Origin of the sequence: Pseudoalteromonas piratica (assembly GCF_000788395.1) — a bacterium.
Classification (GTDB): Bacteria; Pseudomonadota; Gammaproteobacteria; order Enterobacterales; family Alteromonadaceae; genus Pseudoalteromonas; species Pseudoalteromonas piratica.
On the sequence record NZ_CP009889.1, the window covers coordinates 1,153,432 to 1,268,774 of the forward strand.

A 115,343-nucleotide genomic window follows, 5' to 3' on the forward strand; every position below is an offset into this window, starting at 1 on the left:
TGGGTATTTCTGCTGTGAGCAAGTCCAATGCACTTGAAAATTTAAACAGTGAAATTCCACACTGGAATTTCGATAAAGTGGTAAAACAAGCAGACGATGTGTGGCATAAATCCCTCGATAAGTTTGAAATCGAAGGCTCGCTTTCACAAAAACGCCAGTTTTACACCTCGGTTTATCATGCGCTGCAAGCGCCAAGTGTATATCAAGACGTCAACGGCCAGTACCGAGGTGTTGATGGTGAAATCCACCAAGCAAAAGATCACACCCATTACACTTTGTTTTCACTTTGGGATACCTACCGTGCGCTTCATCCGCTATTAACGTATGTCGAGCCAGACAAAGTGTCTGACATGATTGCCTCAATGCTTGATCATTACCAGCAAAGCTATGACAAAATGCTGCCTATTTGGTCATTCCATGGCCACGAAACTTGGACCATGATCGGCTATCATGCGGTGTCGGTTATTGCCGACGCCTACCTAAAAGGTATTCGAGATTTTGATGTTGCCCTTGCTAAAGAAGCCATTTTAGCAACCGCAAACCACCCGCATTACGATGCCATTCCTGAATATAAACACTATGGCTATGTACCACTAGATGTACTGCCAGAATCAACCTCGATCACCCTTGAATACGCTTACGACGATTATGCCATTGGCCAGTTTTTAACAGCTCTTGGCGAAAATGAACTTGCTGCTGAGTACTATGAACGTGCCACCTATTATCAAAATGTCTTCGACCCAAGCGTTAAATTTATGCGCGGGCGCATGAAAGATGGTTCTTGGAACCCAGATTTTGACCCGCAAGAAGCGAAATACATGGGCGCATTTACCGAAGGTAACAGCTATCAATACAGCTTTTATGTGCCACAAGATGTGCACGGTTTAATTAACTTAAAAGGTGGCGACAAAGCTTTTATTGCACGCCTTGATGAGCTTTTTGAAACTGAGCTTGCCTATGAAAAAATTAAAGAGCATGAAGACATTGCGGGATTAATTGGCCAATACGCTCACGGTAACGAGCCAAGCCATCATATTGCTTATTTATACAATTACGCGGGTGAGCCATGGCGCACACAAGCGCGCATTCGCCAAATTATGGATACCCTATCATCAGACAAACCTGACGGCCTTGCAGGGAATGACGACGTAGGGCAAATGTCGGCATGGTATATCTTTTCGGCGATGGGTTTTTACCCTGTTGCTCCGGGTGATTTAAATTATGCACTCGGTGCACCACAACTGCCAAAAATTACTTTAAAACTTGCCAATAAAAAGCAATTTACTGTGCTTGCAAAGCACCTATCAGCAGATAACAAATTTGTAAGCCAAGTATCACTTAATGGCAAACCATTAAATCGCAGTTACATTACGCACGACGATATTATCTCAGGTGGCACCCTTGAATTCACCATGTCTGCAAAACCAAACAAAACCTTTGGTAATGCGCTATCGTCGCGTCCACCGTCACTGAGTAATCCGAAAAATCCAAATACATTGCATTAAAATTTTAATAAGAAACAACTATGAAACAGATTCTCTCTCGTTCATTGATGCTATTAACCCCGCTGCTGGCGCTAAGCGCCTGTGGTACGCATCACGCTGATACCAGCAAAAGTGAAAACAGCGCCACAACACAAACTGATTATGTGCAAAACCCAGCGCAATTTGTGAACCCGTTTATTGGCACCAAAGGCCCATTTAACCATCGCCAAGCCGCAAATGTGGTACCGGGTGCTGTAAAACCGTTTGGTATGTTTAACTTTGGCCCTGAGCACGCGTATACCAAAGAGCTGATGGCTGAAAGTGAAGGCATTAGTAAACGCATCAACGAAGACAATGTGCGCATTCCCGTTTCGCCCGGCGGCTATAACTGGCAAGCAACGCGCTTAAAAGGCTTTTCATTTACTCGTTTATCGGGCACGGGATGTTTAGGTGCATCAGGTGATGTGCCAGTGCTGCCTTTTAATCAAGCGATTAAACACTCCCCTGCCAGCGATAAAATTAATGCCTACTATGGCGCTAATTTTAGCCACGACGATGAAACGGCTATTCCAGGTTATTACCAAGTAGGACTCGATTCAGGAATAGATGTGCGTTTAGCGGCCACCGACCGCTCTGGTATTGCCGAATTTACGTTTGCGTCAAAAGAGCAGGCAAAACTGATATTTAGAACGGCTTACTCGCAACTGGGCAGTGGCGATGCATTCACCAAAGTAGATGCCGCCAAAGGCGAAGTCACAGGTTATGTCACAAGTGGTAACTTCTGTGGCTACCTTGGCGAATACAACCGTCGCGATTACTACACACTGCATTTTGTTGCCAAAATTGATGCACCCATTACCGGCAGTGGCGCGTATGTCGATGACACAGTTTCGCCAAATGCAACCTCAAGTAAAGGTGGTATGGGCTATGGCGATAAGGGCGTGCCAGAATGGGGCAAAGGCTCTGGCCTTTGGGTTGATTTAGACGTAAACGCTAACCAGCCTGTTACCATGCGTGTAGGCATTTCTTACGTGAGTCTTGAAAATGCCCGTGAAAACCTTGAAAAAGAGCAGGCAAGCCAAAGCTTTGCTCAAGTAAAAGACAGCGCCTATGCCGCATGGAATGATGCCCTTGGTCGCGTAAAAGTAAAATCAAACGACAGTGATTTATTAACCACCTTTTATACGGCGCTCTTTCACAGCCAATTCCACCCTAATATCTTTAGTGATGTAAACGGTGAGTACCGCGGTTTTGACCAACAAGTTCATACTGTTAGCGCAAACCAAACAGTGCAATATGCCAATTTTTCTGGCTGGGATGTCTATCGCTCACAGTTGCAGTTAATTAGCTTAACCCACCCAAATGTAGCAAGTGATATTGCCCAATCGCTGTTTAATCAAGCCAATCAGTTTAACGGCATTTGGGATAGATGGACGCACAACAATGGCCCAACAGGGGTAATGAGCGGTGACCCATCAACCATTGCGATTGCCAACTTTAAAGCCTTTGGCGCCGATAAATTTGATGTAGCTGGTGCTTATCAATCGCTTTACAAAGCAGCCACAGAGCCAACCGAATATGATTTATCAAATGTCGGCTGCCCAGTATTTTGTCGCGGTCAAAAACCATCACTCGATGAATGGCTAAGCCTAAATTACTTATCAGATCAATCTAATTCGTGGGAAGGTGCCAGCGAAACACTCGAGCAAGTATCCGCTGATTTTGCACTTTCGCAGCTGGCAGCACGCCTTGGCAAAACTAAACACAGCCAAACGCTACTTGAACGTTCAAGCTACTGGAAAAACCTTTATAACCCAAAAGCCACTGAGCAGTTAGGTTATATTCAAGGGCGCAATCAAGACGGCAGCTGGAAAGAAAAATTCGACCCATTTAGCGGCCACCTGTTTGTTGAAGGCAGCCCAGCGCAATATTTATGGATGCTGCCTTTTGACGGTCAAGGCCTAAACGAATTACTGGGTGGCGATAAGGTAATGGCATCACGCTTAGATAACCACTTCCGTAAGCCTGATGGTAGCTGGGTGCTGTATCGCGATTCAGCCGAATATGCTGATGTTTCAAACCAGCCATCAATTGCTACTCCGTGGATGTATTTGTATACCGGTAAAGCCTATAAAACACAGCAAACTGTGCGCGAAACCATGAAACAACTTTGGCATAACACGGTATCTGGTATTCCAGGGCAAGATGATTTAGGGCAAATGTCGTCATGGTATGTGTTCTCAGCACTTGGCATGTATCCGTTTTATCCAGGTCGCGCCGATATGGTGCTTTCAAGTCCTGCATTTGAAAAAGCAAAAATTGGCAATATTAGCATCAGTGCACCAAACGCAAGCGCTGATCACATTTACATTGATACGCTAAAAGTAAACGGCCAACCATCTATGCAAAGCTGGATTAACGAAAACCATGTAAACGCGCCACAGCACCTTGAATTTAACTTGAGTACTACGCCAAATAAAGTGTTTGGCCAAGCTGAAGAGCATCGTCCGCCGTCGTTTTCAACATCATCAACAGTTGCAACTAAGCTTGTTGGAGATAAACCCTAATGGCCAAGCAAATTAATCAAACCATGGCGTTTTACGCCATGACCAGTTTGTTTTTTATCTGGGGTTTTATTACCGCACTGAATGATATTTTAATCCCATTTTTAAAAGCCGAGTTTTCGCTTAGTTATACTCAAGCCATGCTAGTGCAGTTTTGCTTTTTTGGCGCTTACTTTTTAGTGTCACCGCTGGCAGGACGCGTGGTTGCAAAGTTTGGCTATCGCAATGGTGTGTTTATTGGGTTATCAACCCTTGCCCTTGGCTGTCTGCTGTTTATTCCGGCAGCCAGCATTAAAGAATATGCGCTATTTTTAGCAGCACTCTTTGTACTTGCAGGCGGTATTACCGTGCTGCAAGTATCAGCAAACCCTTATGTAAACTGTTTGGGTGAGCAAAAACATGCTGCAAGTCGCTTAAATCTAGCACAAGCAATTAACTCCCTTGGTCATACCGCAGGGCCATTGTTTGGTACTTACTTTATTTTGTCAGCGACTTCGCAAACTGCCGGCGCCGAACAAGTACAACTGCCGTATTTTTTAATCGCCCTTGCTGCGATAACCATAGCCTGCTCCTTTAAGTTTATTGAATTACCAAAACTTGATTTTGAAGAGCAAACTTCTGCGCAATCTAAAGAGTCAATTTGGCAACATAAGCACCTTGTTTTAGGCGCACTTGGCATCTTTTTGTATGTAGGTGCTGAAGTGTCAATTGGCGGCTTTTTAGTAAACTATTTTGAATCACCTGAAATCGGTGGCTTAACCACCGGACAGGCTGGTCATATGGTCGCCTACTATTGGGGTGGTGCGATGATTGGTCGCTTTATTGGCTCTGCGTTAATGCGTCAATTCTCGCCAAGTTATGTACTCGCCTTCAATGCCATTATGGCGGTTGTGCTGTTAATTGTTACGGTATTTAGCAGCGGCAAAATCGCGATGTGGAGCGTACTGGCTGTTGGCTTTTTTAACTCAATTATGTTCCCAACCATCTTTAGTTTAGCTATTCGCGGTTTAGGGCAACTTACTGCAAAAGGTTCGGGGCTACTGTGCCAAGCTATTGTGGGTGGTGCAGTATTCCCATTAATCCAAGCGGTTGTTGCCGATGCATTTTCAGTGCAGCTTAGCTTTTTAGTGCCCGTATTGGCGTATCTGTATATTGTGTTTTTTGCCATTAGCCAGCACCGCGTTAGCGCTCAAAAGGAGTTACCAGCATGAGCAAGGTGATCTGTTACGGTGAAGCCTTGATTGATTTTCTACAAATTAATCAACAATCAGAAGATGGCATTCGTTTATCGGATTACCGCCAGTACCCAGGCGGTGCACCGGCAAACGCAGCGGTTGCCCTTGCCAAACTCGGTGGCAAATCGCATTTTGTTGGGCAAGTAGGTGATGATCAATTTGGCCATTTTTTAATAAACAGCCTTCGTCATTATGGTGTAAATACCGACTGTACGCTTATTCATAAACTTGCCCCAACACCACTTGCATTTGTGCATTTAGATGAGCACGGTGATCGCAGCTTTACCTTTATGCGAAAAGACAGTGCTGATTTAAAACTGCGCCCAGATGAAATCAAATCGCAGTGGTTTAAAGACGCTTCGCTAGTTCATTTTTGCAGTAATACACTCACTGAAACAAACGCTGTAAACACCACAAAAACAGTACTGGAACACGCAAGCCACAACAATTTAACCATCTGTTTTGATGTTAATTTACGCGCTAATTTATGGCCAAATTCAGCACTTAAGATCCCGCTTATAAATGAATTTGTTGAAAAAGCAGATGTCGTTAAATTTGCCCGCGAAGAGTTCGAACTGCTTTGTCAAAATAAGCCAGAAGATTATATAAATCGATGCTTTAACAGCAATTGTGAGTTGCTACTTATCACAAATGGTGGTGACAACATTGAATATATAACCAAACATTGCCGAGGCAGCATTAGCCCAGCCAAAGCAGAAGTAATCGATACCACCGCCGGTGGTGATGGTTTTATCGGTGCTATTTTGTATTTATTAAGTGAACGCATCACCCTAGACGCACTTTTAAACAATGAAAACGCGCTTAAAAGCGCCATCGCATTTGCCAGTTGTGCCGGTGCGCTTGCCGTAAGTCGTCAAGGCGCATTCCCTGCACTGCCCTCATTAAACGAGATAGACACCCTTTTTAACCAGCAATTTAGCGCCCTCACGGGCGCATTTTTTTAGAGAACGCACGTGAACTTTTATAACGCTGATTTTTTAATACATCACAGCCAGTCGATTGTTAACTTTTATACCGAGCGCGCTGTCGATAGCAACCTTGGTGGCTATTACCAAAACTATTTAGACGATGGCACCTTGTTTAATACAGGGTTTCGTCAACTAGTGAGCAGTACACGCATGGTAATCAACTTTTGCCGCGCGGCTAAGCATTTTAAAAACAATGAATACTTAGCCCTTGCAAAACATGGTCTTGATTACATTGAAGCCCATCATTGGATTGCAAATAGCAAACAATACGCGTGGACACTTGACGATAACCAACCTAAGGATATGACCCAGCAAGCTTATGGTTATGCTTTTGTGTTACTTTGCTACGCCCATTGTTACAAAGCAGGCGTGATTTCATCTGATAGAAAGATTAATGAAACCTTTGAACTGCTCGAATCACGTTTTTGGCAAGCCAATGAAGGCATTTACGCCGATACCATTTACGCAAATGGTGAACTATGTGAATACCGCGGCCAAAATGCCAATATGCATATTTGCGAAGCGCTTATTAGTGCCTATAGTGCAACCAATGAGCGCCATTATTTAAAACGAGCAGAGCACCTTGCTGAGCGTTTTTGTTTTGAATTATCAGCGCATAGTAATGGCTTAGTGTACGAGCACTTTACGCCTGAGTTATTGCCTGATTTTGATTACAACAAAGACGATGCTAAAAACCTCTATCGCCCGTGGGGGTTTCAACCAGGTCATCAAACTGAATGGGCCAAATTATTACTACAGATTAACTATTTTGATGAGAAACCAAAATTTGTTGCAAAGGCGCAGCACTTGTTTGATGTTGCCTTTGCTAACGCATGGGATAACGCCCATGGCGGTTTAGTGTATGGCTTTGATACGCATTACGCCACCTGCGACAGCGACAAATACTTTTGGGTACAAGCTGAAAGCTTTGCAGCCGCTGCATTACTTTTTGATGCAACACAAAACAATACTTACTTAACCCATTACAACGCGCTTTGGCAGTATTGCTGGCAGTACTTTGTCGATCATGACCATGGCGCGTGGTATCGGGTATTAAAAGATAATAATCAAAAGTACAGTGATAAAAAAAGCGAAGCAGGCGCTAAGTGCGACTATCACACGATCGGCGCGTGTTTCGATGTATTAGAATTTACTAAACACCCACTTTCAACCAATTAACACATTTCCCATTTGCCTATGCTAAGCCACGAAGAGCTCGTGGCTTATTTGCTACAAAAGTAAACTTCATACTTTAATCTTAGTGTAATAAGGCGTGATACCCGCCTGAAAGTTGCTGCCCTACTATTAACATCAAAGTTACGGTTTATCGGGTCATTCACATTGCAATACGCTATGCATTTAAAGTCATTAGTTAAACAAAATATTTCAGGGCAGTGGCAATTTTTTGTCAGTTCGTTATTCGATACCTTGGAATCATCATATCCTGCAGATGAACGAATGACGTTTTTAACTAAAATGGGCAAGCATGCAAGCCGTTCTCTGGAGATTAATCCCGAGATGACGTTGGTACAACTAAACGAGCGTATAAACCAGTTTTGGTTTGAGCGCCGTTGGGGTCACTGCAATATATTTGAAAAAGACAATGGCTTAGTCATTGAACATTATATTTCACCACTTTGCGCCATTTTAAAAGATGAACACCAAGCGTATGGTGATGCGTTTTTAACAGGGCTTTATTCTGAGTGGCTTAAAAACGCCAGTGCCCCCTATCAAGGCATTATTAAGAAGGTAAGTGCTGACAACATTGACGATATTGCCGTACGCTTAAGTTATCACGTACTCTAGGAGAGGCTATGACAACTCAATATACCCGTTGTAACAATGTGGTCCACGTGACATTTGCTTCCAAGCAAGTTCAAACAACCCCTGAGGCTAAAAATAACGAAACTCTGGCTGAGATGTTTAAACGTCATAAAGTTGTGGTACCCTCTGAGCTGATTTTTAAATACAAATAAAGTAAATAAAATCATATAGCTGCCGATAATAATAAACGTTTTAAAAACGTAACTAATACTCTCCTCAAAAATAAAATAGGAATTCATAAAATGGATAATAATCCTACGGTTAAAATCATCGTTGACTTCGCCGGTATTTTTCAAAACATCGACCAGAAAGTAGTATATTGTAAAAATTACTTTGCATTAGTCGGTGATAAGTTTATTTCTTACGGTACTGAGAATGATCCTAAGGAAATGATTACGATTACAGAGCCAGCGGAACCATCTTTACCACCTACTATTACGCTAAAAGGTGACAGTAGCATTTTCGATTTCAAAGTTTTTGATTTAGCGACAGGAAATGAAGCAAAAAACACATTTTTAGATTGGTTTCATGACAGTGCATTGAAACCTGTAAAGTTAGGCGTAAACAGTAATGTTACTAGCTATCAACAATTAAGTTCAGGTACGCTTGATGTAACTATGATGTTGGTTGCACAAAACCCGACTGATAAACAAGAATATACGATTGGGTGGGATCCGATTATTGATGTGGATGATGTTAATCCACAATAATTGACCTGAGCTCACGCTCATTCCAATTTTTCCAAAGAGGAGATGTTATCGCTTCCTCTTTGGGGTACCCTTTTTTGATGGCCAGTTTTAGCTTTTTCACTGCACGCTCCGATTCATCTAATGCGTCATACGCTTGGGCTGCGAGATAAAATTCCGTTGCATTTTCTTTGTGCGATATTGAGTCCAGTATTTTCATCGCAGCTGCTTTTTCCCCGATGCGTGCTTTATAATAAGCCCAAGCAAGTTTAGCTCGGCTGTTTTGTTTATTAATTGAAAATACTTTTTCCGTTAAATCAGCCGCTTGTTTATACGTAGCATTTGTCTCAGGATGCTTAATTAACCAATACGAATCTGCCAAATTGCCCCAACTCATATAATCGTTTTTATCCAATTTGATGGCTTGTTTATACGCCGAAATGGCATCTTGATATTGCCCTAAAATAAAATGAAAGCCACCAATATTTGAAAAGCCTCTAGCAGTTGGATTCAATCTATTACCTTCTTTCGCATACGCTAATGCTGATTTTAATTCTCCTTTACCATAGTAACTTGCAGAAAGACCTATAAAAGCACTTTTGTTTTTTGGTGTTAAATCAATAAGTTGCTGGTAGACTAGTATTGCTTTATTGTATTGTGCAGTTCGATAGTATAAACGCCCTAACTGATTAAGCCCTTTCCAATGATTAGGAACAATCTTAAGTGCTGCCTTATAACTTTGCTCAGCTAACGTATTTTCTTTTAGCTGCTGGTAGGCACGCGCCAATTCAAAATGCAGGTATTCATTTTCGGGATTTTCATTCACTAGAGCTTTTAACAATTTACTCGCTTTTTCAGCCTCGCCACGTCTAAGCGCAAGCGTATGTGACAAATAACGGACTTGTGTGTGTGTTGGTTCGATTTTGGCAAGCTGGTTTATGGTTTGTTCATACTGGTTCAACCATTGCTCGTCTTTAGTATTGTGAAATTTATTTAAGTATGTGGCTGCTAGATTCACATAGGCATCAACATAAAGTTCGTCTAAGTCAATGGCTTGGTTAAACTGTTCGATGGCATTTTCTATGTAGTTTGCTTGATCAGAGCGAAACGTATAACCAATTGCCGCAATATAGTGTTTATAAGCACCATCAAACTCGGTGCCTTTACTTGCCATATTACTTTTTGGCCAATTCAGCATGGTAATGGCTTTTTCAAATACCGCTTGGTTTGAGGCAAATAAGTCTTTTACATTCACCTTAAATTGCTGCTGCTTTAGTGCAACACCTGAGGCACCGTCTATCAATTCTAAATTAATCAAACGCTGAGAGCCTAAATGCTGAATACTGCCCGTTAATACTAAATCGGCACCATAACGAGAATAAACATCGCTAACGGTTAAATTGTTCAGTTTGGCTACTTCGGCGCTTGGAATAACCCAGCTATTGGTTTTTTCTCGACCCACTTTACCGAGTTCAGTACTCAACGTTACCGCTAAGCCTTGGCTAAACAGCTGTACTTGCGGGTCGTCATTGATGTTTTGTAATGGCAATACTGCAATACGTTTATTCTCACTGATGCGCTTTTCGAGTATTTGCTGATTGCTAGGCGGGAATAAAATAGGCTGTAAAAGCACTGCCATTACACCTAATAACATCGCCGATATAGTCACTTTTTGCCACGGTGCGCGTCGCTGCCACCAGTTTGGCTTTTGCACTAAGGCTTGGTTTAAATCGGTAAATGCATCGATTAGATCTGAAAGGAGTGGTCTTTTTGAAGGCTCAACCAGCAGCAAGTTTTGAATAAGGGTGACTAACGCTTCAGGTAATTGGGTGTCTTTATCAGCTAAATTTTTGGCTTCACCTGTTGTGATTTGTGCTTTTATAACGTCAAGTGATTTACCATCAAAGGCTTTATCATCCGAAAACAATTCAAACAGCACGGCGCCAAGGGCAAACAAATCGCTTTCTTTACTAGCGTTTTGCCCTAAATACAGTTCAGGGGCTAAATAAGCAGGCGAACCTATTGTGGCTGCCTGTGATTCACCACCTAGTACATGAGATAAACCAAAATCGAGTACTTTTAGCTGGTTATGTATATCAAACATAATGTTATCGGGCTTGATATCACAGTGTAAAATGGCGTTTTGATGCGCATATTCAATGGCATTACACAGCTGCAGTGCAATACTGGCTTTTTCTTTTAATGGTATCTCTGTGGCGAGTTTTGCTTTTAGGCTGTCGCCGTCAACCCATTCCATAACGATGGCAAGTTGCTCATCGTTTTGAATAACTTCATGGATGGTAACAATATTTGGGTGGCTTAATTTACTGGCAAGTTTGGCTTCTTGCACTAAATCACTTTGGTTATCCGTGTTCGGAACAAGTTTAAGCGCAACAATGCGATCTAACAGGGGATCTTTAGCTTTTAAAATGGTGGCAAAGCCACCTGAAACCGTGCTTAAAACCTCAAAGTCACTGAGATTACGCTGAGTAACATGCGCTGCTTCTTTTACTTCATCACAGCCTGGTGTAATAACTTGTGTTATTTCTAAATCGGCGTCAATGCTAGAGTCGTTACAGTGGGTACATTTAGCGCTCATAGCATCTAATAAACTGCCGCAGTGATGGCATAATTTACTCATAGTGAGAAGCTTTTGTTATTCTTGATTGTAATTAAGCAATGTTACATCACATAATAACGGCAAAAGATTTCAATACAAGCGTTGATATGAGGCAATCATGGGTACATTTACGAATTCGGTTACAGAGCAAACAATTCAGCTTCGCGACCATCATATTGTGGGCCGTCACCCTGAAACTGCACATACTTTAATTAAAGAAAGTGCGGTCTCGCGTAGCCATTGTTTAATTGAGTGGCAACAAGGCAATTGGTACTTACAAGATATCAGTGCAAACGGTACTTTTGTTAATGGCAAACGCGTTGCAAAAAACATCAAACACGAATTAAAACTAAATGATGTTGTACAGTTTGGTGATAGTGAAAGCGTGAAGTGGCAGGTTTCCAATTTAGCGCAGCCATGCCCATTTTTAAAAAGCACCAACGAGAGTAAGAATGACCTTGCCCTTAACCACCACGTGAACATGCTTAATTGCGAAAACCAAGAACAAATGATCAGCCAAACGCTCTCTGGCCAATGGTTACTTGAGCAAGAAGGTAACATCAAAGCGCTTCAAAATGGCGACTTAGTGCGTTATCAGGGTAATCAGTACATTTTAATTGCGCCAAGCGATATTGATGCCACGCAAGAATGTGAGCAAACAGCAGAACATGCCATTGATGTTAAATTTACAGTAAGCCAAAACGAAGAACATGTTGGTGTTTTACTCAATGTAGATGGCCAAGCCATTGACCTTGAAGACCGAACCCATCATTACCTAGTACTATTGCTCGCACGTAAATACCTTGAAGATAAACAAAATAACGTGCCTGAAACAGAAGCGGGTTGGCTTGATAAAAGCCTATTAATGCGCCAAACGCGCATGGAAGAAACCCACATCAATACACAGTTTTACCGTTTTAGAAAACAACTGCATACGGCTGCAAAAAAGTTCAATTTAGATGTAGATATTATTGCCAGACGCCGCGGTGAAATCCGTTTGCAATGTTCAACAATTAATATTTTACAAAGCCAAGCAGCATAAACGCGCCACTACTGATTAAAATAAATAACAAGAACGAGTCCCCACCCTTCGCATTTGCATACGCAACCTAGCATTGCCTCTAGGTTGCGTTTTTTATTGTAAACCCCAGGTGTTCTAAAAAAGTGCAGAAAATACTTTTTGTATTCGTGGCAGCCACATCATCATAGTTGCTGCGCCCACGCCAATAAGTGTGATGGTTGCGCCAAATATAGTCATTATTACAACGCCCCATTTCACCGACAGGTTATGTGTGCGTTTTGCCCAAAATACCAGCTCTGCAATTAACATGGGCAATAAGTAACAAGCGAAAGACATCGCAATATCAGCCGGACCATCAATATTACGTGAATTACCCAATGGCCCTTGATTTACGACAAACCATCCCATTAAGTACAAACGAAATGTCCAAACACCGTTAACTAATAAGAAACTGTGCACAGCAAAACGCTGGTGTAAGTTAAATTGTTTTTTACACGCGGTACGCCACGCAAAATAGATAAAAATAGGAATTAAAATACCATTTAGCGTAATGCCCATTGAACCTATGTCGCTAAAGCGCATACCTGTTACCCAAGTAAGGTATAATCCGGTGACAGCGCCGCTAATACCCAAGATAAAAAAGATGCGACCATTAATCCGGTGCAATCGCGGGTATTTATTTCTAATAGATGGCACCAATTGCGACATACCGCAAAATGCTAGAATTATCGCAGGTACCACATGAGAGAAAAACACGATGCCATCAAACACGCGTTTGTCTTGAACGCCTTGCCCAGGTAACAAGTTATGAGTTACTTCAGTATTACCCATTAAGGTTGGCAATACATATAAAATTAGGATGTAACTGGCAAATAACCATTGGCCAACAAGTGCAGCCCAAAACCAGGTTTTAACACTCTTATCTAAAATTGTGTGTGGTGATAAACCATTTTTAACACCATCCGCTAATAAACTTTGCATTTCTGCCCCTTTCTATTAAATGACTGATTCACATAGAAAATTGGCATATCGAATTTTAAATTTCGCGCCGAATTTGAAATTCGGCACACAAAAAATGACAAAGTTACTTACAAAAGCAGATTTGATCAGCCCATCAGCTCCCGTTACACTAAACGCTAATATTAAACTGTCTGCTTGCTCAATTATGACCCTATCCAATTTTTACATTTTAACCCTGTGTGTATGCCTAGGTTGTTTGATTGCGCAGCTATTTGTTAAGCAGAAAAAGTTACCACATATCCTGTTTGCTATTTTCTGTGGTTCTGTCGCTATGTCACTTACGCAAAAAGTAACAGGCGATGCCATTGGTGCTTATAAGTATTTAATTGGATTAGGCACAGTCGCCACCTGTAACTGTTATTGGCTGCTGTCTCGCAGTTTTTTTCGTCAAGAAAAAGTCATTGAACATCATCATTTAGCACTCGCATTTGCTATTTCTTTGCTTATTTTTATTAATCAGGGTTATTTGTTCGCAAGTTCTAGCCAGATTATTGCAAACAGTGGTGATTCTGTTTTTCGCCATGTATTGTCGGAAATCACGGTTTTATTATCGTCTTGTGTATTGGTGTTATCGTTTTGGGAAGGCTGTAGAGGCTTTAAAGCCGCCACTAAACAAGACAAAGCACAGCGAATTGTGTTTTTATCAACCTTCGGCCTTGCTGTTGGCATTAGTAAGCTTACTAGTTTTACCCTAGCAGATAACGCAGATGCAAAAGAATGGGTTATTACTGCCATTATTTTGATGGTGGTTGTAAATACGCAATTGTTGCTCGCATGGCGAGTACAATACAAAAGATCGGATAGTCAATCAAAGCCTCAAGCATCAACATTTGAAGAGATACGCACTAAACCAGAACCTGTGTGTGACATCGACACTACCCTTGCACGTGAAATTACCTCGCTTATTAACGAAGGTTCGCTTTACTTACAAGCTAATCTAAAAGTGGCAGATATTGCACGCAGCCTTGATGTGCCAGAATATAGAGTAAGCCGTGCATTAAAATCGCAGATTACCGATAAAAACTTTAATCAGTACATCAATAGCTTGCGCATCGAGCATGCGAAATCCCTTTTGGCTAACCCTGAAAACCAAGGGTGGTCAGTACTGGTGATTAGTTTAGAAAGTGGCTTTGCTTCAATTGGCCCTTTTACACGTGCATTCAAGGCTGAAACGGGGCAAACACCTAATCAATTTCGCCAAATGCAATTATCCAACGATTTAGTCAAAGCCAGTTAACTTTGGGCAAAAAAAGGGCTTAGCCCTTTTTTATTTGCTTACACTGACAGAAAACAAAGGCCGTTGCTTCACTAACAACCCTCGCACAATCAGTACACTGAGTAAGAATATTTGCCAATCGGGTGTATCAAGCGCAAAGGTATAACGTACAAGCGCTAACAAACCAAAATAACCAATCGCCGAGTACTGAAGCCAAAGCCAAACAAACGGCGTGTGCTGCTCATTTGATGCTAAGCGATTACCCACCTTAAGCCCTGCTAAGGTAAATAAATACACTACAGCACCGACAACAATAAAAGATGTCCAGACAAAAATACTTTGCCACTCTACTACTTGTGCCGACTTTGCAGGTCCCGACCAAAGCGCATCCCAACTTACAGCAATAATCAGCGACCATGAAATGGTGGCTATAAGCGGGTTGGCTTCATCATCAGAAAACAGCTCGTCATACAGATATACCGCGATAAAACCAAGTGCCACAATACCCAATAATGGCGTAAGCCAGGGCAGCCATTTAATGCCATAAAAGCTTAATAGGTAGCCACACATTGGTAATAAAGTATGCGAACCGACGACACCTGAAATCCATTTAACACGGGTTTTCGCACAGGTTAGCTTATTACTGTAAAGCGCGGTTACAAGGGCAACATCCATACCAATCGCCGCCCCCATCATCACACATGCAAGCAGATATTCAGCGGCGAACTGCATTTTCTTCACCTGTTAGCCACGAAAGACGGATATCCCACTTATGGTGATGCTCTGGTGGTAATGGGGTTTGTTCATCATCCACTTGCTCAAGCACATTGGTCGCTTTGCTGATATTGGCATCTCGGCCAAATAAAAAGCTCTGTTCTTGTACAATGGTTTTGTAGGCTTTATTGAGTTTTAACGCACGCTCTTTTGATGGCATGATAAGTTCATAAATGCTATCGAGCTTACTGACTTTATCACGCTTTACATTGCCGTCATTGTCAAACCAGCGCAGTAACATCTCTTGGTTTTGTCTAAATTCATCGCCACCACCAACACGTTGTAAGTAGGTTAAAAACTCCCCGTCAGATTCGCCTAAAGTAGGTACATCCTTTTGTGATTTTAAATCGATATAGCGCCAACCAAGTTTGCCCTCAACTTTGCGCGGAAATGAAAAGGTTTGATCAATGGTGGTGCCGACTGTTTTGTGACAGCCATTGCAAAACATCAGCTCTTGGTAATGTTGCGGACGAAGCTCGCCTTGTTGGTCTTCGATGTAACCATTAATAGTCCAACTAAAGCCATTATCAATACCACGCTCCCCAATTGAAATGGTTTTAGGTAACTGCTCAAACTCTTTCTCTTTTGCTTCAAGCGTATAAGCGCCGCGCAATTTATTGGCTGTTTTGAAACCGTGTTTTTTCATATAGCGCACTTCTTTCATGCGCGGAGCATTGTAAATCTCACCCTTTTCATCAACCCCTAAATAACGCACCGTGTGTAAAAATTCAGTGCCTTTTGGGTAAAGCATGGCATGTAGTGGCGTTTGCTTTGCATCCCCAACATAAAAAGCTTGTTTTACGATTTCAGTCACCGTTGACAAGATACCGTCATTATTAAGATCGTGCTTAATAATTCGCTCATCAATTGCTGGTGTTGAAATCATCGCCAAATCTTTAATCGTAATTTCCACCAAACTTAAATTGGCAAAATACACGTCTAGATTAAACGTACCGTTTATTTCTCGAAAAGCCTGAGGTAAGCGGATCATGGCATCTCCTGTAGACCCATTGGTTGGCCAAAAGGTACTTGGAAATGGCTTGTAGTTAAATGCAACCCAATGGCTGTTATCTTTTGCCACACCTAATGCATTAAATGCATTTTCAGGATAGGCTAAGTTCTCGATAAACATCACCTTTGCTTGCGGCGCATTTTGGTGCGTTTTAGCAAACTTGCCATAGTTATCTTCATTTACGTAGGACAAAATCGTATCATCACTTATGCCTTTAATCAGCGCTGTGCGATCAATAAATAAGTTCTTCCAGCTATTGCGCATGCCTTCATCAGAAAACTGATAATCGCCCTGCAAATCGCCATCATTCATTATGTTTGGGCGCTTTTCACTGTAGTTATAGGTTTGGTGACAGGCATAGCACGGGTTGTTTGTGCCTTCGGTTTTGGTGTAACACTGCGGCGGGATCACGGCTTCAGGGTTATACACTTCATTATGTTTAATATAATCAAGCGCGCTTGGCTGCTTTGCAAAAACAGAAAAACTCGCAAACGTTATAAACGCAGCAAGTACAAGGCTTAGGTATTTCATACTCATTCTTCCAACTAAATGAGAAGTGCTTATACCAATGCTGTTAAGTATGTGATCAGGGGTAGCGCTCGATAAATGAAATGCTAACAAGGCGGAATTTCTCTTATGCAGTTGTTCTACATTGATAAATTCAAACACCGTTAGCATGCTATTTAGTCCGCTAGGATGATCAGCTACTTAAGTGAATTGGTAGTTCACACTTCTCGTAAAACAATTGCTTATTTTTTCACTGGCTCATATAGCCAAAGCGTATTGTTTTCTTGGAAACCGTCTTCACCAATGATGATACGGCCGTCGTCCATAACGATTACGTTATCTGGCTGTGAAAGTTGGTCAACATCACAACGTGCGGCACCAGATAGGCTGCTACGGTAAGTTGAGCCCATAACAAGTGGTTCAATGCGGCTAATGTTATAACCCGCTTCAAGTTTTGCGCGGTACACACCACCACAATCTTTAACACGGCTCGAAAGCTGAATATCGCCTTCATTATCAATTAACGTATTGTCTAAATCTGCAATCGCAAGATAAACATACGCTTCAGTAATGTCTTCGCCGTCAATGGTATTCACACCCTCAACAGCTTCTTGTGCACGTTTAGTATTAATCGAAATACCTTCAAGCTTTCGCCATTCAGCTGTAGCACCTTTTAAGCGTGCAGCCTGACGAGACTCAAGGAATACAACACGGTCATCCATTGGCTCACCTGCTGTTACCTTGCCGCCGCCATTAGCTACCGTTGGGTAAGTTGCATCGCCATTTGCCCATGCTTCAACGTCTGCCATTGTCATATAACTTGTTTCACCTTCAACAAATTGGTCTGTACCAATGCCGTCAAAGTCTGCAATCCAAGCTTCAATCATTGCATTGTCACCGTGGCCTAACTCAACCCACGACACATCAAAGCCTGTTGTTGCAGGGTCGTTTTGACCTACATCTTGAGTAAGTTTTGCACCATACAGGGTACCTGAGCTTAGATCTTCTGGTGTATCGGCAACGAACTTAAACAGCACACCACCAGTGTCATCTTGTGATAGGTAAACTGTTTTACCATCTGGCATTACCGTTGCATTTTCATGCTCATAACGGCCAAGCGCATAATGCTTAACCACTGTTGGCTCATTTGAAGTTGGGTTTTGCACTTCAGCAATATAACCGTAGCGGTACGGGTTTGGTGCATCTGGCGCAGTTAGTTGCCACATGTACCCAATGATATCGGTGTTCATCACTGCAGGGTTATTCCAATCTGGGTGCGTTGTCGTATCGACTTTAGAATTTACAATCCACTCTTCAGATGTCAGTGGCGTATTCCAAGGCGTTACTGAGCCAAAACAGTTTGCTGCTGTGCCATGCACACCATCGAAATCAAGCATCATGGCGTCAGTCACTTTCCAGCTGCCAAAATTATCTTTTTCGATAGCCATACGGCTCATACCACCTGGGTACATTTCCCAGTTAGTGAATAGGTAGCCTTTACCTGCACCCGTTTGAATAAAGCCGTTAAAGTCTGGCATATCGTTTTCAAGAATAAGCTCATCACCCACCATTGAATAAATATGACCCAGTCCTTTTGGTAATTTACCTTCGTAAGTATCACCAGTTTGACCTAGCACTTGATACTGACCATACGCACTCATAACTGTTTGACGCTCAGCATCGCTCACCGGTACTGGTGAATCAATTAGTGTTTCAGGTAAATTATTAAAGTTAACGCCTGCAAGCACACCCACGGTACCTGTGTGGAATGTTTTGCCAGCTGCATTAGCAATGTTATTGCTGTCAGATGGGTGCTGCGCATTAAAGAATAAATCACCCTCTTCTGATAAAAAGATACCTGTCACTTCAGCGCCCGTTGGCACAGTTGCTAGGCGTGTAAGCTTACCTGCTGTTCCATCAATGCCATCGCTACCATTTACACCATCTTGGCCATCTGTACCCGCTTGACCTGTTGCACCTGCTGGGCCTTGCGCACCATCATCGCCATCCGAACAGGCGGTCAGTGCAAGTAAAACTGATAGCGCAAGCGCGCTCATTTTTATTTTTTTATGTTCCATGTTGTTTTCCATAAGTGACGGTAAATTAAAATCGCAACTATGGTGTCGTTTAATTATGAAAAACACGTTACTGATTAATTAACAAAAAAAGGCGTTTTGATTACTGTAAGAATTACTTCATTTGCATGTGACCAATACAGGAACAATCAGGGATATTAAAAACGTGACGTTTAGATAACGCTTGTTTGAAGTAAGTTTGAAGTTGAAATAACAAAAGCGCCAAACTGAGTTGGCGCTTTTTAAAATTAATTAAATGTAATTGACCACTTATTCAATGTGCCAGTGTCTCTGCGATAGTTATCCGCTACGCGCAGTTGCCACTGTCCTTTAGCAAGCGATGATACGTTAACATTGTATTGTGCTTTCACATCATTCGCTGAGTCAGAACCATTTTTACTCTTAAGCGCATGTTGGCTGCCATCAGGTGCAACTAGCACTAAGCTAATATCACCGCGATAGGTATGTGTAATATCAACATCAATTGTAATTGAATTGGCAGTACCTGAGCGGTTTACATCAATTAATGACGTTACCGATGAATTATCAGGAATTGCCGTTGATGTAGTATTGCTAAATACACTTTGCTCTGGTTCGGTTGGTGTTGTGCTACCACCTTCGAATGTTTGGCCTGCATTTACTTGGTTTGAAGTCGCAGAGGCTGACGCCCAGCTAAAGTCGCTATAAGCTTTACCTGTGCCTTTAAGTTGTAATGATGTTCCAACAGCAGTACTTGTGCTTTGTGCAATGCCAATGTCGGTTGATGTTAATCCTTTTGCAGGGCCATCAGTTGCAGTTAGCTTGCCTTCATAACTTAAAAATTGCACCACTTCACTTTTAGCATTAACCAGCGCAATACCATCTGCTGCACCATTTTGTAATCCTGCAAAGGCAAAGAACTTAGTGCCAAAGCCTGCTTGTTGGTTAGCAAGCACACCTGAAAGGCTTACCGTTTTGTAAGCTGCGCCACCATTACCATTGTATGCAACCAGTGACCAGCCACTTAGGTCAATGCCTTGTGCACCGGCAATTTCAACACCTTCGTTTACGTCTGTGCCGTCATTGTCATAGTGCAGCTCATTGATCCAAGGCGTGCTATTAGTTGGTGTAGTCGGCGTACCAGTATCTGGGCCGGTACCTGAACACACGCTTTCGAAAACACACGCCACAAATTCTGGGTGATCGATAAACGGGTTACGGTTACCTTGATATTGGAAGATTGCATCATTACGGCGCATTTCAAAGCTATCAACTGGGTCGGCTTTGTGCCATGCCAACAAGGTTGATTTAAGTCCCATGTAAGCAATCGCTTCATTGCCACCCGTTTTAGACCCTTCGATCAAGTTGCGGTCATCGGTCAAAATTAGGTCTGGTTCTAAAACACCAGTTACAGAATGGCTACCACCTTCATAACGCACAGCTAGGTACATGAGTGCACGAGCAACATCACCACGACGTGCTGGCCATGTTTGCCATGCACCTGTCGCGCCAGAACCTAAGGTTAAATTGATGTCTTCAGAACCACCACCGCGGTTATTGTTTAATTCGGTTGCTTTTACAATACATGCCGAATCAGTACACGCTGCATAAGGTTTATTACTGCGGCTTGAGTTATAGCTGCTATCGGCAATAAATAAGTGGTGTAAATCGGTGTAAGGGTAGTTGTTACTACCATCACTTGGAAAGCCATATGATTTTGGCCAGCTGTGCTCGCGGTTGTAAAAACTATTACCACCACCTGCTTTTGTGTAACTGGCATTTTTGTAAACATCAATCACATTGCCGCTGTTATTTGGATCTTGATCGGCAATTTCTAATACATCCCAAGTATCTGTCGCTGAGGACGTATAAGGGATTTTCGTATGCCCTTTAATAATGTGATGCAAGCTTTGTTTTAATTTATCAGCTGTTGTCTGATCAGCGGATGAATAATAGTTTTCAGGTGCTGCTGCGAGCGATTGCGTTGCGTAACACGCAACAAAAATTGATGTTACTAGTTTTAAGCGTGAGAGATTCATGGCTATCCATTTGTTTTTTATTAAAAATTCAAATCAATACCATCCTTTGTAAACTACTTCCTGTGCAATATTTGAAATTATTGCCGCGCTACTCTAATGTAATTTCTTTACATTTTCCTTACATTTAGATTATTAACTCTAAAATTATCACGCAGCATTGCGCTTCAAGCCATGATTTGTAAGGGTTTGATTAGTTTGATAACAAATGTAAACGAAAGGTAAATTTAGTTGTTTATTATTTCTTCAATTTGTGTCATTAATTTGTCATGGAAAAGCAGTAAACCTGACATTAGAAATTAAACATAACGATGTGAGTTTATTTATGACTGAAAACAAACGTTACTTAATTGAGTTTGCTGTAAATGAAAGCGACAGTATTTCTCGCTATGTAGAAGGTGATAATTTATCACTGGAAAGCGTGACAAATTGGGCCAAAAAATTAGAGCAAGATGAAGGCTGCTTCTTATCTTTTACCATCAAAGAAGAAAGTTCAGCGCCTTAACTATAACTGCGTCCTGATTGAAAGCGTAATGATGTGGACTAAACTTAAACTATGCCAGTATCTCGACGCACATTTATTCATTCTACCTCCGCACTTTTTGCAAGTACGTTAGTCAGCTCTTCGTGTTTATCCTATGCCCTAAGCCAAGAAGAGCAAAGCGCTCACGATGAAGTCACCAAACTGAGCGCAGATTTCACCCTTACCTTTGCATCGCCTTACAACACCCATGAAGCAAACTACATTCCTCACATGCATCAGGTGTTCAAGCACCATGTAGAAACCATGTCTCAGGGCAAAATCTATGTTGATATTCAAGATGGTGGGCGCGTTGGCAGCGGCACAGATTTAATGGCTGCGGTTACCCGTGGCCGTGTCGATGCAGCGCTAATTTCGGTATCTAACTTATCGCGCGCACTGCCGGTATTAGATGTACTAAACATACCGTTTTGGGCAAGTAGCAACCAGGCATTTTTGAATTTAATAAGTTCAAACTATTGGCAGCAGCAAGTCGTTAATCAAATTAAAACACAGGGTGTGGTTGAAATACTCTTTCACTACATTACAGGCGGCCGTACCTTAAGCACAACCAAGCATACAAATAAGGTCATTAAAACGCCAAATGATTTAAGAGGGTTAGTGCTACGTGTACCCGCAAGCAAGGTGCTTAAGCAATTTTACAGCATGACCGATGCGCACGTTATCGAACTTAAATGGGATAAGGTTGCAAGTATGGCGCGTAGTGGCCACATAAATGTATTAGATCCCGGTGTGATTGGTCTTTACGCAGGGCCAGACCAATTACGTGAGTCAATTTCAACCATTAGCCATTTTAACAGTGTGCCTGATGCCTGGGTTAATGTGGTAAATCAACAATGGCTCTCACAATTACCCTTGCCATTAAAATTAATTGTACGTGAAGCTGCACACCATACTTTTCTCAATCAAATCAGCCGACTCTCTGAAATAGAAAATAATTGTAATCTAGCTTTCCAACAAGCTGGCTGTACTTTGTTTACTCCCGACAACGAATTAATGGCGCAATGGCAAGACCAATTCGGCCAACATCGCCATGAATGGCGCGATGTTAAAAAACAACTTGTTGGCTCTGTTAAGGCGTTTAATATCTTACTTGAAGCAACCAATACGCCAAGCAAATACCAGCTTGGTTAGTAAACGCCACCCCTGCATCACCTACTTTGAAGTAACTGCTTTTAATGCCACAACGTTTAAACAATTAAGATCCCTGTCACACTAACAATTAACTAAGACGAAAAAATATAATTAAATCATAACTCAACCGCACAAATATATTTGCAATTGATAATTAATATCATTACGATCCGCATCAAATTATTCAGACATGGAAAGGTAATGATTAAAACGTCCCTCACTTTAACCGCTCTTTTTGTTTCAACCGCAGTGTTAGCCGATAGCCCCGCCCCCGCACAACAAGCCAAAGATATGGAGCGCATTATTGTTACTGGTAGTCGTGTTGAAGAGCGTATTGATGAAGTGACCGCATCGGTTGTGATTGTTGACCAACAAGCACTACTCCGTAATATGGAAGTCACTAATGAACTGCAAAGTATTTTAGCTATTCAAGTGCCGGGCATGGGTCCAAACACGGGCACAAACAGTAGTTCTGGTCAAAACTTGCGTGGCCGTAGTGCCTTGGTGTTGATTGATGGTTTGCCTCAATCAACGCCACTTAGAAACGGACGTTTAGCGATTCGTTCATTAGATCCAAGTGTGATTGAACGGGTAGAAGTGATAAAAGGTGCCACCTCAATTTATGGTAATGGTGCTGCGGGTGGTATTATCAACTACATCACCAAAAGTGCCGACAGCAAAGACGGTTTTAACGGTAAACTCAATCTTGCTACTAATTTTTCAGCCACTGATTTTGAGGACAGCCTTGGCAAGCGTGCAGATGTTACTATTGATGGACGCAGTAACAAACTCAGCTTTGTTGCCAACGTGGCGTTTGAAGATAACGGAATAATTAAAGATGCTGACGGTGATGCACTTGGACTTCTCTATGGCATGTCTGGCTTTGAATCTAAGAATGCATTTACCAAACTAGCCTATGATTTAACCGACCAAAGTGCCCTATCACTGACATACAACTATTTTGAAGGCCAACAAGAAGCCGATTACATCAGTACTAATAAAAACGTTAATTTGGGTGAAAAAAGTTACGCCACTAAGAACACCACAGGTGAGAAAGCACCGGGCGATCCGCAAGGCCCCCGTGGCAACCATAATTTAAAACTACAATACGAACATGCCGATATCTTTACCGATACGCTATTCACTGGTGACGTGTATTGGCAAAAACTTGAAAACGTATTTTTCTACAGCACCAAATTCCGTGATCCTGCCCTTGGCCTTGCCGGCGGACAATCGATGATCGAGTCAGAGAAAACCGGTGTTCGTGCCAACTTTAACACCACCTTTGATTTTGATAATACTGCCGCAAGCTTTACCTATGGCGTTGATTTACTGAATGATACTACGGCCCAATCACTCGTGGATGGCCGCGCTTGGACACCCAAAATGGACATGGACAACGCCGCGCTCTATCTACAGTCTAAGTTTGTGATTAATGACGATTGGGTAGTTAAAGCAGGCCTTCGCCATGAAGAAATAGATGTTGCCGTTGAAGATTTTAAAACCTTAATGGTATGCCGTAAAACCTGTAGTGATGTGATTGATGTGGAAGGTGGCAATATTGAATACAGTGCGACAACCTACAATATTGGCCTGCGTTTCAACGCCATTGACGCATTTATGCCATTTATTAGTTACTCAGAGGGCTTTGATGTCACCGATTTAGGCCGCACATTGCGTACTGCTGATACGCCAAGCGTTAAAAAAATTGATACGGACGCGTCAATTATTAAAAACTATGAAATTGGTTTTGATGGCAACTCAGGTATTTTCAACTACCAATTTGCAACCTTTATTAGCCAATCTGATATCGGCACCAGCCTAGTTGAAGACCCAGCAACAGGTAAATACGAAAGCGTACGATCTCCTCAAGAAATTTATGGCTTTGAAGCAGCATTAGAAGCACAAGCAACAGACAACATTAAACTGGGTGTTAACTACAGTTGGTTAGAAGGTAAAAACACCGATACCGACGAGTACCTAAACGGCAGTACCATTAACCCACCCAAACTAGCAGGTTATGCCGATATTTCGTTAAGTGACGATTGGCAAATGTCAGTTACCCTAATGCATGTTGGCAGTCGTGACCGCTTTGAGAAAGTAGGTGATGTTTACACCGGTACAAATGGCCCTGTCAGTAGCTATCAAGTTGTTAACTTGAGTACTTCTTATCAAATTAACCAAGCCTTTAAAGTGTATGGCGGTGTTGAAAACTTGCTTAACCAAGATTACTACCCAGCTCGCTCACAAAGCTATACTGGCAACGGTTACAATGTAAAAGGCAAAGGCGCAACCGTTAATATTGGTATGAATTACTTCTTCTAAAATGCTAAAAAGGTGCTGTTACAGCACCTTTTTTCTTTTCGCTAAGAACTGATTTAACCAAAGAGCAAACACAATAATCGCACCACCTAAACCTAACCGAACCAGGTCTGCATCTCGATTCCAAATCACGACATTCACAATAATACCTGCGGGAATTAGGAGGTTATTCATTACCGCAAGCGCGCCAACATTTACCTCTACCGCGCCTTTATTCCACGCAAAATAACCAAGACCAGATGCAATTAAGCCTAAATACGTCAGTACACCCCATTGCGTTGCTGTGGTTGGTAATTTATCCACATTACCAAACAGTGCAAAGCAACTTACAGCAACCACTAACGCGCCAATAAAAAACCAGCCAAACACGGTTTTATGTTCAAGTGTCTGCTCGCTCATTAAGCGCTTATAAAACACTTGGCCACTTGCAAAACACAGGTTTGCCCCTTGTACTAAACATAACCCCAGTAAAAAGTCGCCATCAATGCCTTCGTAGCGAATCGCAATGGCACCAAAAATCGCTATCACCGCCACCAGCAAAAACTGGGCATTAAAGCGTTTTTCCAGTAAGTCATTTAGTAAGGTGATGTAAAGTGGGGTCATCACGGTAAACAGCAATACCTCAGGCACACTTAAATACAAAAAACTGTGATAGTAAAAGCTGTACATTACGCCTAATTGAATAGCGCCTATGGCCATCAACTTTAAGGCAATGCCTTTTGGTGTACTAAGTAGCTTTAAAAAGGGTAAAAACACACACGTTGCAAGTGCTACGCGCATTAGCACACTAAACCAAGCATCCACTTGGCCTGCTAAATACACACCAATTAAGCTAAACGAAAAAGCCCATAATAATGTGACCGAGATAAGGTAGTTCATGAATATTAAAGGTGATTTAAAAAAGGCAGTTTAGCGAATTTTGTAAAGGAATGGTATGCAGAGACATTGCCCTTCTGCATACCAATCTTAAAGTGCCTTAGTCTTTTTCAAGCACTATGCGATAACGCGCCTTGCCCGATTTTAAATGATCAAGCGCGGCGTTTATGTCACTCATTTTAAAGGTTTCTATTTGCGGTTTTATGTTGTGTTGCACCGCAAATTCAAGCATTTGTGCAATGGTTGCAGGGCTACCCACCGGTGAGCCCGATACTTGTTTTTGCCCACCAATTAAACCAAAAGCGCCCAAATCAAGCGGCTCTAAAGTGGCACCCACAAAGTGCAAACGCCCTTTGGGTTTGAGGGTTGATAAATACAAATTCCAATCAAGTTTTACGTTAACCGTTGAAATAATAAAGTCAAAGCGATTAGCGGCCGCTTCAATTTCGCGATTATCACGCGAGTTAAGCGTGTGGTGCGCGCCAAGTTGTTTGGCTTCTGCCGATTTAGATTCAGACGATGTAAATGCCGTGACCTCGCAGCCCCACGCATTTAAAAATTGCAATGCTAAGTGGCCTAAACCGCCAATACCTATCACCGCCACTTTATCGGTTGGTTTAACATCAAACTGCACAAGCGGGTTAAATACCGTAATACCACCACAAAATAACGGCCCGGCAGATTGTGCGTCCATGCCATTTGGTAAAGCCACCACCGCTTTTTCATTAGCACGCACTTTATCGGCAAAGCCACCATGGCTCATAATGGTAGGGATTGCTTGCTGACATAAATTTTCATCACCGGTATTACACGAAAAACAGCTTTGGCAATAGCCCGAATGCCAACCAAGACCAACCAGTTGCCCTTCGCTGAGATTGCTTACATGACTACCCACTTTGCTCACACGTCCCACCACCTCGTGGCCGGCCACCAGTGGGTATTGTGAAAAGCCCCATTCGTTATCAATCATTGAAATATCGGAGTGGCAAATACCACAGTATTCCACGTCAATTTCAACATCATGAGCACCAAGTTCACCCACTTCGATGTGATGCTGTTCAAGCGCGCCACCGGCTTCTTTTGCAGCGTATGCTGTTATCATATTGGTTTCCCTTTTTTTATCATGTGTTATTCGTGTACTGCTTGGGTAATCAGAAAGATCACCCTAAAATGAAGCGAACGTTAAAAATCACAATCAAGTAATTTCATTGGTTTGTCGGCAGCAAGCACGCAGCCCCTTGCTTCGTCGGTTGCTGCTTTGCATTGTTTTAGCATTTCTGAGCTACTTGGCGCTTTGTCGCCTAAAATACGTTTTGCATGGGCTACAACAGATTTGCATTCACTTACAGGTACAGGTTCTGCCTTTGAACAGCCCGCTAATACAACTAGCAATAGTGAGGAGAATAAAACGGATGTTACTGTGGATAGAGGTAATTTAGTCATAACAATTCCAACTGAATAAGTGTTCACTCAGTATAGTCATGATTTAAAAAGCAGTGCTGAAATCTTTAAAGTAAGGCTCCGACTAATCGATTTTGCAGAGCACACGGTTATCTTGTGTAATCTCAATTCTAAACCGTTTATTTAGCTCGCTGTTTGTGACATAGCCGCAGCTGCCCTGATAGGTCATTGCATGAGCGGTGATTATTTTATAGTGATAGGTGCCATCGCGAGGTTGCGATAAAGCATAATAAAGCGTATTGCTCGAGCCGGTTTTAATATCACCAAAATCTAACCGGCTTGATGGTAGCTCAATAGTCGCATGGGTTATGTTGCTGCCCGAATTGTTCTCTATGGTGAGCGCCGGCGATACATAAAACCACAGCCAATAAAGCCCACACAAAAACGTAACTATCATCAACACAATTTTAAACAGGCGATTCATTTGGTTCCTTGCGGGTGACACCCAGCATAAATTTAAATGTTATACCTTAATTCCACAAACGTTTTAAATTGGCGCTCGCAAGGGTTTCAATGATTATCAATCATTTTCATATTAGGAAAATGCAATCAAGTTAAAATCAACGTCTCTGACCCCATTGATTTATTATCTGTTTGCTATGATTGAAAATCCAAAGGAATTTCTTTTTTAAAAAGCTCAATGGTAGCTTCTACAACCTCAAGAGAGACACTTTTTTCGTAAACCGTGACTTCACACGAATTTTTAGTGTCATCTCGAAATATCTCAAGCAATAATTTACCTTCGTGGTAAACCTCAACTCCAATTCCATCTCGACCACCACTGATGTCACTTGCGATTGTAACCTCATAGTCGTTGCTAAGAATAACGTTATTCCCCATAAAAATTTTAAAGACAGACTTTATTAGCTTGCTAAACGTGTGTAGAACTAACCTTTTTTAAATTGACGCTCACAAGGTATTCCATCATTATCGCCGTCCATTTTCACATTTGGACAATGTTTAATGAAAAAGAGTGCTTCTTCATAAGATGTCATCTGCGAGCAATACTGCCTTTTATCACACTTAAACTTTGCTTTTTGCTTTACACTACGTTTGTTTTGGCTCTTATTTTGTTTAGAGCCATTAAAGTCGTACGTTTTTTTAGCGTTTACAGCCTCACCTGACACTGCAACAAACGTGAAAGCCATAAACACGGCAAGTAAACAATTTAATTTCATCTTTTCACATCCCTTATGAAAGGTGTATTACCAAGTTCAACTGAAGCCAAAATCATTGGATAAAATCAGTTACTCATTACTTATATTGAAATCAACGACTCTGACCCCATTGATTCTCAACCATTGATTAAACGACGTTTTTCTCGATGGCTTTCGCTTTAAACATTAATTCATTATTCCAGGTTTCGCGATCAACAGCATAATGCGCTCTGCGATGACAAGTTGGACATAAAGTAATTACGTTTTCTGGGCTATCAGCTCCACCGTCCGATAAACGAGTGAGGTGATGAACTTCTAGGTAAGGTCCTGACTTTGTATCAAAAGGAGCTTTATCTCCGCAACCCTCGCAAAAGCCACCTGCGCGTTTTTTAGCGTAAAGTTTGATTGCATCACTACGATGCTTAACATAAATAAGTTTTTCTTTTTGGTTTGCTTGGGTTGGTGTACTACTTAGCGCAATTTCACGTAATTCTTTTAATGATTTACTCCTCGTTGGCTTTTTAAGGTATGACGCTTTCGGCGATTCAACCCCATCACTTTTCATTTTTGTAATGAAATCCAAATGAAATATATAAGCCGCTCTTTGTTTTCCATTTTTGTCAGGCCTTTCTTCGATGTGGTGAGTTATATAATTGCACTTACCAACAAATCTAACCATGCCTTTAGATACTGACTCAAAAAGAAGAATTTCTTTATTATTTTTTTGATGGTCGCGAATGGCTAAATTTCCTTTAGCCATTATCATATCGCCTTCTTGTCCTTCACCTGTATATCTGAATGTTCCATCAGGACTGACCCCATCAGAATAACCAAATTCCTCACCTGTTTCACTGGTGAAAATAAAGACATAAGGGTATTGTGATGGAGTTGCAATACCACCGTATTGTTGACCTTTGTAAACTCCATGTATATCAATTCTACGGTTATATATTTTTCCAACTTCGAACACGAATCCCTCCTCTTCGCCTAAGGTCGCTGAATCAACGACCACGCTCCCGTTGATTCACCGCAAGACCTTTATTAGTGAGCATTACCATTTGATGTAGTTACATACAACTTCAAACTCATCTTCTATTAGTTTTTTATCTAATACTTTCAGTACATTAACAACGATTAATTTTGTTAACAATAAGAATTTAAGCATATAAAACGTGTCATTTGTGAATTGCACCCATAATGACATTACATGTAATGGTAGAGAATTAAACTTATTTAACTATAACAAGGCATTACATGTTTAATAGACACAGCTCAAGACGTAAAAAAATAATAAACACCACTATTAATCATTCACTTAAGTAAAGCCCTATAAACAGTAAAAACTACTTTTATAAAACCAAACATTTATAACAATAACGATAACTGTTATCATTCGTGATTATTTAATTTTCGCAATCATTTATGGATCACGCATTGACTTTAATTCGTGCTAACAAAGACGTTATTTCCCGTATTTTCGTCGCTGTAATAATGGGTTACGGCATCACCATGTCACTTAGCATTTTACTATCTGTGTTATTACCGCTTAACCAAACCGATGCCATTGCGGCCAGCTCTATGCTCAGCTTCGCTGTTTTTACCGGTTTTGTAATGTTTGTGTTTTCAGCTAAATCAATTAAGCAGGTGTTTTTTCAAAGCTTAGGGGTACTTGTTGTAAGTGCCGCTTTAAACGTTTTATTTATGGCAGTGTGAGGCACCTTTATGAAAAGTGGTTTTAGACAATCCATGGCGTGGCTGCATACCTGGACAGGCATCTTAGTAAGTTGGCTGCTCTACTTTATTTTTGTGACAGGTACCTTAGGCTATTTTGATAGTGAAATTGATGCCTGGATGGCGCCAGAATTACCCCCCAATACTGCATCGGTAAGTGCATCGTTAAATACTGCTGATACCCACTTAAATGCTTATGGGCTTGATGCAAAAGAGTGGCGAATTTACTTACCAATTGTCAGGTCCGAGCCTCATTTGTGGCTAAGGTATCAACAGAAAAATGCCGACGGAAAACTCAAAAACGTCAGTAAAACCCTTAATGGCGAAAACGGCGAAGAGCTTATCCATCGTAAAACAGGCGGCGGCCAAGCACTTTATCGCATGCATTACCGCTTGCACTATTTACCTAGGCAGTTTGCCTATTACCTAGTTGGCATCTTTACCGCTTTTATGTTGCTTGGTTTAGTCACCGGTATTGTGGTGCATAAAAAAATATTTAAAGAGTTTTTCACCTTTCGCCGTAACAAAGGCGCGAGTTCGTGGCTTGATGGCCATAACTTAATGAGTGTAGTGAGCTTGCCATTTCATTTGATGATCACTTACTCAGGGCTGATTATGTTTATGTTTACCTACGTCCCCTTCGTATTGAATGCGAGTTACGGCTTTGGGGCTGAAAATAAACAACGCTTTTTTGATGATTATTACCAGCGCGGTGCGCCCAATAGTCCATCTGGTATAGCGGCAACTCCGCTAGGGCTAAATACCTTGTACCAAAGGGCTGAAGAAGTCTTAGCAAACAACAAAGATACTCGTCGCGCCATCGCCATTCGTGTTTATCATCCACACGACAGCAACAGTTTGGCGGTATTTTCCCTTGAGCAAAAGTCGCCAAGCGATGATGGTGGAAAGCTAATTTTGCATGCCACTACGGGTGCACTTTACCAATATACACCGCAGTATCAGGGAACACGTCATGTGCAGTCTGTATTTTTGGAGCTCCACGAAGGTATATTTGCTACCTTACCGGTGCGCTGGCTTTATTTTTTTGCAGGTCTTACAGGTTCAATCATGATTGCATCAGGCATGGTATTGTGGACCACCAAGCGCCGTAAAAAAGCGCTCACTAACCCACAGGGATTACCTTTTAGCTTTAAACTGACCGAAGGTTTAAATATTGGTACTGTTGTTGGTTTGCCTGCTGCCATTGCGGTGTACTTTTTAGCAAACCGTCTTATTCCTGTCGATTTTGCGCACCGTGCTGATTGGGAAATGCACTGCTTTTTTATCACCTGGTTCTGTTTTATTGCCTATGGCTGTTGGTTTAGCTGGCGTAAATTAGCGGCCGTTGCGTGGTATCGGCTATGGCTAAGTGCTGGCTTTTTATTTGTCCTAGTGCCTATGGTAAATGCCCTCACCACACACCGTGGTTTGATTGCCAGTTTACAAAATAAGGATACGCTGTTTGTTGCCTTTGATTTAGTCACTATGTTGGCTGCGCTTTGCTGCTTTACCATCGCAGCAAAGGTGAAAAAGCATCGCTTAACACCACTTCCAACATGCACCAATAACACACAACCCAAAGAGGCGACTGTATGAGTTTCGTTATTTCGCTTTTATTAATTTATCAGGCGCTGTGTTTGTTTTTACTCGCCATGCCTAAGTACACAAAAACCCTAGGTCGCGAGTTTAAACCGCTTGATAAACAAATTCGCTGTTATCGAGGTGGCGCATGGTTACTGATGGCTACTGCATTGCTTATTTTGAGTTTACAAATGGGAGTGGCAAATGGGCTTGTGGTTATCTTCGGCGCCACGGCATTGCTTGCTACTGTGCTTTCAGTAGCGTTTAAAAAAGCACCGTTTTTGTCGCTTTTTCCGGTTATTCCCAACAAAAAGCCAATTAATTTAATGATAACCAGTGTGTTATTACTGGAATTAACGCTCTGGTACTTTGTTTAGAGATAGCGATACGTGTTGCTTACACGTATCGCCCTTTTATTTTCGCTATTTTTTTGTACCAAAAATTTTATCACCGGCATCGCCAAGCCCCGGTAATATGTAGCCTTGCTCATTCAGTTTGTCATCGACACTGGCAGTATAAAGAGTAATATCTGGGTGAGCCTCTGCCAGCGCTTGAATGCCTTCAGGTGCGGCAACAAGTACCATGGCTTTTATCTCTTTTACACCGTGTTTTTTCAGTAAATCAATGGTCGCAATCATTGAGCCACCGGTTGCCAGCATTGGGTCAACCACAAGCGCTACACGCTTATCTAAATCGGATGTGAGCTTTTCAAAATACGGTACAGGCTCTAACGTTTCTTCATCACGATATAGCCCTACCACCGAAATTCGGGCACAAGGAATAACGGTTAATACACCTTCGTTTAAGCCAAGTCCTGCTCTTAAAATTGGCACTAAGGTTAATTTTTTCCCTGCCAATTGCTCGGTGGTCACATCGCCCTGCCATGTGGTTGTGGTGGTATCTTCAAGTGGTAAATCACGTGTTGCTTCAAAGGTTAAAAGGCTGCCAATTTCAGATACCAATTCACGAAACGCTTTAACGCTAATATCGTGCTGGCGCAAAAGCCCCATTTTATGACTGATAAGAGGGTGCTTTACCTCAACTACATTCATACTGTGCTCCAAACTTAATTATTGTTTTTTATAGTTTATCAAGCAGCTGTGGATCGATGAACTTTTTTTGCTTAGTCGAGTAAAACCGATTGGCTATTACGCGCGGTTAGCTTGTTAGTTCGGTTTTCGTTAATGTAGCTGAGCAAACGCTGTTGGTTGTCGGGAAATTCATTGGTGAAGGTACGTGCATGTCGGCACCCTTCAAATTGCCAAAACTGGCTATTTTCCCCTGCAAACGAATACAGCGCTTGGCCGCGAGAGATTGGGATTAGATTATCATCTTGGCAATGAGCAATCACCATATCAACGTCTGTAAGTGCTGTGATATTTTCTTTGGGCGCACGTTCATCACTTACCAGACTTGGAATTTTGTTACTAAACCATTTAGCAACTGGAATATTAGCCACTACATCATGGGCTAGATTTTGATAACTTTCGAAACTCGAATCAATCACTAAGAGATCAAACTGAGATTCAAGCTGGCTTTTTTCAAGCCCATCGAGTGCAATCGCACCGCCCATTGAGGTGGCAATAATCACTTTATGTGAATAATTTAAGTCAGCAGTTATCTCGAAAATAGTTTGCGCATCAAGGGCAAGATGCTGGCGTGTGGGAATACCCGTTGAAAGACCATAACCTGAATAATCAACCAGCAACACATCGTAGCCTTCATCAACCAACCACACTACCTTTTCAACGGTTTGTGTTAAATTGCCGCGGTTACCATGAAAGTGAATTACTAGACCAATCGGGTCATCAGTTAAATGGTGCTGTAAATGCAGGGTGTTTCCCGAGCGAGAACGGATAAAACTGTCTTTTACCGGATGGTGAAAGTCACTTTTATTAAAGCCAATGTCATCATTGGGGCTGTAAAGAAAATAATTAGTACTGCATCCTTGCAAGCATACGCATATTACCAGTATTAACCACTTCATACACACCTCAAGGTTGTGCTTTTATTAGTAGTTAATACGTGGTTATTTGAGGTTCAGTTCACTGCAATCAGTTAAAAGGCGTTTTTATTACTGCGTGGCGCGCCCATTAAAATGCCTAAATGGCAAACACATACCGATAAAAATGCGCTTAATCCCAATGCCCCACCATAGCCATTAATTAATGGCACTAAGTATTCAAACAGCAGTGAAAATATCAAAGCGGCAATAAATTGGGTATATAAGCCAAATCGTTTTGGCGCGCTCATACCAACAAAGGTGCTGCCAAAAAACACTAAGCTATAAAGCTCAACATTTAAATTTGCAGCGTAAAACACCAAATAAGCAATAATCGAAAGCGACGTTGACGCACGTATACCATCAAAGCGATTTCGCTTTGCCAGTAAAAATGTGGCCATCGCACCTATTAGGGAAATAATGATTAAATCTAAACTCATAACAGCCCTTTTAGTAATACAAATAGCGCACTGCACGTAAACGCGATGCCACCTAAACGCCCACCAAAACCTTCAAATAAATTAATACTTTTCACGTATAACACAGTGCCAATGGCACCGATAAATATAAACTCCCACGCACTACTGACGGTTGATACTGAGCACATTCCTGCAAAACAGCCAGTATATATCGCAGCGATTGGGTGGTGTTTGTAATCGTTTTTGAAAGGGATAAAACTGCTAATTAATGCCGGAATAGTTGCAGCAAGCACAATGGGTATATCAAAAATAGCATGCAGTAAATAACAGCTTACGCTGCCCAACAAAAATAGGCTGTAGATTAAAGGGATAAAGGCATTCATAAGTGAGTAGTGTAATTAAACTGTGCCTAGTTGAATAGTGTTTCTTAGTCGCTTCTCTTTGTAATTGTAAGCAAATTTGTTTTTCGCTAGAAAAACACAGGCAAGCTGTTTAAGCTGACATTGGGGCTATATTTTAAGGAAAGAATACAGATGCGCACGCATGCCATAGCAATGATCTGCATTGCATTTTCATCATTTTTATCACACACCGCATTTGCCTTTGATCGCGAATTACGTTCACCTCCGCGTAAACTCACAACTGAACAAGCAAGGGTTGCGGCCAATAATTATCAAAAATACTGTGCTCTTTGCCATGGTGAAAATCGCGAGGGACACAAAAACGATCACGCGCCTTCACTTCGCAGTAAAAGCTTAATGGAGTCTGGCATTGCCCATCAAATTTTAAGGCCTATGCAATATGGTCGTGTAGGTACGGCAATGGGTGGCTACCTTGATGAGGTTGGCGGCCCCATGACCTTAGCGGAAACCTGGGATTTAACCTATTGGTTATTTGAGCAAGCCGGATATGATAGATTAAAATTTTCCACCAATCCTGTTCTCGGCGATATAAAACGTGGTGAAGTTGTTTACCAAAAAGAATGTGCCAGTTGCCATGGCAGCAAAGGCGAAGGTGTGACTGGGCCTGCCATTATGAATCCTTCGGCGCTTGCGCATAATACCGATGAATTTATTCGCCACGCCATTGAAAATGGTAGGCAAAACACGCCTATGGTGGCGTTTAAAGACAAGCTTTCAAGTGCTGACATTGATAATATTACGGCGTTTCTTCGCAGTAAATCTCTTGGCTGGAGCGATGAAACACCGGTTTTAAAGGCGCTGCCTTCTCCTGAAGATTACATTATTAACAAACAAGGCGATGACCCTAACTTTGATTTAAAGAATGGCATGTATGTGCTTTCTAAAGACTTAAATGCTGCGCTTAATGCGAATAAGCGTATGGTATTGCTGGATACGCGTGTGACATCGGTGTGGCAAACTGCGCACATTGAAGGGGCGATTCCATTTCCTTACTATGCAGATTTGGATGAGACCGTTGCCGGTATTCCAAAAGATGTGCAAATTGTCGCTTATTGCTCCTGCCCTCGTGCTGCCGCAGATCACACCATAAATCGATTACGTCAACGCGGTTACACGCGTACCGCTGTTTTATGGGAAGGTATTTTTGGTTGGATGAATCAAGGGTTTCCAGTGAGGCGAGGTGATATTGAAGGGGTGAATGATTAACTTTTTACCCTACAGATAAAGCTTGAGTAACACGTCGGCATACTCTGTTGCCGACGTATTATTATAAAAAGACTAAAGGTGAATTAAGCCTTAACTGGTACAATACTCGCTAATGCTTGACTAAAATCCGTTACTTCAAGCTCAACAATATCGCCTTCTTCAGCCCAGTTCACACCGATTACAATATCATCTTCTTTGAGGTCTTCTAGCCAATAATCAAGCCAATCTGTAATTGAAATTTCGCTCGGTTCAAACTCTTGCCACTCTTGCACACAATGCACTTGAGCCAATTCTTTGGTTGACCAAACAGGCATTACTTCAGCATTTTCAAAGTTTGGAGAATCTAATACGACCCAATCTTCACTGGCTTTGTCTTGCAATGCCCAAACTGACTGAGCTGTTGTACTTTGAGTTAAAAATTCTGCAAGAATTTCACGTTGATTCGTTTCACTCATAATTTTCTCCACTATCTAACATGACTTTAGCGAGATTATACCCTTTATATGACAAAATTATCGCACTGTTATGGAGTTAAACTGTTTTCAATGAAAAAAGTGGTTTTGAATTACTTTGTAACAGATTTTCTATTTCATTTAGCCATCGTATTTTTTACGCTACATGTAATATCAATTTAGGGAAGAGCTATGAAAGATCTACAAAAATTAGTTGGCAGCCTAAATAAATCAGGTGCATTAAGCGGTTTTTTAGGGGGAGTAGCAGGCGGAGGATTAACCAGCCTGTTAGGCGGTAAAAAGTCAAAAAAGATGGGAACAAAAGCGGTTAAGTACGGTGCCCTTGCCGCCGTAGGAGGACTCGCTTGGAAAGCCTATCAACAATACAGCGAAAAAAGCAGTAGCGCGCAACAAACGGCTGATAAGCAAGCCTTTGATCAGGCTATGCAACAACGCCAAGGCGCAAACCGCTATCAATTTGAGCCTGCAGATATTCAGCAACAAACGTTTGAGCAAGTCGTTGAAGATGAAACGGGTTGTGGTCAGCTGCTACTTATGCGTGCAATGATTGCTGCAGCCTATGCTGATGGCCATATCGATGAAAACGAAAGACAAAAAATCTTTGCTCAAGTAGAACAAATGACATTATCAATGAACGAAAAGGCTATGTTATTTGATGAACTTAGAAAGCCCATGAGTTTGTCTGAACTTGTGGCATCAGTCCCCAATGCACAAACAGGTATCGAAGTGTATGCCGCAAGTGCCAGTGCCATTGATTTAAGCCAACAAGTATCGCAGCAATACTTACAAACTCTGGCAAATCAATTGTGTTTGCCACGGGAGTTGGTAAACAACATTCACCATCAAATTACACATGGCAATTAATCAATAAAAAACCAGAGTATTACTCTGGTTTTTTATTATTAAAACTGAGCTTAATTATTTTTTCAGCGGTTTATAATCATATTTTTGCCCAGCTATGGCTGCTTCGTACATCAAGCCACCTTTAGCGAGCGTCATCACTGCCATGCCTTTACGATAAACCGCTTTATTTTGCTTGGTTGAATCAGCGTCTGTGCCTTGGCTAGAGCTCAGCCCAGTAGAGCCAGCCTGCGCTTGTGCTGCTGCAGTAATGGCAACGGCCGATGCACCGGCGCCAAACTCAAAGTTGCCTGAGGTAAATTCATCAAACGCACGTTTGTCTTTAAAAAAGATGATTTGGCTATATGCTTGGCCACCTGCTTGAAAACCCAGTGATAATTGGCTCATGCTTGTTTTGCCGACAATCTTGCCTTGTTTGTAAACTTGCCCTTTACCATAGGCTGCGCCTAAGCCCAGCCCACCCTTACCTATGGTAGGAAAAACAGCATAGCCATAGGCATTATTAAAAAAGGACTTTGCTGCTGCCGATTGGCGGAAATTGTTGATTGTAATTTGATAATCATCGGCTTTTGCCACAGCGCTTAAGCTCATTAAACACAGTGACATTAAAACGGTTAAAAACTTACCCATGCTTTTGTCTCCTTTACGTAACACGCGAGCTTACTTAGAAGGTAAGCGTTAGTTAATCACTTTTTCGACTTTGCCATTGTGATAGGCATACTTTACCGAAGTCTTTTTATTGCTGATTAAACGAGTAAACAATACGCTCAGCGAAATAAACAGCACCACGGTTAACCATACAAACAGTACAACCGGTAATATCATTACGGCTAAAACTAACGATAAAATGACTGTTAAGGCTAAATATAGCTTAGATTGAAACATTGTTTTGTTCATAACGGTTTCCTTGTGTTGTAGCACTATTTTTAATCACGTTAACTTAATCTAGGCTTAATCATTTAGCTTAACGAAAAAAGTATTCAGCCAGGAGAAACTTACAGTACTCCTCTATTGTGTCATTACGTGTTTCATTACCTGTCGCAACCATTTATTTTTTTCATTAGCGCGTTTTCTTTTTTGCCAGAGCATGGCTATTTCAAAATCGGGCACCGCAATAGGTGGGGCAAAGCTGACCATCTCATTGCTCGGCAACACAATTTCTGCCATACGTTTGGGCACAATTGCTATAAGGTCTCGCTCTTGCAAAAGACGTTGAATTGTTAAAAAGTTTCGACTGGCAACGGTGACTTTACGCGTTAAACCAGCCTCAGCAAGCAAGTTATCAACTTGCGTCACTAAGCTGCCATCAGGGCTGACTATGGCATGTTCAATATTTGCGAGTTGTGCTTTTGTTATGGGTGCAATGCGCTGTGCAAACTCCTTATTGAGTAAACACACATGCTGCTCGGTATAAAGCGCTTCACTTTCAAAGGCATTGGGTAAATTAGGCATACTGCCTATCACTAAATCCAGCGATTCTTGTTCAGCAATGGTTTGATAGTTACTACGATTAACATTGATAAAACTTATTTGAGCATGGGGGGCTTCACCGCGAATTAAATCGTAAATCGCTGGCGCAAAAATAAATTCGGCATAATCCGTTAAGCCAATGCGGCATACACCTTGGTAACTGGCGGCTTCAAATGTATTTTGTGTCAGTACATTTTGCGAAAGACTTTGCAGCATGCCATCTATCAAGGGGTAGAGTGAATGCGCATGATCTGTGGCCACCATTTTGTGGCCAACTCGGACAAATAAATCATCATTTAGTAACGCTCTTAGACGTGCCAAACTGTGGCTCATTGCTGATTGACTCACACAGTGTTTTTCTGCCGCCAAGCTCACACTTTGATAGCGATACAAAAATGCAAAGGCCACCAGCAAATTTAAATCAACATTACGCCACTGGGTTTCATCAAAACGACTCACATTGCAATCCTATTTAATTCATAGTTATTAGAAATAACATTAATTTGTTTAATGTTACTGTTTTTTTTATGCTTTGCGCATTATTAATTAAATAAGCATGCATGAATTTATGCTCAGTATTTTTAAAACCTTCTTTTTACTTGGATGGGTCAGTTTTGGCGGACCCGCAGCGCATATCGGCTATTTTAGAAAAACTTTTGTTGAAAAGTATAAATGGTTAAGTGATGACGAATACGGACAACTCATTGCGCTTAGCCAGTTCTTACCTGGTCCAGGCTCAAGCCAAGTTGGTTTTGCTTTAGGATATAAACGCGGCGGTTTAAGCGGCGCAATCGCGGCATTTATAGGTTTTACCCTACCCTCAGTCGTTATTATGGTGTTGCTGGCAACCATGGCAAGTTCACTTACAGATAACTCCCTTTTTAATAGTGTTGTTCATGGTTTAAAGCTGTTGGCGGTATTGGTGGTTGCCGATGCAGCTTGGGGCATGTTTAACAGTTTTTGCAAAAGTAAACCCACAGCATTTTTGTGTTTTGTTACTGCTTTAGTAATGCTTTTAATGCCGAGTATCACATCACAATTTATTGTTTTATTAGGTGCAGCAATTTTTGGTGCAATAGCACTGAAAGGGACTACTCCGGCTAATACAGATTCATTTAAACCCAGCCTTATACCCTTACTTGGCTTTGTTGTATTACTGATTGGTTTGCCGTTTGTTAGTTATCTCGCCCCAGAAATCGCTCTCTTTAATGATTTTTATCAGGCTGGCAGTTTAGTGTTTGGGGGTGGTCATGTTGTATTGCCATTATTGCAAAATATTGTGGGGGATAAACTATCACAAGATGCGTTTATTACCGGTTATGCTGCAGCGCAAGCAGTACCGGGCCCGATGTTTACATTTGCCACTTACATCGGTTATGAGCTATTTGAAAACGCACCAATATCTGGCGCATTAATCGCCACACTTGCCGTGTTTTTACCTGGGTTTTTATTGTTACTCGCGGTATTAAAAGACTGGCAAATTCTTGCGGCAAAGCCACGTGTTGCAGGTGCCCTTACAGCGGTTAATGCTGCTGTTGTGGGCTTACTGATTGCTGCACTTTATCAGCCTATTTTTATCAGTGCGGTTGCAGCACCAAAAGATATTGCCATGTTGCTAGTAGGCGTATTTTTACTTAAGCAACTTAAGTTACCTATTATCGCGTTAGTTGTGTGCTTTATGCTTGGTGGCATTGTACTGCCCTATATTTAAATCACTTACAGCTCCTGTTAATTGCGCTCGCATACAATTTAACTTATGCTAGCGCCTTTTTGGTTGGCCAATATGATCTGTTCTCAATGCCAAACAGCATTTTCGTGTACTAGTAAAGAAGGCAAATGTTGGTGCTTTTCCTTACCTACAATTTTGCCTGTTAAAAAAGGTCAAGATTGCCTGTGTAAAGACTGTTTAATTGACAAAATTAATGCTGAGCTTGAAACCTTGTATAAAACGAAAACAAATAAAGAGCTAGTGCAACTGGCTGCCAAATATCAAAACCAATTTCCTGTGGCTAAACTTGATTATTACTTAAATGAAGAAGGCTTTCGCGTGATGACTAAGTGGGCCCATTTAAAACGTGGCTATTGCTGTGGAAATGGCTGTAAACATTGCGCTTACTGAAATGAAAATGTGCACCATGCAATATGATGCACTGACAAAATTAACGGTAAAACGCTTCAACCGTACCTTTTGACTTAATTAACATTGGTTGGCCAAAACGATCTAGCGCTTTTGGTGCTGCTGTTTTAATCCAACCTTCGCTAATGCAATACTCTTCAACATCTGAACGCTCTTTGCCGTTAAAGCGAATACCAATATCGAGTTTTAAAATTTCTTCCGAGTAGAACTTGCTGCGCGGGTTGATTGATAGGCGATCTGGTAATGTTGGTAATTCAGTTTTATCGTTCATATTTCTTTCTTAGTTAATCTCATTTAGATGATTGCGACATTGTAGGTAATTGGTGCAAAGCGCTCAATAGCAAAGCGTAATTTAATCGCTTTGAGGCCATGTTTCGTACTCCTAAGAAATAAACCTTTACACAAAACAACTTGTTAGCAACGAGTGATTACTTCTATAGTTAGATTAGCAAGCTATTCATTGCGGTTTTACTTTTTATAAGACGTAAGGGAGTTCGCGTATGGCAGTAGCATTAAACAATCAGTGCATCTCGTTTTACTTACTTAAACCTGAAACTTACCTGTTTGGTAAACACTATTTTATTCGCAAAAAAATTAAAGCTGCGGGTTTAAAAATCATTGGTAAGAAAAAAATAAGTCTCTCATTCAATGACTTAATGGCGCTTTATCCAAATCTGATGGCACGGATTACCATGTCATTAAGAGTGCCATTTCTAATGGACTTAGACATGTATTTTGTTGAAGGTGAAAACGTTGTTTCACGTTTAAATTCGCTGAAATACGATATTCGCCAGGAGTTATCTGGCGCTAAACTTGGCGGCTTTTTACATACCCCAGATAGCCCGCAAGAATTAAAGCAGCATCTCTCAATTTTATTAAAAGAAAGCCCTCAAGCTTAAACACCAAACAAAAAGAGCAGCCAAATGGCTGCTCTTTCAAAATATAACCAAAGTTACTTAAGCGGCATTATCTTCAATGCCAACAATGATCCAAGGTGCATCTTGCGCTGATAAATTGCGCTCAAGGTGCCACACTTCATCAATTGGCTCTTCTTGTTTATCACCTAGGTCACGGTACTTACCACGAAAACGCACGCTAATTTCCCACAGCATCGGCGATGTATTTGCACGAGCAAGCTCGGCATCAATAAACATCACTTCGGTTGCAACTTCCGTTACCTCAGCACGCTCCGCTTTTAGTTCAGCCAATAATTGCTCACTTACATATTCTGAAATCACATCAAAATTATTGTCATTCCATGCTTTTTGCAGCGTGTGGTAGTGCTCTCGGGCGCCTTGTAAAAAGCCGTTTAAATCAAAGTTAATTGGCAAGTTCATCGGTACAGATTGGCTTTGACCAAACCCTTGCGATTGAAATTGCTGTGGCGCTTGGCTTGGTGCTTCTTGCTGCCCAATAGGTGGCATGCCAGCAAATTGCCCTTGGCTTTGCGCTTTTTTAACCATCATCATTTTGAATAGTTTAAATAACACAAAGGCTACAAGTGCCATTAGAATGAAGTCCATAAACTGGAAGCCTTCAAAATCGCCGCCTAACATTGCAGCGATTAAGCCACCCGCGAGTAAACCACCTAAAATGCCACCCATTAGGCCTTTTTTAGATGATTTTTTAGCGGGTAGCGTTGGATTAGTAGTATTAACTTGTTCTTTTTGCTGTGTTGTTGTGGTTTGCTTTGTTTTGCCTTTACTTTTACTGCCGAATTTCTTGCGTGCATCAGCGTCAAAAGAAAGCGTTAAGGTAAGTGCGATTAACGCGAAAAACCATGCGAATTTTTTCATTGAATTATTCCGTATAAAAATGCTGTGAGCATTCTAAAATTCACATTTTGATAGTCAATAGTTCCATTGAGATTTAAAACGTTAAAATTAACCAAAGATAAGTTAAATTTATTTTAAACTGCACCACAATGCTGTGGTGCAGTTTTTCATTTTTTTAGTGGCAACATGCTTTATTTGGTGTGTTGATATGTTTTTTAAGGGTGTTATTTAACGCTGCGGTTTCTTGCTTGGATGCATTTCGCTCACTAAATCTATCCACCATAAAGCTATCATGATCTCTTAATAAATACGTAAAACGCATCAACTCTTCCATCACATCAACCACTCGATTGCGATAATTTGACGCTTTCATCTCTCCTGAAGGTTCAAACTCTTGGTACACCTTAGCAATAGATGATTGGTTGGCAATGGTGAACATGCGCATCCAGCGTCCTAAAACACGCATATTATTTAACGCATTAAAGCTTTGAGAACCACCACTGACCTGCATTAAGGCCAGTACCTTACCTTGTGAAGGACGCACAGCCCCTGATGATAACGGCAACCAGTCAATTTGATTTTTAAATACTGCTGACATATTGCCGTGGATCTCAGGTGAGCACCACACTTGCGCCTCAGACCAATTAGCCAACTCGCGTAATTCTTGTACCTTATTATGAGAGGCCGATTCATCATTATCAAAAACGGGTAACCCTGTTGGGTCAAAGATACGAACTTCGGCGCCCATTTGCGTTAAAATGTCAGCAGCTGTGTGTATTGCAAGCTTACTGTAAGACGTATCACGCAAAGAACCGTATAACATTAACACTTTTGGTTTGTGTGTACTCAGTGCTTTGATTTCAGGTTTTAAATTGAATGTTTCGTTACTTAAAAAGTGCATAGTGACTACCTTTATTAATTCATTTACACCTCTTAAGACGAGCGACATCACGAAAAGACGAAAATTTTTCGTCCTACTGTGAAAATTGACGTCTTATTTGTACACTTTGTAGTAATAACACTAAGGCAGTAAGTGACAATGAACATCGAACATGTCTGGCAAGATTATCAGCAAGCATTAAAAAGCTTTCTTCATACTAAGATTGAAAATAAAGCAGATGTTGATGATTTAATGCAGGAAATTTTTATAAAAACCTACCAAAATTTGCATTTGGTTAAGGACATTAGCAAGGTCAAATCGTGGCTTTTTCAAGTTGCCAATAACACCATCATTGATTTTTATAGAGCACGTGCCAAACAGCAAAACCAAACTGAAACACCTCAAATATTGGCCGACAATGAACAAGTCAAACATGACTTAATGAATTGCTTAGCGCCATTTATTCAAAACTTGCCGCAAGAGCAGCAAGCATTGTTAATTGCAGTGGATTTGGAAAATGAAGAGCAAAAGGCCCTAGCGGAGAAAATGGGGGTGAGTTACTCCACATTAAAATCTCGCGTTCAATCAAGCCGAAAGGCGTTACGTGCATTATTTGATGAGTGTTGCCACTTTGAATTTGACTATTGTGGCAAAGCGATTGATTACCATCGTAAACCTGAGTTCACTAAGTTTTAATCTTATTGCAACGATTTAAAAGGACTTAAACGCATGATGAAGACACCAACAAACACCTATTTACTATGGCTTTGTTTACTTAGCGTGACGCTAATAGGCTGTTCAAACCCCGTTTCAAAGAATATTAAACGCGATACAAACTCAACGTTACACTCTAAAACAAACACAAAACATCTGCTTTATCAGCAGTTAACTGAGTGGCAAGGCGTGCCCTATAAGTTGGGAGGCACATCGAAAAAAGGCATCGATTGTTCAGCATTTGTGCAAAAAACGTTTATCGATCGCTTTGGTTTTTTATTACCCAGAACGACCGCACAACAAGCACAGTTTGGTACAGAAATTAATAAAAGAGAATTACAAGCGGGCGATTTAATTTTCTTTAAAACAAGCTACAAAACACACCATGTTGGCATCTATGTAGAGAACGATCAGTTTATCCATGCGTCCACCAGCAATGGGGTCATGTTATCTTCTATTACAAACCGGTATTGGAAAAACGCTTTTTGGCAAGCAAGGCGCGTTTCATATTAACCATTTTATTAAGTATTGGCTTTGGCAAGTAAAAAAGAGTGAATGTTTTCACACTCACTCTTTGAAAGACTATAACAACTGTTAGTTCTAATACTTGATAAATGTATTAAAAGTTAACAGTCACTTCATTTGAGCACACATCACCCGCTTGACATACTTTATAAGTAAAGCTGGTTTCTGTTACGCCGCGGCTAAAGTCACGGTAAACACCATTGTTTTCAACTGTATCGAAAAGCACACCATTACGGTAAATATCAACCATGCCTGGTGCTGCGCCATCAATTGTTAGTTCAACACGCATAAAGCCTGTACGTGATAAGTTTGCACGTTTTACAGCCACTTCAATGTCTACATCAGAGATAATAACTTCTTTGGTTACCGTGTCTGATAAGCCTTCTGAATCGGTTGTTGTTAACGTCACATTGTAAGTACCTGCAGTTGCAAAAGCATGAACAGGACTTGCTTGCGAAGAAGTATTACCGTCACCAAAATCCCAAGCGTACGATACAATATCGTTATTTCTATCAGAGCTGGTATTTGTGAACATCACATTATAACCATCACGCTCAAATGAGAAGTCAGCGACTGGTGCAACAGGCGCAACATCACCAATGGCACTAAATGTAAGTGACCAGTTATCTAATGAACCATTGTCGGCGTTAAATGTATCAACAACACTTAATGTCCAGTCACCCGCTGCATTTTCGCCGTTGAAAATAACCGCTTCATAAGTCTGGTTAATGTCATCTGCGGCACCGCCTGACTTATTATGCAACGTGGTCACTGTGCCCGATGGCGATGTTAATGTAACAACCAGATCGCCGATATATGTGTGGGTAATGTTTACTGTGGCTAACGTATTAAAAATCGTTAGCTCATCAGCAACAGTAATGGTTGATGTTACCCCAGCTGGATCGTTGTCTGGGATTGCAACACTGGTATCATTACCATAGCTAAAGTCTGTTAAGCCTTGTGGATTAACATACAAGTCCACAGCACTCGTTTTTTCTAGGTCGCCACTTTGGCCTGTTAAAGTAAAGCTGTATTCCCCCCAAGGGGTCTCACCTGTTGTAGGTACACTGAGCGTGACCACTTGACCCGGTGTTGCACTGTCGGCAGAGAGAGAAGCACCTTCAAGCGTACTTTCTAAAGTAAGGCTAACAACATCATTCCACTCAGCCACTGAAGCGATTTCAAATTCATAAGTCGCTGTATCACCAGCAGTAATGACTTGTGAAGTTGGACGTGTTACAAATCTGAAACCAGGCTCTGGGTTAGATTGCTCAACCGCAGATAATGCATTTAAGCGGTTACCCGATACTGTTTTACCTTGTAATGCTGCATTTGCATCGCCCGAATTCATCAACAAATCTTTTAACTCTTGAAAGTTAAGTGTTGGATTAACTGATAACGCAAGCGCAGCAACACCTGCTACATGAGGAGTTGCCATTGATGTACCTGAATACGTCGCGTAGCTATTACCTGGAACAGTCGATAAAATATTTGAACCAGGCGCACCTAGATCAACACTGGTTAAACCCCACTGTGAAAAGTTTGACATGTTATCTGAGTGATCAGTACTTGCTACTGCAAGCACGCTGTCATGTTCATAACTTGATGGGTAATGCGGGTTCGCGTCATTATCAACAGCATCATTACCTGCCGCTGCTACAAATAAAATATCCGCTTGTTCTGACGCTGTAATAGCATCTGCGAGTGCTTGGCTATAGCCACCGCCACCCCAGCTGTTATTCAACACTTTAACATCGATGCCAGCTTCTTTTAGACCTACCATGTAGTTTATACACTTGATAGCATCAGATGTTGAGCCTGAGCCCGATGCTGATAAGAACTTACAGCCGACCATTGAAACGTGATGGTTAACACCAACTACACCAAGACCGTTATTGCCTGTTGCACCAATCGTACCTGCAACGTGAGTACCATGGCCTTGATCATCCATTGGATCGCCCGAGTCAGTAATCGCATTGATACCGTAAATATCATCAATGTAACCATTACCGTCATTATCTATTCCATCACCTGGGATCTCATTAGGGTTTTGCCACGCGTTTGCTTGTAAATCTTGGTGCAAGTAGTCAACACCAGTATCAATAATACCGACTACAACCTCATGGCTACCAGTTGAGATATTCCATGCTTCAGGTGCATCAATATCCGCGTCATTTGCACCGCCAGTTTGACCTGTATTGTTTAAACCCCATAGGCTTGAGAATTGAGGATCATCCGGTAAATTGTTAATCGACACAACATAATCCGGCTCCACATATGCAACAGCAGGATGGTTCTGTAGTTTTAAAATTGCGTCTTTAGCCGAGGTTTTGTCCAATGAGTATTGGGCTAATCGACCCGCTAAAATATGTTTGTAGCGATCATCGATTTCATCAAGGTTGGCATCTGAGATTTTTGCAGTAACTAATTTTCTCGCCGCAGCCTTTTCAGCCTGCTTTGCATTTTCTTTATAAACAACAATTACAGAATTTGGTTTGTAACTGTGACCACTTTTTTTGTCTGGCGAAATCATTGCTGACGCACTTGCTAACATCGGCAGCATCGCAATAGTTAATGCGGAAAGTTTTGCTTTCATTATTGAAATTCCATTTTTATATAAATGTACGCTCGCAATGCGAGCACCTATCTCAACTTTCAGCAGTCTAAATTTTTAAGCAACTTTTCTATCAAACACAGATATTTGTCAGCGGGCAAGCAAGAAAGTGAAAATATTTCCCAAGCATAGATAAGTAATTGATCTTAAATAATTAGTATATTTAAAAATTTCAATTCACTAAAAAAAGTAAGGGCTTTTATGACTAGCACTTTTTTGGTAGAAGCAAAGTAATAATTACGTCATCAATTTGTAAAATTAGATTTAAAACACTGTTTTTTAAGTAGTTTTAAAGAAGCACAAATTTGACTGATGGTGTAATAACTGAGAAAAGGTGTACTTTATTTTTCGTCGTGTTCCAACAAAGTTAAATGTGATGAAAACTAACACAGGTAATAGTCCTATTTGCAACAGCTCATTGTGTAAACAATTTGCAATGAACATAGCCATGCTTGTAGGAAGTGTATTGTTAGTGCCAACCGTTTTAGCTCAGGACCTTCAAGAATCACCTCTTTCACTCAGTCTAAATTCTTCCCTGCAATACCGAGTCGGTGCGCAACAGCACCAGGTAGTTGTCACTCAGTACGGGATATTAAACAAAGCAACAGTAAACCAAATAAACGAAGCGTCTAATCAAGCACATGTTGTTCAATTTGGCAGTAATAATTACGCTGAATTATTTCAGTTCGGCAGCCAAAACGTTGTCAATCTTTCTCAACAAGGGAATAACAACTATGCCGAAATACTTCAGCAAGGTGATGCCAACATTGCCAACATTTCTCAGGCCGGAGAACAAACATTCAAAGTACAACAGATTGGTAATGGCCTTGAAGTTAATGTGACGTTTCATAAGCAATAATTACAAAGGAGATACTCCGTGAATAAAAAATTATCGTTAGTGACTTGTGCTGTGGCATTAGCACTTGGTTCTGCAAGCGCTGCTGCAAATACAAAAGATGAAAGTGCATCGGCAAAAGCAAATAACACGATTAAAAATGTTGCTAATACTATGATTATCAACCAAACATCAGGTACTGGTGTAGCGTTTGGTAACGATTTAGTAGCATTACAAGAAGGTGACTTACACTATCTTGAAACTGATACACAAGGTACAGCAAATAGCATGGAAACAAGCCAAGTGGGTATGGGTAATATTTTATTACTGAGTACACAAGGCAACGATAATGCAGAGTCATACAATCAAAATGGTTCAAACCACATTGCAGTAAGTGATGTGACGGGTAATGCCAACCAAATTAACGTTTCGCAATCTGGCCAAGATTTCTTTGGTATTTCTAATGAAGCAATCAATATTGTGACTGGTGACAACAACGATATCACAGTTGAACAAGGTGATGGCGGTCATTGGGCTTACAACACAGCAATGGAAGGTAATGACAATAGCGTCTACATCAATCAGTCTGGTGTGTGGAACGAGACTCGCCTAGACAGTGTTCAAGGTGATATGAATGACATCGAAGTTGAACAATCAGGTTTTTGGAATGTTACAGCGGTACAAGAACTGACTGGCAACAATAACGAAATCGAAGTCATGCAAGAGGGTGATTTACATCGCGTAACGATTGGTTCGGTATCAGGTGATGACAATGACATTAGCATTGATCAAGAAGGTGTAGAAAACGAGTTCACAGCAGCATTAATTGAAGGAAATGATAATACCGTTTCTATTGACCAAGAAGGTGTTGCTAACCGTTTCGAAAGTACACTTATTATTGGTGAAGACAACGAACTAGTGGTTGAGCAACGTGGTGAAGGCAATGAGTCTAGCAGCGATGTTATCGGTAATGACAATGATTTCCAAGTTACCCAACTTGGTAATGCTAACACGTCTTATGTGGGTGCGATTGGTGATAACAATGAACTAATTGTTCATCAAGATGGTGACAACAATGCCAGCCACTTAGCACATTTCAATGGCAGCGATAATGATGTTGAAATTACCCAAGTAGGTAACGAAAACAGCAGCTACATTCAGTCTTCGTATCCTGACCAATCGCTTACCAGCTATAACAACCAAATTACGGTTCAACAGCTGGGTAATCAGAATGAATCTGCGGTTACATTTAGCACAGCGATTGATAGTAACGACAATACCTTAGATATTGCACAAGATGGTGACATCAACTCGCTAGACCTGTTAATCGAAGGCAGCGGTAATATGCTTAACATTGCTCAAACAGGTAACTACAACATGGTTGGCGGTATGGGCACGGGCGCTTTCTTAGTACAAGGCTCTGATGTTGAGTTAACAATTAACCAAGTTGGTGATGGTAACTTAGTTGATGGTGGTATTTATAGTGCTTCTGGCAGCGTAACAGTGACACAAACAGGTGACTACAACACTGCAACTATCATTCAACAGTAATTTATTGAGGTGAGGGCCTGTTACTACAGGCCCTATTTTATGAAGTTTTTAATCACATTTGTCATATCAATCGCACTAGTAGTGTTACCAATGCATGCAATTGCTAACAGCGATGATATTGAAATTAGTGGATTATTACTGGATCGCACTTTAAGTCGTTCTGGTAAAGAGTTTTATCATAAATTCAGTCTGCTATGGCAAGACATGCCAAGTACAACAGGTATTAATGTTGTAATTAAAGAAGCGGTCGTTCCAAGAGCTGGCACAAAGTTGTTTGTTGAAGTGAATTCAAAAGCCATTTATGCCACTTATATGGGAAGACGCATAGAGCCTGTGGAAGATAAAGTAGAACAAGCAATTTTTGCCACAATCGATGCAATAGCAAAATCACAATTTGTTGAGCAAAGTGAAGATTTAGCAAGTAGTGGATGGTAACGGATAAATGAAAAAAATAATAATACTTGGCAGCTGGATGCTGCTTTTCTCAGCACATGCAATATCAACTGAGTTGGTGTATACCCCCATAAATCCAAGCTTTGGTGGCAGCCCCCTAAATGGCGCCATGCTCTTAAATAAAGCCCAATCACAAAACAAACACCGCGCTCCTGTCAGTGAAAAAACCTATGCTGAAAAGTTTCAGGAATCACTTGAACGCGCATACATCAACCGTATGGTTCGTGAGATCACTGATCTTGCTTTTGGTGAAGGCGTTGAAGACAGTATGTTTAATCAAGATTCTATTTTTATGAGTGGTGATTATGAAATACAAATTTTGACCAGTGGGAGTGACTCAATAACGGTGCAAATTACCAACACCGTGACAGGCGAAGTTGTGGTTGTTGAAGTGCCGAGGTTTGGTTAATGATGTTACGAATTATTTTAGCCTGTTTATTAGTGATTATTTCGGGGTGTAGCACCATAAAAAAGACCCTACCACCGGATCTTGAACTCGCACAACAACTTGAAAAAACGCAAACATTCAGTGAATTATCGAACTTGCCACAACCAGCGGGCAGTATTCCTGTTTCTGTCTATTCATTTCGCGATCAAACTGGGCAATACAAGCCACAAGCAAATGTAAGTTCTTTCTCAACCGCAGTTACACAAGGTGCCAACTCAATTCTTGTTCAAGCATTACATGAATCTGATTGGTTTATTCCAGTCGAACGCGAGGGCTTACAAAACATTCTCACCGAACGTAAAATCGTGCGCGCAGCGCTCTCAAATAAAGAAGAAGAAAAAACGCAGCTGCCACCACTCACAACTGCCAAGATTATTTTAGAAGGTGGTGTAATCAGCTATGACTCCAATGTTAAAACTGGCGGTCTAGGTGCGGAATATTTTGGCATAGGTGCGTCTGAATTATATCGTGAAGATGTGATTTCGATTTATTTAAGAGCGGTTGATGTTCGCACTGGTCAAGTGCTGTTATCAGTAGCAACCACTAAAAAAGTGCTCAGTTTAGAAATGCGAGCGGGATTTTTTAGGTATGTTAGCTATAAACGCCTTGCCGAAGCCGAAGCAGGCTTCAGTGAAAATGAGCCGATGCATATTTGCGTAAAACAAGCGATTGAAAAAGCGCTGACAGAATTAGTGCAAAAAGGAATAAAGAAAGGGGTTTGGAGCACAAAAGAACAGACTCAGCAACTGGCAAAAGCTAAGCTACAAAAACAGCTGGCGGCGCAAAAAGCAGCGGTAAGACACAAACAAGTAGTAAAGTCACCACTACCAAGTATTAGTTTTATGGTGCAATTTAGAACAGCGACAGCAGATATTGAACCTGTTTACACACATCAGCTTCAGCAAATTCTAGCACTGTTATCTCAACAGCCATCGGCGCATGTTGAACTATTTGGTTTCGCGGACAAACGTGGCACAAGTGACACAAATAAAACCCTATCTTTATCTCGTTCACAAGCAATTGCCAGCTACCTCATTAACAATGGCATCGCACACGAGCGAATAAACATTATGGCAAGGGGTGAAAATGATGCGCAATATGCTCAGCATGACAATGAGGGGCTGTTTTTCGACCGTCGTGTAATTATTAATGTAAAAGCCAGTTAAATTCCCTTTTCCTAGCATAAAAAAAGCGCATTCACTGCGCTTTTTTTTTTAGCTTTGATGGCTGATATCAATGCCACCTTTAATACTCGCTGGCAAAAATTGTTGCGCCCAATTGACTAATTCTATTCGATTACGCGCTTTGGTTTTTCTAAAAGCACTATAAAGGTGTGTTTTTACGGTATGGTCACTGATATGCAACTGCTCGGCGACATCTTTGTTTTGGGCACCTTGAGAAATTAAACGAATAATTGTCCGTTCGCGATTAGTTAATTTATCCAACACATCACTTTTGCCTTGGCACTGTTTTCGTTTTGGCTGAGCTGCCAATAAACTGGAAAAAGCATGGCAAATTTCACCGCGCTTAAACCACAACTCATTATTGAGTACTTTTTGAATTCCTTTAAATAATAAGTCAGGGGTATCGTCTTGATAAAACACCCCTTTTACATTAGCGAGCAAAAGCAATTGCTCACAAATATTCTCTTTTTCGGCGTTGTAAACGAGCACATTTTGTTTCGTGGCCAGTTCCATTAATGTGCTGGGTAACATATCGTTCCAAGGTGCCCCTTTTGCACAAATTAAATATAAATCAAACTGTTTTTCAATATCTAAACAGCTTGGAAACACAGATTCAACCTTAACGTTAAAACACAGTGTCTCTAGCACTTTTAATACAAGGTTAGCGGAGTTTTGTTGCGCATGAGATGCGACTTGTAAGTAAACTTTTGAATCCATTCTAGTCACTTAAATCCTTTTAATTTTCTTAGAATAACTTTTCCAGACTATTTCATTTTAGATGCTCTGTAAAACAATAAGTTATATCATTTTGTAATTAAAACAGGTACTGAAATATTTTTAGCTTTGTTCGGTACCACACCATTTAATGACTGTTCTAAAAATGAAGTTTAGGCAGGCAACTAGTCTAAATGAATATGCAATAAGCATTACTAATGAGATGTGAGAATTAATCCAACATGGGTAGTTTAATTCGGTAACCCAACCCTCCTTCAGAGACGTTAAAACACTCAATTGAGCCTTTTAAATCTTGAGTAATATTATTGTAAGCAATATGAAGCCCTAAGCCTGAATGGCCGCGATGCCGTTTAGTGGTATAAAAAGGTTCAAAAATGCGCTTTTCAGCGCCTTGTTCAATGCTTTTTCCGTTATCATAAAATTTGAGTTGAAGTTGCTGCGCCTCTGTTTCAATTACACAGTTTATTTCAATAAACGGGACATCGGCATGAATGAGTGCGTTTTCTATAAGAATATTGAAAACTTGAGCAATCGTCGCAGGAAAACTATGTAAGCTTGCTTTGCCTTGCAGTGTTAGCTTGGCATTTTCAGGGCTGATTTGCAGGGTATTGAGTGCAACTTTAAAGCTTTCGGTCAGCAAGTTATTAATATTTATATCTTCCGGTTTTTGCGCACTATTTTTACCCGCCAACAGCTTAAATCGCTCAACAAGTTCGCCTGCTTTACCGACCCCACTTTCAATAAGTTGACTGCTATTATTGACATCATTTAAAAATGTTTCGAACCCTTGGCTTGACAGCGTTTTACTCTTGAATTGTGACTCTGTGGAGAGCGTTTGCATTTTTAAATGACTAACGGCCGTAATTGCAGTGCCTAATGGCGTATTAATTTCGTGGGCAAGCCCTGCCACCATGCTGCCTAATGCTGCGTGTTTTTCTGCCTCAATGATATATTCTTGTGCAACTTCTAGTTTTTCAATGGTATGAATTAATTTTTGGTTCATCGTTGCCAGCTCAGTTGTTCGTTCCAGTACCCGTTGCTCGAGCTCGTTGTTTAATTCTTTAAGCGCGACTTCTTGTTGTTTTAAGGTTGTTATATCGCGTTGGGTACCAGTGATCCTAACGGCTTTTCCTGTGTCGTCATCAAATTCAACAACTTTCCCCCTGTCTAATAACCAGCGCCACTCTCCTTGATTGTTGAGAACACGATAACTTGCTTCAAAAAAAGGCGTTTTACCTTCAATATGTGTATTGAGGGCATCATTTAATAAATTGTAATCATCTGGATGCACAAACTCCTTAAGCGAGTTTACATCTAAGCCTGATGCTGCCTCAGAAAATCGTGAGTGTGCAGGCAAATTTTCACGTTTTATTTCACCATTTATGAGATCCCAATCCCAAAGAGTATCCCCGCTGCCCCACAGTGCTAAGTTTAATCGTTGCTGTGATTGCTCTACCTCTTTTCGTGTTTTAATTTCAAGCTTAATGCGATTTTGTTGTTGTACTTTTCGAACTATCAGCCAGCTAATAATAAAAATTGCCATTAACAGCAGTGCTATCCAGTTTCGGGTTGCTTCAACACGCTCCAATTCCGTTTGTTTTAGTTGGCTTTCTTGCTGCGCTAATTGTAATTTTTGTTGGGCACTAAAAAGTTGATTTTCAACAATTAAGGACTCTAAACGTTGCTGACTTTGTTTATCAAAAAGCGCAGCTTTTAAGCTTTGATATTCGGTTAATGCTGCCAGTGCTTGCTGGTAAAGGCCTTGCGCTTTTAACGCATTTACTAAGCCTTCAAAAGCCGCAAACGTGACGACATTTTTTTGCACCTCTTTACTTAAATCCAAAGCTGTTTGATAACGTGTTTGTGCCTTTTCATATAATCCTTGGTTGAAATAAACATCGCCATACTCCACCCCAGCTTCAGCAATGCGTGATTTTGCATTTCGTTTTTGGTAAATCAACATGGCATCATCTAAATGCGTAAGCGCTTCATCAAGGCGACTTTGTTGTTTCGCGATACGTGCGCGATATAAATAAGTAGAGCCCAGCAACATTGTATTATTAAGTTGCGTTGCGAGCACCTGTGCTTTATCAAGATAGCGTTGCGCCTCGGTCAGCTCGCCTTTTAAACGATGCGTTTCTCCCAAGTTGTTATAGGAATAAACCATGCCGCGCTGATACCCTATTTTTTGCTTAAGATTTAGCGAACGTTTATGAAAGTTAATGGCTTCATCATAACGCGCCAAGTCTTTATATATAATGGCGGTATTGTTGTAGGTAATAGCAAGGCGTCGGTCTTCTGCTGTTCCTTCCATCTGTCTCAGTGCCTGCAACATATTATCGAGCGCTTTATCAAAATCACCAATGGTGCGATAGATCATGCCAAGGCGGTTGTAAGTCACTGCCAACATATTTTGATCTTTTATTGCTTTGAAAACAAATTGCCCTTTGTACAAAGCATCAAATGCATTTTTAAATTCAGTTAACGCGAGGTAAGTATCAGCAAGGTTGGTATATGCGGTCCCAATAATGCGGTTATTTGTGTATTCAGGATAAAGTTGAATAACCGCTTTTTGGTCAGCGATTGCATCCGTGTAGTGTGTTTGTTCTGCATGTAGCGCTGCCCTAACGAAAAGTGCATCTGCATGTGCCGGTGCAGATACATCACCTGCATTTATCACATCAAACGCTTGTGTAACAATGCGATACGCTTTTTCACGTTCGCCTAAATATTGATGTGCCTTAGCGTAGTGACTGAGCATAGTCACCTTAGCGCTATTGCTATATTGGCTATCGAGTAAATTTGTCGAGACTATATAATCAATAACCTGCTGTGGGTTATTAACAGCGTTTTTTTCAAGGAAGGTGATAACTTCAGCCAAAGGCGCCCCTTTTTTCGGAGGCACAATCTCCGTTGCACTTACAAAAGTCAGGCAACAACAATAGATAAGGAAAGTCAAAAATAGTCGTGACATCAGATTAACCTAAAGCAGTCTCTTGTATAGTGTAGACCAGTTTTTAAGCTAAGGCTGAAGGCTTAGTTTGCTTGTGTTGTAGGCGATGATTGAGTGAGCAGTTGCTCACTCAATCCAGTATATCTATTTAACGTGGAAACGATTCACTAAATTACGTAAATCCTCAGATAACACCACTAATTGCTGTGACCCCTCAGCTAATTCATCTGCAGAAAGTGCGGTGTGTTTAACTGAATCACTGATCCCAGAAATATCACAGTTAATTTCATCTGCAGCGTCATATTGCGACTGCGCTGCATCGGAGATTTGCGAAATTAACTGTTTCACCGTATTTACCGCCCGGCTGATATCGTCAAACGAGTTATGGGCCTTTTCAGCTTTTTCAATGGCATCAGCGGAATGTGTAACACTACTTGCCATCTTGTCAGACACTAAACGTGTTTGTTGAATCAAACTGTTTAGTACCTTATCAATTTCTTCTGTTGATTCATGAGAGCGTTTAGCAAGTGTACGCACTTCATCTGCTACCACGGCAAAACCACGCCCTTGTTCGCCGGCTCTTGCAGCTTCAATCGCTGCATTTAACGCAAGTAAATTTGTTTGTTCTGCAATACCACGAATAACATCAAGAATTTTAGTAATATTTTCACTCTCTTTCTCAAGTTGAGTCATCGCTTGCGATGACTCACTAAGTGAGTCATTCAAACTGGTTACTTCGGATACAGCACGCTTTACATCATTGTTACCCTCTAAGGCATAATGCTCGGCTTGTTCAATATCACTTAATGCGGTGGAGCAATTTTCGGACACTTGTTTTGATACATCAGCAAGATTTGCTGTACCGCGAGCGGCTTCTTCGCTACTACCTTCTTGATCATGGCTAGCACGCATAATCTCTGTCACTTTTTCTCCGGAAGCCGTTGCTGATTCATTTAAAATTTGAGATTTGTGGTTAATGTCTTTCACTAATTCATTAATCGTTGTGAGGAATTGATTAAACCATTTAGCCAGTTGGCTAATTTCGTCATTACCAATCACATCAAGACGTTTCGATAAATCCCCCTCGCCTTGTGCTATCTCTTTAAGCCCTGCTGATACTTTTTCAATCGGATAAACAATGCGGTTTGCGAGTAAAACACCCACACCTACAAAACTAGCAATCATAATGAATGCAATTATGCCGATAAAAACCTTCATTTCTGAAGCCGACTGTAGAATTTCATCTTGCTCAATAACAGCAACAAAGCGCCAATTGAGTTCTTCTGAAAAATAAGTGGTGGCTTCTAATGTTTTGCCTTGGCTTTCAATTGTAAAAGACCGACTAGATAAGTTTTTGGATAACGATTGATAAATAGGTGAAGTGAGTTTTGATATTGGTTTAAAGTTATTATCAGCATTGCGCGGATCGGCAAGCACTGTACCAGAGCCGTCTACCAAAATAAGATAACCGGTATTACCAATTTTGATGCTTGATACAATGTCTGTGAGTGTTGCCAGCGTTACATCCAGTGACTGTACACCAACAAATTGCCCCATATCATTATTAATTGCTTTGGCAACAGATACCATTGCTTGCCCTGTTACACCTTGATACGGCTCGGTAATAACTGTTTTACCACGTGCGCTCTGCGCCAGTTTATACCATGGCCGTTGACGAGGATCATAGTTACCTAAAGGCTCCGCTGGATATTGTATAAAGCCGCCCTGCTCTGTGCCTAAATACACAAATAGTAATTCGTTATGGGTTTTACCAAAGGTTTCATAAAGCCTAAAAATGCCTGCTTCACCGGGTACTGCATCTAGGGGAGACATTGATTTTTCAGGCCCCATATAAGTGGTGACATCAGTTGGCACATTTCGCACAACCTGTGCCTGGGCGAGAAAGTCTGCATTATGCTTAACTTGCTGAAAAAAGAGTTCAAAGCCTTTTTCTACTTGGCGTATTTCAGCATGAGTCGTCGTTAAGAAGCGAGTAAAGCCATCACTTTTTGCTTGCGATAACGATAGTATCGAGATTGCTAAGATAGGAACGATTACGGTAATTGCAAATCCCGCAATCAATTTAGTGCGCATTTTCATAATACAGCCTTTATTGTTTTTTTAACTGCTAAACGATTTAACTATACCTAGTTGCTATCGGTCAGAACAATAAAAATGTTAACAAATTGCCATTACAAAATTAACAAATACTATTTATTTGTTAGATTTTTAAAATATAGTCATTATTTAATCGTATACAACTTACACAAATGAAAACGGCCATATTGCGCAAATAAGGCCGTTATAAACACATTTTATTTTTGTCGAACCTGTTAAGGTTTTTTAATCACTTTTGGGTGTTTGCGATTTGGGTAACATGTGGTGCAAATTGGGCACACTAAACCATGGCAACCTCGTGCTGTACAGAATTCACGACCGTAATAAATAATTTGCAGATGTAAGTCGTTCCAGCGCTCTTTAGGAAACAAACGCTTTAAATCCTTCTCAGTTTGTTCAACATTTTTACCATTGGTAAGCCCCCAACGCTGGGCAAGTCGATGGATATGCGTATCCACAGGGAATGACGGAACCCCAAATGCCTGCGCCATAACGACACCAGCGGTTTTATGGCCCACACCGGGCAGTGTTTCTAATAAAGCCATATCTTCTGGCACTACACCATTATGCTCAGTGACTAAAATTTCAGATAATCGCTTGATCGCTTTCGATTTTTGCGGCGACAACCCGCATGGCCTGATAATGGCTTGAATATCCTCTACATCTTTAAGTGCCATATCAAATGGATTGTCTGCAAGTTGCCACAACTTTGGAGTGACCTGATTAACCCGCTCATCGGTACATTGAGCGGACAGCAATACAGCGACTAACAAGGTGTAAGGGTCTTTGTGATCTAATGGAATGGGTGGGTTTGGGTAACGCTTTTCAAGATCTTCTAAAATAAATGCAACACGTTCATTTTTTAAGAGGTTTTTTAAAGACACAACCAAATCCTAAGTATTTATTCAAAGCCGCTAAAATACACTGAATTAGCCGACGCTGCCAATCGAAATTCACTCAAAATCATTTAGCTTAATAAACTGAGCTAGACTGGGTATGCATGAACCAAGCAAGGTAACGTTAAATAGTTTAACGCACACCCTCGCTAGTAAATTTAGGTAAACGGCTTATTTGCAGTACTGATCACCATAATAATTATTCGGATAGTTACATACTCTTTTTGGAGTAATAGCCGACGTATTGAATACTTGTTTGAAAGTGTGAAGAATAACATTCATTTTTGCTCTCCTGCGAGTTAATTACAGGCTAAGTATGCAATGAAACTTTCAAACAATAAAATAAATTAAAACGAACTTATAATTCAATTTTTTAGATGATCTAGAGCTTATTTCGACCATCAAAATGCGTAATTGCCAATTCACGTGGTTCAATGCCTTCAACACAGCCCAGATTAATGCGGTAGCTTCTAGGTTGATAAATTGTATCGTGAAATGGGTAAATGCCACACTGCTTGCAAAAATAGTGGTTCACATCATGATCTGCCCAATGATAAGTGGTTAAAAACGATTCTCCACTTATTAACTTAAAGTGTGCTTCATCAAAGCATTGCTTAGACATAATGGCGTTTTTGCGAATACAAATAGAGCAGTTACATTGTAAGGCATCTTCAATAGGTGCACTTTCAAATTCAAATTGCACCGCTTTACAATGACAACTTCCGATATATTTCATAATGGCATTCCTTATTTAAAACACCACTGTATGTATAAACAGTTAAAAAGGGAAGTATTTATTTTGATTTAATTGCTAACGCGTTTTACAAAGGGTAATACATAATGTGTTGAGGCCCTGCCGGGCCTGCTAAATAGAGCTGTTCTTGTTCAATAAAGCCTGCTTTTTGATAACATTTTTTAGCCAATGCATTTTTGCAATTAACGGTTAAATAAAGCCAGTTATACGTTTTATATTCTTGTTTTAAATAGCTAATTAAAGATTGTAATGCACTTTGGCCAATGCCTTTTCCTTGCTGTTTTTGATCTATTACAAATGAACGTAGACCAACGCCATCACTTGGGCAAAAAGCATGCGTTTTACTGTAATCACAATCGAGCTTAAAGAAACCAACAACCTTTGAGTCCATCACAACCACATACAAATGCACATTAGCATTACACTCTTTTAAAAAATCAGAGGCACTGCAAGCAAATTGAACTTGTGCTTCAGCTAAAGCAACTTGCTTGAGTCCTTCCAAATACTGAGGCATCAGTTTTTCAATGGTAATCATTTCATATATTTTTAAGTAAATGCATAGAAAAGAGGTTTATCATGGCGCGCTTAGTCATTGTAAAACCTCACTATTACTTTATTTTTTAGCTATTAACAGTATGTGGTTACAGTGTGGTTGAAAGTTCGACACTCTCATTTTTAGCCGCAATTTTGCCTGTTTCACGATACGACTCCAGGTCTGTAAGTGCACTTTTAGAACTCAGCAAAGCATAATCAAGATAGAACTTAACTTGTGTTAATTCTCGCTTCATACCATCAAGGTAGCGAACATATAAATCATTCTCTAATAATTCATCAAGTTCATCGTGACTTTCAAAGATAAACTGATTAACCATGGTTTTTGCTTCAGAGGTACTGCGATTTGCCGCATCCAATGAGATTAATAGTTCAACAGGCAAAGTATTTAGCTCATCACGATTTTGTGAAAACTGCCAAGCACCTTGTTTAACAGTCAGCATTTTAAAAACAAATGCATATTGTTCGGTTTCGCCCGTTTCCTCTAATACATGCTCGTATTGATTTGACTGTTCAATACTCTGCTGATAACTGCTCGCAGCAGTCTCTAAACGAATAATATTCTGCTGCAATTCATAAGCAATTTTAGTAAGTAATTGCTCTGCAGTTTGGCGTTGTTGAAAGTTGTTGTACCAGGCATTAATACCTAAGGCGATTAATACACCGAGCGTAATAACAATTAGTTCAAACGCGACTTTACTGATTATTTTTTTCACACGACTTTCTTCTAACTAATTAAAATTGATACGTTTTTAATTGTACCTAGATAAAGACTAAACACCATAGCGACTCGTCACATTGTTTAATGCAAACACCTTAAGCGTATCGATTTACAAGCCACAAACTCAAACGGCACTTAGTTGAATTAAATTCATCGATTCATTAAAGTGGTCAAGACACAAGCAGACTTAGGTTTATAAAATGCGCGCTAAATACCCTCCACTGCATTTACTCAGTATTTTTGAAGCGGCTGCCCGCCATCAAAACTTTAAAGCTGCGAGCAATGAACTGTGCATCACACCTTCCGCAGTGAGCCATCAAATTAAATCCCTTGAAGAACAACTTGGTTTTAGTTTGTTTCAACGAAAAAGTCGCGGTGTCGTATTAAATAGCGCAGGTGAAATGTATTTAAATTTTGTCCAGCAAGGGCTCGAGTGTTTTGAGCAAGGAACGCGCAAAGTGTGTAATCGTTTTTCTTCTCAAGCGCTTAAAATATCTTGTTTTTCAACCATGGCTAGTCACATCATCATACCCAATTTGGGTAGTTTCCAAGCACTTCATCCCGATATTGAATTGCGCATTGAAACAGGTAACCAAGTCGCAGATTTACGCTATGATGATATTGATTTGGCTATCCGTATTGGCCAAGGTAATTGGCCCAATACAACAAATCAAAAACTTATCGACTTAACCATTTCAGCAGTATGCTCCAAAGAGTTTCTCAATAAACATCAAATCACTACATTTAACGATATTAATCATTTACCTTTAATAGACTTATCTTACATGGAAGATGTCTGGCTGCAGTGGTCACATGCCACAGGCACCAATTTTACTCAAAACAAACGTGCCCTTTCTTTTAACGATTATGACTCTTCAATTAATGCCGCAAGTCAAGGTTTAGGTTTGGCTTTGGGTATATTCCCGATTGAAAATAGTAAATTAAAAAACAATACGTTAATCACCCCTTTTTCTGAGTTTGTGCCTTTTCAAAGGGGGCTATACGCCGTTTATCGAGAAGAAGATAGTAATCGTCATGATATACAGTGCTTTATTAATTGGCTTGCAAACACATCTGCTCTTTACAATTAGGAATGCTCACAGTCTAAAAATCACAAACATCGTTTTTTGTGCTGATTATCTCAAGCGGCAAATAGAGATGAATACCATTCACCTATAGAGTGAATATTTTCCTTTTGTCATCACTGCGAATTAGCTTTAAAGTTGAATGTAAGGGTTCACGCTATTTCAAGGATTCAAGTTATGTCTAACTTCGTGATAATAACTTATAGAGTATTTGCTATTTTGATTATTTTAATGCCGTTGGTCATTAATCTCACAGTGAAAGGCGGTATCACAGCGTCACTAATTTATGCCCCAACACTGACCATCATTGCGCTTTTAATAGCAGTTTATTTGGACGGAAGAGTGGTAGCGGCAATTCATCACTCAACATCAAGATTTGCCCACCATACGTTAAATCATCAACGCATTCGAAAAGTAAAACCACCTTTGTTAGCGCGATTTAAAGACTCTCAGTGTTGCTTTAAATAACAGGACAAAATCAGTGCAGTGACTTAAATTCAGTTTGCGTGTTGTAACTACCAACACACTGATAATTTGATTAGTTGCCCTCTGAAATGCCCGCGCTTTCATTGATTAAATCTTCCAATTCATCACTGTTAATTGTGCCGCAAGAGTTGGATGTATTACCGCAGCTGCGTCCTTTAATTCGACTTCCCGTTGCAGGTATAAACTTAGCTTTACTGCGCTTAAACTGAGCGAGCGAGTTGCTCAGTGAATCTTCCGCCACGACACCATCAGGGTTAACTGTGATGACCTCGATGTTTAACATGCGCTCAAACTCGGTAATTTTATCGGCTTGTTTTGGGGTTGGCGTATTCTTAAGTGACGCAATAATGGCAGACAGCTGTTCGCGGCTATCATGGTAATCGTTAATGACTAATGTTTTGTAGTATTCGGCCGCTTGTAATTCATCTTGTTCAACGCCATAACCGGCATGATAAATTTGTGCTAAACGGTAAATTGCTGGTGCATAGCGTGTTTCACTAGCCTGTTTTAAATATGCAATGCTCTGATTGATATCTTTTTCTTCATACGACAGAGCAAGTTTATAAAGCGTTGGCGCATAGTTTTGTGCAACAAGCAATGAAAAGAGCTCATCTGCTTGTTGAATATCTTGTTCAATTCCAATGCCTTGCCGGTACATTTTTTCGAGGGTTTGCGCCGCCTTCAATGCATACTTTTTAGCACCTGGGTTATTATTTTGTGTGGTGCGTTTTAGCCATTTAACGGCCTCTACGGTATCTTGCGCAACCCCATCACCATATAAATAAGCATAACCCAATACCAGTTGGGCTTTAGGCTCTTTCCAGCGGGCATATTTACGCATTTTTTGCATTTTCTTTGCACATGCATCTGTATTACATATTTTCTGATATTTTGCTGCTTCTTGAGATAAACGCTCTGCCGGTGTTAACTCAAGTGCAAATGCCGTTTCAAGAAATACTGAAAAGCACAGTGGTAGCATTAACCATGTTGCTCTAAAGGTATACATTCAATTCTCCTTTTGTCGTTAACAATCCATCGCGTAATCATCTACCAATAAAATAACGTTATGCAACAGTCATTTAATTATGATATTAAAACGCTTTAGTAATACTAGTACTTTCATAAACAGTGGCGCACTAATTGTAAATGAAACAGAGTTTAGACTAACACAAGTCGATAAACGTTAACTCAGCAACTTTTGCCTTTCCAAGAGCATCTTGTTATAAGTGTAAAAAATCAATAATAAGACAATGGAATATGTTGAAGGCCTTTTTTGCTTGTATCGTTTCAAGCTGCCTATTTTTAGCCACCGCAGCAGAAGCTCTGCCGGATAATTCACCTGAAACTGTGTGTGCTTCTTGCCATCAAAGCCAAGTTAAAGATTGGCAAAGTTCACATCATTTCCATGCAATGGAAAAAGCATCAGAGGCATCCGTTTTAGGTGATTTCAATAATGTGACGCTTAAATATCAGAACGAAACCGTACGATTTTATAAACAGGGTCAACAGTTTTATATTGATATGCCTAATTTAGACGGTGTAATAAGCAGTTACCCCGTTGCCTTCACCTTTGGTTATGAACCACTGCAACAATACATGTTTGACTTTGGAAATGGGCATTTTCAATTTTTTCCATTTGCTTGGGATAGTCGAAAAGCGACTCTAGGTGGTCAGCGTTGGTTTATCCTTCACCCAGAGCAAGACACACATGACGAGTTTCATTGGAGCCAAAAAGGACAGAATTGGAATAGCATGTGTGCTGATTGCCACTCAACTGATTTTAAAAAGAATTTTGACTTAAACACTAACCGTTTTAACTCCAGTTTTAGCGCTATTAATGTCAGTTGTAATGCCTGTCACGGTGATAGCAAACATCACCTAAACTGGGCGAATGGCGACCAAAGCATTCAAAATAAAGGGTTTAAAACTAAAATTGGCGCAAAAACGGCACTATTTAAAACAAATAGCAAAGGTGAAATGCACAGTGTTGAACCGCTAAAAGACTCAGATCAGGTTAAGCTTTGCGCGAGTTGCCATGGAAGACGTTCTTCTTTATCAGATAGACACAGTCCACATGACTTTTTCAATGCCTTTCAACCAGCTCTCATTACGCCCCAACTTTACCAAACTGACGGACAAGTATGGGATGAAAACTATGTTTGGGGTTCATTTGTGCAAAGTAAAATGCATGACGCGGGCGTCACGTGTAGCAATTGCCATAATCCACATAGCGGTAAACTTAAAATTGAAGGTAATCAAACCTGTACCCAGTGCCACGCCAGCAGCACATTTGATACACCAAAACATCATGGCCATATGCTAAATAGCTCTGGTAGCCAATGTGTTGATTGTCACATGCCAACAACAACCTACATGCAGGTTGATGCCCGACGCGATCATAGCTTTAAAGTGCCGAGACCGGATCTAACTTTGAAAACAGGTGTAACCAATGCATGTAATCAATGCCATCAAGACAAAACGGCAAATTGGGCTGTTTCTCAAATTAAACAGTGGCATCCGTCGTCAAAGCATATCGGGAGTGACCATTTTGCCACGTCTTTTTATCGTGCAGAAAACCGTTTACCCGGCGCAGACACTCTGCTGACACGTATTTCACAAGATAACACCTACCCGGACATTATTCGTGCTTCCGCACTTTATCGAATGCGCGAAACCCCTGGGAATAATGCGCTGGTTGCAATTGCACGCGCTGTTAAAGATGTTGAGCCTTTAAAACGCTCTGCCGCAATTAATGCAGCAGCAGCCTACCCCGTTGTCGACCGATGGCGACTGTATAACCACTTATTGGAAGATCAGCATAAAAGTATTCGCATTGAGGCCGCCCGTGGTTTAGCCGCAATGCTGATAGCAGCCTTTCCAAATGAACTATCCGAAGCAGATAAGCAACGTTTATCAACAGGGTTAGCCGAATACAGACAAACACAAATGTATAATGCAGAACGAGGTTATGCGCATACTAACCTCGGTCTTTTAGCACTCGAATTAAAAGACTTTAAACAAGCAAAAGTGCATTACCTTGATGCGATTAACATAGAGCCTATTTTTATGCCTGCCTATGTAAACCTTGCTGATTTATATCGCCAACAAGGCAATGAGACTAAAGCGCAAAAAATGCTTAAGCAAGCTCTGAAAGTAAACGCTAAGGCCAGTGAAGTGCACTATGCCCTTGCGATGAGCCAAATACGAAGTAAACAAAAACAAGCGGCGCTGGAGAGTTTAAAGAAAGCGACGGATTTTGCGAAAAATAATGCCAGTTATGCGTACACTTATGCGTTGTTATTACAGGATCAAAAGCTGCTTGACGAGGCAATTCGATATTTCGAAAAAGCGTATTCAATTACGCCAAATAACCCAGATATCAGTTACAGTTTGGCTCAGAGTTATATTCAGTTAAATCAATTTCAACAAGCTCTATTCTATGCGCAAAACCTAGCAAAATTAGTACCTGACAACCCGCAAATTAATCAAATGGTGCAACAACTTCGCATGATGCAAGGCGTAAATTAACGTTATTGCTGTTCAATGGTAATGTTTGAGGGCATAAAAAAGGCGAGCATTTAGCTCGCCTTTTTTATGCATGTAATTGCAACTGTCTATGCTTTTTTCACAAACTTTGCAGTCACCATCATCTCGCCAACACCATCAACTTTACAATCAAGTTCATGGTCCTTTTTATCAAGTACACGACGAACAAGTGCCTTAGTACCAATCTTAATCACTTGTGAGCTGCCCTTAATTTTAAGGTCTTTAATTACTGTTACTTTATCGCCATCAGCAAGTAACGCGCCATTAGCATCTTTCACTTCAATAAGATCTTCTTTCGCTTGTTCTTCAGGGTTCCACTCATGTGCACATTCTGGGCAAACTAGATTATCTTGGTCTTGGTATACGTATTCAGAATTGCAACTAGGGCAAGGAGGTAACGACATAAAATTTCTCTGATCCTGTATTATTTGCCGCTATTTTAATGGATAAGTCCCTATTACGCGAGTGGGTATTAACAATAAACCCATTAATTTTGATGGTGGTTGCTATTTTAATAAATTGCTACATCACATAAGCTTATTGTTAACCTTATGAACTAACAATTTTATTCTGTAAGTTAGTTCTGATAAGCAACGACGCAATTACGCCCTTGTTCCTTTGCTTGATAGAGCGCTTTGTCTACACGTTTAAATAACGACTCAAAACTGACATCATCGCTTTGTTTCATCACAAGCCCTATGCTCACTTTGGCGAGAACACCGCCGCGTTCTGTCACTATTGGGGTGTTATCCTGATATTCGCGTATCCGCTCTGCAACAAGTTGAGCTTTATCAAATGGCGTATTAGGCAGTAGAATGGCAAACTCTTCACCCCCAATACGGGCTAACACATCACCTTCTCGCAAGTTTGCCTGTAAGTTAGTTGCGAAAGATTGTAATACAACATCACCAATGGGGTGGCCATATTGATCATTTATCTTTTTAAAATGGTCAATATCAAGTGACATCAATGCATAAGGTTCACTACTTCGTTCAGCACGTTTAAATTCGCGTTCTGCTGTTTCTACAAAATAGCGCCTGTTGAAGAGATTGGTTAGATAATCGGTATTTGCTTGTTTGCGAAATTGTTCTTTTAACTCGTAAAGCTCTGTCACTTCTGTTGAAAAACCAATTAGCGACTTTCGCCCTTGTTGCTCAAACGGTACTTTTACACTTAAATAGTGGCGAATGTTACCTAGTTCATCTTCAACGGTTTCTTCAATTGTTTGTTTTTCGCCACTGATAAAAAGTGCGGAGTCACTTTCATGAAAGTGATCAGCCATCTCTTTTGGCAATATGTCCTGCTCTTTTGCGCCAACGATCTGCTCTACAGGTAATCCAAATAATTCTGCCACCTTCGCATTAACATACATAAATTCGCGCGCATCATTTTTCATATAGATATGCGCAGCAACATTATCGAGTACAATATCCAGTAACTTGTTTTGTTCAATCACTTTGTTTTGTAACTGCCGTTGCTCTGTGACATCCGTTGCAATGCCACACACACCAATCAGGTTATTATTATCGTCGTACAGTGGCTTTTTGATGATTTGATAAGTGAGTTCACGATTAAACGCTTTTACAAAATTGGTTTCTTCTTTTTTTAACACTTTGCCGGTGCGCATCACCAACTGGTCGTTCTCAATCAATTCTTTTGACTGAGCCAAATCGAAGAAATGGCTATCGTCTTTACCAATAATCTCCTCTATTGGTAAACCAAATACTTTAGCGACAGCTTGGTTAACGTAGGTATATCGACCATCTAAATCTTTGCTAAAAACGCATGCTTCTATTGTGCTTAGCATGCCTTCTAACATAGCAATTCTTGTTTTTAGTTCAGTTGTCATTGTTCACCTAACGTTACCATATGGAGCCTACTGTCTTGCTATCGCGAGAAAATAATGGCTGACACAATAGCGTTTGCTTTAACAAAGTATATAGTAAATTTAGCGTAACGAGAAATTCATTAACAGGATTATTGAGAAAACAAAATCAATTATCTCAATAACTTAACTTCGTAGTTTATAATACAAGCAAAGCATGAAATAGTTACACTTGACGTTTGTTTAATGGCTAGAGCGTGTTGAACTTTGCCGTCTATTTCTGCAGCAGTTTGTTGGGCATTTAAACGAGGTATAGCGATTTGGTGAAGTTAAGTTACATAAATGAGCGATAAAGACTTTGTGCTCCTGCAAAGTCACATTACCCTACATCTATATAGGGCAAGGCAGTATAAATGCCAAACAAGCGCCGCCTAACAGGTTCAACCCAAAGCATTTTGTTCTTTGTTGTTAATTCTTGACTTAGCCCGCTAGGCCTACAAAGCAACGCCGCGATCAAAAAGCTTTGGATTTGAACAGAATTTAGACCACAAAGATCAACACGCCCTCATAATTGCAAAACAAGCAATAAGCACGTTAAAATTCATGCGCTGAAAATAACAATAATAATGCAGTTTATGGCCAAAACTATTCTGGTTTTATCAATTACCTTGTGTCTTGCAAGCTTTGCTCTCTTAGCACAACCATCGCTTTGTACTAACTGTCCAAACCTTACCAAAGTAAAAAACCGCAGCCATTTTGATGCGCAATCTTACTATCACAACAGTTATAACACAGACTCAACGGATGCAAGCGCCTTCAAGTACGCGGTACATCGAGACATTAATCAAACATATCGTACGTTACGCTATCGTGAGATTTGGACCGCACTGACCTACACTGATGAAGATCCAAAAGACCCTTCAAAAATTCGCTTAATTTATAAGAACACTGCAATTGCAAAACAACACAATGGCAGTGGAAAACACAGCACACAGCAGAATTATTGGAATCGAGAGCATATCTGGCCAAAAAGCCATGGTTTTCCAAAAAAGTCACAACAAGGTTATACCGATTTACACCACTTGAAACCTGCGGATGTATCTATGAATACACAGCGCAGTGACAATGACTTTCTAAGTGGCGGCCAACCAATAAAAGAAGCCCCTCTTAACAGAAAAAACAAGTCGTACTCGTTTGAGCCCCATGACACTGTTAAAGGCGATATTGCTAGAATGATATTTTATATGGATGTGATGTACGAAGCTAACTCACATCATGACATGCCAGATCTTGAAATAGTCAAGCACAGTAATTCTCCCCGTACCGACTTAACAAGCGGTATTGGCCAAATTGGTGATTTATGTTCCTTGTATCAATGGCACTTTTTGGATCCTGTTGATGCATTTGAAATTAATCGAAACAATACAATTTATGAGTTTCAGGCAAACCGTAATCCGTTTATCGATAATCCTGACTGGGTAAAAGTTATTTATCAATCTAATTGCGATAGTGTATAAAAAACGTATATTAATTATCTATTAGCTCAGCACATTGGGGATTATTAATTAAAATAAATTCCTCTCTCAACTTATCTTTTTGGAGTCTTTATGGATCTTGCTCTGTGGCTTAGTTTAGCCAGCATTTGCGCAGTTGGTGCGATGTCACCAGGACCTAGCTTAGCGGTTGTTTTATCACATTCAATGGCGCAAGGTGCAAAACAAGGCTTAGTTGCCAGTGTCTCACACGGGATTGGTGTGGGCATTTACGCTGCACTAGCCGTAGTTGGCTTGGCAGGGCTAATTCAGCAGTTTCCCCTAGCATATAAAGCGCTGTTATTTGGTGGTGCGCTCTACTTAGTCTATCTCGCATTTACTATTTTAAAGGCAGGGGAAAGTAAACTGAGTTTATCGCAAGCCGCCTCAACAAGCATGTTGTCTGCAGCGAGAGATGGTTTTGCAATCGCCTTCTTAAACCCTAAGCTTGCGATATTTTTCCTTGCGCTTTTCTCGCAATTTATCAACCCTGAGACAATTACCCTAACGCAAGCAGCCATTATGTGCTTAACCGTGTTTATCATTGATACTTTGTGGTACTGCATTGTGAGTATTATTACAAGTAAAGCAAATCAAAAATTTGATCTTACTCGTTACGCAAATGTCATCAATAAGCTACTGGCATGTGCATTTTTGCTGTTGGCATTACGTGTCGTCATTACCAATATTTAAGGCTTAAAAATGTCAAAAAAAGCAATTGTTATTGGCGCTACAGGACTGGTGGGTAGTGAGTTAATCAAATTACTGTGTGACAACGAAACTATATCGCAAGTGGTGGTTTTGGCACGCAGGCCTATTGCGATAAAACATGCAAAAATTATAAGTCATATCATAGATTTTGAAAATTTAGCTGCCAATAAACAACTGTTTAACGGAGATATGTTATTTTCTTGCCTAGGTACCACAAAAAAACAAGCCAAAACCATTTCCGCCCAACGGCGTGTTGACCTAGATTATCAACTATTAGCCGCCAAAATGGCAGCATCTAACAATGTAAGTCATTACTTACTTGTTTCTTCAAGCGCTGCAAATAGTGGCAGCCTTAGTCCATATTTAAAAATGAAAGGCGAACTCGAAGAGTATGTGAAACAGTTGCCCTTTCAAAAAATCTCTATTTTACAGCCTTCTTTATTAACAGGGGTTCGTCATACTTCACGCCCTCTTGAGGAGTTAGGCAGTAAAATTTTGCCCTTTTTATGTAAATTACCGTGGCTAAAACGCTATACCCCTATAACAGGTAAGCAAGTTGCAGAGAAATTAGTTCATGTATGCCAAACACAAACGGAAAATATTGCCATCTATTCTTTAGATGAACTTTTTAACGTTTAATTTTTATTTGCTTTGAAAAAATTCCCCCGAACTAAAACTCTCCGCTTAGAAACTAACAAATCAAAACTAAAAAATATTACTTTTCAATAGATTAAGTTGAAGTCAAAAATTTTCGAATATCAATTTCACCCTGCGACTAAAACAACATTAGTGTAATTATTTAAATTATACTGTATACAATATTTACACAGCACAAAGCATCCTGTAACATTTATTTACATAATGTATACATTATACCGTAAATCAAATCAGGATATGCAACAATGATAACAACAAGCAACTTACTCAAACGCTCTGCCTGTGCGCTAGCTGTCGCATCGGCAATGACCATTAGTGTTCCAACTCTCGCAAACGATACCTTTAATGGTACCGTAAAAGGTGTAGTATCAAGTGCTGAGCAACAACAACTTGCCAATGCGACCGTCACACTTAAACATAAAACAAAAGGCATTAGTCGCTCGATTAAAACAGCGGAAGATGGCAGTTATACTCTCAGAAAATTACCTATCGGTGAGTACACGCTCACTATTGAAAAAGAAGGCTACGAGCAAGTCTTAGAGCAAGATATCTTAGTTACCGTGGGTGGTTCGATTGTTTTTGACAATACCATGTACTCAGTGGGTACAAATATGGAAACCATTGAGATTACAGGTAGTCGCATTGCACGAGTAGATATGGAATCATCAACAGGTGGGATTGTTGTAACGCAAGCTGAATTAAAACGCTTGCCTGTCGAGTCTGGCTTTGAAGCCATAGCTCTACTTTCACCAGGTGTCGTGAGTAACGGCGAATTTGCTGCGGCAAGTATTGGTGGTAGCTCTTCAGCAGAGAATGCGTATTACCTCAACGGTATTAACATTACCAACATTAAAACAGGTATTGGCCACATTGCACTACCTTGGGAAGGGGTGGCGCAAACCGAAGTGATGACGGGTGGTATTGACCCTAAATTTGGTGGTGCACTCGGTGGTATTGTTAATGCTATTTCAAAATCAGGTAGTAATGAATGGGAATTCGAAGCGTATGCGCGTATAGATCCTGAAGCGACACGCTCACATCATAAAAATATGATAGACCGAGAAGGTAATTACTTTTCAAACAGTGAACAAGATGAAAGTACCTTCACACGTTATTCTTTTTCAGCAGGCGGTGCTTTAATTGAAGACACCTTGTTCTTCTACGGTGTATATGCACCTCAGAAAAATGACTATGAAGCTGCGGGTAGTAACACCATTGATATTGGTGAAACTACATCAGACCGTTACCTTGCGACAGTTGATTGGTTTATTACCGATGATCACTCGCTAACAGCAACAGCAATCGGTTTTACTAACAAAGGCAAAGGTAAAACCTATGCGAATGACTGGGAAACGCAGGAAGTTGGTGAATATTTAAGTGATTACAAATCGCGCACCGGTGGTGATATTTTTGGTTTAACTTACTCAGGTATCATTAATGATGATATGTCTGTTGAAGTGGTAGCGGGACGCACCGTTGATAAAACCTATAATTCTGCAACCAGCTCAGATCCGCTTGTATGGTCTCGTCTAACGGGTGGTTGGGTAAAACTCTCGCAAGAATCAGCGTCATCAATTACTGAAGCTGAATTTATCCGCGACCAATTACGTGCTGACTTTAACTGGACCCTCGACGACCATGATATCAAAGTAGGTTTTGACTATGTAAATATCGATGTAGATTACGTAAATAGTCCAAATGGTGTAGATGACCGTGCAGGTTGGTGGTACCCAATGTACGCATGGCAAGGAAACCCTGTTGATCACCCTGCTGGTCAACCATTTATCGAACAACGAGTGCGTACCGACTTTACCGACTCAGAAGTCAATTCAACCGCGTTTTATATTCAAGATACATGGACAGTCACAGATCAACTTACGCTTAACCTCGGTTTACGTTATTCAAGCGTATATAACACAGTATCAACAGGCGAAAAGTATGTTGATGTAGATAATCAAATTGCACCGCGTTTACAGGCAATTTACGACCTAGGTGAAGGCACGTCAAAAGTATACGCTACTTTTGGGCGTTACTATCAGCCAGTATCTGCGAATATGAACATTACCCAAGGTGGTCAACGTCGCGATATCAGTTACTACTATGAATTGGGTGACGTTGATGAGAATGGTCAATCAATCTTACTGCCTGACGGCTCTCCTAGCACAGGTGCCTACATTGGAGAAGAAGTTGTTCAAACAGGTGAAATCGACACCGGTATGATTGTAAGCCAAGACCTAGAAGCAATGTATTCAGATGAGATTACCATCGGCTATCAAGGTGAATTTTTAGATGGCGATTTAGTGTATGGCGTACGTGGTATTTATCGTGACTTAAAGCAATCAATCGAAGATACCAACTACGCACCTGTGATGCGCAAATGGTTTGCTGAAAACGGTATCGACAGCGATCCAGGTTATGCTTATATTCTCAATAACCCAGGTACTGATCTAGAAGTGTTTTATGATACCAATGGTGATGGCAATGCAGAACGTATTGTGATCCCGGCTGATTATATCGCCTTGCCAGATCCAAAGCGTAAATATGGCGCAATCGAGAATACGGTGTCTGGTAATATTGGCAAAGACTTTTACTACAATGCTTCATATACATGGTCACATAGTTGGGGTAATACCGAAGGCTTAGTGCGAACCGATAATGGTCAGGCCGACCCAGGTTGGACTACCTCGTATGACTATGCCGATTTAATGGACCATTCAAGCGGTAACCTGCCAAATGACCGTCGTCACTCATTTAAAATGAATGGCTATTACAATATTACCGATGAATTAATTGTCGGTTTTAATATGCGCATTACCTCTGGTGTACCTATCAGTAAGTTCTCGCGTCACCCAGTGGGCGTAGATAGCTGTGTGGAAGGTTCTGTTTGGGATGAATGTAATAGCCGAGGTTATGACCACGTCTCATTCTATGACGCAGACGGTAACCCTGCTCCGCGCGGTACTTTTGGCGAAACGGATTGGTTAAAAGAATTTGATTTAAGCCTTGCATACAATATTTCAGTTGCAGGTAACCCGTTAGAGCTAAAAGCAACTGCATATAACTTGTTTAACTTCGATACACAAACATCGGTTGTGCAAGCGAATGCCCGTGATGGCGCAAACGGCCAAGAAGTCAACCCTAATTGGGGCATGACATCAGGTCGATTAGGTGCTCGTTACATCAGCTTTGAAGCACGTTACGCTTTCTAATTAACCATTAAGCAAAAAACTAAAAAGCCCGAAACAGTGTTTCGGGCTTTTTTTTCACAAGATACACAACATTAACTGCCAGGCTCAAGCTCACTACTTAATATGAGTTGTCCTTGCTCATCACAACTAACATAGTTTTCTTGCGTTAAATAATCGATTACCGTATCAACATCGCTTTCTGCCACTCCCGACAGAACTAATTCATGGCGTTTAAGAGGCTTTGGATAACTTGTCATCAACTCACTCAAAACCACACGCATTATTAATTTATTTTTACGACACATAAGACTTCACTAACGGTTATTTTATGTTCAGGTATTTTGTATCATAAAAACTCTAAATAGCACACTTTTTATTCACATTTATACACTGAAATAACACTACTGTTTTGGTAACAAAAAACCCGAGAGAAATGCTCGGGTTTTTAGTTTGATATCAAGTTTAAAACTAGCCTTTTGGTTTATCTGCTGTGAGTTTTTCAATGGCTAAAATTAAACCCAAACCAAAAAGTGCTAATGCAAAACAAATTAACGTTTGCGGGTCTTGTCCTGTCACCATTTGATAGGTCTCTGGCCCAATATTCGTTTGCGATAACGGCTTTTCAATGCCTTTTGAATTGGTGTATGTACTCACCACCTGTTTCCAAGGCCATAGTAAATTCAACGAACCAAATAAAAATCCAGCGAGTAATGCAAAGGTAACGTCTCTAAAACGCGCGAGTAACCATCCTAAAAAATGTGAAAAGGACATTAAGCCAACAACACAACCGGCTAAAAACAGCCCGATTAGCGGTAAATCAAGTGACGTCACAGCGCCAAGTACGTGCCCGTACATACCTAGCAATAATAATATAAAACTCCCTGATATCCCGGGTAAAATCATGGCACAAATGGCAATCGCACCGGCCACAAAGTAGTACCACCAGCTGGCGTTAGCCTCTGCAGGAGCAAGCGAAGTAATCGTAAAAGCAATGACAGTACCTAAAATGCAGGCAAACACCGTTTTAATATCCCAACTTTCTAATTGTTTTGCGATATGTAAAAACGACGCGATGATAAGCCCAAAAAAGAAAGACCAAACCAAAGTTTGATGATGCGCCAACAAGTAAGTAATGATTTTCGCAAGTGACAGTGCGCTCAGGGCTAAACCACTAAAAACTGCTAGCAAAAAATTACCGTCAATATGCTGCCAAAGCGCTTTGATACCCTGATTTTTTAATACCTTTAATGCGCTAAAATTAACACTGCGAATGGCGCTCAGTAATCGCTCATAAATACCCGTAATAAATGCAATGGTGCCACCTGAAACGCCAGGTACTACATCTGCTGCGCCCATACCTGCACCTTTCAAAAAGGTCATAACATAGTCTTTCAGCGTGTCTTTTTGCTGTGACATAACCTTAATTTTCTCCTTAAATAAAAACTAGGCGTATATTAGGTTAAGTGGCATAAGAATACTATCTTGAGTTCACAAACAAACTGATTGGCACTTCGAATATTTACTCGAATAACGTTAGTTTATTGCGCTATGTCAAACAATATTTACCCAAAAGTCATACTATGGTTGGTGAAAAAGTTATTTTCCTGTGAATGGAAGCACACTTTTAAAAAGGCTGTAGTTGTATGTTGACACCTCAACAAGCACGCCAAAGGTTGCGTCGCGTAAGTTCTCATAGTATCGAAATTGCAGAAAGCTATGATGAATTATTAAATGATCTGCTCAAAGAAGGTTTACACTTTCTTGACGTCGATAGAATTTCGGTTTGGTTAGTTGATCACATTGATTCACCAAATCAATTAAATTGTATTGCTAGTAGTGACTTTCAAAATGAACAAGCAAACAGCTTGGAGATACATCAATATCCCACTTATTTTGAACAAATTCTACTTGGCCATACTATTGCTGCAAACAATGTCGCTCAAGACAACCGTACGACCGAACTAATAATTCATAACCAAAATAGTTCACGTGCACTTTTAGACACGGTTATTTACTTAAATGGTAAACCCCATGGAGTGGTATCGTGCGAATCATTTGCTGAACACCATATTTGGACTGAGGATGATATTGTGTATGCCGAATCACTAGCGGATAGCTGTAGTAGACGGTTAATGGCGCTAGAAACACTCAAGCTTCAAAATCAGTTAAAAGAAATGGTTTTTGTGGATACCTTAACAGGTCTTAAAAACCGTCGGTATTTTAATGAACGAGTACAAAGCGCTAAAAATTCGCAGTATCGATTACAAACCCCGCTCTCACTTATCATGATCGACCTCGATCATTTTAAGCAAATTAATGATGAGTTTGGCCATGAGGCAGGTGATATCGTATTAGCTAAATTTGCCAAAAATTGTCAAAAGCAATTGCGCTTAGAAGATGTATTATGCCGTTACGGTGGTGAGGAATTTATTATCATCCTCCCCTACACTGCTGAACAACAAGCAATCCAATTAGCCGAGCGTCTGCGTTTATCCATTGAAAATATGACCATTCAACATGAGCAGAAAATTATAAAACTTACCGCTAGTTTTGGCGTAGCTGAAATGGGACTAGAACACACTATAGAAGAAACGATAAAAAAAGCAGATATTGCCGTGTATAGAGCAAAAGATGCTGGACGAAACTGTGTGATTGCAAATTAATCCAATAATTTAGCATCAATAAAAGGCACTAAACTAAGTGCCTTTTGTCTTTTCTACACATAACCCAAACCTTCTTGGTCATTTTAATACTCACAATAAAACCCATCTTACAGGCATCAAATGCGCTTATTCCCATACTAATTTATGGTTTTTTTACGTAAGCAATACACTGTGAAACAGCTGCCTAACAAACCGATACAAAGCGATACAAACCGACAATTAACAGCAATAAACATTCGATAAGAAGGCAAGTAACTTAATAACAGAACGTTAACAGGAGTTAAAAAAATGAAAATGTTACTACCTCTAATCGCCCTAACAGGCTTATCAAATGTGCTTGTAGCACAAGAACTTCCATTAAAATTAAAACAAGCGATGGACTCTGTTCGTATCGTCGGTGGCGAGCCCACTCGTCTTGGTGAACGTCCTTGGATGGCATCAATGCAATTTGATCAACAACACTTTTGTGGTGCCTCAATCATTAACAAAGATTGGGTATTAACTGCTGCACACTGTGTTGAGTCGGTAAAATCATCGGAACTGGCTAACATGTCTATCCGTTATAATTTTATCGATCAGGCAAGCGAGCAAGGTCAACGCGTAAAGATCGAAAACATTTATATTCACCCTGAATATCTTGCTGGCAAATCAACTGATGTCGCTTTAGTTAAATTAGCTACACCAGTAACAGATATTGAATACCTAAAACTTGCAAGCGATGCCGACGCTAGCCAAATTCAAGCCGGTGTTAACGCGATTGTTTCAGGTTGGGGCACGACTTCAAGTGGTGGTGATGTCTCGCCACAATTACTTAAAGTCACCGTGCCATTGGTAACAAACGAAGTGTGTAATAGTGCAAGTGCATATAATGGCAAAATTGCTAACACTGAAATTTGTGCCGGATTTGCAGCAGGCGGGAAAGATTCATGTCAAGGTGACAGTGGTGGCCCGCTGGTTATTGCAGGTAATCAAGGACCATTACAAGTGGGTGTTGTAAGTTGGGGTGATGGCTGTGCACTTCCTAATAAATACGGTGTGTATGCGCGTGTTACCAGTTTTAACGCTTGGTTTGATGATGTAATGACCAATACAGACAATCACCCTGGTATTGGTGATGGTAATAACAACCCTGGTGAACCTGATAACGGTGGTGATAGCGTAGGTGAACTGATTACGGGGTTAAGTGCTGAAACAGATCAAATCGTTGGTTTTGAAATTGAAGTGCCTGAAGATGCTAAGCTACTTTGGATCGATACACGTGGCGGTGAAGGTGATGTTGACCTTGTGCTAAACGGTGAAGACAAACAAAGCGAGAAGTTTTACTCAGTTATGGAAGGAAACGACGAGCATATTCTTGTGCAATTCCCAGAGCCAGGTGTGTGGACTCTCAAACTACATGCTTATGAGGCTTTTAAAGATGTCGAACTGGCTGTTGTAGTTCGCTAATCTTCCTTGTTGTCAAAAGAGAAGCTTTGCTTCTCTTTTTTTGGGTTAACGTTATGAAGTATATTTTGTTGTTAATGCTGTCGATTGTGCCTTTACAATCGCTTGCTATGGTTGAGCCGCTCTATGGCATTAGTGTGGGTGAATCCAGCATTAAAATTAAGGTAACAAGCAATGGATGCACTACTGAAAAAGACTTTGAGTTGATGATTCGACATCATCGATTGGTCATAACACGCACAAAAATGGATAACTGTCGTGCACGAGCTAAATTGGTTGAGCTAATATTTCCTTTACGCGATACTTTAAAGAAACCAAAGTTATATAACCCTATCTTTTTAAGTCTGGAGCCGGTCTTTGCAAAAAATTCTTCTCATTGATGACGACGCTTCGCTAACAAGCTTAATCAGTCAATTTTTAACAAGTAATGGCTATGTGGTTGAAGTGCTTAACAATGCATTAGAAACACAGCATGCCATCGATTCTTTCCAGCCGGACCTGATCATTCTCGATTTAATGATGCCAGACATCGACGGATTGACTTTGTGTCGACAAATCCGACCGACTTACCATGGTGTCATTATGATGCTTACCGCGTTAGGTGACGACATAGACGAAGTAACAGGCCTTGAACTTGGTGCTGATGATTATTTATGTAAGCCGGTAAAACCACGCTTATTACTGGCCCATATTCGTGCACAACTCAGAAAAGCAGCGCCGATAGGCGGCATAATTAATAGTTCTGGTCTTGTCATCGATACGCGAAAGCGCATTGTATCGGTCAATGGAACGGCTGTTGAGCTAACGACTGCAGAGTTCGATTTACTGGCAATTTTGGCAAACCACAAAGGGCAGGTTATTTCCCGTGAAGACCTGCATATGCAGATTTTCCGTTTAGAGTATGACGGGATCGATCGCTCAATTGATTTACGTATTAGCCGGATTCGTAAAAAGTTGGCCGTTGTTGCACCAGATAATCAACTTATTAAAACGGTCCGTAATACAGGTTACATTCTTTGTGATTAGCAAAAATCGCCCCCTGCTAATGTCAATGGCATGTCTTGTGATGTGCTTTATCGTCATAATGATAAGTTATGGCATTAATTGGTTATCTATCAATGAATACGCGCCTATTCGACATCACCTGCAACAGGTTAATCAGGAGTTAGCAGCGAAATATAATAACGAAACACTGACATTAAAAACTTGGCAAACAGCTGCTTTAGAGTATCCAAATACCCATATCAGCTTAGTAAACTTGATTGATTTGGAAAAACAACACGCTAAACAACTCACATCATTAGCCAATGGCGAATCGTTCACAGAAAGTGATGAGATGAGCGCCTATTTGAAGCTAACCGCCAATCAGTATTTAAAAATAACTCCTCTTATTAATACGAGCATCCCGCTGATTTTAGCTTATAAGGTACTGGGCTTAACGGCTGTGTTTTTTGGCGGCTTGTGGCTACTTTATTGGTTTGCTTTAACGCGCTCCAACTTACATTCAGTGACAGAAAAAGAGCACAACCTTAATCCCAAACATGGGCAAATCGATGCTGATAGCCGTGATTTAGCAAGGATGCAAAAGGATTTATTACATGGTATTGCGCATGAGCTTAGAAGTCCGCTTTCAAGGATGCAGTTTGCATTAGACATGTTGCCACAAACCAATGTTCCTGCGCACAAGAGTTTATACCGCCAAATCGATAATGAAGTGAATAGCCTTAACTTAATGGCAAACGAGCTACTTAATTATGCACGATTGGAATTTATGGAAAAACCCCTGTGTTTTTCAGAGCACCCCTTGGATGAGTTGATTAAAACAAGCTTAGCGAACGTAACCTCTCATTATCCTAAGCTACACTTTATTCATGATTCTTGTAGTTGTTTATTACATTGTGACGGACCTTTACTAATCAAGGCATTAACCAACGTATTACAAAATGCGGGACGCGTAGCGAGTCAAGTGGTTGAAATCTCGTGTTGGTTTAGCCAAGGATATTGCCATATTGCTGTAGAAGATGATGGTCCGGGCATCCCAATAGAGAAAGTTGCTCAAATTTTTGAGCCTTTTACCCGACTAAACCCAAGCCGACAACGCGATTCTGGTGGTGTGGGCTTAGGCTTAGCTGTGACACACAGTATTATTTCTCGTCATCATGGACACATACGTGTCGACGAATCAAAGCGACATGGCGCACGTTTTATCTTATCGTTACCCGCAACAAAACCAAGTTGTTAATGCTGCAAAACAAAATGTTCACTGGCATTTTCGATTAGATCTAATACCCGTTCGAACCCTTGCTCACCACCATAGTAAGGGTCGGGTATTTCATTCACTCCCATATCGCCATAACTTAAAAATAGCTTCAATTTGGACTGATATGGAAATGGGCAAATTGCCTTCAAATCGGCTAAGTTCTGTTTGTCTGCACACAAAATTTCATCGAAGTATTCAAAATCATTAGCGGTCACTTGTCGCGCGCGAATTGATGAAAAGTCATAACCTCTTGCTTCTCCTGCAGCCCGTGAACGCGGATCCGATCGCTCGCCAGCATGATAAGCAATGGTCCCTGCAGAATCGATTTCGATATCAACGTCATGCAAAGTCGCTTTTGCCTTTAACACAGCCTCCCCTGTCGGCGAACGACAAATATTACCCATGCATACGACTAGCACTCTAAAAGGTCTATTTTTCCTTTTACTCACAAATACTTACCCCAGTTTTAGACACTTCTTACACCTATCATAACATATCTTTAGCTATCAATAGGTTACATTTTTTGTGGGGGATATTTGGGCTAAAATCATCATTTTATTACTTCACAACACAATAGGTTTACGTTAAGACTTGATAACACCAATTTAACTCGTTTTATGCGGTAGCCAATTAAGCAGTTTGGTTTTAAGGTTCGATTCAACGATGGGTTTAGATACATAATCATCCATGCCCGCGGCCAAACACTTTTCTTTATCCCCCACCATCGCATTTGCAGTCATGGCAACAATGGGAATACTTGTAAAGCGTTCACCAGCTTCACCTTGTCGAATGGCTTTTGTCGCATCATAACCATCCATTTCAGGCATTTGGCAATCCATTAATATAATGGAAAAAGGTGAATCAGCTTCACATTGCTTTAGGTGGCGAATCACTTCTTCACCATTGGCAGCGACGGTAATATCCATTAAACCTAATTTGTTAAGCGTACTTTGTGCAACAATCTGATTAACCTGATTATCTTCCGCTAACAAAATCCGGATTCGACTATCCCATGCAATCTCATCTGGTATTTTTTGCGTTTGCAATGTTTGAATATAGTGACGGGTGACAAGCGGATCAGCCTGTTTATAAGCATCGCCACCGTCAACTACAATTGCTAGCGCATCGAGCAAGTCCGAGGTAGTAGCTGGTTTTGGGAAATAGCCTGAAAAGCCCAGTTTTGCAAAAAACGCAGCATCGCCTTGATGGTTCATCGAAGTCATCATCACCAGTTTAGTGTCTTTCAACTGCGCATGATGTTTTATTTGACGCCCTAACTCGGCGCCATCCACTTCAGGCATTTGCATATCTAACAGAGCAATATCAAAGCATTTATGATGTTTATCAAAAAATGCTTCGCACACTTCAATTGCTTGTTTTGCTGATAGCGCTTCGGTAACTGTTGCCCCCCAAAATTCTAATTGACCGCGTAAAACATCTAAATTGGTTTTGTTATCATCAACAATTAACACATTAAGTTTTTTAATATCGATAATAGGAATATCAGCTTGTACTGAATTACTTTTGCCTAATGATAGTGTGAACTTAAAGGTACAGCCTTTACCTATTTCACTGTGAACGCTGATATCGCCGCCCATCAGTGAGCAAAGATTTTTCACAATAGCTAAGCCTAATCCTGTGCCACCATATTTTCGAGTAGTCGATGCATCAACTTGTGAAAACGATTTAAATAGCTTTTCTTGTTGCTCTTTTGATATGCCTATCCCAGTATCACTGATTTCACATTCAAATTGCCAATTTTCGTCATTGTGTTCTTCCAGGGTGGCCTTTATCACCACTTCGCCACGTGCTGTAAATTTTATCGCATTACCGACAAGGTTATGTAAAATCTGACGCAAACGGGTTGGATCACCCGTAACTGTTTTTTTATTAATACCTGTTATATCTAGCACTAGTTCCAAGTTTTTCTGATGGGCTTGTATAGCAGAAGCCTCTGCAAATTCCCCCATCATTGCGCGCAAGTCAAACTCTATGTTTTCAAGCTCAAGTTTGCCGGCATCAATTTTTGAAAAATCTAAAATATCGTTCAATAAGTTTAACAAGGTATTCGCACTGCTAATCGCCACATTGGTACGATGTTGCTGTTCTTTATTAAGATCAGTATTGAGCAATAAATTAAGCATGCCCAGGACACCATTCATTGGCGTGCGGATCTCATGACTCATCGAAGCTAAAAATTCGCTCTTCGCATTATTAGCATGCTCAGCTTGATGCTTTGCTTGTTCGAGCGCTTTACTTGTTTCAATTCGCTCAGTGATATCTTGTTGAATACCAACAAAGGCTACGAGTTGCTGTTCCTCGTCAAACACAGGCGATATCAGTAAATTATTCCAAAATGCTGTACCATCTTTGCGGTAATTCAATAATTCAATTCGGATCTTAGTTTTGTCTACTAGGGCTTGTTTTATTTGTTTGATTGCCTCTTGAGAGGTTTCTTGTCCTTGAAGGAATCGACAGTTACTGCCTAATACCTCAGATCCATAACCTGTCATTTTTTCAAAACCACTGTTAATAAATATCAATGGGTTGTCAGGCTTTGTCGCATCGGAGATTGAAATACCTAAATTACATGCTTCTATCGCTTGTGCTAACAAATCATTGCGCTCTTTTGCAGCTTGTAAGGCTTTTTGCGCCAATTTTTGCTCGGTAATATCCGTAATCGAGCCTGCCATTCGCGTGGCTTTCCCCGCTTCATTCCACAATGCCGTTCCCTTGGCTCTAAAGAATAAGTAATCGCCATTTTTACTACGTAAACGATACTCAACATCAAATGGTTCTTTATCTTTAAGATGAGCAACGACCCTTTCTTTGACATACTCTTTTTCATCTGGATGAAGTACTTTTTCGAAACTTATAAAAGTATTGGGATAAGCCTCTAAATCATCCCCCTGATAACCTAACAGCTCTCGAAAGCGCGGCGAGTAAAACACCGTGTTGTGCTCAATATTCCAATCCCAAATCCCATCACTGCTACCGGCAACTGCGACTTTAAATCGCTCTTCACTTTGTTTTATGGCGCTTTCTGATTCTGCCAGGCGACGATAAGGGTCTAACAATAGCTTGTGACCAACTAAATACAACACTACCCAGGCCACGACTAAGCTCACCATTATTGCAGAAGCGACCTTGCTGATAATGCTCATCACGCGCTGTTCAACCAACTGCTGATTAAATTGGCTATCGAGAGTGAGCCCTGTATCGCCTAAAGATAAAGAAGACACCGACTGGTATTCAAGCAGCGGATTAATCGTTGAGAAAGAGAGCCAATTGCCAGTCAAGGTCACAGCATAGGTATCACTGTTTATGACATCTTCCAGCAACATGGTTAAACCACGTTCAAATTTTACAATCAATGCACCTTCACTAAGGCCATTATATTTCACAGGTACTGCAAGTAAAAAGTAGGCACTATCACCTTCTTCAATGAGAGTGATGACATGCGCTGTCTCTTCCATCAATAACTTTTCCAGCCATGGTGCTTGCAATTCGAATAAAGTATTTGGCTGGTTACTATATACAAGTTCGTTGGCGATATTCACAAGCCAAATCGGTTCTTTATTACCTACTATCTGGTAACTGTCTAGATAGTCTGCTAGCGATGCCGTTGAGACATCTGACCCCATTACACCATTTATCAATATTGGCTGGCTTGCTAGGTCATGTAACAGCTGAAGACGTGTTTCTAAAAACTGTTGAACGTAACGGGCACTTAACTGGGCTTCAGTTTGTGCGTAGTTGCTGTGATACTCACGCATACTTTTATCGGTAGTGAAACCAACAAGTAAAGAGCTCACCAGAACTGACAGCAGCAAACTCAATAATACAAACAATAAAAATGCATGGTTTACTGATAGTTGAAACTTATTGACCTGTTTTTCCATTACAAGCACTTAATTCTCAAATACATTAATTCCACCATCAGGCATATACTTTGCCATGCATAAATCCGAAAGCCCGAGAGCTTCATGCGCATCAGGTGTGTTTTCCGACCATGGAGTAAAAGGTTGCTGATAGGTTTTAATCAGCCCAGTCACTGGCTGTTGCAAGTTTTCCAATTCAACACGCAGTGACTCGCGCATAAGTTTAACATCTTGATTAACCTGTGTATTTGACAATGCTGTTAAAAATACATTCGCTAAATCATATGCGTGAATAAAGCCAGCAGGTGCAGGCAGTGTGGCTTCGTCAGTAAACGTTTCTGGAAATAATATTTTGGCATCCACAATCGCTTGTTTGGCAAGTTCAGATTGGGTATTACGAAGGGAGAAACAGGTTTGAATAAAACTTAAATCAACATCATTTGCTAAAAATGGCTTCACGTTATTAAAAAAGTCACCGCCTGTTATTCCCCAATGACTTACAATGGGTAATCGCTGTGATTTCGGTAAACTTGCCATTGCCTCTACAAACTGTCGACCTTCAAGGGCGTTACCAACAAACAAGATGCAATCTGCGTTGCGCCCTGCGATGTCCCTTAAAATTATTTTTGCCGTGTTTAGTTTGGTATTCCAGCTAAACCAAGTGACGTTAGCGTCATTTTTTGAGGCCAGTGCTTTACTCATGGTTGCGAAGTTAGATTTGCCCCACGGTGTTTGTTCAAGCAGCATGTGTGGTCGCTGGCAACTTAGCTGCTCTTTTGCATAACTTACAATGCGATAACCAGCTTTCGTGTCATCAACCGAGAGACGAAAAACCCAATTTTTCGGTGACGCAAAGCGCGTAATCGGGCCGCCCGCAGCCCAGGGCACAAGCAGTAATATATTATTTTCACTGATGAATTTTTTATGCTTAATGTAGGGTGGCGAATGGAGACCGCCCAGCATCATTAATGCATTAGGATCCGCTAAAAACTGCTTCATATGCCGTAAGCTACGATTACTGTTTCCACGGTGATCTTTTTCAATGAAATTAAATTCAATATTAGGAAAGCTTGCTTGACGCTGTTTGAGTGCAGTCTCAAACCCCATTTTTATCGCGTTGGCTGACTGACTATGATTAGAGTAATCTGAATCATGATAAATATTAAATACCTGCTTATTTGCCAACGCATTTACTGAAAAAAATATAAGCAAAATTAAAATAACGTTTGAAATGCGATCCATTTGCCAACCCTGTTAACCCTAATATCTAAACAATAGACAAGTTTTCGCGATTATAAAAGGATATAAATACATCATTTTATTACTATTTATTGATATAACTAAACGCTTGAATTTTTATTCTTTTTAAAATTAGCCAAGCGAAATCAATTTTCTAGAAATAATCTCGCTTTCACAGTAATTGCGTTCATACATGAGATGCTGTAACCTGCTCGGCCGCCGTCACAAGAGTTACTAAAAATGCATTTCTCAGACTTAAATCTTTGCCCTGAAATCAATCAAGCAATTAAAGAGCAAGGTTATGAAAGCCCTACGCCAATTCAAGAAAAATCAATCCCTGCAATTTTAGCAGGTCGCGATGTAATGGCTGCGGCACAAACAGGCACAGGTAAAACTGCTGGATTTACGCTGCCAATGCTAGAAATGCTGAGTAAAGGGCCAAAAGTACGTAGCAACCAAGTGCGAGCACTGGTTCTTACGCCAACACGAGAACTTGCAGCACAAGTTTGGCAAAGTGTTGCAACCTACTCAAAACATTTATCGCTTTCATGTCAGGTGGTATACGGCGGGGTTAAAATTAATCCACAAATGCTTAAACTGCGTAAAGGCTGCGACATTTTAGTTGCCACCCCTGGCCGCCTACTTGATCTTTACCAACAAAATGCAGTTAAGTTTGATCAGCTTGAACTCTTTGTACTCGACGAAGCTGACCGCATGCTCGATATGGGCTTTATCCACGACATTAAACGTGTGATTAAAGCACTGCCTGAAAAGCGTCAAAATTTACTGTTTTCAGCAACCTTTTCTGATGATATCCGTGCGCTTGCTAAAGGCCTAATTAACGACCCAATCGAAATCTCAGTTGCTCCTGCCAATACAACAGCTAAAACAGTAACCCAATGGGCGTACCCGGTTGATAAAAGTAAACGCACTAGCTTGCTTAAACACCTAATTAAAACCAATAACTGGCAACAAGTACTGGTATTTACGCGTACTAAGCATGGTGCAAACCGTTTAGTTCGTGACCTTGAAAAAGCCAAAATCAATGCCGCTGCAATTCACGGTAATAAAAGCCAAAGCGCACGTATGAATGCACTTAATGGCTTTAAATTAGGTGATGTAAATGTACTGGTTGCAACAGACATTGTAGCGCGTGGCCTCGATATTCAAGAACTGCCTTATGTGGTTAACTTTGACCTGCCAAATGTGTATGAAGACTATGTTCACCGTATTGGCCGTACTGGCCGTGCAGGTGCATCAGGAGAAGCAATTTCATTTGTAACAGCAGACGTCGCTGCCGATTTATTTGGTATTGAACGACTTATACAAGAAGTTATTCCGCGTAAAATTGAAGCTGGTTTTGAACCACAAAACCCTGTACCTGAATCAAAATTAGATACGCGTCCAATTAAGCCTAAAAAGCCGAAGAAACCGAAAAAGCCAAAAGCAAACGCGAGTACCAATGATAAGGTAAAAGCCGAGGCTAAAGCTGCAAGCAAACCAAAGAAAAAACAACCGTCAGCGCAGTCAAAACCTCAAGGTAATTCAACTACCAACAAAGGTCGCAGTGATAAAAAAGGTCAAACGAAACGGCCTAAGCGTAAACCAAATAATGTGAAATTTAACGCCAACAAATAAACTGCAAAGTTAAGTGTAATTACGCTTACCAAGTTAAACGAATAATATCACTTTGTGCACTTAACGATTCCACCATAACTAGGGTGGAGTCGTTTGGTTGAATATCAAAATTTAAGCGAAACATGTTTTTACCTATCGCGGTACATTGCTCTGCATCTACGCTTGTTTGGGCTTTTAGTGTTCGCTGACAAAGCAAGCCAACCCGCTGTTCCAATTTTGTGTAATAAAATACATCGTCAAAATAATCCCAACGATGCACATTTGCTGAGTGCACCTTGCCGAGCGCATTCACTTTTTGCCATTGCCCATCTTGTTTTGTTAAATGCCACGCCATTAAGCTTGGGTCGATTGCAACTGCACTTTTATTATCAGAATGCTTTTTAAAACTCACAAACCCATCAATAACTCGACTTCGTTCATTCGTTTGCGTATTCAATTTAATAATGGCAGGTGAATTACCAACATAATGAGCAAGGTATAAGTGAGTATTATCTTCATGCCATACTGGATTTTCTAAACGCTCAAGCGCTTTACTTACAAACTTCGGCGGGTGTGCTGTTTTAATCGAGTGAATATCATTAACAATAAATAAGCGCCCATCAACAACTCCCGCAATCCGATTCCCATCAAAAGAAGCAGCTATCGCACTAAGTCCTTCTGGCGTATCAAACGCAACAATATCCTGCTCTTGGTTGTTGTTATTTAGTAACGTCAAGGCAAACTGATTAGCCTCTAATGAAGCATAAACGAGCGCTTTTCGCTCACCCACATACAGCGGTAAGTCCTGCGCGCCTGTTTTTTTCAATATCCGAGTATTAAAAAGGTGCGGTGTTTCGCTCTCATTCACTTGGTTTAATTTAGGCTGTGGTACTTCTTTTAAATCCAAGTAGTCACCATTGTGCTCTCTTAAGATCAAACAGCGTTCGCCACAACTTGCATAAATATCAATTGCATTAGGGGGAAGTTCGATATCAAAAGCAAAGCCGTTATTTGCCATCTTGAACGTTGCAGCTTGGCCAAAAAAGTTACTAATAATCACACCACTGTCGTCAAACAACCATACCATGCGGTTTGCCGTAAAAGGCAGCAAGTGATTTGCAATCACATCATTGCTTATTAAATCCACAATAATTAAAGATGACTGATTGTTTTCGACTTCTCTCAAAATAGCTATTCGCTCACCATTTTTTGACTGCGCAGCATAGTAATCACCACGACCAGAAACATTGGGTAAGGACACAGGCTCTATATTTTGCGTGTTAAAATCAAAACGATAAATGCTGTGAGGGGTTGGATTCGTTACTTCATCTGCAAGCCATAGCCCTGACTGATCAATTTGCCAGCCTAGAATGTATTTTGGCGTATTTGCGGTTATTGCAAACGGTGTTACGTTAGTAACATTACGGTTTTCATCGAAGCTTGCAATAAAGTGTTTTACCTTCAGACCAAAGCCAGATGTAAAGACTAACTGTTTACCATCTGGCGACCAAAAACTATCGGTATAGTGTTTATCATCCCAGCTTAAACGTTGAATTTCATTCGTAATGAGATCTTTTATGTAAAGTTGCTGCGCACTGATATTTGACTCGCGATGAAGAAACACCAATTGTTGTGATACTTTATTGTAATCAGCAAATATTTCAGAACCAGATAACGTGGTTAATCGCTCAATTGTGCTTTGTGGCGCAGCTTCGGGGATGTGTTTTGGGCTAAAAATCCAGAGTAAAAGTCCCAATACCGCCATCATCAAAACGATTAATACTGGCTTGAAACCTTTGCGCTGTTGTTTTTGCTCTAACGATGGGGCTGTGATTTTCTCAACTGACGCCAGCCATTTATACCCTTGTTTGGGTATTGTTTTAATAAAAAGGGGTGCACGCGCATTGTCACCTAATAAATCACGTAGCTTTTTAATCGCAGCCCTAATCGATTCATCCGTTGCAGGACGCCCTGCCCAAACTACACTTTCTATTTGCTCTCGCGAAACAATATTTGCGCGGTTTGCAACCAACAAATGCAACAAGCTAAATAACTGGGGTTCAATCGCAATGCGATTTCCTTGTTTAAAAAACTGCTCAGAGGTAGTGCACAACTCAAACTCACCAATGCGATATCCTGCGCGTATTTCATAATTTTCTTCCATTTAAAACAATACCTTATTGAGTTGTGACTTTTTGTGAACACGCTATTTTTGCATACTATCACAAGACATAACAAAACTTTCTTTGAATTTAGAAAAGCATTAAGCAAATCATGTTGCCATCACTTCGTCGTAATTAATAATCAAAAGGTGAATACGTGAAATCTTTGTATTTTTTGATAAGTTTGTTACTTACAAGCTTAATTTTTAGCTATACCAACCTAGCCCATGCAAACAACAAACATGCGCTTGATAAACAAATAAATGAAATAGTAATAAAACATAAAATACCCTCGATTGCTTACGCAATCATAGAGCCTGGCAAGCCGCAATATATCAAGGTAATCGGTAACGCCAATCAAAAACAGGCTCTACAAGCTACAACGTCAACTCAATACCGAATAGGTTCCGTGAGTAAACTGTTCGTTGGAATTGCTGCATTGCAATTAATTGAACAAAATAAACTGTCTTTTGACGATACACTCAAAACCTTATTACCTGACTTGGAATATCATAACCCATGGGCCGATAGCCACCCCATTAAACTGATCCATTTATTGGAAAACACAGCAGGTTGGCGAGAAATCTCGTTAAGCGAATTTGCTTATTCCAACAATCCTCCTATGTCATTAGAGCAAGTTCTGGCGGTTAATCCCGATAGCCGCACCTCTCGTTGGCCTGCCGGCACACGTCATGCTTACACCAACACAGCATCAACTGTTGTCGCACTGATTATCGAAAAAGTGACCGGGGTTGCTTTTGAAAGTTACGTTGAAGAACACATTCTCAAGCCGCTTGCGATGGAAAATACGACCTATGAAGGTTTTGAATCAGAAGCGTTAGCAACAGGGTATCGTAAACATAAACCTGTCGATTATAAACACATTCTGATGAAACCAGCGGGTGCGATATCTTCAACAATCACCGACATGGCAAAGCTGTTAACGCTATTCATTAAAAAAGACTCGACAATATTAAGTAATGATATGCTGAGCAGAATGGGATTCTCACATTCTACCAACGTAGGTAAATTTGATGCTGGTTACGGTATTACAAATTCAGCACGTTTTTATAAAGGTGTAAAATATCGTGGTCACGATGGGTCATTGCCCGGCTGGATGACTGAATTCGTTTACTCGCCAAAATTCAATGCTGGGTTTGTGTTATTACAAAACAGTGATAATGCTCGAGCAATCCGAGAAATTGGTTTTGCTATCAGTAAATCGTTAGAGAAATATACCGACACAAACGCGCATAAGCCTTCCCCTATTCCAGCGGCTTTAATGGAACAATCTGGCTATTATCAATATATCAATCCGCGCTTCCAAAACCGCTACTTTCTTGAGCGCCTTAGTGCATTTAACAAATTACACATAACACCTGATGGCGCCTCTTTTAAGCAAGTTTTCCCGCCTGGCTGGCAGCGTTCTCTTACATTGAATGGTGAAAGTGATTGGCAAAACAGCCATGGGAATGTAGTAATGAAGCAAGGTGTTGATCCCATCGAAGGACTGGTTTTTCACTATGGCGATCGTGTATTTAAACCAGTTTCAGCGCTCAATGCATGTGCAGATAAACTCATTTTATTTATTTGGCTAATACTATTACTGGGTATGTGCTTTTACAGCATTATTTGGCCCATTCAAGTTAAGCGTAAAAAGCTTACAAACCAATTTGCTATATCACTTCGCAAAAACGTGTCATCTGCCGCGCTATCAAGCTTGCTGTTTTTAGTATTACTTGGGTTAGGCTTAGCCGAACCAATTGCACGCTTAGGTACACTGAGTATTTTCTCAATCGGCATCTTGTTTAGCAGTTTAATGATGTTGGTAACGAGTGCTTTAACGCTGCGCTGTTTATATTTGGTTAAATCGAAGCTAACGCATAAAACGTTTTTTATTTTCTCTATGATTTTTATCTCTTTACAAAGCATCATTGTTATTTATTTAGCATGGCATGGTGCCATTGGACTGCGCACTTGGGCATAAGCCTAATTTAACCTGAACCCGGAGTAAGAAGTTAACTAGTAACATGTAATATATGTATTTTATTGTTTTAAACTTTTTAGCTTGATAGTTTTTCTTAGTACAAGGCAAATTTGAGCGCCAATAGCTCGTCTATTGCAAACTAATTTAACGCAATAATAAGTTAAAGTTGCAGCTAGAAAGTAATTTATTATTCCGAGTTCAGGTTATATACATACCCATGTTTAATTTCACTTCTAAACGTGGGTAAAAATTGTTATTCGCAATCTAACGATTGTTCAAAAAGTGCTGGCAACAAGCAAAGGTTGCCAGCACTTTTCTAAACGACCTTACACCCCTATTTTAATGGCTCCTATGGGTATAAAGATCCGCTTCTTACATCGCTTTCAGTTTTCTAACATGTGTTGGTGTCTTTCCTAATGAGATAAAACTCATAAAAATCAATGTGACAGAATAAAGGTACAAATGAAAATAACGCAATAACGATATTGAGATCGATTATCATTTAGATTACTATGTTCGCAAATTTTTTAGTTACTCTCAATATTAGGTCTTTGTTATGAAATCTCGCGCATTTAAATTAAGTGCCCTATACCTTGCAACAACCTCTCTGCTAGCAACACCTGTTTTGGCAAATGATGAAACAGATGACAACATCGAAAAAATCGAGGTGCTAGGGAAAAACCACGCAAACTATTTGGCTGTTGAATCAGAAACGGCCTCTAAACTAGGTATTTCGATCAAAGAAACACCGCAATCGGTGCGCGTCATTACCCGCGCATTAATGAACGACTTTTCACTGGATGATGTCAACCAAGTACTTGAAACAACCCCTGGCGTTTCTGTTGAAAAAATTGAAACCGATCGTACTTATTACAAAGCACGTGGTTTTGATATCACCAACTTCCAAGTAGACGGCCTTGGTTTACCACAAGAGCGCGGGTCACTACAGGGCACGCTCGACACTGCAATTTACCAACGAGTTGAAGTGGTTATGGGTGCTAATGGCATGATGACAGGCGCCGGTAACCCTTCAGCCACAGTAAACTTTATTCGCAAACGTCCAACGGATGATTTACGTGCAAATGTGTCATTCACTGCAGGCTCTTGGTCAAATAAGCGTTTAGATGCAGATTTGTCAGGCCGTTTTAATGACTATGCTGCAGGTCGTGCTGTAGTCGTAAAACAAAAGCGTGATTCGTATCTTGACCGTTACAGTGTAGAACGTGATGTATTCTATGGTATTGCAGAGTTAAACCTTACTGATACAACAACGCTAACAACCAGCCTTACTTACCAACAAAATGATGCTGATAGCCCTCTTTGGGGTGCACTTGCATTGTATGATTCACAAGGTAACCCAACAAATTACGATACCTCGACTTCAACAGCAGCTGATTGGGCTTACTGGGATAACACGTCAGAGCAGGCGTTTGTAGAGTTAGAACAACTTGTTGGTGATAACTGGAGTGTGATTGCACGTTACGCACATACACAAACAGAGCAAGACTCTAATCTCTTTTACGTTTATGGTACACCAGATGCAGAAACAGGTTTAGGCTTAACCGGCTACGCAAGTGACTATCAGTTGAAAGACCGCCTCAACTTATTTGATGTGTACACCAAAGGTAGCTTTGAACTTTTTGGTCAGGAACATTTAATTGCCGCTGGTGCAAGTATTGCTGATATGGCGTATGAAGATAGATCGCTTTATGACTACACCACTGGCAATGGTTTCCCACCTATGCCAGATCTGAATGAGTGGGATGGTGTTGCACCTGTTCCAGTATTAAAAGACGGTCTCAATGGCTCTCGTGTTGATAGTGAACAAGTATCCGAATACGTTTCTGCACGATTCTCAATTTCTGATGACTTAAAACTACTAGCAGGTATTCGTCACACAGCTTGGGAAACCAGCGGTCTTTCTTACGGTAACGATAAGTCACGTGATGTGAGCGATACCACGTCACACTTAGGTACAGTTTATCAAATTAACGATGACATTAATGTTTATGCATCGTACAGCGAAACATTTGCCCCGCAAGCAGAGCAAGATATTAACGGTCAAACGCTTGATCCAATTAGCGGCGATACTAAAGAAATTGGTATTAAAACCGAATTATTTAATGACCTAATGATGGTGAATGTGGCGCTTTTTGATACCGAGCAGAAAAACATTGCTGTTGCCGATACTGAAAACTCAACACCGGACAACACAGTTCACATTGCTGCACCAGGTATTCAATCACAAGGTTTTGAATTGGAACTCAGTGGTGAAATTGGCTATGGCGTAAGTGCAAACTTAGGTTATACCTACACCGATATCGACGTTTCCGATACTTTCAATGCAGGAAATACCGAAGCGCAATTAGTCAAAGACTACACACCTAAACAAGTATTCAAGCTTGCAGCTAAATATGATGCGGCATTTCTTGAAGGCTTAACCTTTGGTATGAATATGCGTTGGCAAGACGATATTAGCCGCGTGCAAAAGCAAACGCCTTATGTGGTGACCGAGCAAAGCGCTTATGCATTAGTTAACTTTATGGCGAGTTATGAGATCAACTCTCAACTTAGTCTAACTGCCAATGTAAACAATGTATTTGATAAAAAATACCTTAACTCATTGTACTGGGCTCAAGGTTACTACGGCGCACCTCGTAATTATGCGTTATCGCTTAATTGGTCGCTTTAATAGAGCTTAAAACGTAAAGGTCGCTTAATGCGGCCTTTTGTTGTTTTACAAACTAACGTCACTGAATTATGAAAAAGAAACTCCACCTTTGGCATCGCTATTTAGGCTTAGTAATAGCATTACCACTGATAATAATTTCGCTCACAGGCAGTATTTTAGTCTTCAAGGAAGAGATAGATCACCTTATTATGCCGGAGCTTGCCACTGTAAACGCATCACCTGGCAGCCGCCTAAGTTATGATAGCCTTCACAATACCATTAAACAAAATCTACCAAATTATGAAGTGGGTAGCTGGGAAGTCTTCGATGATGGCAAAACCGCTGATCGGGTATATGTACTAGAACACGGTACAGACACATGGTCAAAAGTATATTTAGATCAATATCAGGGTATTGTCCGTGCCGCACCACAGCCGGTCGACTATTACCTAACCGATTGGCTATTAGACTTACACTATAAGTTTTTAATTGGCGATACTGGCCTTTGGTTTACAGGTATCATATCGCTTATTTTGATGTTTATGGGCATCTCTGGCTTAGTAATTTATCGCCAATTTTGGAAAAAATTTTTCACCTTACGTGTAAAAGTTAAACGCATGGCCTTTTTTAGCGATTTACATAAATTAGTGGGCATTTGGTCAGCCCCTATTTTACTGATATTAGGTTTTACTGGTGTCTATTGGAATATTTCAGAAATTATTCACCACGAATTTGAGCACGCGGATGAGCCACCGCATTTAGTTCAAGGCGCTTTATATAACCCGCAATTATCTATCGACAGCTTAATGGCAACCGCTAAAACCCAAATGGGCGGATTCAGAGCCACCTATTTAATGTTCCCTTATGAGCCCGACTTACCCATCACCTTTTTTGGCGAAGTGGCTAATACCAGCTTTGTCACCAGTGAATATGCATCTGTCGTGAGCTTTGATAAGGAGACAGGTAAACAACTGCCTAATTATGATATTCGCGAAGCACCGTTTTTTTTAGTTGTGGTGGATAGCTTTAGAAAGCTGCATTTTGGCTATTTTGCAGGCTTAACAAGCCGTATTATTTGGTGCTTAATCGGTTTAACACCGCTTATTTTTGCAATTACAGGCTGTTATTTATGGCTAAAACGCAGAAAGCCAACTCGTCGCAGACAAGACTCTAGCGCATATAGTGCCGCTTAATTAAATACTTTGCCGAACATGCTTCAATAAGGGCAATGTGTAGCCTATCAAAATCAACACCTAAACATTTACATATTTAGGTGTTGAAAAATCACCCGTGCAGACCCACTATTAGATATGTATTAACTTTGTAGTTGTCTCCGTTATGCTTCGCTGGTTGTTTGTCGTTACAGTCGTATTTATGGCGCTTAATGTAAGCTCTGCGACTGCTTGTGCCTCCGATACTCAAGCCAGTGTGACAACGCATGATACTGCCGAGTTTACCTATCACGATCAAAATGATTTTGATGATTTCCCTCCCCAGGCTTCACCCAATAGTCAGGCTAACAACCGTTATAAGCATTACCAGAAAGTTGCTTATTTACTTAATCTAACGCCTGTTTCAATTCAACCAATTAGAGCACCACCTAGCGTTCGTTAGTTTTTAATTCGTCTTAAATCTAACAATTAACATTATTAAAGGTGGTCGTTATGAACCAATTTACAGCATTTTCAACTAAGCCATTACTTGAAGGCGCACACTTATTCGCTCAAACACATTTAGATACTGGTATTTCACTGTCTAGCCCTGCCTCATTTGCGATGCATGGCTTTCACCTTGAACCATTGCAATACATTGATATTGAAACTAGTTTAGATGACGCAACCCGTATTTTAGAAAAAACACATATGCGCACCAGTTTCGTTGTCGATAGCCAAAATCAGTTAAAAGGGGTTATTTCTAAGGCCCGTTTAGCTAGTAGTTATGTGCTTAAAACGGCTGCTAAAAAAGGCTTAACACGCGCGCAATTAACGATTGGCGATATCATGGTAAAACTTGCTGAAATAGACACAGTATCCGAGCTAATGCTTGCTAATGCAAAAGTGGGAGATGTGTTAAAAACCATGGAAAAAGCCAGCTATGAATACTTGCTGGTAACTGGAGCAAATCAAAGTGAGTTACGTGGTTATTTTGATTTAATTGATATTGCAAAAATGACAGGCTATTCACTCAATCAGGCAAAAAGTGCGAAAACGTTTAGCCAATTGGTTGACTCATTGGTTAATCATAACGAAATTTAAGATAAAATCGCCCAGTGTTACTGGGCGAGAAGCTCTTTGCGGGCACAATACAAGCATTACTAGCGGCTAAATCGAAATTTCTCACCCGCTTTTAGCTTCAAAATAAAAAATACAACCAGCAACACGCTGCCGAGCATTATAAAGCTAAGAGAAAGCGGTAAAAGAAAAAAAGCTTCCTTTAAAAACCCATTTTCATCAACTTTTATACCAATAAAAAGATACGTCAAATAAGCGATAAGCGCTGAGCTAAAACATGCAATTGACGGCCAAATACTTCTAAACAACATAATTTTCTCTGACGAGTTTAACCCTTATCAGTAGAACATACTTGTATTAAAAAGTTGCACGATTAAAGTATTAATTTACTTTATTATTGTTTAAATGCGTTACCTGGTACATCCACATTAAACATTTCAATGGCACCACGCTTCTGCATAGTCACAAACACGGTTTTACCGTCTTTGCCACCAAACGCGACATTTGTTGGAAACTGCCCTTTTAGCTTAATTTCTCTTATTAATTCACCCTTGGCAGACACCACCGCAATAACACCCGCACCATAACGCGCTATGTATAGATTGCCTTGTTTATCGGTACGCATGCCATCTAGGCCATGCTCGTTAAATTCAATCAGTAATGCTTTGTTCGAAACATTGCCTTTGCTGTCAAGATCATAACGCCATACTTTACGCTGCAGACTTTCATTAACATACAAGGTGTTATTGTCTGGGCTCACTTCAACACCATTTGTTGTGCCCATCTTGGCTTCTAGTAGTGGGGTTTCACCTTGTTGACTAATGCGCCATAAATTACCCGTGCTATGTTGCCAGTTTGGATCGCTGGCAAATAAAATGCCGTTATCCATAATAGCGAGATCGTTGGGCTGGTTCATTTTTGCATTATGGGCAAATACTTTTACTTTAGTGCTCAAATCGCCGCCTTTGGCTAAGTCCACTGCACTGATAGTTAACACATTGTGGTTAACGTAATCAGCAATATACATATTGCCCTCGCTATCAAAGCGAATGCCATTACCGATAGATCCGTTTTTCAAGCTAACTAACTTAGTAACCTCATCCTTACCAGTCACTTTGCCGATGGTGCCTTGTTGCATAAAATTTACTGCATAAAGATCCCCGTGTTTATCCACTGCTGGGCCTTCAACCCCTGTGGTAAAGGTGTTATCTGTTACCCAATCCGTCGCTTCAAATAACGTTTTACTGTGTACTTGGTTTGTTGCTAAGACCAGCACAAATGTGCAAATAAACTTTGTCTTCATTGTTTTGTCCTTTTTAATTTGTACAGGCAAGGTAAAGCTCACGCATTGGGTAAATGCCGGCAATCACCAACTCATCGGTTAGCGGCTGTAAAAAAAGTAAATCATTGCCAAGCATTGGTGTGTTTGTTTGACCTTGGCAATGTGCAATTACATTTAGAGATAAAGCGATAAACTGTGTAAGTGCTATAGATTTGGCGCGTACCAAAGCGAGCTTATCACCACTATTAAGTAAGTTATCACTAGCGCTCAATGCCTCACTCCAGAGGTTTAGCTGTGATTTAATTTTATCTAAAGCCGTTTTATCACCGTTAATAAAACCATCAACCCAATTGTTTAGCTGCCTGATAGCGTGACTTTCTACCGCTAAGTAATCTACAAAGTTATCAAGCGCTGCTTGTTGATGGTATTCATCGTTTAAATACTTAATATGATGGCGGGTATAGTAATGCGCTGGCTCTAATAACTCTGCCATCACATTCAATAATGCAATAGTGCGCGCTTTTTTATCATTATCAAATGATTTTGGAAGTAATGCGTTAAAACCAGCTTTCTGCTGAGCTAAATGGGCGGCGCCAATTACTTCAGCTGCATATGTATTAATAAATCCTAAACGCTGGTACATATCGTTCGCGTCATTTTTTTGCTTGGGTGACCATAAACGCTCACTAATCGCATACAAACGTGGCCAAATACGCAGATCAATATTGTGATCGGTAACCATTTCACTCCAAATTGTTGCTTCTGCACCTAAAATGCGCTGTTTGCTCGCATCATTAAGCGACTGCGATAAGCTAACGGCTGATGGTGCATCCAGAGTGTTTAATTTCAAAGGATAGCGGCTGTTGCCTATCATCACTGCACTTTGTTCACCTTCGAGATCAAATTCAAAGGTCAACGGCCCCATCCAGCTGTCCATCCTTGCATTAAATCTGCGCGTTGTTTTGTCTGGTGTGTGACTCACTGAGGCTAATTGGTGATGATTGTTATTAAGTTTAATTAACACTTGCTCACCAAGCACAAGTAATTCACCTCGCACATCACTGCCTTTCAGTCTATCGATAATAAATGACTTGGCTAAGGTCTGTGGCTTGGATAAATCAACACTTGGTAATGTACGAAGCGGATCGTTTCGGTAGTGATAATCACTGTACTGTGGCTGATCAATGTAAAAACCGGTTGATAAAATCCCCTGATAACCACTGTTGGCAACTGCATTTAACGAATCATGACCACGCCATGACTGCACTACAATATCTTTCGGTAAGTTTTCATGAAAAATTTCATCCCACCCCATCATAATGCGCTGATGCTTTTCAATAATCGGCTGAATTTGAGTATTAAAATAGTTCTGCAAATCCGCGCCATTTTTAAGCGAATGTTTAGCCATTAAACCTTGAATGTCTTTATTGTGTAACCACTGCTCAGGTTCCACTTCATCGCCACCAATGTGTAAATAGGGATCTGGGAAAATAGTAGTCATTTCTTCAATTAAACTATCGACAAACTGGTATACCTCAGGCTTTGAAATATTAAGTAATGGTTTAAATACCCCCCAGTGGCGTTCCATTTCGTAATTTTTTACCTCAGCCATCAGCTCTGGATAAGCTACCGCAATAGCGCTGGCATGACCCGGCATGCCAAATTCAGGCACCACACGAATGCCAAGCAAACTGGCATAATGAATCACATCCAATACCTCAGCTTGAGTGTAATATAGTCCGTCTGATGCTTTCTCGGTGAGTTTAGGAAAACGCTTACTTTCAATACGCCAACCTTGATCGTCGGTTAAATGCCAATGAAGTACATTTAATTTTGCCGATGCCATGGTACTTAATTGGCGTTTAATGGTTTCAATGGAGATAAAATGGCGTGCACTATCAATCAATAAACCGCGCCATGCAAAGCGAGGGTTATCACTAATAATAACACTGGGAACGTTGAGTGTTTGCGCTTTGCCATTAGCGGCCAGTTGCACTAACGTAGTTAAACCGTGCTGCGCACCAAACACAGTCTTAGCCGTTATTGTCACACTGCGATTATCAACCTTTAACTGGTAACTTTCGTCCACATTTAACAAAGGCGTCTGTGTTGTGCGCTCTTTCTCCGCAACCACTATGCGCACCGTCGCATTTTTATCGACTTCTTTTAGTACTACCTCTTTGCCAACAATACGTGAGAAATGCTGTTGGAGTCGCTGTAATTGAAATGCCTTTCGCTCAGCACTCATGCCATCAACTGAAATACTAATGGGACTGGTTAATTTGAGTTGCCCTTCTCCCATATCGATTGTTTTTGGCATCGGCATTAGCTGGCTTGAAGCAAACAAACTACCACTAAACACCAATAAAAAACTGACTTTTAAAAGATAAAATAGCTTACTAATAAAATGTATCGACACCTGCACACTCCTGGTTCGAAAGTTTGGGAAGAAAATGAGAAGGAATAAGCGCACCGTGTTGCTTGATTACTGCGGCGGCAACTTTATGCGCATATGCTGTCGCTGCGTGAAAATCGTACCCAGCTAGATTGGCAACTAAAAAACCTGCTGCAAATGCATCACCCGCCGCGCAGGTATCAACAATCTCTTCAGGCGCTAATTGTAAAGCCGAAACACAAAACAGACTGCCTTGGTTTGGCGCTTTAATAACACAAGGTGCTGCCCCTTGACGGATCACTAAGGTTTGTTTAAATCCTGCCCCTTTATAATGTAAATCGATGATATCGCTCACCGATTGCTTGCCATACACCGCATACTCGTCTTCATCGGTTAAAAATGCCACATTGGCAAGTGCCATTAAGGCAAAATAATCGTGAATAGGGGAACATTGTTGCCAAAGTGTTGGTCGATAATTATTATCAAAATAAATAAAGCCACCTTGCATTTTAAACTGCTCAAGGGCTGAAATTAACAGCTTGCGATCTGCACTGTTTAAAATGGCAAGACTTATTCCTGACAGGTAAATTGCATCAATAGCGCATGTGTTAAGCGCATCAATTAACTTGTGTGACAGCGAAAAGTAGTCTCTTGCGGCGCTGTTTGAACGATCAAAGCGGAAAGTGCGCTCACCCTTTTCATCAAGGTTTACCCAGTATTGGCCGAGTGTCTTTGTGTCATGGATAATGCAAAAATCAGAAACAATCTGAGATTGCGCCATCAATGCTTTAAATTGTTCGCTTTGCGAGTCTTTGCCTATAGCGGTTGCGTAATAGATTGATGGATTAAGATCGCAATTTTGCGCAAGCAAATGTTGCGAATAGTACGCAGTATTGAAGGTGTCGCCACCAAAGAAAACATCGCCATCAGCACGGTGTTCAACCATGCATTCGCCCAAAAACACAATTGAGTTAACCATTATAGAACTGACTCCAATTCTTTGTTCGTCGAAGTAATCTCTGTAGGTTTATCAGGTTGGGTTAATAAGCTAACTAATACACCAAAAAACACCCCACTTATCACCGCGGGAATCGATGGGTTACCAAAATACGCGAGCCAACTTTCATTAAAACCAATCAATGCCGCGCTCAAAGTGCTTGAGAGCAAAATTGCAATGCTGCCTTGCCACGTTAACTTTTGCCAAAAGCGACCTAATAAGCCCATTACAAATAAGCCACACAACGCAAGTGAAATCATTTTTGTAATGTAGGTAATTATATTGTTTGATAACAGCGCAAATAACAGCGCGATAGTCACAGTTAAAATCATCGAAAAGCGAGATAACACAAGTTGTTGTCTATCTGTGAGTTGCTTTTTGTCAGATGATTTTTGAAACAGCCACGCATAAATATCACTCACAAATACGCTCACCCCTGCAATGGCATCTGAGCTGGCGCTTGAAAGAGTCGCCGATATGCCCGCTAATAAAATAAGACCCCCCAACAAAACGGGTAATGTATTTAGCGCAATATAAGGAAATGCGTACGCAGGATTATCTAAATTGCCATTTATTAAAAACGCGCAAATGCCAATAATTGCTGGTACCAATGAAAAACCTAAATAAAGCACACCCGACATTACAAACGATTGGCGAATACTACTTACACTGTCACCTGAATAGATGCGCTGGCGAAATGATGGCGTTGCCATTACCCCAACCAATACCGCAAATGACATTGAAATGGCTGGAACAAGGCCAATATTTTGATAAGAAAATAAGCCACTTTCGTTGACCAGATGGTTATTTTGTACCGCTTGCCATCCCCCGACAAAATCGATAGCAAAATACGCCATTAGTAAAAAACCAATAAATAAAATCACCGCTTGAATCGCATCGGTCCACACCACGGCTGAATAACCGCCCAAGGTAACATAAATGGCAAGCCCCACCCCGATAATTAATTTAGCCGTTGTATCATCAATGCCAGTCAGCCAAGCTAAATACATACCACCACCAATTAGGTGTGCACCTAACCAGCCAATACTGGCGGCATAAATAATCACAGCGAGAATTTTTTTAACTAGGGCATTATCATCAACATAACTGGCGAGCTCTTCACTCATGGTGGCAAATTGCTGTTTGCGCACTGGTGCAAATATCCAAGCTAACAACAAGATACCAATCGCGCCCCCTATGCCATAAAGTGCGCCGGCCCAAGCATTTTGATAGGCAAACCCTACAGCCCCCATTGATGAACCCGTGCCCACCATGGTTGCAACTGTGGTGCCGAGTGTTAGAAATAAAGGCACTTTTCGCCCTGCTAACAAAAAGTCACTGCCTGACTTTTGCCAACGCGAAACGAACCAACTAATGGTAATCATTGCAAGCAAATATGTGAAAAATGCTGCTAAATACGTCATTTGTTGTGATGTCATAAATGCCCCTATTTTTATTATTTTAATGGCGTAGCATGCTTGCGTTTATTGACCTTTGTAACAGGTCACATCCACTTCAACTTTACAATCAACAACCAAGTCTGCCACCATGCAAATACGTGCTGGCGGGTGCTCGCCAAAGACTTCAGCAAATACTTTGTTAAACGACTGAAAATAGCGAGAATCGGTTAATACCACAGATACATGAGTAACAGTTTCAAGGCCATAACCTGCTTCAGTCATAATGTCGATGCAGTTTTGAATCGCTAATCGCGATTGCTCAATAATGCCACCCTCAACTACTTCGCCATCACGCATTGGGGTTTGTCCCGATACTTTTAACCAACCACCCGCTTCCACAGCACGTGAAAAAGGTAAATGCTGACCGCCTGTGCCTGTGCCGCCCTCTGCGCCAATACGTTTAATTGTCATAACTTCCTCTTTTTAAAAATGCGTCGAGTATTCTCTCGACATTAAAAATATTTATTCACCACGCGCTAAGAAGCGCCCAGCACGTCCATATCGCTTTACAGACATCTCATTTAGCCCTTCGGCAAAGCTTACTATGCCATTTACCCACACCTGCTTAATGCCCTCGGCTTGCGCTTTTGGATTCTGGTAACAGGCGTTATCAATAATTGTATTCGCATCAAATAGCACTAAATCAGCAAAATAACCCTTTGCAATTTTTCCGCGTTTGCGCAATTTAAACCGCCGCGATGGCAGCGCTGTCATTTTGTGAATAGCGAGCGCGAGTGAAAGTGTGTTCTCATCTCTCGCGTAATGACCTAATACGCGCGGGAATGTTCCCCATAAACGCGGATGCGGGTGAGGATCACAAGGCAAACCATCCGACCCTATCATGCTGTTGTCGTAGCTTAAAAACTGTTTAACATCGTCTTCTAGCATGCAGTGATACACTGCGCCTGCAGGCATAAGTTTTTCAGCAGCTTGCATCAAGGATAATTGCCAAGCCTGTGCAATATCAGCCAATGTGCGTTGAGCCATTTCAGGGTGTGGTGTTGACCAAGTAATGTAAATATCTGTTTTATCAGTTACTTGATTTAAATCCAATGTGCTTGAACTGGCAGAATAAGGATAACAATCACAACAAGCTGGCTGTGATTTACGGTTATTTTCTAAGTGCTGCAACACTTCCTGTGCACGACCCCAATTATCAATGCCCGCACACTTTAGATGAGAAATAACTAACGGCAAATTTGCTTTTTTTGCCGTTGAAAATGCTTCATCCATAGCATCGATAATGCCTTGAAATTCAGTGCGTAAATGAGTGGTATAAAGGCCATTAAAAGGCGTTACTTGTTCGGCAAGTTTGGCGACTTCATCACTGCTTGATGCTTTAGCATTGGGGTAAGCAAGGCCGGTACTTAGCCCCAATGCGCCTTGCTCCATTTGTGTTTTAAGTAACCCCTGCATAGCGTTAATTTCGTTTTCTGAGGCGGGCCTGCTCAAATCACTCATGACTTGCGCACGAAGGCTTGTATGACCAATTAATTGCGCAAGGTTAACGCTTGGCTTTAACTTATCGAAAGCATCTCTAAAATCAGCTAAATTGGGATACTTGAAATCTGCTTTCTGACCCAATAAGTTAATTGGATCAACCGGATCAATCTCCTCAACATAGGGCACACTACTAATACCACAATTACCTGCAATTACAGTGGTAACACCTTGGCTTACCTTACAGAGCATATTGGGGTTGCGCAAAACTTCTAGGTCGTCATGGGTGTGTACATCTATAAAGCCAGGAGTAAGCACCAACCCTGTGCCATCAACATCATTATCACTGTACAAATGTTGGCAATCACCCAGTGCAACAATCTTGTCATCGCCAATTGCCACATCGCCAATAAAACTGTCATTTAGCTCGCCGGTGTAAACAGTCGCATGACGAATCACTGTGGTAGTGTGGTATTTATCACTCATAGTTAATCGCCCAGTGGAAAGCGTGTGTCGGCAGGTGGCGCATCACTTTTCTGATGACGATGTTGGTCTAATTGAATTTTTAAACGACGTAGTTTTTCTTTAGAACGACGCTGATTTTTTGTCGCCACTTCACTCGATAAAATATCAATAGCCGCCATCATCACATAGCGCGCGGCGCTCGGTTTAAAAATATAGTCACTTTCCTGTGTTTTGATCGGCAAATGCACATCGGCGAGTTCGGCGAGTTCACCTTCTGGACAGATGGCAATAATGTGTGCGCCATACTCTTTTGCGATGCGTGCTGAATCAATCACATCGGGTGATACACCACTTAACGATAAACACAGCACCACATCATTCTTATTAATCGTTGATGCTGTCATGCGCATCATCATAGGATCAGAATGGGCATTGCAGAGTATATCTAAGCGGAATAAACGATTTTGGCATTCCATCGCTAGCATGCTACTGCCACCACCTACACCAAAAATAAGGCAATGACGTGTATTGCAAATGAGTTCAGCTGCAGCATTTACTTCAGCTTCTTGAATAAGACCAACATTTAGCGCCAAGATTTCTTGTATCGATGAATAAACATGAAAAATATCTTTTTTCTCAATCACATCTGCGTTTGTAAAGCGCTCACCAATCGCTGCCGATTGGGTAATTTGAAATTTTAAATCACGTACATTGTCACAGCCTAAACTTTTGGCTAAACGCGTTATACTGGCGTGACTAACATTCGCTTTATTTGCTAACTCATTAATTGATGCAGTCGCAGCAAAATCGAGATCATCTAAAATCAAGCGCGCAACTTTATCTTCTGCTGGGCTGAAATGACCGAGTCCTTCTTTAATTTTATTAATAATATCCACTAATTAAGGCTTCCTGCTAAAAAAAGGTCGAAATGGTTTTGTGTATTACCCAGTCGTCATCGGCAATTGCAACTTGGCGCCACTTATCAAATGTTAAACAAGGATGAGAGGTGGAAAAACAGACCATGTCACCAACTTGTAAGCTGCAATTTTCGGGTATGCTTAACATAGCATGCTGATCCATTATTTTAACGGTTTCAATCAAGGCATCAGCCGGTTGCAATGTTTGGCTATCAACATGAAAGATTAACTCTGCTTTTGGTAATCCAGCATCAAACGCCACATCTCGTTTACCAAGACCCACAATCGCAAGCCCAGCCTCAGGACGGGATACCACATACGCCCAAACAGTTAAACTAGAAGCTAATTCGCCCGTCACATCGCAGGCCAATTGACTGCGTGCAACTACCGCATTTTGAGCGTCTTGATAAATACCCGTATCATGAATTAAGTAGCAGCCAGGGCGAACAACTAAATTAAAGTCTTTTTGCTGATTATGCTTGGCGAGTGTCGAGGCAACCACATCGTACCAAGCAGAGCCGGCACCAGTGATAATGGGTTTAGACTGGCTAAACACATTACGTTGGTTAAGTAGATGTGCCAGTTGATATATGTCCTCAACAAATGTTGTGACTTTTTCAAATGCGTCACTGCCCCCAATGACCCCTTCATAGAAGCCAATACCCGAAAATTTTAAACTTGGATGTTGCTCACAAACAGCTAAAAATGCATCGGCATTGTTTACGTCACGCCAGCCACAACGCCCTCCTTGTGCACCAATTTCCAGCAAAATATTAATAGGGGTATTTCGCGCATCAAAAAATGCGCCTATTTGCTTCGCATTTTCAACCGAATCAACAAAACAATAAAACTCAACATCGGTGGTTTCAAGTAATTGCGCAATTTGCTTAAAGTGATACTTACCCACCAGCTGATTTGCCAATATAATGCGCGTTACACCATGATTAGCTGCGTTAAGAACTTGTGCAACAGTAGCAAGAGTAATACCCCAAGCACCGTGTTCAAGCTGCATTTTAAAAAGCTCTGGGGCCATTGTTGTTTTGCCATGTGGCGCTAAATTAACATTCGCCTCTTGGCAGAATTCACTCATCCATTTTGCATTATTACTGATCGCTGACTGCGATAGCACCGCAACTGGAAAGCTCACTTCTTCACGTAAAATGTGCCAACCCGTTTTTGTTAAGGACTGTGGGTTACCTGAACCTTTTAAGACTTCATTCATGAAAAATTGTTACCAAACTGCGCATAACAAAAAGACTAACTAATACAATTCTATCCAATGTAAATGCATTTCTAACATTTTTGTTATCAAAGTGTTGCTTTTGTGGTCATGTTAGTGTTAAAAAGTAACAAGTTCAAGGTTTTTATTTGTTACTTTCTAACATTACACAGTAACAAATCACTACTTTGGATTCGGTGAATAAGCCTGCGAGTACCAGCTAAACTGGGCAGTTAAAAGTTTAGCGCTGCGTTTATTAAGCTGTAAAACGTACATGTTACTCCCCACTTATGACCCGAAATTTTTTTGGTAACTTTTGACAACGCTGTCAAAAGTTGCCAAGCAGATTGTAAGTAATCACAACAATAAGGTTTCTCAGAACTAATTCTGATAGAACTAAACACTAATAGGGGAAGACTGTGTCCAACAGAACATTTAAACGAAGCGTGTTGTCTTCAACCATCGCTGTAGCGCTCTCAGCGGGTTTTGCCAACAATGTTATGGCAGAAGAAAAATCAGCTGCTGAAGCTGAAATGGAAGTAATCCAGGTTAAGGGTATTCGTGCCAGTACGGTTAAATCAATTAATGTAAAGCGTTTTGCACCTTCACAAGTTGACGGTATCGCGTCAGAAGACATCGGTAAACTACCGGATGTAACAATTTCAGATTCACTGCAACGTATCACCGGTGTACAAGTAGAGCGTACTGCAGGTGAAGGTGGTCCGGTACAAATCCGTGGTTTACCTCAAGTAGACAGCACACTTAACGGCGAAGTATTTTTAAGTGCAACAACCATCGACTCATCAGGCGCTGATTTTGGTGATTTACCAGCACAGCTTTTCTCGGGTGTTGATGTTTATAAAACAAGTGAATCTAAGCGTTCTGCCGCAGGTATTTCAGGTTCGATTGACCTTAAAACCCGCCGTCCATTCGATATGAGCGAAGGTTGGACAACAAACGTAAGCGCAGATGTGACACAGGGCTCTATTAGTGATGAAACAGATCCAAATCTAAACGGCCTAATCAGTTATAATGCTGATAAATGGGGTGTTTTATTCTCTGCGGTAACACAAGAAGCAACCCTAGCTACAGACTACAACGGTTATTTCGATACCTCTGAAAATGGTGGTATCGGGGCTGCAAACAACAACTTTACATGGGGTCAAAACCCACAAGGTAATGATGTACGTCACGTAGTACCACAAGGTTTTGCAGCTTTCAATAAGCAAGAAAAACGTGAGCGTCAAGGTTTCCAATTTGCTTTCCAAGCGGATTTAGGTGAAGGTTTTGAGCTAGTTTTCGAAGCATTCTATACCGATCAAGAGCGTTTTAACGAGCGTCAAGGTTTATCACAAAATAACCGTTGGTACTCTTTCAACGATTACGCATTCCCAACAGAATCAGGTTGGACTGGCGACACGTTTACTGATGAAGATGGCAATGCATGGGGTGCGGTAAATGATTTTTACTTACAACCATGGCGTTTACAAACCTTCACTCAGGTTAACAACAACTACGAAACCTCAACTAACTTAAACTTAGAGCTTAACTTTAATAACGGTGGCCCGCTTTCAGGTCAAGTTCGTGTTACACGTGCTAAAGCGGATGCAAGCATGCGTCACGGCTATGGTGAAGGTGATTTACTGAGTATTGATCAAGGGACTCGTGTAACTGGCCCGGGTCAGTTTACACCGGCTGAATACTGTGGCGATGGTGATACCATTGTGGGCGACCAAGGTGGTTGTTACGCGCAATTCTCACCAGGCGGTATTGAAGATGATTCATTCCTACTACGTTATGATGCACGTGGTGAATCGCCAGTATTTAGTGGTTTTGATCAACTGGTAAATGGCGGCCAAGGCTTAATGAGCGTTGCTGATTACATGGGCAGCTTAGATTCATACCACATTGGTGCATTCTCGTCTGAAGGTAATACAGACGACGAAGGTGAAATCAACACATTCAGCACGAAATGGAACTATCAATTTGACGACATGGAATTCATCACGAGTGTTGATTTTGGTGTGCGCTTTATGGAACGTAAAGTGGACCATGACCAATTTACATACACATCTGAATTTGGTGATGGCTGTGATATCGCACAGTGGAAAGCGGTTGACCAATATCACACTGTTGATACCTGTGAAGGCAACCCAGCAGCAGGTGAATACCTAACAGAAGATGTGGGTGATTTAACTGCGGGTACTTGGGTGCCTTACACATTACTTAACCCTACTCGTCTTGATACACATACCACTGTTAGCCAGATTTCTAACTTCGGTAGTGTAAAAGGCATTCCAACAATGTGGGCGATTGATCCGAGTAACTTCCGCGATCCACGTCAGTTCCACCTAGACACATTTGGTAATGTACAGCGCACTGAAAACGCAGGTGCTTCTTTCGATGTCAAATTGAACGAATTCAGCTACTTTGCACAAGCCAACTTTGAGTGGGAAATGATCCGCGGTAACTTTGGTGTTAAAGTGGTTGAAACTGACCTATACGTGAAGCAAAACCTTGCGGGTTCTAACTTACCTCACTCAGGTTTAGGTCCAGATATTGGCGACGTAGTAACAGAGCGCAGCTATACAGATTACCTACCATCATTAAACGTGTCAGCTGATGTAACAGAAGACGTGATTGTACGTGGTGCATACGCAAAAAACATGCAAGCACTTGACCTTGCAAGTTGGGGCGGTGGTAAAACGGTTGGTAAAGCAATTAACGGTGAGTGTGACTGTTTACGCGTAGTAAATGGTAACCTAACAGGTAACCCGGCACTTAACCCATGGCGTTCAGATAACTACTCACTATCAGCTGAGTGGTATAATGGCGAAGCGTCAATGATGTTCTTATCACTTTACCGCATCGAAATTGAAAGCTTCACAGAAAGCGGTACCGTTTGGATTGATGAGCCAGATGATGATGGTATCAGCCGTGGTCCATGGCCTTTCAGTACGCAAGTACAAGGTAAAGGTGGTGATGTAAGCGGTCTAGAAGTGGGTATTCGTGCTGCAATGAGCGACTACACTGATATCGCAATTCTTAATAACTTCGGTATCGATGCTAACTACACATACAGTGATAGCTCGCAACAAAACAAAGACGTAAATGGCGACGATTTACCATTCGTTGGTATGTCAAAAGATACATACAACTTTGTGCTTTGGTATGAGCAAGAAGAGTTCTCAACGCGTTTAGCATGGAACTCGCGTAGCCCGCGCTTAATCACACAAGGTTCAAGTGCAGTAGGCGGACAATCACTGTACCAAGATACGTATTCACAACTTGATTTCAGTGCAACCTACCACGCAACTGATTATCTAGATATTTACTTACACGGTTCGAACATAACTGAAGAAGTTCAACAAACTTACCTTGAATTCTCTTCACAAAAAGCGTTCCGTAACGAGTATGAATCGCGTTGGACCCTTGGTGTTAGGGCAACATTTTAATCCTTAGAATTATTAGGATTTAGGTTGAATTAACACTTTCTGCCCAAGACTGCCGTCATTTGGCGGCAGTCTTTTCTTTTGGTTTCATCACGATACAATGCAAATACCCATTTGATTAACTAATTGCCTATTTACTTAATCAAGTTACTTAATCAAATTGGTATTGAAGTATAAGCACGAGTGTGAACCATGACAGAAGCGACAAAAACAATAAATTCCATCGTCATCGTTGGCGGCGGTACGTCTGGCTGGATGACAGCTGCAGCCCTTGCTAATCACGCCCCGCTAAAACACTGTAAAATTACCCTCATCGAATCAAGTAAACTTGGCACCATAGGTGTCGGTGAAGCCACTATCCCAACTTTGCGCCGCTTTTATCAAAACTTAGGTCTTAGTGATATTGACGTACTAAAAGCCACCAAAGGCAGCTGCAAACTTGGCATTGAATTTCAGGGTTGGGCAGGTGAAAACTCGCGCTTTATTCACCCATTCGGCATTTACGGGCAAAGCACACCCACCACCCCATTTCACCATTATTGGTTACGCGCCGAACAAGCAGGTACACACAGCGATTTAACTGATTATTCTCTTGGCGTGCAAATGGCAAAACACAATAAATTTGTGACGCCAAAAATAAAACCACAAAACCAGTTAGAAATTTTTGATTGGGCACTGCATTTTGATGCCAGCTTGTTTGCAAAACTGATGTTTGATTATTCAACCAATAAAGGCGTTAAGCATATCGATAACACCATCAGTAACATCGAAAATCACCCTGATGGCAGTATTAGCCAATTACACTTTGAAGATGGCTCTAGCATCGCCGCAGATTTATTTATTGATTGTTCAGGCTTTAAAGCGCTGTTAATTGGTGAAAACCAAGCTGTTGAATATGAAAATTGGAGCCACTGGCTATTAAATGACAGCGCTATCGCAGTGCAAACAAGCGCAACGTCTGAACCCATCACCCGTACCCTCGCTATTGCGAAAAAAGGCGGCTGGCAATGGCGTATACCGCTTCAGCATCGCGTTGGCAATGGCTACGTTTACAGCAGCAAATACCTTTCCCATGAAGAAGCAGAAAAAAGTTTGCTTGCATCAATCGATGGCGACATTTTACAGCCACCACGTAAATTTAGTTTTACCCCTGGGCGGCGAAAATCTGCATGGCATAACAACTGTGTCGCCATTGGTTTAAGCTCTGGCTTTTTAGAACCATTAGAGAGCACCAGCATTGCATTGGTTGAAACAGCAATCGAAAAACTCTTGCTTACTTTCACGAGCAATCATTACTCAACACACAATGTCGCTAAATTTAATGATGTGAATGCACAAGAATATGAGCGTGTACGTGACTTTATTATTTTGCACTATAAGTTAAACGGCCGCAGCGACAGCCCTATGTGGCAGTATTACCGCGATATGGCAATTCCGGCATCACTCGAAGAGAAAATGCTAACCTTTGCTAAAACTGGCGAGTTAAAACGTCTGCCTTGGGAAATGTTTGGCCCTGACAGTTGGCTGGCTATTTACCACGGTTTAAATTTTTTACCCGAAAACTACCAAGCAAGCGCAGATAATATGCCGCTCAATTACTTAAATGAACATTTAACTAAAATGCGCGAAATGGTTTCAAGCCAAGTAAACAATGCGCCTACCCACAGCGAATTTTTAGAAAAGCACTGTGGCTATCAACCAATCAAGCAACAGGAAGCGGTATGCAGTTAACACACAATCCCATTGAAAAGTTTGTTATTGTCGGTGGCGGCACCGCAGGTTGGCTTGCTGCAGCAACGCTTGGCAATATTTTTAAAGACAGCAACACCCAAGTTGAGCTGATTGAATCAGACGAAGTCAATATTATTGGTGTCGGTGAAGCCACGATTCCACCACTCATTGATACCCTTGAAAGCTTAGGCATCGATTTAGTTGAGTTTATAAAAGCCACTCAAGCCAGTTTTAAATGGGGCATTCAGTTTGAAAACTGGTATCAAGAATCACACAGCTATTTTCACCCCTTTGGGGAAGTTGGCCAAAAGATTGATGGTCACGATTTTTACCAATGTTGGCTTAAACAAAAAGCTGAAGGCGACAACACCCCATTAATGGCTTATTCGCCAGAGGCGGTATTATCTGAAAAGAATCGTTTTTTTGTACCGCATCAAGCGATGAATACGCCACTTGCAGGCGCCCGCTTTGCGCTGCACCTTGATGCGGTGCTGGCAGGCCAATACTTACGTAAATTCTCTGAAAATATTGGTGTAAAACGCACCGTTGGCCACGTGGAATCAATTAGCAAAACGATTGACGGAAATATATCGTCCGTCACATTAAAATCAGGCGAAACAATAAGCGGCGACTTTTTTATTGATTGTACAGGCTTTAAGGGCTTACTGATTGCTAATGCACTCAATACCGAATACCAAGATTGGTCCGAGCATTTACCCTGCAACCGCGCAGTTGCAGTGCAAACCAAACTCACAGGTAATACCAAACCTTATACCGTTTCGCGCGGCCAAAAAGCGGGGTGGAGTTGGCATATTCCGCTGCAACACCGCACAGGTAATGGTTATGTATTTTGCGATAAATACATCACCGATGAAGAAGCTATTCAAACCTTACTTGATAATGTGGATGGCGAGCCATTGACTGAGCCAAGAGTGATCCCGTTTGTTACCGGTGTGCGCGATAAAGTGTGGAATAAAAACTGCCTATCACTTGGTCTTGCACAGGGGTTTTTAGAGCCGCTTGAATCCACTGCAATTCATTTAGTGTCTAAATCACTGGCATTGTTTGTACGCATGTTTCCAACCAAAAAGCCAAATGCGGTATTACAAAATGAGTTTAACCGCCGCATTATTGGTGATTATCAAGAAATTCGCGACTTTCTAGTGCTGCACTACTGCACCACAAAACGCGACGACTCAGCGTTTTGGCGTGATTGGCAACAAAAACAAGTTCCAGCAAGCCTATCTGAGCGCATTGAGTTTTTTAGACAAAGCGGCGGATTGATCCCAGGTGTTGAAGAGCTATTCCAACCCACCAGCTGGTATGCAGTGTTTGATGGGATGGGAGTAATACCCAATGGCTACAACCCAACCTTAGATGCGCTTAACAGTGAAACGCTGGCAAAAAGCCTTGCAGCAGGCAGAAGTGCACTTGAAAAATGCGCTGAAGCACAGCCTAGCCATGATGAATTTTTGCAACAATATTGCCCTGCCGATGAGGCGATTTTTAACTAAATCGCCCTTTGCTTTTATAAAAAGCTCAGTTAAAGTGGCTGAAATTGTTTCACAACCTGTTGTAAAAGGCTTTTTTATCATGCGCTTATTAGCTTTTATTGTTGGTTTATTGTTTTCTCAAACTGTGCTCGCAACACCTGACACGCTATTTTTGTTGCGTCACGCTGAGAAACGCGATGGCATCAATCCGAACCTTTCTCAAGCGGGTCAAGCCCGTGCAGAGCATCTTGTTAGCATATTAAAAGATAATAAAATTAAGCATATTTTTAGCACCAACTACAATCGCACATTAGAAACCGTAAAACCGCTCAGTCAAGAATTAGACATTGTAGTAACCCATTATAACCCGCGTCAGTTAACAGCATTGGTTAAGCAACTCAAAACATTACAAGGCAATACCGTGATTGTGGGGCACAGCAACACCACACCCCAGCTTGTAAAATTATTGACAGGCCAAGACGTTACTATCAATGAAGACCAGTTTGATAAACTGTTTGTTGTAAGAGGAAAATCTGTACAAGAATTAAGTTCAAACTAAATTAAATTGAGAACATTTATGTGTTTACAATTCATCACAAAATCAACATATTATTAAATGCTCTTACTTCAAAGTTAAAAAATTTGTAAGTAAGATTACCTCCCTTTTAAAATAGCAATTACATTTATATGGATATTCATTTCAACAAATCTTGTTTGCTTGTTGTAAGCGCACTCAGTTTAATTGGCTGTGGCGGTGGCAGTAGCTCAAAAGAAAACACAAACACCAATAACGAAAACATTGTTCAAAATATCGCTCCTAGCGTATCACTTACAAATCAGACCGTTATAGAAAAGTCCGAAGTCATCATTTCAGCTTCAGCTTCCGACACAGATGGCACAATTCAGTCATACCAATGGCAACAAACCAGCGGTATTAATGTTGAATTATCAAATACAACCGGCAATCAGCTGACATTTTCTGCGCCATCGATTGTAGAAAAAACAGAATTAACGTTTAAGGTAACGGTTGCCGATGATGATGGCGCACAAACATCTGAAAGTATAACACTCACCATCGAACCAAATATCATTGCCAGCTTTACCCTCTCTGGTGAAATCACAACAGGTAAGGCAATCGCAAATGCTAATATTACGGCGCAATTAGGTGATCTGCAATTTACTACCCAATCCAATGAAGTGGGCAGTTATCAACTCAACATTAATGTTGATGATGACTACCAAGACAAACTATTAACATTATCAGCAACAGGTTCCAGCACCAATAGTGTGATCAAATTAGTTTCTGAACTTGGAAACATAGATGATGTTGTTGAACTTGCAGAAAGTCACGAAAACAAATTATCAACTGATGAACATATTGGTTTAAAACTTAGCCATTTTAGTACCGTAGTTGCAGCGTTAATGGTGCAGCAAAACAGTAATCAAGCTTTAGCCAATGTTGAACAATACCAATTAGCACTAAATAACTTAAATTTCGGTATCGTTAAAACCTATGCTGCAATGAATAAGTATTTGATTGATAATATTATTGATTTACCAACTGAACTTGTGCCAGACAATTTCGAAAATACTTATCAGCTTTTTACAAATAAGCAGGCCATTTCGAGTCTATTTTATGCTTTCAATAACTATGACCGTTATTTATTAAATGATCTTGAACATGACGTTTTAGTGACTGATCAAGCGTTTGGAAAAAGTGTTAAGCTAGAATTTAATAAACCTTACTACTTAGGTTTTGGAAAACTGGTACTTAATGAGAATGGGACTGGTTCGTTAATAACATTACAGGCAAAAGAACAAAGCGCGATTACTTGGACTCAAAATGATTCAGGCCTAAATATAGTGTTTGACGAACCGATTTTCTATCATATTGAGTATATCTATCCTAAAAACTCTTATGAACAAGTACAAGCATTTGGCTACATTAAAAATTATAATATTACTACTGTATTTACAGATAATAATCGATCTATCTTGCGTGTTAGTTTTGTAATCGAATACAAAGATATCTTCACTAAAGAAGTAATAGAAACCAATAACGAAATAACAGAAACATTCTTCAGTACCTTATCTCAAAATAAGAAACTAACCAACGAGGTTTTAACGCCAATAAAACCAAGTAAAGACTACATAATTAGTATGTCTTTGCCAAATTTGCCACTGCATTATAACTCTCCAAATGATCCTTCACCGGTAGCAATTGAAATGACTGCTGCAAAGGTTCGCTTTAATGCTGAGTCGAGCAAAACTGCAACAATCGAATCTGTTATTGATAAAGATTTTAATACCGAGCTGCAAAATACTGAGTGGTCTATCAATAATGATGGTGAACTTGAACTAGCAACTGACAAACTTAACGTTAAAATTGCTAAATTACAGGATAAAGGTGAAGCGCAAGCTAAGGTTATGACATTCACTCAAGAGGTAATTGAATCGAATAAAGTGTCACCTGAAATCGGTAAAATATATGAAATAGATACTTCATTAACTTGGACTAATGAGAATGTACCTGGGGTATATATCTCCGAGAATAAATCTCAAGACTTAGACCCGTTAAATGTCGGATGGTATGAATTAAGAGAAGATGGCTCGTTATCCTATTTTTATGTCTACCAATGGGCGGCAGCAGCTTCAGGAGAGATTGAAGATTACGCTATATTTGAATCCGTTGGCCTTTGGCGTATTATTGATAATGAGCTTGTTTTAAGGCGTTACCGAGGCAATGAAGATATCGTTGGTAATGT

101 protein-coding genes and 1 pseudogene (2 of these 102 only partly in view) are annotated in these 115,343 nt (G+C 40.8%); 52 read left to right on the forward strand and 50 right to left on the reverse strand.

The features are described 5' to 3' along the window. From OM33_RS19875 to OM33_RS19905, 8 genes are all read left to right on the forward strand, one after another. Nucleotides 1-1,505, forward strand: partial view of a GH92 family glycosyl hydrolase gene (locus OM33_RS19875; RefSeq protein WP_052141280.1) — the 3' portion only. The gene continues 829 nt to the left of window position 1, outside the view; 1,505 of the gene's 2,334 nt are visible here — the last part of the coding sequence; its start codon lies beyond the left edge, outside the window; it ends in the stop codon at nucleotides 1,503-1,505. A 20-nt stretch (nucleotides 1,506-1,525) separates the two neighbouring features. Further along, complete coding sequence (locus tag OM33_RS19880; RefSeq protein ID WP_040136193.1) at nucleotides 1,526-4,051, forward strand: GH92 family glycosyl hydrolase; 2,526 nt, start codon at nucleotides 1,526-1,528, stop codon at nucleotides 4,049-4,051. Beyond that, nucleotides 4,051-5,259, forward strand: a complete 1,209-nt coding sequence (locus tag OM33_RS19885) for a sugar MFS transporter (protein WP_040136195.1) — start codon at nucleotides 4,051-4,053, stop codon at nucleotides 5,257-5,259. The genes OM33_RS19880 and OM33_RS19885 overlap by 1 nt, the downstream gene beginning before the upstream one ends. Beyond that, nucleotides 5,256-6,248 (forward strand): carbohydrate kinase family protein, encoded by a 993-nt coding sequence (locus OM33_RS19890; RefSeq protein WP_040136196.1) that lies wholly within the window; start codon nucleotides 5,256-5,258, stop codon nucleotides 6,246-6,248. The genes OM33_RS19885 and OM33_RS19890 overlap by 4 nt, the downstream gene beginning before the upstream one ends. A gap of 9 nt (nucleotides 6,249-6,257) precedes the next feature. Next, the gene (locus OM33_RS19895; protein ID WP_040136198.1) at nucleotides 6,258-7,451 is read left to right on the forward strand and encodes an AGE family epimerase/isomerase; all 1,194 of its coding nucleotides are present in this window, start codon (nucleotides 6,258-6,260) and stop codon (nucleotides 7,449-7,451) included. Between the two features lie 174 nt (nucleotides 7,452-7,625). Beyond that, nucleotides 7,626-8,078, forward strand: a complete 453-nt coding sequence (bcsD, locus tag OM33_RS19900; RefSeq protein WP_040136200.1) for a cellulose biosynthesis protein BcsD — start codon at nucleotides 7,626-7,628, stop codon at nucleotides 8,076-8,078. A gap of 8 nt (nucleotides 8,079-8,086) precedes the next feature. Beyond that, on the forward strand, nucleotides 8,087-8,248 hold the full coding sequence (locus OM33_RS22655; protein ID WP_199922563.1) for a hypothetical protein: 162 nt from the start codon (nucleotides 8,087-8,089) through the stop codon (nucleotides 8,246-8,248). A 90-nt stretch (nucleotides 8,249-8,338) separates the two neighbouring features. Continuing rightward, nucleotides 8,339-8,806, forward strand: a complete 468-nt coding sequence (locus OM33_RS19905; RefSeq protein WP_040136202.1) for a hypothetical protein — start codon at nucleotides 8,339-8,341, stop codon at nucleotides 8,804-8,806. On the opposite strand, the gene OM33_RS19910 is transcribed toward OM33_RS19905, so the two are convergent. Then, the gene (locus OM33_RS19910; RefSeq protein ID WP_040136203.1) at nucleotides 8,793-11,423 is read right to left on the reverse strand and encodes a serine/threonine-protein kinase; all 2,631 of its coding nucleotides are present in this window, start codon (nucleotides 11,421-11,423) and stop codon (nucleotides 8,793-8,795) included. The genes OM33_RS19905 and OM33_RS19910 overlap by 14 nt on opposite strands. 97 nt (nucleotides 11,424-11,520) lie before the next feature. Here OM33_RS19910 and OM33_RS19915 point away from each other — a divergent pair, with 97 nt between their 5' ends. After that, nucleotides 11,521-12,444, forward strand: coding sequence for an FHA domain-containing protein (locus tag OM33_RS19915; protein ID WP_052141206.1), 924 nt, complete (start codon nucleotides 11,521-11,523; stop codon nucleotides 12,442-12,444). 114 nt (nucleotides 12,445-12,558) lie between these two features. On the opposite strand, the gene OM33_RS19920 is transcribed toward OM33_RS19915, so the two are convergent. Then, entirely contained in the window at nucleotides 12,559-13,404 is an 846-nt protein-coding gene (locus OM33_RS19920; protein ID WP_040136204.1) for a DUF2306 domain-containing protein, read from the reverse strand. Nucleotides 13,405-13,498: 94 nt separating this feature from the next. Here OM33_RS19920 and OM33_RS19925 point away from each other — a divergent pair, with 94 nt between their 5' ends. Next, nucleotides 13,499-14,680: a helix-turn-helix domain-containing protein gene (locus OM33_RS19925; protein WP_052141207.1), complete on the forward strand. Its 1,182-nt coding sequence runs from the start codon at nucleotides 13,499-13,501 to the stop codon at nucleotides 14,678-14,680. 30 nt (nucleotides 14,681-14,710) lie between these two features. Here OM33_RS19925 and OM33_RS19930 read toward each other — a convergent pair whose 3' ends face one another. The 4 genes from OM33_RS19930 to OM33_RS19945 all read right to left on the reverse strand — a co-directional run bounded on the left by OM33_RS19930 (nucleotide 14,711) and on the right by OM33_RS19945 (nucleotide 21,045). Further along, the gene (locus OM33_RS19930; protein WP_040136205.1) at nucleotides 14,711-15,391 is read right to left on the reverse strand and encodes an MntP/YtaF family protein; all 681 of its coding nucleotides are present in this window, start codon (nucleotides 15,389-15,391) and stop codon (nucleotides 14,711-14,713) included. Next, the gene (locus OM33_RS19935; RefSeq protein ID WP_040136206.1) at nucleotides 15,375-16,976 is read right to left on the reverse strand and encodes a hypothetical protein; all 1,602 of its coding nucleotides are present in this window, start codon (nucleotides 16,974-16,976) and stop codon (nucleotides 15,375-15,377) included. Before OM33_RS19935 ends, OM33_RS19930 begins: the two co-directional genes overlap by 17 nt. Before the next feature lie 218 nt (nucleotides 16,977-17,194). After that, nucleotides 17,195-19,030: an alkaline phosphatase PhoX gene (locus OM33_RS19940; protein ID WP_040136207.1), complete on the reverse strand. Its 1,836-nt coding sequence runs from the start codon at nucleotides 19,028-19,030 to the stop codon at nucleotides 17,195-17,197. Nucleotides 19,031-19,275: 245 nt separating this feature from the next. Beyond that, the gene (locus tag OM33_RS19945) at nucleotides 19,276-21,045 is read right to left on the reverse strand and encodes an endonuclease (protein ID WP_040136208.1); all 1,770 of its coding nucleotides are present in this window, start codon (nucleotides 21,043-21,045) and stop codon (nucleotides 19,276-19,278) included. Between the two features lie 322 nt (nucleotides 21,046-21,367). On the opposite strand from OM33_RS19945, the gene OM33_RS19950 reads away from it, so the two are divergent. From OM33_RS19950 to OM33_RS19960, 3 genes are all read left to right on the forward strand, one after another. Next, nucleotides 21,368-21,547, forward strand: coding sequence for a hypothetical protein (locus OM33_RS19950; RefSeq protein WP_199922564.1), 180 nt, complete (start codon nucleotides 21,368-21,370; stop codon nucleotides 21,545-21,547). A gap of 51 nt (nucleotides 21,548-21,598) precedes the next feature. After that, nucleotides 21,599-22,717, forward strand: coding sequence for a TRAP transporter substrate-binding protein (locus OM33_RS19955; protein WP_040136210.1), 1,119 nt, complete (start codon nucleotides 21,599-21,601; stop codon nucleotides 22,715-22,717). A 201-nt stretch (nucleotides 22,718-22,918) separates the two neighbouring features. After that, nucleotides 22,919-25,042 carry a TonB-dependent receptor gene (locus OM33_RS19960; protein ID WP_040136211.1) on the forward strand — a complete coding sequence of 708 codons (2,124 nt, stop codon included), beginning with the start codon at nucleotides 22,919-22,921 and terminating at the stop codon, nucleotides 25,040-25,042. 18 nt (nucleotides 25,043-25,060) lie between these two features. Here OM33_RS19960 and OM33_RS19965 read toward each other — a convergent pair whose 3' ends face one another. The 7 genes from OM33_RS19965 to OM33_RS19995 form a co-directional block, all read right to left on the reverse strand. Continuing rightward, on the reverse strand, nucleotides 25,061-25,918 hold the full coding sequence (locus tag OM33_RS19965) for a carboxylate/amino acid/amine transporter (RefSeq protein WP_040136212.1): 858 nt from the start codon (nucleotides 25,916-25,918) through the stop codon (nucleotides 25,061-25,063). Nucleotides 25,919-26,015: 97 nt separating this feature from the next. Further along, on the reverse strand, nucleotides 26,016-27,017 hold the full coding sequence (gene ahr, locus OM33_RS19970; RefSeq protein WP_040136213.1) for an NADPH-dependent aldehyde reductase Ahr: 1,002 nt from the start codon (nucleotides 27,015-27,017) through the stop codon (nucleotides 26,016-26,018). Nucleotides 27,018-27,097: 80 nt separating this feature from the next. Continuing rightward, the gene (locus OM33_RS19975) at nucleotides 27,098-27,358 is read right to left on the reverse strand and encodes a hypothetical protein (protein ID WP_040136214.1); all 261 of its coding nucleotides are present in this window, start codon (nucleotides 27,356-27,358) and stop codon (nucleotides 27,098-27,100) included. Nucleotides 27,359-27,440: 82 nt separating this feature from the next. After that, a complete protein-coding gene (locus OM33_RS19980) occupies nucleotides 27,441-27,800 on the reverse strand; it encodes a hypothetical protein (RefSeq protein ID WP_040136216.1) in 360 nt (119 codons plus the stop codon). Between the two features lie 173 nt (nucleotides 27,801-27,973). Further along, nucleotides 27,974-28,216 (reverse strand): hypothetical protein, encoded by a 243-nt coding sequence (locus OM33_RS19985; RefSeq protein WP_040136217.1) that lies wholly within the window; start codon nucleotides 28,214-28,216, stop codon nucleotides 27,974-27,976. A gap of 47 nt (nucleotides 28,217-28,263) precedes the next feature. Then, complete coding sequence (locus tag OM33_RS23080; RefSeq protein ID WP_040136219.1) at nucleotides 28,264-28,554, reverse strand: excalibur calcium-binding domain-containing protein; 291 nt, start codon at nucleotides 28,552-28,554, stop codon at nucleotides 28,264-28,266. A 127-nt stretch (nucleotides 28,555-28,681) separates the two neighbouring features. Further along, nucleotides 28,682-29,503 (reverse strand): HNH endonuclease, encoded by an 822-nt coding sequence (locus OM33_RS19995; RefSeq protein ID WP_040136221.1) that lies wholly within the window; start codon nucleotides 29,501-29,503, stop codon nucleotides 28,682-28,684. Nucleotides 29,504-29,955: 452 nt separating this feature from the next. On the opposite strand from OM33_RS19995, the gene OM33_RS20000 reads away from it, so the two are divergent. The 3 genes from OM33_RS20000 to OM33_RS20010 are packed head-to-tail and all read left to right on the forward strand — an operon-like array spanning nucleotide 29,956 to nucleotide 32,222. Continuing rightward, complete coding sequence (locus OM33_RS20000; protein WP_040136223.1) at nucleotides 29,956-30,246, forward strand: hypothetical protein; 291 nt, start codon at nucleotides 29,956-29,958, stop codon at nucleotides 30,244-30,246. Nucleotides 30,247-30,255: 9 nt separating this feature from the next. Beyond that, nucleotides 30,256-31,860: a PepSY-associated TM helix domain-containing protein gene (locus OM33_RS20005; protein ID WP_052141208.1), complete on the forward strand. Its 1,605-nt coding sequence runs from the start codon at nucleotides 30,256-30,258 to the stop codon at nucleotides 31,858-31,860. Then, complete coding sequence (locus OM33_RS20010; RefSeq protein ID WP_040136225.1) at nucleotides 31,857-32,222, forward strand: DUF3325 family protein; 366 nt, start codon at nucleotides 31,857-31,859, stop codon at nucleotides 32,220-32,222. Before OM33_RS20005 ends, OM33_RS20010 begins: the two co-directional genes overlap by 4 nt. 45 nt (nucleotides 32,223-32,267) lie before the next feature. On the opposite strand, the gene upp is transcribed toward OM33_RS20010, so the two are convergent. The 4 genes from upp to OM33_RS20030 all read right to left on the reverse strand — a co-directional run bounded on the left by upp (nucleotide 32,268) and on the right by OM33_RS20030 (nucleotide 34,613). Beyond that, entirely contained in the window at nucleotides 32,268-32,897 is a 630-nt protein-coding gene (upp, locus tag OM33_RS20015) for a uracil phosphoribosyltransferase (protein ID WP_040136227.1), read from the reverse strand. A 71-nt stretch (nucleotides 32,898-32,968) separates the two neighbouring features. After that, nucleotides 32,969-33,832 carry an alpha/beta hydrolase gene (locus tag OM33_RS22205; RefSeq protein ID WP_052141209.1) on the reverse strand — a complete coding sequence of 288 codons (864 nt, stop codon included), beginning with the start codon at nucleotides 33,830-33,832 and terminating at the stop codon, nucleotides 32,969-32,971. A 71-nt stretch (nucleotides 33,833-33,903) separates the two neighbouring features. Beyond that, complete coding sequence (locus OM33_RS20025) at nucleotides 33,904-34,287, reverse strand: hypothetical protein (RefSeq protein WP_040136229.1); 384 nt, start codon at nucleotides 34,285-34,287, stop codon at nucleotides 33,904-33,906. Continuing rightward, on the reverse strand, nucleotides 34,284-34,613 hold the full coding sequence (locus tag OM33_RS20030; RefSeq protein ID WP_324607049.1) for a hypothetical protein: 330 nt from the start codon (nucleotides 34,611-34,613) through the stop codon (nucleotides 34,284-34,286). Before OM33_RS20030 ends, OM33_RS20025 begins: the two co-directional genes overlap by 4 nt. 186 nt (nucleotides 34,614-34,799) lie before the next feature. On the opposite strand from OM33_RS20030, the gene OM33_RS20035 reads away from it, so the two are divergent. Continuing rightward, nucleotides 34,800-35,894: a c-type cytochrome gene (locus OM33_RS20035; protein ID WP_081991233.1), complete on the forward strand. Its 1,095-nt coding sequence runs from the start codon at nucleotides 34,800-34,802 to the stop codon at nucleotides 35,892-35,894. An 83-nt stretch (nucleotides 35,895-35,977) separates the two neighbouring features. On the opposite strand, the gene OM33_RS20040 is transcribed toward OM33_RS20035, so the two are convergent. Next, the gene (locus tag OM33_RS20040) at nucleotides 35,978-36,349 is read right to left on the reverse strand and encodes a DUF2750 domain-containing protein (protein ID WP_040136232.1); all 372 of its coding nucleotides are present in this window, start codon (nucleotides 36,347-36,349) and stop codon (nucleotides 35,978-35,980) included. Between the two features lie 189 nt (nucleotides 36,350-36,538). Here OM33_RS20040 and OM33_RS20045 point away from each other — a divergent pair, with 189 nt between their 5' ends. Then, nucleotides 36,539-37,231, forward strand: a complete 693-nt coding sequence (locus OM33_RS20045) for a tellurite resistance TerB family protein (RefSeq protein WP_040136234.1) — start codon at nucleotides 36,539-36,541, stop codon at nucleotides 37,229-37,231. A gap of 54 nt (nucleotides 37,232-37,285) precedes the next feature. Here OM33_RS20045 and OM33_RS20050 read toward each other — a convergent pair whose 3' ends face one another. From OM33_RS20050 to OM33_RS20060, 3 genes are all read right to left on the reverse strand, one after another. Then, nucleotides 37,286-37,858, reverse strand: a complete 573-nt coding sequence (locus OM33_RS20050; protein ID WP_040136235.1) for a YSC84-related protein — start codon at nucleotides 37,856-37,858, stop codon at nucleotides 37,286-37,288. A gap of 48 nt (nucleotides 37,859-37,906) precedes the next feature. Then, nucleotides 37,907-38,125 (reverse strand): hypothetical protein, encoded by a 219-nt coding sequence (locus OM33_RS20055; protein ID WP_040136237.1) that lies wholly within the window; start codon nucleotides 38,123-38,125, stop codon nucleotides 37,907-37,909. A 111-nt stretch (nucleotides 38,126-38,236) separates the two neighbouring features. After that, a complete protein-coding gene (locus OM33_RS20060) occupies nucleotides 38,237-39,157 on the reverse strand; it encodes a LysR family transcriptional regulator (protein WP_040136239.1) in 921 nt (306 codons plus the stop codon). Nucleotides 39,158-39,266: 109 nt separating this feature from the next. Here OM33_RS20060 and chrA point away from each other — a divergent pair, with 109 nt between their 5' ends. Further along, the gene (gene chrA, locus OM33_RS20065; RefSeq protein WP_040136241.1) at nucleotides 39,267-40,409 is read left to right on the forward strand and encodes a chromate efflux transporter; all 1,143 of its coding nucleotides are present in this window, start codon (nucleotides 39,267-39,269) and stop codon (nucleotides 40,407-40,409) included. 72 nt (nucleotides 40,410-40,481) lie between these two features. Then, nucleotides 40,482-40,817, forward strand: coding sequence for a DUF5522 domain-containing protein (locus OM33_RS20070; protein WP_052141281.1), 336 nt, complete (start codon nucleotides 40,482-40,484; stop codon nucleotides 40,815-40,817). 40 nt (nucleotides 40,818-40,857) lie between these two features. Here OM33_RS20070 and OM33_RS20075 read toward each other — a convergent pair whose 3' ends face one another. After that, complete coding sequence (locus tag OM33_RS20075; RefSeq protein WP_040136245.1) at nucleotides 40,858-41,106, reverse strand: DUF3297 family protein; 249 nt, start codon at nucleotides 41,104-41,106, stop codon at nucleotides 40,858-40,860. Between the two features lie 229 nt (nucleotides 41,107-41,335). On the opposite strand from OM33_RS20075, the gene OM33_RS20080 reads away from it, so the two are divergent. Then, nucleotides 41,336-41,734 carry a hypothetical protein gene (locus OM33_RS20080; protein WP_040136247.1) on the forward strand — a complete coding sequence of 133 codons (399 nt, stop codon included), beginning with the start codon at nucleotides 41,336-41,338 and terminating at the stop codon, nucleotides 41,732-41,734. Between the two features lie 57 nt (nucleotides 41,735-41,791). Here the strand turns inward: OM33_RS20080 and OM33_RS20085 are convergent, their stop codons facing one another. Beyond that, nucleotides 41,792-42,631, reverse strand: coding sequence for a Tim44 domain-containing protein (locus OM33_RS20085; protein WP_040136249.1), 840 nt, complete (start codon nucleotides 42,629-42,631; stop codon nucleotides 41,792-41,794). A gap of 154 nt (nucleotides 42,632-42,785) precedes the next feature. After that, the gene (arsH, locus tag OM33_RS20090; protein ID WP_052141210.1) at nucleotides 42,786-43,511 is read right to left on the reverse strand and encodes an arsenical resistance protein ArsH; all 726 of its coding nucleotides are present in this window, start codon (nucleotides 43,509-43,511) and stop codon (nucleotides 42,786-42,788) included. Nucleotides 43,512-43,649: 138 nt separating this feature from the next. Here arsH and sigZ point away from each other — a divergent pair, with 138 nt between their 5' ends. Both sigZ and OM33_RS20100 read left to right on the forward strand, forming a co-directional pair. Next, the gene (gene sigZ / locus OM33_RS20095) at nucleotides 43,650-44,186 is read left to right on the forward strand and encodes an RNA polymerase sigma factor SigZ (RefSeq protein ID WP_040136251.1); all 537 of its coding nucleotides are present in this window, start codon (nucleotides 43,650-43,652) and stop codon (nucleotides 44,184-44,186) included. Between the two features lie 33 nt (nucleotides 44,187-44,219). After that, complete coding sequence (locus tag OM33_RS20100) at nucleotides 44,220-44,717, forward strand: NlpC/P60 family protein (RefSeq protein ID WP_040136253.1); 498 nt, start codon at nucleotides 44,220-44,222, stop codon at nucleotides 44,715-44,717. Nucleotides 44,718-44,823: 106 nt separating this feature from the next. On the opposite strand, the gene OM33_RS20105 is transcribed toward OM33_RS20100, so the two are convergent. Beyond that, nucleotides 44,824-47,325 carry a S8 family serine peptidase gene (locus tag OM33_RS20105; protein WP_199922565.1) on the reverse strand — a complete coding sequence of 834 codons (2,502 nt, stop codon included), beginning with the start codon at nucleotides 47,323-47,325 and terminating at the stop codon, nucleotides 44,824-44,826. A 394-nt stretch (nucleotides 47,326-47,719) separates the two neighbouring features. Here OM33_RS20105 and OM33_RS20110 point away from each other — a divergent pair, with 394 nt between their 5' ends. The 6 genes and pseudogenes from OM33_RS20110 to OM33_RS22845 all read left to right on the forward strand — a co-directional run bounded on the left by OM33_RS20110 (nucleotide 47,720) and on the right by OM33_RS22845 (nucleotide 51,796). Beyond that, a complete protein-coding gene (locus OM33_RS20110) occupies nucleotides 47,720-48,202 on the forward strand; it encodes a minor curlin subunit CsgB (protein WP_040137039.1) in 483 nt (160 codons plus the stop codon). Between the two features lie 18 nt (nucleotides 48,203-48,220). After that, nucleotides 48,221-49,729 (forward strand): autotransporter outer membrane beta-barrel domain-containing protein, encoded by a 1,509-nt coding sequence (locus tag OM33_RS20115; protein WP_040136257.1) that lies wholly within the window; start codon nucleotides 48,221-48,223, stop codon nucleotides 49,727-49,729. A 39-nt stretch (nucleotides 49,730-49,768) separates the two neighbouring features. Beyond that, a complete protein-coding gene (locus OM33_RS20120) occupies nucleotides 49,769-50,164 on the forward strand; it encodes a CsgE family curli-type amyloid fiber assembly protein (RefSeq protein ID WP_040136258.1) in 396 nt (131 codons plus the stop codon). A gap of 7 nt (nucleotides 50,165-50,171) precedes the next feature. Further along, nucleotides 50,172-50,591 (forward strand): curli assembly protein CsgF, encoded by a 420-nt coding sequence (locus OM33_RS20125; RefSeq protein WP_040136260.1) that lies wholly within the window; start codon nucleotides 50,172-50,174, stop codon nucleotides 50,589-50,591. A gap of 2 nt (nucleotides 50,592-50,593) precedes the next feature. Then, a pseudogene (locus OM33_RS22840) lies at nucleotides 50,594-51,361 on the forward strand (CsgG/HfaB family protein); the annotation flags it as partial. 111 nt (nucleotides 51,362-51,472) lie between these two features. Beyond that, nucleotides 51,473-51,796, forward strand: a complete 324-nt coding sequence (locus OM33_RS22845; RefSeq protein ID WP_234402786.1) for an OmpA family protein — start codon at nucleotides 51,473-51,475, stop codon at nucleotides 51,794-51,796. A gap of 48 nt (nucleotides 51,797-51,844) precedes the next feature. Here OM33_RS22845 and OM33_RS20135 read toward each other — a convergent pair whose 3' ends face one another. The 7 genes from OM33_RS20135 to OM33_RS20165 all read right to left on the reverse strand — a co-directional run bounded on the left by OM33_RS20135 (nucleotide 51,845) and on the right by OM33_RS20165 (nucleotide 60,538). After that, nucleotides 51,845-52,531, reverse strand: coding sequence for a helix-turn-helix transcriptional regulator (locus OM33_RS20135; RefSeq protein ID WP_234402745.1), 687 nt, complete (start codon nucleotides 52,529-52,531; stop codon nucleotides 51,845-51,847). A 229-nt stretch (nucleotides 52,532-52,760) separates the two neighbouring features. Further along, a complete protein-coding gene (locus OM33_RS20140) occupies nucleotides 52,761-55,430 on the reverse strand; it encodes a tetratricopeptide repeat protein (protein WP_040136263.1) in 2,670 nt (889 codons plus the stop codon). Nucleotides 55,431-55,646: 216 nt separating this feature from the next. Continuing rightward, nucleotides 55,647-57,602 (reverse strand): methyl-accepting chemotaxis protein, encoded by a 1,956-nt coding sequence (locus OM33_RS20145; RefSeq protein WP_040136265.1) that lies wholly within the window; start codon nucleotides 57,600-57,602, stop codon nucleotides 55,647-55,649. A gap of 233 nt (nucleotides 57,603-57,835) precedes the next feature. Continuing rightward, on the reverse strand, nucleotides 57,836-58,504 hold the full coding sequence (gene nth / locus OM33_RS20150; protein WP_040136267.1) for an endonuclease III: 669 nt from the start codon (nucleotides 58,502-58,504) through the stop codon (nucleotides 57,836-57,838). Nucleotides 58,505-58,898: 394 nt separating this feature from the next. Continuing rightward, complete coding sequence (locus tag OM33_RS20155) at nucleotides 58,899-59,252, reverse strand: GFA family protein (protein ID WP_040136269.1); 354 nt, start codon at nucleotides 59,250-59,252, stop codon at nucleotides 58,899-58,901. A gap of 85 nt (nucleotides 59,253-59,337) precedes the next feature. Then, nucleotides 59,338-59,805: a GNAT family N-acetyltransferase gene (locus OM33_RS20160; RefSeq protein ID WP_040136270.1), complete on the reverse strand. Its 468-nt coding sequence runs from the start codon at nucleotides 59,803-59,805 to the stop codon at nucleotides 59,338-59,340. Nucleotides 59,806-59,911: 106 nt separating this feature from the next. Next, entirely contained in the window at nucleotides 59,912-60,538 is a 627-nt protein-coding gene (locus tag OM33_RS20165; protein WP_040136272.1) for a hypothetical protein, read from the reverse strand. A gap of 205 nt (nucleotides 60,539-60,743) precedes the next feature. On the opposite strand from OM33_RS20165, the gene OM33_RS20170 reads away from it, so the two are divergent. Continuing rightward, the gene (locus OM33_RS20170; protein ID WP_040136274.1) at nucleotides 60,744-61,634 is read left to right on the forward strand and encodes a LysR substrate-binding domain-containing protein; all 891 of its coding nucleotides are present in this window, start codon (nucleotides 60,744-60,746) and stop codon (nucleotides 61,632-61,634) included. Between the two features lie 171 nt (nucleotides 61,635-61,805). Next, nucleotides 61,806-62,096, forward strand: coding sequence for a hypothetical protein (locus OM33_RS20175; protein ID WP_040136276.1), 291 nt, complete (start codon nucleotides 61,806-61,808; stop codon nucleotides 62,094-62,096). A 70-nt stretch (nucleotides 62,097-62,166) separates the two neighbouring features. Here OM33_RS20175 and OM33_RS20180 read toward each other — a convergent pair whose 3' ends face one another. After that, nucleotides 62,167-63,120, reverse strand: coding sequence for a tetratricopeptide repeat protein (locus tag OM33_RS20180; protein WP_040136278.1), 954 nt, complete (start codon nucleotides 63,118-63,120; stop codon nucleotides 62,167-62,169). Nucleotides 63,121-63,371: 251 nt separating this feature from the next. Between OM33_RS20180 and OM33_RS20185 the strand changes: the two genes are divergently transcribed. Further along, complete coding sequence (locus tag OM33_RS20185) at nucleotides 63,372-65,642, forward strand: tetratricopeptide repeat protein (protein WP_040136280.1); 2,271 nt, start codon at nucleotides 63,372-63,374, stop codon at nucleotides 65,640-65,642. 86 nt (nucleotides 65,643-65,728) lie between these two features. Here OM33_RS20185 and OM33_RS20190 read toward each other — a convergent pair whose 3' ends face one another. Together OM33_RS20190 and OM33_RS20195 are read right to left on the reverse strand one after the other, a co-directional pair. Then, a complete protein-coding gene (locus OM33_RS20190; RefSeq protein ID WP_040136282.1) occupies nucleotides 65,729-66,064 on the reverse strand; it encodes a zinc ribbon domain-containing protein YjdM in 336 nt (111 codons plus the stop codon). 173 nt (nucleotides 66,065-66,237) lie between these two features. Then, nucleotides 66,238-67,509: a sensor domain-containing diguanylate cyclase gene (locus OM33_RS20195; protein WP_040136283.1), complete on the reverse strand. Its 1,272-nt coding sequence runs from the start codon at nucleotides 67,507-67,509 to the stop codon at nucleotides 66,238-66,240. 611 nt (nucleotides 67,510-68,120) lie between these two features. On the opposite strand from OM33_RS20195, the gene OM33_RS20200 reads away from it, so the two are divergent. The 4 genes from OM33_RS20200 (at nucleotide 68,121) to OM33_RS20215 (ending at nucleotide 73,594) form a co-directional block, all read left to right on the forward strand. Next, a complete protein-coding gene (locus OM33_RS20200) occupies nucleotides 68,121-69,002 on the forward strand; it encodes an endonuclease I family protein (protein WP_199922566.1) in 882 nt (293 codons plus the stop codon). A gap of 90 nt (nucleotides 69,003-69,092) precedes the next feature. Then, nucleotides 69,093-69,710: a LysE family translocator gene (locus OM33_RS20205; RefSeq protein ID WP_040136285.1), complete on the forward strand. Its 618-nt coding sequence runs from the start codon at nucleotides 69,093-69,095 to the stop codon at nucleotides 69,708-69,710. A gap of 9 nt (nucleotides 69,711-69,719) precedes the next feature. After that, on the forward strand, nucleotides 69,720-70,367 hold the full coding sequence (locus OM33_RS20210) for an NAD(P)H-binding protein (RefSeq protein WP_040136288.1): 648 nt from the start codon (nucleotides 69,720-69,722) through the stop codon (nucleotides 70,365-70,367). Between the two features lie 263 nt (nucleotides 70,368-70,630). Next, nucleotides 70,631-73,594 (forward strand): TonB-dependent receptor, encoded by a 2,964-nt coding sequence (locus OM33_RS20215; RefSeq protein ID WP_040136290.1) that lies wholly within the window; start codon nucleotides 70,631-70,633, stop codon nucleotides 73,592-73,594. A gap of 71 nt (nucleotides 73,595-73,665) precedes the next feature. Here the strand turns inward: OM33_RS20215 and OM33_RS20220 are convergent, their stop codons facing one another. Both OM33_RS20220 and OM33_RS20225 read right to left on the reverse strand, forming a co-directional pair. After that, complete coding sequence (locus OM33_RS20220; RefSeq protein ID WP_199922567.1) at nucleotides 73,666-73,830, reverse strand: hypothetical protein; 165 nt, start codon at nucleotides 73,828-73,830, stop codon at nucleotides 73,666-73,668. Nucleotides 73,831-74,041: 211 nt separating this feature from the next. Further along, nucleotides 74,042-74,989, reverse strand: coding sequence for a DUF368 domain-containing protein (locus OM33_RS20225; RefSeq protein WP_040136294.1), 948 nt, complete (start codon nucleotides 74,987-74,989; stop codon nucleotides 74,042-74,044). A gap of 227 nt (nucleotides 74,990-75,216) precedes the next feature. On the opposite strand from OM33_RS20225, the gene OM33_RS20230 reads away from it, so the two are divergent. The 5 genes from OM33_RS20230 (at nucleotide 75,217) to OM33_RS22220 (ending at nucleotide 79,921) form a co-directional block, all read left to right on the forward strand. Further along, nucleotides 75,217-76,236 carry a sensor domain-containing diguanylate cyclase gene (locus OM33_RS20230; protein WP_040136295.1) on the forward strand — a complete coding sequence of 340 codons (1,020 nt, stop codon included), beginning with the start codon at nucleotides 75,217-75,219 and terminating at the stop codon, nucleotides 76,234-76,236. A 288-nt stretch (nucleotides 76,237-76,524) separates the two neighbouring features. Continuing rightward, entirely contained in the window at nucleotides 76,525-77,682 is a 1,158-nt protein-coding gene (locus tag OM33_RS22215; RefSeq protein ID WP_052141213.1) for a trypsin-like serine protease, read from the forward strand. Nucleotides 77,683-77,735: 53 nt separating this feature from the next. After that, the gene (locus OM33_RS20240; RefSeq protein ID WP_040136297.1) at nucleotides 77,736-78,059 is read left to right on the forward strand and encodes a hypothetical protein; all 324 of its coding nucleotides are present in this window, start codon (nucleotides 77,736-77,738) and stop codon (nucleotides 78,057-78,059) included. After that, the gene (locus OM33_RS20245) at nucleotides 78,037-78,705 is read left to right on the forward strand and encodes a response regulator transcription factor (protein ID WP_040136300.1); all 669 of its coding nucleotides are present in this window, start codon (nucleotides 78,037-78,039) and stop codon (nucleotides 78,703-78,705) included. Before OM33_RS20240 ends, OM33_RS20245 begins: the two co-directional genes overlap by 23 nt. Before the next feature lie 40 nt (nucleotides 78,706-78,745). Continuing rightward, the gene (locus OM33_RS22220) at nucleotides 78,746-79,921 is read left to right on the forward strand and encodes a sensor histidine kinase (protein WP_234402787.1); all 1,176 of its coding nucleotides are present in this window, start codon (nucleotides 78,746-78,748) and stop codon (nucleotides 79,919-79,921) included. On the opposite strand, the gene OM33_RS20255 is transcribed toward OM33_RS22220, so the two are convergent. The 3 genes from OM33_RS20255 to OM33_RS20265 form a co-directional block, all read right to left on the reverse strand. Further along, nucleotides 79,918-80,388 (reverse strand): low molecular weight protein-tyrosine-phosphatase, encoded by a 471-nt coding sequence (locus tag OM33_RS20255; protein ID WP_040136302.1) that lies wholly within the window; start codon nucleotides 80,386-80,388, stop codon nucleotides 79,918-79,920. The genes OM33_RS22220 and OM33_RS20255 overlap by 4 nt on opposite strands. 156 nt (nucleotides 80,389-80,544) lie before the next feature. Beyond that, nucleotides 80,545-83,841 (reverse strand): PAS domain-containing hybrid sensor histidine kinase/response regulator, encoded by a 3,297-nt coding sequence (locus OM33_RS20260; protein WP_040136304.1) that lies wholly within the window; start codon nucleotides 83,839-83,841, stop codon nucleotides 80,545-80,547. Nucleotides 83,842-83,850: 9 nt separating this feature from the next. Next, nucleotides 83,851-85,062 (reverse strand): ABC transporter substrate-binding protein, encoded by a 1,212-nt coding sequence (locus OM33_RS20265; protein ID WP_040136306.1) that lies wholly within the window; start codon nucleotides 85,060-85,062, stop codon nucleotides 83,851-83,853. Between the two features lie 237 nt (nucleotides 85,063-85,299). Between OM33_RS20265 and OM33_RS20270 the strand changes: the two genes are divergently transcribed. Beyond that, nucleotides 85,300-86,697 (forward strand): DEAD/DEAH box helicase, encoded by a 1,398-nt coding sequence (locus OM33_RS20270; protein ID WP_040136308.1) that lies wholly within the window; start codon nucleotides 85,300-85,302, stop codon nucleotides 86,695-86,697. 25 nt (nucleotides 86,698-86,722) lie between these two features. Here OM33_RS20270 and OM33_RS20275 read toward each other — a convergent pair whose 3' ends face one another. Further along, the gene (locus OM33_RS20275) at nucleotides 86,723-88,840 is read right to left on the reverse strand and encodes a winged helix-turn-helix domain-containing protein (protein WP_040136309.1); all 2,118 of its coding nucleotides are present in this window, start codon (nucleotides 88,838-88,840) and stop codon (nucleotides 86,723-86,725) included. 155 nt (nucleotides 88,841-88,995) lie between these two features. On the opposite strand from OM33_RS20275, the gene OM33_RS20280 reads away from it, so the two are divergent. The 5 genes from OM33_RS20280 (at nucleotide 88,996) to OM33_RS20300 (ending at nucleotide 95,751) form a co-directional block, all read left to right on the forward strand. Beyond that, nucleotides 88,996-90,825 (forward strand): serine hydrolase domain-containing protein, encoded by a 1,830-nt coding sequence (locus OM33_RS20280; RefSeq protein ID WP_040136311.1) that lies wholly within the window; start codon nucleotides 88,996-88,998, stop codon nucleotides 90,823-90,825. Between the two features lie 556 nt (nucleotides 90,826-91,381). Then, nucleotides 91,382-93,517, forward strand: a complete 2,136-nt coding sequence (locus OM33_RS20285; RefSeq protein ID WP_040136313.1) for a TonB-dependent siderophore receptor — start codon at nucleotides 91,382-91,384, stop codon at nucleotides 93,515-93,517. 68 nt (nucleotides 93,518-93,585) lie between these two features. Continuing rightward, nucleotides 93,586-94,689, forward strand: coding sequence for a PepSY-associated TM helix domain-containing protein (locus OM33_RS20290; RefSeq protein WP_040136315.1), 1,104 nt, complete (start codon nucleotides 93,586-93,588; stop codon nucleotides 94,687-94,689). 145 nt (nucleotides 94,690-94,834) lie between these two features. Then, nucleotides 94,835-95,110, forward strand: a complete 276-nt coding sequence (locus OM33_RS20295; protein WP_199922569.1) for a hypothetical protein — start codon at nucleotides 94,835-94,837, stop codon at nucleotides 95,108-95,110. 50 nt (nucleotides 95,111-95,160) lie between these two features. Continuing rightward, the gene (locus OM33_RS20300; protein WP_040136319.1) at nucleotides 95,161-95,751 is read left to right on the forward strand and encodes a CBS domain-containing protein; all 591 of its coding nucleotides are present in this window, start codon (nucleotides 95,161-95,163) and stop codon (nucleotides 95,749-95,751) included. Between the two features lie 59 nt (nucleotides 95,752-95,810). Here OM33_RS20300 and OM33_RS23085 read toward each other — a convergent pair whose 3' ends face one another. The 9 genes from OM33_RS23085 to OM33_RS20345 form a co-directional block, all read right to left on the reverse strand. Further along, the gene (locus OM33_RS23085; protein ID WP_040136321.1) at nucleotides 95,811-96,038 is read right to left on the reverse strand and encodes a DUF3955 domain-containing protein; all 228 of its coding nucleotides are present in this window, start codon (nucleotides 96,036-96,038) and stop codon (nucleotides 95,811-95,813) included. A gap of 83 nt (nucleotides 96,039-96,121) precedes the next feature. Then, the gene (locus OM33_RS20310; RefSeq protein WP_040136322.1) at nucleotides 96,122-97,030 is read right to left on the reverse strand and encodes an SMP-30/gluconolactonase/LRE family protein; all 909 of its coding nucleotides are present in this window, start codon (nucleotides 97,028-97,030) and stop codon (nucleotides 96,122-96,124) included. Between the two features lie 13 nt (nucleotides 97,031-97,043). Beyond that, nucleotides 97,044-99,428: a beta-N-acetylhexosaminidase gene (locus OM33_RS20315; RefSeq protein ID WP_052141216.1), complete on the reverse strand. Its 2,385-nt coding sequence runs from the start codon at nucleotides 99,426-99,428 to the stop codon at nucleotides 97,044-97,046. Beyond that, complete coding sequence (locus tag OM33_RS20320; RefSeq protein WP_040136323.1) at nucleotides 99,409-100,383, reverse strand: PfkB family carbohydrate kinase; 975 nt, start codon at nucleotides 100,381-100,383, stop codon at nucleotides 99,409-99,411. The genes OM33_RS20315 and OM33_RS20320 overlap by 20 nt, the downstream gene beginning before the upstream one ends. Beyond that, nucleotides 100,383-101,840, reverse strand: coding sequence for a sodium:solute symporter family protein (locus OM33_RS20325; RefSeq protein WP_040136325.1), 1,458 nt, complete (start codon nucleotides 101,838-101,840; stop codon nucleotides 100,383-100,385). Before OM33_RS20325 ends, OM33_RS20320 begins: the two co-directional genes overlap by 1 nt. A 45-nt stretch (nucleotides 101,841-101,885) precedes the next feature. Next, nucleotides 101,886-102,272: a RidA family protein gene (locus tag OM33_RS20330; RefSeq protein ID WP_040136326.1), complete on the reverse strand. Its 387-nt coding sequence runs from the start codon at nucleotides 102,270-102,272 to the stop codon at nucleotides 101,886-101,888. A 51-nt stretch (nucleotides 102,273-102,323) separates the two neighbouring features. Then, a complete protein-coding gene (locus OM33_RS20335) occupies nucleotides 102,324-103,787 on the reverse strand; it encodes an N-acyl-D-amino-acid deacylase family protein (protein ID WP_040136328.1) in 1,464 nt (487 codons plus the stop codon). A gap of 2 nt (nucleotides 103,788-103,789) precedes the next feature. Next, on the reverse strand, nucleotides 103,790-104,662 hold the full coding sequence (locus OM33_RS20340; protein ID WP_040136329.1) for a MurR/RpiR family transcriptional regulator: 873 nt from the start codon (nucleotides 104,660-104,662) through the stop codon (nucleotides 103,790-103,792). A 16-nt stretch (nucleotides 104,663-104,678) separates the two neighbouring features. After that, nucleotides 104,679-105,905, reverse strand: a complete 1,227-nt coding sequence (locus tag OM33_RS20345) for an amino acid deaminase (RefSeq protein ID WP_040136331.1) — start codon at nucleotides 105,903-105,905, stop codon at nucleotides 104,679-104,681. Nucleotides 105,906-106,321: 416 nt separating this feature from the next. Here OM33_RS20345 and OM33_RS20350 point away from each other — a divergent pair, with 416 nt between their 5' ends. The 5 genes from OM33_RS20350 to OM33_RS20370 form a co-directional block, all read left to right on the forward strand. Continuing rightward, nucleotides 106,322-109,357, forward strand: coding sequence for a TonB-dependent receptor (locus tag OM33_RS20350; protein WP_040136333.1), 3,036 nt, complete (start codon nucleotides 106,322-106,324; stop codon nucleotides 109,355-109,357). A gap of 189 nt (nucleotides 109,358-109,546) precedes the next feature. Beyond that, a complete protein-coding gene (locus OM33_RS20355) occupies nucleotides 109,547-111,085 on the forward strand; it encodes a tryptophan halogenase family protein (protein WP_040136335.1) in 1,539 nt (512 codons plus the stop codon). Next, nucleotides 111,076-112,599 carry a tryptophan halogenase family protein gene (locus OM33_RS20360; RefSeq protein ID WP_040136337.1) on the forward strand — a complete coding sequence of 508 codons (1,524 nt, stop codon included), beginning with the start codon at nucleotides 111,076-111,078 and terminating at the stop codon, nucleotides 112,597-112,599. Before OM33_RS20355 ends, OM33_RS20360 begins: the two co-directional genes overlap by 10 nt. A 79-nt stretch (nucleotides 112,600-112,678) precedes the next feature. After that, the gene (locus tag OM33_RS20365; protein ID WP_052141283.1) at nucleotides 112,679-113,137 is read left to right on the forward strand and encodes a SixA phosphatase family protein; all 459 of its coding nucleotides are present in this window, start codon (nucleotides 112,679-112,681) and stop codon (nucleotides 113,135-113,137) included. A gap of 128 nt (nucleotides 113,138-113,265) precedes the next feature. Next, a protein-coding gene (locus tag OM33_RS20370; protein ID WP_040136339.1) for a carboxypeptidase-like regulatory domain-containing protein crosses the window boundary here: on the forward strand, nucleotides 113,266-115,343 show its 5' portion. 367 nt of this gene lie beyond the right edge of the window; the window shows 2,078 of its 2,445 coding nt (coding positions 1-2,078); the start codon lies at nucleotides 113,266-113,268; the stop codon falls past the right edge of the window.

What these genes read in the sequence shown, in the direction of transcription:
- OM33_RS19880 (WP_040136193.1), top strand. Translation starts at nt 1,526, where the DNA reads ATGAAACAGATTCTCTCTCGTTCATTGATGCTATTAACCCCGCTGCTG.
- OM33_RS19885 (WP_040136195.1), top strand. Translation starts at nt 4,051, where the DNA reads ATGGCCAAGCAAATTAATCAAACCATGGCGTTTTACGCCATGACCAGT.
- OM33_RS19890 (WP_040136196.1), top strand. Translation starts at nt 5,256, where the DNA reads ATGAGCAAGGTGATCTGTTACGGTGAAGCCTTGATTGATTTTCTACAA.
- bcsD (WP_040136200.1), top strand. Translation starts at nt 7,626, where the DNA reads ATGCATTTAAAGTCATTAGTTAAACAAAATATTTCAGGGCAGTGGCAA.
- OM33_RS22655 (WP_199922563.1), top strand. Translation starts at nt 8,087, where the DNA reads ATGACAACTCAATATACCCGTTGTAACAATGTGGTCCACGTGACATTT.
- OM33_RS19905 (WP_040136202.1), top strand. Translation starts at nt 8,339, where the DNA reads ATGGATAATAATCCTACGGTTAAAATCATCGTTGACTTCGCCGGTATT.
- OM33_RS19910 (WP_040136203.1), bottom strand. Translation starts at nt 11,423, where the DNA reads ATGAGTAAATTATGCCATCACTGCGGCAGTTTATTAGATGCTATGAGC.
- OM33_RS19915 (WP_052141206.1), top strand. Translation starts at nt 11,521, where the DNA reads ATGGGTACATTTACGAATTCGGTTACAGAGCAAACAATTCAGCTTCGC.
- OM33_RS19920 (WP_040136204.1), bottom strand. Translation starts at nt 13,404, where the DNA reads ATGCAAAGTTTATTAGCGGATGGTGTTAAAAATGGTTTATCACCACAC.
- OM33_RS19925 (WP_052141207.1), top strand. Translation starts at nt 13,499, where the DNA reads ATGACAAAGTTACTTACAAAAGCAGATTTGATCAGCCCATCAGCTCCC.
- OM33_RS19930 (WP_040136205.1), bottom strand. Translation starts at nt 15,391, where the DNA reads ATGCAGTTCGCCGCTGAATATCTGCTTGCATGTGTGATGATGGGGGCG.
- OM33_RS19935 (WP_040136206.1), bottom strand. Translation starts at nt 16,976, where the DNA reads ATGAAATACCTAAGCCTTGTACTTGCTGCGTTTATAACGTTTGCGAGT.
- OM33_RS19940 (WP_040136207.1), bottom strand. Translation starts at nt 19,030, where the DNA reads ATGGAACATAAAAAAATAAAAATGAGCGCGCTTGCGCTATCAGTTTTA.
- OM33_RS19945 (WP_040136208.1), bottom strand. Translation starts at nt 21,045, where the DNA reads ATGAATCTCTCACGCTTAAAACTAGTAACATCAATTTTTGTTGCGTGT.
- OM33_RS19950 (WP_199922564.1), top strand. Translation starts at nt 21,368, where the DNA reads ATGACTGAAAACAAACGTTACTTAATTGAGTTTGCTGTAAATGAAAGC.
- OM33_RS19955 (WP_040136210.1), top strand. Translation starts at nt 21,599, where the DNA reads ATGCCAGTATCTCGACGCACATTTATTCATTCTACCTCCGCACTTTTT.
- OM33_RS19960 (WP_040136211.1), top strand. Translation starts at nt 22,919, where the DNA reads ATGATTAAAACGTCCCTCACTTTAACCGCTCTTTTTGTTTCAACCGCA.
- OM33_RS19965 (WP_040136212.1), bottom strand. Translation starts at nt 25,918, where the DNA reads ATGAACTACCTTATCTCGGTCACATTATTATGGGCTTTTTCGTTTAGC.
- ahr (WP_040136213.1), bottom strand. Translation starts at nt 27,017, where the DNA reads ATGATAACAGCATACGCTGCAAAAGAAGCCGGTGGCGCGCTTGAACAG.
- OM33_RS19975 (WP_040136214.1), bottom strand. Translation starts at nt 27,358, where the DNA reads ATGACTAAATTACCTCTATCCACAGTAACATCCGTTTTATTCTCCTCA.
- OM33_RS19980 (WP_040136216.1), bottom strand. Translation starts at nt 27,800, where the DNA reads ATGAATCGCCTGTTTAAAATTGTGTTGATGATAGTTACGTTTTTGTGT.
- OM33_RS19985 (WP_040136217.1), bottom strand. Translation starts at nt 28,216, where the DNA reads ATGGGGAATAACGTTATTCTTAGCAACGACTATGAGGTTACAATCGCA.
- OM33_RS23080 (WP_040136219.1), bottom strand. Translation starts at nt 28,554, where the DNA reads ATGAAATTAAATTGTTTACTTGCCGTGTTTATGGCTTTCACGTTTGTT.
- OM33_RS20000 (WP_040136223.1), top strand. Translation starts at nt 29,956, where the DNA reads ATGGATCACGCATTGACTTTAATTCGTGCTAACAAAGACGTTATTTCC.
- OM33_RS20005 (WP_052141208.1), top strand. Translation starts at nt 30,256, where the DNA reads ATGAAAAGTGGTTTTAGACAATCCATGGCGTGGCTGCATACCTGGACA.
- OM33_RS20010 (WP_040136225.1), top strand. Translation starts at nt 31,857, where the DNA reads ATGAGTTTCGTTATTTCGCTTTTATTAATTTATCAGGCGCTGTGTTTG.
- upp (WP_040136227.1), bottom strand. Translation starts at nt 32,897, where the DNA reads ATGAATGTAGTTGAGGTAAAGCACCCTCTTATCAGTCATAAAATGGGG.
- OM33_RS22205 (WP_052141209.1), bottom strand. Translation starts at nt 33,832, where the DNA reads ATGAAGTGGTTAATACTGGTAATATGCGTATGCTTGCAAGGATGCAGT.
- OM33_RS20025 (WP_040136229.1), bottom strand. Translation starts at nt 34,287, where the DNA reads ATGAGTTTAGATTTAATCATTATTTCCCTAATAGGTGCGATGGCCACA.
- OM33_RS20035 (WP_081991233.1), top strand. Translation starts at nt 34,800, where the DNA reads ATGCGCACGCATGCCATAGCAATGATCTGCATTGCATTTTCATCATTT.
- OM33_RS20040 (WP_040136232.1), bottom strand. Translation starts at nt 36,349, where the DNA reads ATGAGTGAAACGAATCAACGTGAAATTCTTGCAGAATTTTTAACTCAA.
- OM33_RS20045 (WP_040136234.1), top strand. Translation starts at nt 36,539, where the DNA reads ATGAAAGATCTACAAAAATTAGTTGGCAGCCTAAATAAATCAGGTGCA.
- OM33_RS20050 (WP_040136235.1), bottom strand. Translation starts at nt 37,858, where the DNA reads ATGGGTAAGTTTTTAACCGTTTTAATGTCACTGTGTTTAATGAGCTTA.
- OM33_RS20055 (WP_040136237.1), bottom strand. Translation starts at nt 38,125, where the DNA reads ATGAACAAAACAATGTTTCAATCTAAGCTATATTTAGCCTTAACAGTC.
- chrA (WP_040136241.1), top strand. Translation starts at nt 39,267, where the DNA reads ATGCTCAGTATTTTTAAAACCTTCTTTTTACTTGGATGGGTCAGTTTT.
- OM33_RS20070 (WP_052141281.1), top strand. Translation starts at nt 40,482, where the DNA reads ATGATCTGTTCTCAATGCCAAACAGCATTTTCGTGTACTAGTAAAGAA.
- OM33_RS20075 (WP_040136245.1), bottom strand. Translation starts at nt 41,106, where the DNA reads ATGAACGATAAAACTGAATTACCAACATTACCAGATCGCCTATCAATC.
- OM33_RS20080 (WP_040136247.1), top strand. Translation starts at nt 41,336, where the DNA reads ATGGCAGTAGCATTAAACAATCAGTGCATCTCGTTTTACTTACTTAAA.
- OM33_RS20085 (WP_040136249.1), bottom strand. Translation starts at nt 42,631, where the DNA reads ATGAAAAAATTCGCATGGTTTTTCGCGTTAATCGCACTTACCTTAACG.
- arsH (WP_052141210.1), bottom strand. Translation starts at nt 43,511, where the DNA reads ATGCACTTTTTAAGTAACGAAACATTCAATTTAAAACCTGAAATCAAA.
- sigZ (WP_040136251.1), top strand. Translation starts at nt 43,650, where the DNA reads ATGAACATCGAACATGTCTGGCAAGATTATCAGCAAGCATTAAAAAGC.
- OM33_RS20100 (WP_040136253.1), top strand. Translation starts at nt 44,220, where the DNA reads ATGATGAAGACACCAACAAACACCTATTTACTATGGCTTTGTTTACTT.
- OM33_RS20105 (WP_199922565.1), bottom strand. Translation starts at nt 47,325, where the DNA reads ATGAAAGCAAAACTTTCCGCATTAACTATTGCGATGCTGCCGATGTTA.
- OM33_RS20110 (WP_040137039.1), top strand. Translation starts at nt 47,720, where the DNA reads ATGAAAACTAACACAGGTAATAGTCCTATTTGCAACAGCTCATTGTGT.
- OM33_RS20120 (WP_040136258.1), top strand. Translation starts at nt 49,769, where the DNA reads ATGAAGTTTTTAATCACATTTGTCATATCAATCGCACTAGTAGTGTTA.
- OM33_RS20125 (WP_040136260.1), top strand. Translation starts at nt 50,172, where the DNA reads ATGAAAAAAATAATAATACTTGGCAGCTGGATGCTGCTTTTCTCAGCA.
- OM33_RS22845 (WP_234402786.1), top strand. Translation starts at nt 51,473, where the DNA reads ATGGTGCAATTTAGAACAGCGACAGCAGATATTGAACCTGTTTACACA.
- OM33_RS20135 (WP_234402745.1), bottom strand. Translation starts at nt 52,531, where the DNA reads ATGGATTCAAAAGTTTACTTACAAGTCGCATCTCATGCGCAACAAAAC.
- OM33_RS20145 (WP_040136265.1), bottom strand. Translation starts at nt 57,602, where the DNA reads ATGAAAATGCGCACTAAATTGATTGCGGGATTTGCAATTACCGTAATC.
- OM33_RS20155 (WP_040136269.1), bottom strand. Translation starts at nt 59,252, where the DNA reads ATGAAATATATCGGAAGTTGTCATTGTAAAGCGGTGCAATTTGAATTT.
- OM33_RS20160 (WP_040136270.1), bottom strand. Translation starts at nt 59,805, where the DNA reads ATGATTACCATTGAAAAACTGATGCCTCAGTATTTGGAAGGACTCAAG.
- OM33_RS20170 (WP_040136274.1), top strand. Translation starts at nt 60,744, where the DNA reads ATGCGCGCTAAATACCCTCCACTGCATTTACTCAGTATTTTTGAAGCG.
- OM33_RS20175 (WP_040136276.1), top strand. Translation starts at nt 61,806, where the DNA reads ATGTCTAACTTCGTGATAATAACTTATAGAGTATTTGCTATTTTGATT.
- OM33_RS20180 (WP_040136278.1), bottom strand. Translation starts at nt 63,120, where the DNA reads ATGTATACCTTTAGAGCAACATGGTTAATGCTACCACTGTGCTTTTCA.
- OM33_RS20185 (WP_040136280.1), top strand. Translation starts at nt 63,372, where the DNA reads ATGTTGAAGGCCTTTTTTGCTTGTATCGTTTCAAGCTGCCTATTTTTA.
- OM33_RS20190 (WP_040136282.1), bottom strand. Translation starts at nt 66,064, where the DNA reads ATGTCGTTACCTCCTTGCCCTAGTTGCAATTCTGAATACGTATACCAA.
- OM33_RS20195 (WP_040136283.1), bottom strand. Translation starts at nt 67,509, where the DNA reads ATGACAACTGAACTAAAAACAAGAATTGCTATGTTAGAAGGCATGCTA.
- OM33_RS20200 (WP_199922566.1), top strand. Translation starts at nt 68,121, where the DNA reads ATGGCCAAAACTATTCTGGTTTTATCAATTACCTTGTGTCTTGCAAGC.
- OM33_RS20205 (WP_040136285.1), top strand. Translation starts at nt 69,093, where the DNA reads ATGGATCTTGCTCTGTGGCTTAGTTTAGCCAGCATTTGCGCAGTTGGT.
- OM33_RS20210 (WP_040136288.1), top strand. Translation starts at nt 69,720, where the DNA reads ATGTCAAAAAAAGCAATTGTTATTGGCGCTACAGGACTGGTGGGTAGT.
- OM33_RS20215 (WP_040136290.1), top strand. Translation starts at nt 70,631, where the DNA reads ATGATAACAACAAGCAACTTACTCAAACGCTCTGCCTGTGCGCTAGCT.
- OM33_RS20220 (WP_199922567.1), bottom strand. Translation starts at nt 73,830, where the DNA reads ATGACAAGTTATCCAAAGCCTCTTAAACGCCATGAATTAGTTCTGTCG.
- OM33_RS20225 (WP_040136294.1), bottom strand. Translation starts at nt 74,989, where the DNA reads ATGTCACAGCAAAAAGACACGCTGAAAGACTATGTTATGACCTTTTTG.
- OM33_RS20230 (WP_040136295.1), top strand. Translation starts at nt 75,217, where the DNA reads ATGTTGACACCTCAACAAGCACGCCAAAGGTTGCGTCGCGTAAGTTCT.
- OM33_RS22215 (WP_052141213.1), top strand. Translation starts at nt 76,525, where the DNA reads ATGAAAATGTTACTACCTCTAATCGCCCTAACAGGCTTATCAAATGTG.
- OM33_RS20240 (WP_040136297.1), top strand. Translation starts at nt 77,736, where the DNA reads ATGAAGTATATTTTGTTGTTAATGCTGTCGATTGTGCCTTTACAATCG.
- OM33_RS22220 (WP_234402787.1), top strand. Translation starts at nt 78,746, where the DNA reads ATGTGCTTTATCGTCATAATGATAAGTTATGGCATTAATTGGTTATCT.
- OM33_RS20260 (WP_040136304.1), bottom strand. Translation starts at nt 83,841, where the DNA reads ATGGAAAAACAGGTCAATAAGTTTCAACTATCAGTAAACCATGCATTT.
- OM33_RS20265 (WP_040136306.1), bottom strand. Translation starts at nt 85,062, where the DNA reads ATGGATCGCATTTCAAACGTTATTTTAATTTTGCTTATATTTTTTTCA.
- OM33_RS20270 (WP_040136308.1), top strand. Translation starts at nt 85,300, where the DNA reads ATGCATTTCTCAGACTTAAATCTTTGCCCTGAAATCAATCAAGCAATT.
- OM33_RS20275 (WP_040136309.1), bottom strand. Translation starts at nt 88,840, where the DNA reads ATGGAAGAAAATTATGAAATACGCGCAGGATATCGCATTGGTGAGTTT.
- OM33_RS20285 (WP_040136313.1), top strand. Translation starts at nt 91,382, where the DNA reads ATGAAATCTCGCGCATTTAAATTAAGTGCCCTATACCTTGCAACAACC.
- OM33_RS20290 (WP_040136315.1), top strand. Translation starts at nt 93,586, where the DNA reads ATGAAAAAGAAACTCCACCTTTGGCATCGCTATTTAGGCTTAGTAATA.
- OM33_RS20295 (WP_199922569.1), top strand. Translation starts at nt 94,835, where the DNA reads ATGCTTCGCTGGTTGTTTGTCGTTACAGTCGTATTTATGGCGCTTAAT.
- OM33_RS20300 (WP_040136319.1), top strand. Translation starts at nt 95,161, where the DNA reads ATGAACCAATTTACAGCATTTTCAACTAAGCCATTACTTGAAGGCGCA.
- OM33_RS23085 (WP_040136321.1), bottom strand. Translation starts at nt 96,038, where the DNA reads ATGTTGTTTAGAAGTATTTGGCCGTCAATTGCATGTTTTAGCTCAGCG.
- OM33_RS20310 (WP_040136322.1), bottom strand. Translation starts at nt 97,030, where the DNA reads ATGAAGACAAAGTTTATTTGCACATTTGTGCTGGTCTTAGCAACAAAC.
- OM33_RS20320 (WP_040136323.1), bottom strand. Translation starts at nt 100,383, where the DNA reads ATGGTTAACTCAATTGTGTTTTTGGGCGAATGCATGGTTGAACACCGT.
- OM33_RS20325 (WP_040136325.1), bottom strand. Translation starts at nt 101,840, where the DNA reads ATGACATCACAACAAATGACGTATTTAGCAGCATTTTTCACATATTTG.
- OM33_RS20330 (WP_040136326.1), bottom strand. Translation starts at nt 102,272, where the DNA reads ATGACAATTAAACGTATTGGCGCAGAGGGCGGCACAGGCACAGGCGGT.
- OM33_RS20335 (WP_040136328.1), bottom strand. Translation starts at nt 103,787, where the DNA reads ATGAGTGATAAATACCACACTACCACAGTGATTCGTCATGCGACTGTT.
- OM33_RS20345 (WP_040136331.1), bottom strand. Translation starts at nt 105,905, where the DNA reads ATGAATGAAGTCTTAAAAGGTTCAGGTAACCCACAGTCCTTAACAAAA.
- OM33_RS20355 (WP_040136335.1), top strand. Translation starts at nt 109,547, where the DNA reads ATGACAGAAGCGACAAAAACAATAAATTCCATCGTCATCGTTGGCGGC.
- OM33_RS20360 (WP_040136337.1), top strand. Translation starts at nt 111,076, where the DNA reads ATGCAGTTAACACACAATCCCATTGAAAAGTTTGTTATTGTCGGTGGC.
- OM33_RS20365 (WP_052141283.1), top strand. Translation starts at nt 112,679, where the DNA reads ATGCGCTTATTAGCTTTTATTGTTGGTTTATTGTTTTCTCAAACTGTG.